Raw genomic sequence first — 101,954 nt, 5'->3', positions numbered from 1 at the left:
ATCTCATGCGCTTGGCGCAGCGACTTTTCGTTTTGTTTCAGGGCCGTGATGTCGGCACCGACGGACAAAATCCATCCATTCGGCAGGATCGTATGGTCCATCCAGAACCACCGACCGTCGACAAGATCGGTCTCGAAGGACTTGCGGGGCACGCTTCGGCGCCGCGGCAGGGTTCGGGCAATGAACGCCTCGACATCATTGTCATCGATCCTCACGCCAAGCCCGTTCCTGTGGGCGTGGCGAAGGATCTCGGTGAAGGTGAAGGGCCCTCCGAATCCTCCCAGAAACATGCCCTGGTAGGTCTTGTTGGCGTACCGCAGGGTGTCATCGGCATCGAAGAGGGAAACCGCCTGCCCGCTTTCGGTCAGAGCCTCCACAAGGAACCGAAGCGCCTCATCATCGAGATTAGGAACGAACTTAGCCATGAGCACCTGGAACAGGACAGAGAGGAAACGGCAGACCTGCCGGCCGGCACCACTGCTGTCGAAGCAACTTCGGCAGCAGTGGCAAGCCTCATGACTAATATCGGATACGGAGCAGCTTGTAAGGTGCCTGGAGGCGGTTCACACCGGTTTGGAACGGGCCATGGGGACCGGATCTGCGGGGGAACAGATGCTCGCTTTCCGGTGACGGTTCGCGCGCTTCAGAATCCCGGTGCTGCGGTCCGACAGGGGCTCCTGGCGTATCGGACTGGCCTTCATACGGTACGCCGGAACCGTCCCGACCCACTGGGCGGGGTCGATTGCTCGATTACCAGGAGAGCAGGAACGGCGAGGTTTCTCCTGCACGGTTTGTTCGACGCTCGGCAACCGCTCTAAAGCTACGCTTCAATCGATCCATAGCCTACAATCCAAAAGGCCTTCGAGCTCCGGATACATCGGCGGCGCAAGACAAATCCGCTCCAGGATGAATCTGACGTCATGATGAAGTTTTGCTTGAGGGCGCCGGCTCCCCAAGAGACAGCATCAATCGGTTTGCCCAGTTGAAGAAGGCGGCGCCGTTGATGACGTCCACGATCTCAAGATCGCCCAAGCCATTCCTGCGCAGCTCCTCGATCTGCGCCTCGCCAAAATCGAGGGGCGTCGCAGTGAGCGCCACGGAGGCGTCGATGATGGCGTCCCAGAGCGGATCGACACGCGCATCCACACCCTCATCGAGAAGGCGCTGAATGTCACTGCTCCGCTTTGAATATTGCGTCGCAAAGCGCGAATGAACGGAGGCGCAGTAAATGCAGCCATTGGACCGCGAGGTTGCGGTTGCAGCAAGCTCTCGCTCGGCTCGCGGCAGGCCATTGCTCGTGTTGTAGAAGATATCCTTATCGGTCTTCGTTCTCGCCTGAAGGACATCGGGATCGCGCGCAAGCAGCAGGAAATAAGGCGACTTGGCGCGCGACGGATCGACAAGACCCGTCCAATGTCTTTCCGTCAGCTGATCTGCAGGGAACGGCTCCAGCCACGGCAGCCATCCCAGTTCATCCTGAGTGAAGGCAGAAGGCTCGCGATTGTCAGGATAGGTCAGAGCTTTCTCGGTCATGGAAGTCGTTTCCTTTAAAGAGCGCCGGAAGCCAGAAGAGCCGTGAACACAGGTGCCTCGTTGGATGAGGCCGACGTGTGATTTGACGTGGCGGCAAGAACACGCAGGCCGGCGACGACGCGGATCTGGAATGAAAGAAAGGCCACGAGTTGCGACAGGGTCACGATGTCGGTTGTCGACCACCCGGCATCGAGCATCTTCTGCAGGGCTTCGGGATTGGCGTCACGGGGATGGAACACCAACAGGTGCGCATGCTGCAGGGCCGCAATCAGCCGAGCCCCGAGGACCTCCTCGTGTCCTGCAAAGACGCGATAATCGGCCCCCTCTTCATCCTCGGCCGAGAGCGGCCCCTCCGGGTAGCGGCCATAAGGCCCCTTTGCCAAACCCCGCGCGATCTCGGCATCCACGACATCGGCAATGTCGGGGCGATCGAGCTTCTGAAGCGCGGCGGCATAAAAGTCCGCGACGACGCTTTGTCGATGGAGGCCCGCCACGAACGTTGCCACTGCATAGCGCTCAAGCGCGGAAACATTGCCGGGATAGTCAGGATCGAAGAGGGCCGAGTAACTCTTCTGTGCATTCTCTCGCGCCTGAGAGCGCTGGGAGCGGAGTTCATCCAGATGTGAGCCGGGTTGGATCCCGGCCAGGTGATCGATGATATCGAAGCTGATGGTGCTCATGATTCTTCTCCCGCTTCTGTTGATTGAGTGCTGCTTCAGCGCACGAGGGCGACACGCTTTTCGGTCTTGGCCAGCGGTCTCTGCCAACCGAGGGCCGGCGCCACCTCGCTGGCGATGAGTTCGATGGAACGCAGGATGTCGTCGTGAGGTGGATCAACCGAGTGAACCTGGAAGACGATATCCGTCACGCGCGGCAGCGTCGTATCCTTGCTCAGGCTTTCGATGACGTCTTCGGGTGTGCCCACATGCGTATCGAGGGCGGTGATGAGATCGGCCAGCGTATCGCCGGGGATCACGTGCCCTTTGGCGGCAAAGTCCTTGGCGACGCGGCGCAAGCCGGTCTCCGCGAGGCGAAGCGCGTCTTCGCGCCTGTCCGCCACGAAAAGTGAGCGAGAGGCCATGATGCGCGGCGCTTTGCCAGGAGAAAGAGCCTCGAGATAAGCATCGATGATGGGATGCTGGATCTCCGGAAGAGTTGCGTTCGGCGAATCCTTCGGCCGGGGCTGCGTGCGCGAGAGCATGAGACCGTCCCCGGCCTTTCCGGCCCGAACGCCACCCCAAGTGGAAAAGGTCGCCTGCCAGACCCGGTCGTTCAGATAAGGGGCTGCAGGATAGAGGGAATCGCCGCCTTCCAGAGGTTTGCCGTTCCAGGCGTCGCGAACGAGCGCAAGGGCGCGTTCGTAGATCTCCGAGCGATTGGCACTATCGAGGCCGAATGCCGTGAAGGACGACGGTGTGCCGCCCGTTCCGACACCGACTTCCAAGCGATTGTCGGAGAGAAGATCGAACACCACGGCATCTTCCGCCGCGCGGATCGGATTTTCGAGCGGCAATGTGACGACGCCGGTGCCGAGACGGATCTTTGACGTTTGCGCAGCAACATGTGCCAGGAAGACGAAGGGAGACGGCAGGCCGCCTTCAGCCTCATGGAAATGATGTTGGGCCACCCAGGCCGTGTCGAAGCCCTGCCGCTCGGCGTGAATGATCTGCTCGGCTGCCAGACGGTAGCGCTCGCCTGCGCTGCCTTCATCCAGAAGACGGGTAAAGAACCCGAGCCGCTTCGGTTGCGATGGTGTGGTCATTGGCTTGCTCCATTCAGAACCGGGTTTTCAAGGAAGGCGTTGCGCTGTCCAGGGATCGCGGCAATGAGTTCGCGCGTATAGGCGCTGCCGGGGCGCTGAAACACGCGCTCCACGGGCCCTCCATCAACCAGACGACCATTATGCAGAACGGACACCGTATCCGAGATCTGCCGCACGACGGCGAGATCGTGAGAGATGAAGAGGTAGGTCAGACCGAGCGCCTGCTGCAGCTCGTCGAGGAGCTTAAGGATCTGCGCCTGCACCGTGACGTCGAGAGCTGAGACTGCCTCGTCCAGCACGAGAACCTTAGGCTCGAGCACGAGCGCACGGGCGATAGCGACACGCTGCCTTTGCCCGCCTGAAAGGGCATGCGGCTTGCGAATTAAAACGGCGTGGGGAAGACCGACCTGGTCGAGGATGGCTTCAACCTTTCGCACCCGATCTCCTCTCGGCAGTGGATCGAAATTGAGCAGCGGCTCCTCGATCGCCTGAAAGATCGTCTGGCGCGGATCGAGCGAGGTAAAGGGATTCTGGTAGACGAGCTGGATCGTCTTGCGAAACCGGCGGAGATCCTCTCCCCGCAGGTTCGTGACATCGATCCCATCGACCAAGATTCGCCCCGAGCCTGGCTTATTGAAGCCGACGATGCTGCGGGCCGTCGTCGTCTTGCCCGACCCGGATTCCCCGACGATGGCGTGCGTCGTTCCTCTTCGGATGGTGAACGAGACGTCATCGACCGCTCTGAAGACCCCTCGGCCGCCGCTAAGGTGAAAATCCTGAACGAGGTTCTCGACGATGACGGCATGGTCGGCGTCGGCGAACGACCCATCCTTCACGCGTGAGACATGGCGGCCCTTTCCCAGCGAGGGCGCATCCGCCAGGAGCTTGCGCGTGTAGTCGCTGCGTGGCGCAGCCAGCACTTCGTCGGCGGGTCCTTGCTCCTGAATTCGCCCGTTCTTCAGCACGACGATCCGGTTGGCGCGGTCGGCTGCTACACCCAGATCATGCGTCACAAGCAGAACGGCCGTACCGTATTCGTCCCGCAGCTCATCGAGGAGGTCGAGAATGCGCTTCTGCACCGTCACATCGAGAGCGCTCGTCGGCTCGTCCGCGATGATCAGCGCCGGCTTCAAGGCAATGGCGATCGCGATCAGGACACGCTGGCGCATGCCGCCTGACAGTTCATGCGGGTATTGCTTGGCGCGCAGCTCCGGCTGGGAGAGTCCGACACGGGCGAGAAGCTCGATGACGCGCGCCTCGATTTCCGCCCCCCTGCCCTGCCGGTGAATCTGCAAGACTTCCGCCACCTGCTCACCGATGGTCTTGACCGGATTGAGCGAGCTTGTCGGATCCTGCGGGATCAGGCTGATCCTACTGCCGCGAATGCTGTCGAGCCGCTTTTGCGGCCATCCTGCGATATCCGTTCCGTTGAGGCGGATGGAGCCGGATTCCACACGGCCGTTCTGGGCGAGAAGCCCGATCACGGCTTGCGCGGTCGTCGTTTTGCCCGACCCGGATTCACCGACGAGAGCCACCACTTCGCCCGGGCGCACCTGGAGCGAAACATTGTGAACGACACGGCGATCCTCGCCGTGGCTGCGATAGGAGACAGCCAGATTGCCGATGTCGAGAACCGGAACGTCCGATGACCTCGAAGCGGGAGAATTGATATCGAAAGCCGTGCTCATGTCCGCACCTTTCCGAAAGACTGGCTGATGCGGTTCGCGGACAGGACCACGAGGATCACAACGAGGCCGGGGACTGTGGTGAGCCACCAGGCCCGGGCGATATAGTTGCGCCCCTCAGCGATCAGCAGCCCCCATTCCGGCGTCGGCGGAGGCGCGCCGTAGCCGAGGAAGCCCAAAGTAGAGATGGTGAGGATGGCCCAGCCGAATTGCAGGGCGGCGAAGGCGATGACGGAGGTCAGCGAGTTCGGCAGAATATGGCGCCACAGCACACGACTGAAAGTTCCGCCGCTGCCGAAGGCTGCCTCCACATAATCGCTGGCACGCACACGCACCACCTCGGACCGCGCGAGCCGCGCGAAACTGGCAATAGAGGTGACACCCACCGCAATCGCTGCATTGACGGTGCCGAAGCCCAGCAGGATGACGATGCTGAGCGACAGGAGAAGCTGCGGGATCGACAGCAGCACATCGACGCCGCGCATGATCACGCCATCCACCCTGCCGCGAGCGGAACCGGCAATGAGGCCCAGGGACGTGCCGACGAGAAGGCCGACACCGACAGCAACGAAGGCTCCGGACAGCGACTGACTTGCGCCATAGATGATGCGCGCCAGAAGGTCGCGACCAAGAGCGTCGGTGCCGAGCCAATGCTCGGCACTGGGGGCGCGCAGTTGCTGGCGCGCCACCCCGACGGTGCCGCTATAGCTCGTGAACCATGCCGGAAAGAGCGCCCACAGGACAACGACGGCGATTACGAACCATGAGGCGACGAGGCCAGGTTGAATGCCCCTGGCCCTCGCGAGCAACCCTGCTCCTGCCAGTGTCAGAGATGAGCGGAAGGAGGATGAGCTTTCCAGAAGGCCTGCATCACCACGCAGCAGGCTTCGTCCCGTTGTGTTGAGCCCGCTCATGCGGCAACTCCTTTTTGAGCCCTGAGGCGCGGATCGAAGATGGGATAGAGAAGATCCACCGTGAGATTGATGAGAACGAAGGCCGCCGCCGAGAAGACGACGAGCGCCTGAAGCACCGCGATGTCCTGGCTGCTCACGGCATGTTGCGTGAGGCTGCCGATCCCATTGAGACCGAAGACCGCCTCCGTGACGACAGCGCCGGCGAGAAGCTCGCCGAAGAGAATGCCGCCAATCGTGAGGGTCGGCAGAACGGCATTCTTCGCCACATGCTTCCACGCCACCCAGCCATGGGACGCTCCCTTCGCACGAGCAACGGCGACGAAGGGCTCGGTTAGAGCGCGATCGATGTTGCGCATCAGCACTTGAGCGAGGGGCGCCGATATCGGAACGGCGAGCGTCAGGACCGGGAGGATGAGCACTTCCCAGGGGCCGGGATTAATAACGGAAATGAGTTTCAGCTGAAACGAGAAGACCTGGATCAGCAGGATGCCAAGCCAGAAGACCGGCGTTGAGATGAAGAGCGACGGGATGGATTGAAAGAACGCGCGCAGCCAGGGAAGCGGGAGCAGCACGGAAACAAATGAAATGGAAATGGCCAGGATCACGGCCAGCAGAAATCCGAAAGTGGCAAGCCACAGGGTCGGCGGCAAATTCGCCAGGAGCAGAGCGCTGACGGGAACGCCAGCCTGAACGGAGTAGCCGAAGCGGCCGGTCAGGAAGTTCCCGATCGTGTGCAGATACTGAGACCAGAGCGGCGCATCGGCTGCGTATGAAGCTCGGATATCCGCGATCTGCTCCGGCCCCAACCCCAGCTCAGGATTGAGGAACTTGATGAGAATGGCATCGCCCGGCAGCGCCTGGAGAAGAATGAAGGAAACCGTGAAGGCTGCCCACAGAACGACAAGGGCCTGCCCGGTCCGTCCGATCACATATCGCGACATGAGACATCCTGTCTAAGAAAACGGAAGGTGATCCGCCTTGCGGCCGGATGTCTTTTTCGACACCCGGCCGGTTTGCTTGGGGCGTCAGCGGCGGGGTGCCAGCCAGATGTTGTAGAAGCTAGGGCGTCCGACAGCCTCGAAGGACACGCCTTTCACGTAAGGCGCAGCGGCGAAGGCCTGCGGCTCCTCGAAGATCGGAATGGCGTAGGCCTGATCAATCACGTAGCTCTGCACGTCACCGGCAATCGCGAGGCGCTTGGTCCGGTCGGGCTCAGAGGCGAGGTTTTCCAGAAGGCCATTCAGCTTGTCGTCAACGAAGGATTGAACCTTGTCGCTGTTGCCGCCCTTCTGCAGCAGCACGTTGCGATTGGTCGGGTAGTACTGGCTCTTGATCACATCGGGATCGGCTCGGCCGACCATCGCCGGAGAAACCGGCGCCTTGGCGGGATCAAGATTGTTCACCGTCGCGCTGCCGGAATCGGCGGTGAGAACGTTGAGCTTCACGCCGACTTTGCCCCATTGCTGCGCAACCAGCTGCAGCGTTTCCTTGTTCTGCGGCTGCGGCAGAGATTCGTAGGCCGAGAGCTCGAGCGTCTGCCCGTCCTTCTGGCGCAGACCGTTCGCTCCCACTTTCCAGCCGGCCTCATCGAGAAGCGCATTCGCCCTCTCAAGATCGTAAGTGAGCTTCGAGGAGAGATTCACATAGCCGAGCGCAGTCTTGGCGATGATCGAAGTAGCCTTCGGGTAATGGGCCGAGAACAAGGTCGAGACGATCTCGTCCGTATTGGTGGCATGCAGCAACGCGCGACGCACGCGGACATTAGCCACCAGCGGGTTGTCGGGACGGAAGACGACGCTGTTGTTCACGCCGCGCGTGGACGGTGCGTAGATCAAATAGCCTTCATCCTCGACCTGCTTCTCGTCATAGGCCTGGATCTGGCGGATGACGTCAGCCTGGCCTGCGAGCAGGGCGCCGATGCGCACGCTGTCTTCAGGCGTGACGATATACTTGATGCCGTCGAGGTAAGCGCGCCCCTGGTGGGAGAGCTTTGCAGGACCCCAATTGTAATCGGCGCGGGCTTTAAGCGTGAGCTCGCGTCCAAGGATTTCACTCGCAACCACGAAGGGGCCCGACCCGATGATCTTGGTCGCATCCCCTAGAGCCTCGTAGGGCAGCGCCAGAGTCGCCGGAGAGACGAGGCCGGAACCGATGACGGATGTTCCCTGCAGGAAGCCGGGCGACGGCTTCTTGAAATAGAATTTGACCGTATAGGGATCGATGACCTCGCTGCGATCGTAGTTGTTGATCACTTCGGAGATCGGAAGCTTCAGCTCCTTGTTGCCGCGCCCGAAGGTGTCATAATTCTTGGCCACGGCAGCGGCATCGAGCGGCGCGCCATCCGAGAACGTTACCCCTTTCCGGATCTTGAACGTGTACTCGGTGGCGTCGGCATTGACCGTCCACGATTCCGCAATCCACGGTTCGATCTCAAGAGATTGTGGGTTCTGATAAGTCAGCTTGTCCGTAATCTGATTCAGAATGCCGCCGTTGGGATAGAAGCCGCCCGCCGGAGGATAGAGGTTCGTGTGGGCCTGCTGCTCGAGATAGATCAGCGTACCGCCTTTGACCGGTGTCTCATCCGCGCCGGCTGCCCTTGCCACAGCGGCCCAGCCGGCGGCTCCTGCCAGCAACGTGGCCCCGAGCAACGCGAGGCCAGCTCTGTTTCTGAAACGAGATGTAAGTGACATGGTGCTTCCCTGCCTGTGCTTTGAGCCTGACTGACCCTTGAATTATCCAGGCGGAAACCTTGAAAAGGCAACGGGAACGTTCTTTTTTTAGAACAGGCCGCACAAGCAAAATATTCTCCACTCACGAGCAACCGGAGAAGAATTTATTATTTGCTCAGCTTTCTAGCTCCACAACCGTGCCAGCGGCGCGGCTGATCAGGCCTTGATTCATCCAGGATGTTCTTTATAAAGAACCGAATAGGAAGGAGAACGATAGGCTCCAAAAGGTCGGCCTTTCGAGAGTTTTCTTCTACCAGACCGGGATCGGGCATGGACGCGACGGACACGAAAATCCTGATGCTCTTGCAAGAGAATGCCAATATCTCGATCGCAGAGCTCGCTCAAAGAGTGAACCTGTCGCAAACGCCATGCTGGAAGCGCGTGCAGCGCCTCGAGGCAACGGGCGTCATCCAGAAGCGTGTTGCCCTTCTGGATCCGGAGAAGGTCGGATTCGGGCTGACGGTGTTCGTTTCCATCCAGATCTCCGATCATTCAGGAGAATGGCTGCAGCGCTTTGCAGATGTCGTCTCTGCGATGCCGGAGGTGATGGAATTCTACCGCATGGCTGGAGACGTCGATTACATGTTGCGTGTCGTCGTGCCGGACATGGCGGCCTATGACAACTTCTACAAGCGCCTGATCGATGCAATCCCACTCAAGAACGTGACGTCGCGCTTCGCCATGCAGCGGGTCAAATCCACGACCGCCTACAATCTCGCACCCGCGATGGGTCACTGACAGGTCATGCCGGAGGCTGCGCGACAGGGACTCCGGCCAGGGCCTTATCGTCGGGAAAATCCATGAAGTGCTTGGAGAGGCCCGTCTAAGAACTCTTACAGCAGGGGACCCGGCCACGAGAAAGTCAGTCTTCTCCACTGACCGCGAAGCAACGAAAGCCCCTCTTCCTTGCAGCCTGAGGCCCATCGAGGCGCGATCTCGAATCTGGAATCGATCCGAGATCGTCAACGGCGATGCACTCAGTTCTCGCGCAGATCAGCCCCAGACTTCCTTGGCGACTTCGACGATCATACGCAGCTTCGCCCACTGTTCTTCCTCTGCGAGGATATTGCCCTCCTCGGTCGAAGCGAACCCGCATTGAGGGGAAAGGCAAAGCTGGTCGAGATCGGCATACTTGGTCGCCTCATCGATCCGGCGTTTGATATCGTCCTTGCTCTCGAGGGTGCCTGTCTTGGAAGTGACGAGGCCCAGGACGACGATCTTGCCCTTGGGGAGGTAGCGCAGGGGCTCGAAGCCGCCGGCCCTGTCCGTATCCCATTCCATGAAGTACCCGTCGACCGGCATGGCGTTGAACAGCGTATCGGCGACAGGCTCGTAACCGCCCGATGCAATGAAGGTGGAGCGGAAATTGCCCCGGCACAGATGCATCGTAATCGTCAGATCATCGGGCTTGTCCTTCAAAGCCTCTCGCACCATGCCGGCATAGATGTCGGGCTGCTTCCCCGGGTCATCGCCTCGCTGGCGCAACATCTCGCGCTGATCGGGATCGCACAGATAGGCGAAGGATATGTCGTCCAGCTGGAGATAACGACAGCCGGCATCGTAGAAGGCGTGCACGGCCTTGTTGTAAGCCGCGCCGACATCGGCATAGAATTGATCCATGTCCGGATAGACGCCCGCATTCATCATCTTCCGGCCACCGCGATAATGGAGCATGCTCGGGCCCGGGATCGTCATCTTCGCGACACGGCTTGCATTGTCTTTCACGAAGCGGAAATGCTCGATCATCGGGTGTCCGGAAAACCCGACCTTTCCCGTGATCCGAAGCGCCTTGGTGATCCCAATTCCTCCTTTGAAATTCATACCTGAATCGGCCTCGATCGAGGTCACGCCATCAAGGTGCTCCAGAAAATCGAAATGCCAATAAGCGCGGCGAAATTCCCCATCCGTGACGGCCTGAAGACCAACGCCTTCCTGCCTCTGGATGACCGTGCGGATCTCCTCGTCTTCGACTTCCTTCAAGGTTGCGTCAGAGAGTGTGCCCTGGTGATGCCTGTGCCGCGCCTCCTTCAGCCTCTCAGTTCGCAGAAGGCTGCCGACCATATCGGCCCGGAAAGGTGGTCTGGTGCGTTGCATGGGCTGTTCCTCCGGCTGTGTTGCTTTAATGACGGGCAGCTTGGCGTGGCTTCTTCTTGGCCGTCACTCCCAAATGCTGCTCGAGGGGAGCTGGATTCTCAATAAGAGATCGACTCGGTCCCGCGTGGACAATCGTACCGCGATCAAGGATGACCGCGCTATCCGTTACGCTTAAGATCTTTTGGGCATGCTGCTCGACCACAATGGCAGACATGCCCTCATCGCGGATGATGCGCTTCAGGGCAGCCAGCAATTCTTCAATGATGATGGGTGCAAGACCCTCTGTCGGCTCATCCAGCAACATGAGCTTCGGGTTGAGCACGAGCGCGCGTGCAATCGCCAGCATCTGCTGCTCGCCGCCTGAGAGCTGATTGCCCATGTTGGAGCGACGCTCTTTCAGGCGCGGAAACATCTCGTAGACCCGTGCCAGAGTCCAAGTCCCTGGGCGGGCGACAGCCGTCAGGTTCTCCTCAACCGTCAGTGACTTGAAAATATTGCGCTCCTGCGGCACCCAGCCGATGCCGGCAAGCGCTCGTTTGTCCGGACACGCGCCGGTCAGATCCTTGTCCGCGAGAGCAATTGTGCCGCCTCTATGACGCGTAACCCCAATGATCGTGTTGATCAGGGTGGTCTTGCCGGTTCCGTTTCGCCCCAGCACCGCGAGCGACTCGCCTGGCTGCAGACGCAGGTCGATCTTCGAGATGACGATGGCGTCGCCATAACCTGCGGAGACCTGTTGCAGATTGAGAAGCTCACTCATCGATATCTTCCCCGAGATAGACCGCCCGTACTTTGGGATCGGATGAGACCTCCTCAACGGTGCCCTCGGTGAAGAGAGCGCCATTGACGAGAACGGAGATTCGGTCAGCGAAGCTGAAGACGAGATCCATGTCATGCTCGATCAGCAGCACCGAGACATCGCGAGGCAGAGCCGCCACCGTCGCGAGCAGCTCCTTACGCTCCGCCTCCGGCACACCGGCGGCGGGCTCGTCGAGCAGCAGAACCCGCGGGCGGCAAGCAAAAGCCACGGCGATTTCAAGAAGGCGCTGCTTGCCATATGCCAGGTTCGAGGTACGCTCATCGAGCACATCGGTAAGGCGAAAGCGCTGAGCGACCTCAACGATCTCGTCAACGATATCACGCTTGCTGCCGGTGACACGCCACCAGTCGCGCCCTCCCCCCATGCGCTCCGACACCGCGAGACCGATGGTCTCGAGCGGGGTCATGGCCGGAAAGAGCTGGTTGATCTGGAATGTCCGGGCAAGACCTCGCTGGACACGATGCTCGGGTCGCATGCGCGTGATGTCAACTCCTTCCAACAGGATCTGCCCTGAGGTCGGCGTCAGCACGCCGGTCAGAAGATTGATGAAGGTCGTCTTGCCCGCGCCGTTCGGGCCGATGAGCGCATGACGCGCGCCCTGCTCCAGTCGGAATGTGACATTGTCGGTCGCGGTGAGTCCGCCGAAGCGCTTCACGAGGCCTCTGGTTTCAAGAGCTGCCCCCATATCAGACCCCCTGCGCCTTTGTGGCCGGCAACGCTTGCGGACGGTCGGCTGCAAGACTTCTCGGGCGCGGCCACAGCGCTTTGACCCTGTCCGTCAGGCGCTCGCGTCCCACGAGAACGAGCACCACCAGGATCGATCCGATCCAGAATTGCCAATATTGCGGCGTCCAGGCCGAGAGGATGTCCTGTAAGACTTTGAAACCGACAGCACCGATGAGGCCGCCATAGAGATAGCCGACCCCTCCGATCACCAGGATCAGCATGACATCGGCGGAGCGATGAAAGGCGAGCACATCGAGCGACACGAACTGTGTCGTCTGCGCCAGCAGAGCGCCGGCCACGCCCGCGTAAGCCGCCGCAAGCGTATAGATCGCCACAAGACGGCGGTTGACTGGAATACCGACCGCGCGGGCTCTGAGCGGATTGTCGCGGATCGAGCGCAGCGAAAGGCCGAAGGGCGAGACGACGATCCTGCGCGCGAGAATGAAGAGCACGAAGGTCACCATGAGGCTATAGGCATAGGCTGTCGTTCCGAAGATATCGAATTCGAACAGGCCAAGGAGCGGTCCCATCGTAATACCCTGAAGACCGTCGGCGCCGCCCGTCAGCCAGGAGGCCTGATTGGCGATCTCGCTGAGGACAAGAGCAACGCCCAATGTCACCATCAGCTTCGTCAGGTCCGTTCCCCGAAGGACGAGAAAGCTTGTGGCGAAACCGAGAAAGGCCGCAGCAACCGCTGCCCCTCCCAATCCGAGGAAAGGATCGGCAAAGCCGTGTTTCGCCATGATACCGGCGGCATATGCGCCAAGCCCAAAGAAAGCCGCATGGCCCAGCGAGACAATGCCTGCATAGCCGAGGATGAGATCCAAGGAGAGAGCGAACAGACCGATGATCGCAGTTTCGTTGAGGATCAGATGGCGTTCGGGCAGGAAGAAGAGGGTCGCTGCCGCCGCAAGCCAGAAAGCGGTCTCAGCAATGCCCCACCGGGCCTTCCGGCTCAAGCTCCTGCGGACGAAGTCAGCCGTATTGAGCGGCATCGAGGCTTTTTCAATCTGATCAGCGCGCACGAGCAAAGAGTCCTTGGGGGCGAAGAATGAGAACGGCAATCATGAGGGTGTAGATGACGAAAGCGCCGAGACTCGGAACGTAATATTTGCCCGCAACGTCGGCGATGCCGAGAAGCAGGGAGGCGAGGAAGGGGCCGGTGATGCTCGTCGTTCCACCCACCGTTACGACGATCAGAAAATAGATCATGAACTTCAGTGGGAAGGTGGGATCGAGCCCTAGGATTTCCGCGCCGAGCGCCCCGCCCAGTCCGGCAAGGCCTGAGCCAACCGCAAAGGTCGCGGCGAAGATCACGCTCACATTGATCCCGAGCCCACGGGCGACACGCGGATCATCGACGGCGGCCCGCAGGCGGCTGCCGAACCGGGTCCTGGTCAGGATGAGCTGCAGGGCGACAACGAGCACGCCGCAAATCGCGATGATGAAGCTGCGGTAGAGACCAATCTGGATGCCGAGTACCGCGACACGTCCCTGAAGCCAACTCGGAAGCTGGATCAGTTGTTGCTGCGAGCCCATGCTGTAATCCACAGCGGCAACGGCCATGAAGACCAGCCCGATCGAGAAGAGAACCTGGTCGAGATGACTCCGCGAATAGAGCTGCCTGTAGAGGGCTCGCTCAAGCACGAGGCCTACGAACGCGGGGAGAATAAATGCGAGCGGAAGCGTTGCGAGGAACGGCACGCCATAGCGGTTCATCAGAACGGCCGTCACATAGCCGCCAGCCATCGCAAAGGCGCCATGGGCCAGATTGACGAAGTTCATCAACCCGAGCGTCACGGTCAATCCGCAGGCCAGCACGAACAGCAACATGCCATAAGCGATGCCATCGAAGAGGATAGTCAGCACCGTTCTCTCCAGAAATGCCTGAGGAAGCGTTGACTTGCGGCAGCGCTTCCGGAGCTTTGGTTCGATCAGTTGGACTTGGCGGCTTTCACCGGGTCCTTGACGTTCGCGATCGTGGTAAACTCGACATTGTAGAGTTCGCCATTCACACGTTCGACCTTGCGCACATAGATATTCTGGATGATGTCCCGGGTCTGCGGATCGATGGAAACCGGTCCACGCGGGCTCGTCCAGCTCATGCCTTTCATGGCATTGATCAGCGCCTCGCCCCCTGTCCCATTGGTCTTCTTCAGACCCTCGTAGATCAGGTGCATGCCGTCATAGCCGCCGACTGCCATGAAGTTCGGGCGCATTCCGTTATTGGCCTTCTTGAATGCCTCGACGAAGGCCTTGTTCTCCGGGCTGTCATGGGCTGCGGAATAATGCTGCGTCGTAATGGCACCGAGAGCCACATCGCCCATGCCGTTCAGAATATCGTCATCGGTCACGTCACCGGGACCGATGAGCTTGATGCCGCTCTTGTCGAGGCCGCGCTCGACGAACTGCTTCATGAACTGCGCGCCGACGCCTGAAGGCACGAACACGAAGAGCGCGTCGGGCTTTGCATCGGCAACCCTCTGCAAGAAGGGTGAGAAGTCGGGATTGGCGAGCGGAACGCGTAAGCTCTCGACTTGCCCCCCCTTGGCACCGAAGGCGCCGGAGAATGCCTTCTCCGCATCGATGCCGGGGCCATAGTCGGATACGAGCGTAACGACTTTCTTGATACCGTTCTGAGAGGCCCAATCTGCCATCGGCACGGTGGCCTGCGGCAGCGTAAAGCTGGTGCGGACAATGTAGGGCGAGGCCTCCGTGATCGTGGCGGTGGCGGCCGCCATGACGACAGCCGGAACTTTCGCCTGAGTGGCAAGCGGCGCGGATGCGAGCGCGAGCGGCGTCAGGCCGAAGCCTGCGATCACGCCCACCTTGTCATTGACGATCAGTTCCTGCGCCAAGCGCTTGGTGACGTCGGCAACACCCGTATCGTCCTTGACGATCAGCTGGATCTTCTTGCCGGCAACCGCATCGCCGTTTTGCTGCATATAGAGCTTCGCCGCCGCTTCGATCTGTCGGCCCGTCGAAGTGAAGGGGCCCGTCATCGGCAGGATCAGGCCGATCTTCATGGTTTCTTGAGCCACTGCCGGTCCTCCGAAGGCCAGCATGGCCACTGCAGCGCCGGCTGCAGTTAGAACAGTTCTACGTCGCATGGTTCTTCCTTCCCTCTTGGCATTTTTGCCTTTTGATTCGGTTCCGATGCATCTCGCGATACGTTGGCGGCGGGCGACCTGCCATCAGGTCCATCCATTGATAAGATTGCGTGTTCCGCCGACTTTTCCATGGAATCTGCAAGCCCAAGCCGTTCCGTCACGAATTATTCAGGTTTAATCCCGGTTCGCTTCAGGAGGTCTCCCCACCGCACCATCTCCTTGGAGATATGTTCACGGAACTCTCCTGGGGTATTCGTCCAGACTTCGGCCCCTTCCAGGGACAAGCGCTCGGCGATCTCGGGAGCCGCTAATGCGGTTTTGATCTCGCTGTTGAGGCGGCCGACAATTTCCTTCGAAGTTCCCGCCGGCACTAGGATTCCATACCACTGGGAGGCCTCGAAGCCGGGATACCCCGTCTCCGCGACCGTGGGAACATTCGGTGCAGCCTTGAGACGATTGGAGCCTGAAACGGCAAGCGCGCGCATTGTGCCGGCTTCGACATGCTGAATCAGGTTGGGCGCACCCGTGAACGTGAGCTGCACGCGTCCCCCGAGCAGATCTGTCACGGCAGGTGCCGTTCCACGATAAGGGACGTGCGTCATCGTTATGCCCGCCCGGTCGCAGAGCGCCACCATGGCGATATGTGCGGCACTGCCGTTGCCACCCGATGCATAATTGAGCTTGCCGGGGTTCTGCTTGGCGTAGTCGATCAGTCCCTGAAGTGTCTTGGCCGGAACGTCCGGGTGGACGACAAGCATGTTGTGCACGTTTGCGATGCCGCTCACCGGTTCGAAGCTCGTGAGAGGGTCATAGGTCAGCTTCGGGTAGAGCGCGGGGTTCACCGCAAGCGTGCCGATATGGCCCATCACCAAGGTGTAGGCGTCCGCAGGGGCGCGTGCCACCGACCCCACCCCGACGGAGCCTCCTGCTCCCGGTCGGGACTCGACAATCACGGGACTCTTGAAAGCGGCTTCGAGTCTCTGCCCCAGAAGGCGCGCCAGAATGTCGGTCGAGCCGCCCGGTGTAAAAGGCACGACCAGCGTGATGTTTCTGCTTGGATAGGTTTGAGCCTCCGTCCTGGATAGGCTGCGGTAACGGTCATTGCCGCCGCTCCTAAAAGCATGTGACGGCGTGTGACGTCCGAGCGTATCGAGCCTTTGGACAAGTACTCAGGCATTCCCAATCTCCTCCCAAGCATCCGCCAGTTCATAGCCGCGCGATATCTGCCTTAGGACGCCAGCAAATAAGACCTGAAGCAAATGGTTTATTTTGCACAATTAATGAATATATCTCATATGCAAGGAACGCTGGACCAACCCCGTGCAAGGGGGAGAATCCCTGCTGGAGCTTTGAATGCGCATCGATTTTCTCGGCCTTCGCGCCTTCGTCGCGATCGCGGAACGCGGCAGCTTCCAGCACGCTGCCGCGCACCTGAACCTATCGCAGACAGCGCTCAGCCACCGGATTCGCAAGCTGGAAGAAGACCTCGGTGTCAAACTGCTGTCGCGAACGACACGGGAGGTCTCGCTGACGCAGGCAGGCCTCAATCTATTGCCCAAAGTCAAGGAAACGATCGAGAACCTCTCGGTCTCTCTGGATGAGCTTCGGCGGGAGGGGCGAAGCCGCCAGGAGATGCTCGCCATCGGCTGCCTGCCGACCGTTGCATCAGGCCGGTTGCCACGCGTTTTGCAGCATTTCCAGGCGCAGCACCCGGATGTGTTCGTCCGGATCTACGACAACTCCGCCACCGAGATTGCCGATCTCGTCCAGGCCGGTACGGTGGAGTTCGGCATCACGATCGTGGCGGCCCATCGCTGGGATTTCGACATCGAGATGCTGATCAAGGATTCCTTCGTCCTCGTATGCCCGGAGGATCACCCGCTGGCCTCGCAATCGTCTTTAAGCTGGTCCGACCTTGCCGAAGAACCGCTGATCAGGATCAGCTCTCGCGCCGGCAACAGGATCATCATCGACGATGCATTAGGAAGCCGGCGGGAATCCCTGTGCTGGCGCCTCGAGGCCCAGCATATTCAAACCGCAATCGCCCTGGTCCGGTCCGGCGTGGCGCTGACCGTCGTGCCCCGCCTCTCGCTCGATACGTTTGACGAGCGGGGGCTCAAGCTCATCTCCTTGAAGAATCCGAGCATCACACGCCAACTCGGAATCGTGTCCAAACGAGGCGTCCCTCTGTCGCCCCTCGCTGACGAACTGCGCAGGATTATCGTTCGAACCTTTGCGTGAGAGATAATGGCGGGCCTGAGAGTATTCGTCGGCCCGCATCGCCGTTCATGAATCAAATTCACAAAAAGTCCCAAACAAACCATTTGTTGCACTTAAACAGCTGAGGCACGTTGATGGCACCTGTTCACCATCGGGTGGGAGAAGGACAATTCAACTGCGCGTTCCATGCGCGATTCCACGAGGTGGCACCTCGGAAGGGGACAACACTCTTGCCGAAGGGCCCACTCGCTGTTCGAAGGCCGCTCCCTTGCGCATGAAGCTCTGACGCATGTTCCCGAAGGTGCCCGTGATGCGGCCTGACACTTCACTGACATCATCTTCCAGATGTCCTTTCTTTTGAGGCTGATATGAGTAATGGAAAATCCGGACTTGTCGTCACCGCCCACCCTGGCGACTTCGTGTGGCGCGCGGGCGGCGCCATCGCACTTCATGCCCGCAAGGGATATCGCATGAAAATCGTCTGCCTGTCCTTCGGGGAACGCGGCGAGAGCCAATGGGCCTGGAAGAAGACTGATGTGTCGCTGTCCGACGTGAAGGCACAGCGGCGCGAGGAAGCAGCGCGTGCCGCCGAGACTCTGGGTGCGGAGATCGAGTTCTTCGATGCAGGTGACTACCCGCTGCATACGACTCCGGAGATGTTTGACCGGCTCGTCGATATCTATCGCGAGCTGAAACCCTCCTTCGTGCTCACGCACTCGCTGGAAGATCCCTACAACGTGGACCACCCGGAGGCGACACGCTTCGCACAGGAGGCCCGCATTATCGCTCAGGCCGCGGGACATAAGCCGAATCCCGATCTCACCTACAGCGCGCCGCCGGTCTTCCTGTTCGAACCGCATCAGCCCGAGCAATGCAATTACAAACCGAACGTGATCCTGAACATCGACGAGGTCTGGGAAACGAAGCGAAAGGCGTTCGAGATCCTCGCAGCCCAAAAGCATCTCTGGGAATATTACACCCGGGTGGCCTTGAACCGCGGCATGCAGGGCGGCCGTAACTCAGGCCGCGCCATGACCTATGGCGAGGCCTATCAGCGCATCTTCCCCCAGATTGTCGAGGATCTGGCATGAAACCCGTCGTCGTCACCAACACGCCGCGCATCGACCAGAGCATCGTCGGCCAGCTCGCTGAACTCGGCACCGCCACAGCGCACGAGGCCATGGGCCGCGTTGGTCTTATGAAACCCTATATGCGGCCGATCTGGCCAGGCGCTCAGGTGGCCGGAAGTGCCCTGACTGTGCTGGCGCAGCCCGGCGACAACTGGATGATCCATGTAGCCATCGAGCAATGTCGACCGGGCGACATTCTGGTCGTCGCCGTGACCGCCGACAACACCGACGGCATGTTCGGCGATCTCCTGGCGACCTCTCTCAAGGCCCGGGGCGGAATCGGCCTGGTGATCGATGCCGGCGTGCGGGATATCAAGACCCTTGCCGAAATGGGTTTCCCTGCATGGTCCCGCGCCGTCTCCGCCAAGGGAACGGTGAAGGCGACCCTCGGATCGGTCAACGTTCCGGTCGTGTGTGCGGGCGCCTTGGTGCAGCCGGGCGACGTGATTGTCGCGGATGACGACGGCGTCGTGGTCGTGCCTCGCCGCGACGCGGAAGCTGTCGCTGTTGCCGGTGAGGCGCGCGTGACGAACGAAGGTGCGAAGCGCGAGGCTCTCGCCTCCGGCGTTCTCGGCCTCGATCTCTACAAGATGCGCGAGCCGCTTGCCAAAGCAGGCCTGGTTTACGTCGATTACAAGGACGAGGACTGACAGCTGATCAGGCTGCTGCAAAAAGGATAGTGATCATGCGAGCGGAACCCGTTCTCGACCTCGCCCATCTGGGCCATCTCGAACTGCTCACGCCGAAGCCGGAGGAGAGTCTCCGCTTCTTCGTCGACGTCATGGGCATGACGGAGAGCGGCCGACAGGGTGATTCCGTCTATCTTCGCGGTTGGGACGATTACGAGCGCCACACTCTCAAACTCACAGCCTCGAAGAAGTCCGGCATGGGGCATATGGCGTTCCGCGTCCGCAGTCAGCAGGCGCTGGAGCGGCGCGTCGCGGCTCTCAAGGGATCAGGCTACGACATCGGCTGGACGGACGGAGATCTCGGGCATGGACCGGCTTTCCTCTGCCGTGATCCTGACGGGCACATGATCGAGCTCTATTATGAGACGGAGTGGTACGTTCCGCCGCCGGATCTCAAACCGGCCCTGAAGAACCAGGCGCAGCGCTTCCCGGCTCGCGGCGTCAACGTACGCCGCCTCGATCATCTGAATTGCCTCGCATCCGATATTCGAGCGAGCCGCCTCTTCTTCGAGGACTATCTCGGCTGCCGCCTCACCGAACAGATCGTCATGAACGACGGCACCGAGGCAGGCATGTGGATGACCGTCACCAACAAGAGTTACGACTTCGCCTACACCCGCGATCACACGGGAGCGAAGGGCCGCTTCCACCATCTGACCTACGCTCTCGACAGCCGCGAGGACATCCTGAGGGCTGCAGACATCTTCCTCGAGGCTGGCGTTCCCATCGAATCCGGCCCGCACAAGCATGCGGTGCAGCAGACGTTCTTTCTCTACGTCTATGAACCCGGCGGCAATCGCGTCGAGGTCTGCAACGCCGGCGCGCGCCTCATCCTCGCCCCTGATTGGAAGCCGATCGTCTGGACGGAAGAGGAGCGCAAGAAAGGGCAGGCCTGGGGCATGAAGACCGTCGAATCCTTCCACACCTATGGAACCCCTCCCGTGGAGGAGATGGAGTAATCGGCTCTCCTCTTTGTTCTACCGCATTTTCTGATGGCGAACCGGAGCCACTCCGCCGGAAAATGCTCTACTCGTTGGCTCCATAAATCGCCGCGACGACCGCATCCGTCACCTGACGCGTTGTCGCCGATCCGCCGAGATCCGGCGTATGGAGATCGGGATCGGCGGTAACGCGTTCGATCGCCTTCATCAGGCGCTCGGCTGCGTGCTTTTCCCCGAGATGTTCCAGCATCATCGTCGCCGACCAGAAGGTACCGATCGGATTGGCGATGCCCTTGCCGGTAATATCGAAGGCCGAGCCGTGGATGGGCTCGAACATGGAGGGGAACTTCCGCTCTGGGTTAAGATTCGCTGTCGGCGCGATTCCGAGCGAGCCCGCAAGCGCCGCCGCGAGATCGGAGAGAATATCGGCCTGCAGGTTCGTCGCGACGATGGTGTCGAGGGACCAGGGCTTGAGCGTCATGCGCATGGTCATGGCATCCACGAGCATCTTGTCCCACGTCACATCTGGATAATCCGCCGCGACCTCGGCGGCGATTTCATCCCACATGACCATGCCATGCCGCTGCGCGTTCGACTTGGTCACGACGGTGAGCAGCTTGCGCGGACGCGAGCGAGCCAGCTCGAAGGCAAAGCGCATGATCCGCGTGACGCCCGCCCGGGTGAAGATCGTCACTTCGGTTGCGACTTCCTCGGGCAATCCCCTGTGCGAACGTCCTCCTTGACCGGCGTATTCACCCTCCGAGTTCTCGCGGACGATGACCCAGTCGAGATCCTTCGCCTCCACATTCCTCAAAGGACTCGTGATGCCCGGCAGGATCCGGTTCGGACGGACATTGGCATATTGATCGAAAGGCTGGCAGATTGCGAGGCGAAGGCCCCAGAGAGTGATGTGATCGGGCACGTCCGGCGCGCCGACGGCGCCGAAATAGATTGCATCGAAGGGCTGGAGGATCTCGCGGCCGTTCTCCGGCATCATGATACCGTGCCGCTTGTAGTAATCCGAGCCCCAGTCGAATGTCTCGAACGCGAGGTGGAAATGTCCCTCGCGTTCGGCAAACGCGTGCAGAACCTCGACGCCGGCGGCAATGACTTCCTTGCCGATCCCATCGCCCGGAATGGCAGCGATCCTGTAGCTCTTCACGACGATCTCCTCCTATCGAGGCCGTCAGCCGATCGCGTCGGCCACGGCCTTGCCCGTTGTTGTGGTGTCGGCATTGCCGCCAAGGTCACGGGTCCGCAGCGTCCGCTCGCTCAACGTGCGCTCGATGGCCGTCACGATCGCGGCCGCAGCCTCGGTTTCCCCGAGATGCTCCAGCATCATCGCGCCGGCCCAGATCTGACCGATCGGGTTGGCGATCCCCTGCCCTGCAATGTCCGGAGCCGAGCCATGGACCGGCTCGAACAGAGACGGAAAATCGCTGTTCGGATTGATGTTGCCCGAAGGAGCGATCCCGATCGTGCCCGTGCAGGCCGGACCGAGATCGGACAGGATGTCGCCGAACAGATTCGACGCGACGACCACATCGAACCAGTTCGGATGCAGCACGAAATGGGCGGTCAGGATGTCGATATGGTACTTGTCCCATGTCACATCCGGATAGGCCCTGGCCATCTCCTCCACGCGCTCGTCCCAGTACGGCATGGTGATCGAGATGCCGTTGGACTTCGTGGCCGAGGTCAGATGCTTCTTGGGCCGCTTCCGCGCGAGATCGAAGGCGAATTGCAGCACGCGGTCGACGCCGATGCGGGTCATGACGGTTTCCTGAACGACCACCTCGCGCGCGGTGCCGGGGAACATCTTGCCGCCGATGGAGGAGTATTCTCCTTCCGTATTCTCGCGCACGACCCAGAAGTCGATGTCGCCCGGCTGGCGGTTGGCGAGCGGAGACGGCACCCCAGGCATCAGGCGCACGGGCCTCAAGTTGATGTACTGGTCGAACTCGCGCCGGAACTGAAGGAGCGAACCCCAGAGCGAGACATGATCCGGGATCTTCTCCGGCCACCCGACGGCTCCGAAGAAGATCGCATCATGCGAACCGATCTGCTCTTTCCAGTCCTCCGGCAGCATGCGGCCATGCTTTTCATAATAGTCGTAGGACGAGAAGTCGAAGTGATCGAGTTGCAGAGCGAAGCCGAATTTCGATGCGGCGGCTTCGAGCACGCGCACTCCCTCCGGAATGACCTCCTTGCCGATTCCATCGCCGGGAATGACGGCCAGCCGGTACTTTTTCTTCTGATGGAGAGACATCACGACACCTGTGCTTCAATCTGAAGGCCTGAGCTTCCGGTGGCAGGCGCTTCCTCGACCACCGCCAGCGGTCTATCTGTTCAACTCTTAAAGAGTCGTCACGCAGCCGAGCGGTTTCCGTCTGATCCGGCAAGCCTCGCTGCCAGACGCACAGCATTTTCCAGGGCGCCTGTCGACGCAAGGCCCTTGCCGACGATATCGAATGCAGTGCCGTGCGCCGGGGTCGTGAAAACGGCATCGAGACCCGCCGTCACCGTGACGCCACGGTTGAAGCCGCGCAGCTTCGTCGCGATCTGCCCCTGGTCGTGGTACATGGCGACGACCCCGTCATATTCACCGGCGAAGGCTTTGAGGTAAACCGTGTCGGCCGGAAACGGGCCGCGACAGTCGATGCCGTTCTGTGCGGCGGCAGCCACAGCGGGAGCGATGATTTCTATTTCCTCGCTGCCGAAGAGTCCGCCTTCGCCCGCATGGGGATTGAGCGCAGCAACGGCAAGGCGCGGCCGCGCGAATCCTGCGCGCCTCATCGTACGGTCGGCAAGTTGTATGGCATCCGTAATGCTCTGGACATTGATCTGATCAAGAGCCTGACGCAGAGAAACATGAGAGGTCACGCGCGACATCCATTGATTGTCGAGCACGTTCATCTCGGAGAAATAGCCGCGATGGTCCAGGAGGTGAGCGAACATCTTGTGCTCGTCGGGATAACGCCAGCCGCCGGCATGCAGCGCTGCCTTGTTGAGCGGCGCAAAGGTGATCGCATCGACCTCTCTCCGGCGCGCCATCTCGATGGCATGGGCCAGGGTTTCGCCCGTCAGACGCCCGGACTCCGACGATACGACTCCGCGGGGGATATCGGCCGGGTCGATGTTCTTCAAATCGATGACCGGGACTTCCCCACGGCTCCAATCGATCTCTGCAACCGAAGAAACTGCGTACCAGGAGAGAGAGACCCCGGCATCCCGCATGCCCTGCTCCAGCACTCGCGCATCACCGACGACGACCAGGCGGGCTGCATCGTTCAAGCGCCCATCGGACAGGACCCGGGCACATTGTTCCGGCCCTATCCCCGTACAATCGCCGAGCAGCATCGCGATCCGGGGCAGCCTCTGTCCATCAGCATTCAAGGTAGCCACAATCAGTTTCCCTCGTTGAGTCCGCTTCGGGACAGTTCTGATTGAACATCGCCCCGATCCCGCTCCAGCAACCTCCGCCAGAGCATGGCAAGTCGATGGAAATAGTCAATCGAAGATTGTTGACAATTTACCAGAATAGCTCGACGTTGGCGCTACCAGCCAAGTCAGGTGATCAGCCATGAATCATCCCCTGTTCGAGCAAAATGCCTCCATGCCGCCATTGCGGCCCCACGGCAGAACGCTCATGGAAGGCTTCACCTATAAGACGATCAGGACATCCGGCGCCGAGATCCATGTCGCGATTGGAGGAAGCGGCCCGCCGCTCCTTCTCCTCCACGGCAATCCTCTCACGCATGTCAGCTGGCACAAGATCGCTCCGAGCCTTGCGGAGAGCTTCACCGTCGTGGCCCCTGACCTGCGTGGTTATGGCGACAGCTCCAAGCCCGATGGCGGCCCTGATCATGAGGCCTATACGTTCCGGTCCATGGGACAAGACAACATGGAGGCCATGGCAGCGCTGGGCTTCGACCGCTTTTCGGTCGCCGGACACGATCGAGGCGCACGGGTGGCGTTCCGCATGGCTCTCGATCATCCGGGTCGTATCGAGCGCGTTGCCGCTCTGGACATCGTGCCGACCCATCATGTTCTGACCAACGTGACGCTCGGATGGGGGCTGGAATCCTATCACTGGTTCTTCATGGCGCAGAAAGCTCCTTTCCCCGAGAAGCTGATCTGCGCCGATCTCGACTATTACATTCGCTACAAGCTCAACAAGAAAGGCGTGGGACTCGAGATCTTCTCGCCCGAGGCCATGGCCGAGTATGTGCGGTGCACGACTCCGGAGCAGATCCATGCGGTCTGCGAGGATTACCGGGCGACCGTCACACTGGATCTCGCCATGGACCAGGCGGACTTCGGCGTGAAGAAGATCCGCTGTCCCGTCCTGGTGCTGTGGGGATCGAACAGCCATTGCGGCCGGCATTTCAAGCCGCTGGAGGCCTGGGCCCCTTGGGCGCCGGATCTGAGAGGTTGGGCGATCCCCACCGGCCATTATCCGGCAGAGCACCGGCCCGATCTTGTCTATCCTGCGTTCTGGACTTTCTTCTCAGGGGGCGAGCCGCTGCCATTCCTTGAGGAAGCGGCCGAGCCCGCAGCATAATCATGCGACGCATCGATGCCGCTTCAGCCAAAGCGCTGATCCACTCTCCCGGAGAGCTCGCTTTCCTGGATGTGCGTGAGCATGGTCTCTACGGCGAAGGCCACCCTCTCCTGGCTGTGTGGTGTCCATACAGCCGGCTCGAAGTGATGGCGCCATCCCTCGCTCCCAATCCAAGGGTCCCTGTCATCCTGATCGATGCCGGGGATGGCATCGCGGGGAAGGCCGCAGAACGCCTGGAGCAGCTGGGCTACCAGATCGTCATGGTCGTGGCGGGAGGCGTCCAGGGTTGGGAGCAGGCGGGCTTCACTCTTTTCGAGGGCGAGTATGTTCCGAGCAAGACATTAGGGGAGCTTGCGGAGAGCGCCTTCCATCCGGCGACGATTGCCCCTGAGACTCTGGCGGAATGGCAGAGGGAGGGACACGAGCATCTCTTGTTCGATGTGCGTCCACAATCCGAGCATCGCAAGATGACATTGCCGGGCGCACGTTGCTTGCCGAACGGCGAGCTCCCGCACAGGCTTTCAGCTGCCGTTCCCGACACGTCCAAGCCGATTGTTCTCACCTGTGCCGGCCGCACCCGAAGCCTCGTCGGCGCCATCAGCCTGAAACTGCTCGGGATCGAGAATCCTGTCTATGGCCTGCAGAACGGCACACAAGGGTGGACCCTTGCCGGTCTCGATCTCGATCGCGGACGAGAACCTGATGACCTCCCGGCACTGTCTCATACTGACCTCGAGGCGAGCCACCGTCGTGGGCAGGACTTCGCGCGCAAGGCCGGCATCCCCCTCATTGGCACGAGGGAACTTGGCGCGCTTGCTGCGGACAAGAGCCGCACGCTGTATCTGCTCGATGTCCGGAGCGCGGAGGAATTCGCGGCAGGACATGTGAAAGGCGCGATCCATGCGCCATGCGTGCAGATCGTGCAGGCCGCCGATCGATGGATCGGCGTCAGGCGGGCACGGATCGTCCTTGCCGACGACACGGGCCTGCGTGCGTCCCTCGCTGCGTATTGGCTCAAGCTCTTAGGCTACGAGACATACGTGCTGCCGGGTGCGGAGGGTTCCGCTGACACTGAAGAATCGCGGTTCTCCGAACGGAAATCCACGATCCCGCCTCGCACATCACAAGGGATCGCACCGAAAGAAGCGGCGATCATGGCTGCCACGGGAGATGCGATCCTTCTCGACCTGCGATCATCGAGCGAGCACCGCCGGGAGCACCCGGCCGGCAGCCGCTGGGCGATCCGTTCTGAGCTGAACAGCGCTCTTGGATCCTGGAAAGGGCGGATTTGTCTGATCGGAGACGATGATAAGATCGCGGGCCTCGCCGCCATCGATCTTCACGAGATGGGATACGAGGACGTTCTCATCGTGAAGGGCGGCTTCTCCGCCTGGAAGGCCGCGGGACTTGCCACCGATTCGGGCTGGCCCGACCCGGCACTGCAGCCGATCGATTTTCTCGCCTTCGTTCATGACAGGCATGACGGCAATCTCGATGCGGCCCGGCGCTATCTCGCCTGGGAGACCGGCCTCGTGCACCGTCTCGATCCCCAGGAGCGCGCCGAATTTCTGCTGTGAGGATCCTGAGATCCTTCGCAGAGACACGGCAGCCTGCCCCCGCGGCTGCCGTGTCCTGCTCCCACTGCAATCGCAAAGTTATGCGACTGCGCGGGTTTCCTCCTCGATTCCCTGAACGATCGCCCGCGTCATGTCCTCGGTGCGACCACGGCCGCGAATATCCGTCGTGCGGCTCGCCGGGTCCATCAGAGCCCGTGTCGTGGCGCGCTCCATGGAGGCCGCAGCGGCAACGGCTTCGGGAACATTGCGGTCACGTCCCAGCCAGTCGAAGAGCATGCGGGTGGATTCGATCATGGCATAGGGATTCGCGATGCCCTTGCCGGCAATGTCGGGCGCCGAGCCGTGGGTTGCCTGAGCCATGGCGATATTGCCTTCACCGATGCAGAGACCTGGAGCCATACCGAGCCCGCCGACGAGGCCCGCCGCTTCATCGGACAGGATGTCGCCGAACATGTTGGTGGTGACGACGACGTCGAAGCTTTGCGGGTCCTTCACGAGGCGCATGGCGAATGTGTCGACGATCACGTCGTCGACGAGCACGTCCGGATACTCCTTCGCGGCGCGCCGGCACTCCTCCACGAACATGCCGCATCCGAGCTTGAACACGGTGTCCTTGTGAACGAAGGTCAGATGCTTGCGACGATGACGGGCCAGCTCCAGGGCGGCCTTCGCCACCCGATAGCTGCCTGCGCGCGTGATGACGCGGACCGAGATCGTGACATCCTCGGTCGGGCGAAACTCGCCCGAGCCCGCGACCACGTTGCGGTCCGGCTGGAAACCCTCGTTGTTCTCGCGCACGATGATGAGATCAACCCCGTCATGCAGGCAGCCGATATCCGGATAGGATCTGGTGGGCCGCACATTGGCGAAAAGATTGAAATGCTTGCGAAGGATCGGGTGCGGGTTGATCGCACCCGGACCGCGGGGATAGGCACGGTGGCCGATCGGCCCGAGAATCCAGCCGTCGAGGGTCGACAGCGTCTCCAGAGTTCCGTCGGGCAAGGTGGAACCATGGGTGTCCAGAGCGCGCCGTCCGATCGGCATCGGGCGCCAGTCGATGGACAGGTTGTGCCGCCGCGCCGCTGCCTTGGCCACCTCGACGGCGGCCGGAACCACCTCATGCCCGATATCATCGCCCTCCAGAATTCCGATCTTGAGAGTCTTGCTGCTCACTATGTGTCTCCGCGTCCGGACCGGCGATGCCAGACAGCCTGGCACGATGGCGTCCGATGGTGTTGCAATGAAAAAGACAGCGCCATTCCTCCCGGGAGGATTGCGCAGAGTTATGGGTTCGGCTTTGCCGAACCCGATTGTCGTGGAACGGCGAAATGATCCGCTTACGATTCGACGCGCAGCTGGCTCGTCAGCTGATCAATGGATTTCAGCGTCTCGAGATCTCTCACCATGGCGACGACGTCTTCAGCCCGCTGGCGTGGGAAGCGCGCGAACTCCGCGCATTCGCGGAACTTGTCGGCGACCTCGTCATAGGTCATCGGGTTGGAGGGGCTGCCTTTGCCGAAATCGGCGCGGCCGGACACCTTGCGTCCATCCGCAAGCTCGATGTCGATGATCGTCGTCATCTTGTGATAACCGGCGCGCTCGGCCTCGTCATCGACGACGAAGTCGACCTTCTCGATCATCGCCTGCACATCAGGACGCAGAACCACCTCGTCCGTGAATTCGCTCAGGCCCGCCCTCCCCTCGAGCAGGAGGATGGCCATGCAGAACTCCATGGAGAACTTTGCCTGCAGCTCATTGGTCGGGCGATGATGAATCAGAGCATTCGGCATGTTGGAATTGGTGCCGACGCGAACCCGCCTGACATCTTCGGCACGAATTCCATGCTCGCGGATCAGCCTGAGCATTTCAGTCATGCCGGGATGCGTCAGAGAGCCCGATGGATGAGGCTTGATGGAAATGCCGGGATCCGCAAAGGTCCAGGGCGCGCCGAGCTTGCCCACGATGGCATTGGGGTCGAACCCACCGCCTGCAGCCCGGAAGAAACCGCGCGGGGCTTCGAGGATCTTGTCTGTGGCCGTCCAGCCATAATTCGCGAACTGGGCAGCAGCCACGCCGCTCTCGGATGAACGTCCCGCATGGAACGGCTTCGTCATCGTGCCGAAGTTTTCGCGTAGGCCTGCGGACTGACTGCCGGCAATCGACAGGGCCCGGTTCGTCGTTTCCGCATTCAGCCCCATCAGGCGAGACGAGGCCGCCGCCGCGGCGAATGTTCCGCAGGTTGCGGTTGCGTGGAAGCCTGTCTGGTAATGGCGGGGATTGATGGCCTCTGCGATCTTGCATTCGACCTCGACGCCCAGATGATAGGCCAGCATGACGGAACGCCCGTCCGCGCCGACCATTTCACCGACCGCAAGGGCTGCCGGAAGCGCAGGCGCGGTGGGATGGGTCAGAAGGCCATAGACGCGGTCGGCCGCGACGGCCAGCTGAGTATCATCGTAATCGTCCGCATGGACTCCCACGCCATTGGCGAAGGCGGCGAACCGAGGCGCAACCCGCAGAGACGTGCCGATGACAGTCGAGGGACCGGCTGCCAGTCCGAGATCAGCCAAATGGCGGCGGACCAGTTCACCCGATTTTGCAACGGAGCCCGAAAGGGCAAGTCCGATTCCATCGAGGATGGACTTCTTGCCGAGTTCAGCCACGTTCTGCGGAAGATCCGCGGCCGTCGTGTTGCAAATGAAATCAGCGACGTACCACGTGAGCGCCCGATCCGCGGTTTCCACCTTCGTGTCCATACTCTTCCTTCCCTCGTATCTGCCCTTTGGGCCCTTTTGCTCTCTGAACATTTGATATTCATTGTTTATTGTCAACAATCTTTTGCAGACTGGCATTGGAATGCGGTATCATCTAAAGGAAAGATCAACACAGGTGGTGGCACGATGGATACGACCTTAGATCCAGGAGTTGGTCTCCGAATCCGGCGAACGGAATCCTTGACCTCCCTCATCCGGCGCGAGCTTGAGCGCATGATCGAGGTTGGTGAACTCAAGGCCGGCGATCGCCTCAATGAGAATGCGCTCGCAGCGAAGCTCGGCGTGAGCCGTGGTCCGGTGAGGGAAGCATGCCGGGGCCTCGAACAGAGCGGTCTCGTTCACGTCATCGTCAATCGGGGCGTGTTCGTCCGGGAAATCAGCAACCGTGAAGCCGCCGAACTCTACGATATCCGCGCTGCGCTCTACGCACTCGCGGGCAGGCTCCTGGCTGCGAAGATCACCAAGAAGCAGGTTTCGGAACTGCGACGCATGGTCAGGGAGATGGAAGAGGCCGCCGACAAGGGTGAACTCAACGTCTTCTACCCGCTCAACGTACGCTTCCATGAGGCGATCGTTCAGTTCAGCGGCAATGGGCGCCTCCTCAGCATGTGCACCTCGGTCCATCGTGAGATGCACCTGTTCCGGCGCCGGACGCTCGACATGCCAGGCCGGATGAAGATCTCCAATGCCGAGCACGCGAGCATCGTCGATGCGCTCGAAGCGAAGCACGGCGATCGAGCGGCGCGGCTGATGGAAGATCATGTTCTGAAGAGCCGCGAGCTTCTCTTTGGTCCCATGGGGACACCGGCCGACTGAGCTGTCGGGCTCAGCCGGCCAGGCCTTCGCATTTCCAGGCTTGGCTTCACATTTAACGTGCAGCTGGCAGGCGCTGCCCGCCCAGTACGGGAAGCCGGTTGGCAATGATGACCACGGCGAACGAGATCACGAGCAGCATGATCCCGAGGACGGAGATCGCGCCGAGATCGCCGCTTTCATTGAGGTCATAGATGATGACGGAGACGAGCTTCGTCTCGGCCGTCGTCAGCAGGATCGTCGCCGAGAGCTCACGGATGGTGCCGATGAACACGAAGCACCAGGTGGCAACGACATTCGAGCGGAGCAGCGGAGCCGTGATGAGCCGCAGGGTGGTCATCCGGGTCCCACCCAGGATGCGGCTCGCCTCCTCAAGCTCGGGATGCACACTTTTGAAGGCCGATGACAGCTGCTGATATCCTGCGGGCATCTCGATCGTCAGGAAGGCGATGAGAAGGATCCAGAGGGTTCCGTAGAGCATCAGGCTCGGGTTGGAGTAGCTCAGGAACAATCCGACGCCGAGAACGATGCCGGGAATGGCGACAGGTGCCGTCGCCAGGTACCCGAGAAACTGGCTTCCCGGGACGGATCGCCGGGTCACCAGATAAGCGACCACCAGAGCCATCGCCGTCCCGATCGTCGCGGTGAGGAAGCCGAGCAGGAACGTGTTGCGGAGTGCGAGCTTCGTGGCCGAGAACTCGAAGAAGACGAAGTTCACGTGATGCAGCGTGAAGCTGCTCCAGGTGAGCGGCTCGGCAACTGTGCGCGTGAGAGCCGTCTTCAGCAATGCCGCATAGGGAAGAAGAACTGTCAGAAGCAGCACGAACACCACGAAGGCAATCGCGAGCCAGCGCCAGCGCCCGAGCTTGGCGATCCGAGGATCACTGCTCTTGCCGCCGAGGGTGGTATAGCCGCGACGCCCGAGAATCCGTGCCTGTCCCCAGAGGAGCATGATGGTGACGATGAGCAGCGGCAGGGCCGCAGCCGCAGCAAGTCCGGGCTTGGGCGGATACTGGAACAGGCTCCAGATCTTCGTGGTGATCACATGAAATCCAGCCGGGAGAGCCAGAATCGCCGGCGACCCGAACATGGTGAGCGCCTGAAGAATAGCGATCATCGTTCCGGCCAGGATGGCTGGGAGAACGAGAGGAATCGTCACCCGCCGCAATGTCGTCGAGAGATGCCCGCCCAGCATCGAGGACGCGTCTTCAAGGTCGGACGGAACACGCTCCAAAGCATTCACGACCAGGGTGAAGACGTAAGGAAACGTGTAGCATGCGATTGCGAACACCAAGCCTTCGAACGTATAGATGTCGACGAGATATTCGTAAGGCTGCAGGCCGAGGAGGCTGCGGTACGCCACGTTGATGAGACCGCTGTTGGGAGCGGCCAGGATCTCCCAGGCAATCGCCCCCAGAAACGGTGGCGTCACGAAGGAGGCGGTGACGAGCGCTCGTATCGCCGTGCGCCCGGGCAGATCCGAGCGCGCGACGAGCCATGCGAGCGGTGTCGCGATGATGCAGGAAAGGACCCCGACGCCGAGGGCCATCCCAAGCGCCGTCAGAAACGGACGGCGCAGGGTTGGATCGGTCACCAGGGCCGAGAAGTTGGCCAGGGTGAACTGGCCGTTCTGATCCAACAGGCTGTAGTAGGCGAGCCAGAACAGGGGCAGGACGACAAGAAGGCCCAGCGCCAGTACCAGCACGATGAAGATCGGTCGAGACAAGTCGATGCGTCCGCGCCGTGCCGGCATCGGAAGTGAGATCGAGACGGTCATTCACTGCTCCGGAAAATCTAACCCGCACTCCTGCCGAGGATGGATGCTCAGGTGCCGAAGTTCACCTCGTACTTCTTCTTGATCTCCTCGATCTGTGGCTCGAGCTTCGCCGGATCGGAGTAGAGAATCTTGATCTTGGACAGAGGAGTGCGCCCCTCCTTCTCCTTGACCTCCGGATGGAACGACCGCAGCCCGCCGACATCGCTGATCAGCTGCTGAGTGTCGCGGGAGAACAGGAACGCATAGAAGAGCTTCGCGGCATTCGGATGAGGAGCATTCTTCAGAAGACCCGCATGCCCGATGGCGATCGGCGTGCCTTCGGTGGCGTAGACGATCTCGACAGGCACGCCCGACTCCTTGAGCATGAACATGTTGTACTCGTTGCCATCGGCCATGACGGAGCGCTCGCCCTGAGCCAGCTTCTTCGGCGGCTCGGTGGAGGACTGCACCTGCATGACGCGCTGCTTTCCGAGCTTCTCGAAATAATCCCAGCCAAGGGCTTCGCTCAGGGCGTGCGTACCGGTCATGATGGTGCCGCTGTAGCCGGGATGCGCCTTGACGATCCGGTTGCGCCACTTGGGATCCAGAAGATCCGCATGGCTCTTGGGCGCTTCCTCCTTTTTCACCTGCTGTGTGTTGTAGCCGATGACCGAAAGATGCGCGCGGTAAGCGGCGAACTGCCCGTCGGGATCCTTCACCTGAGCCGGCCATGATTTCGCGACGTCGCTCGGAACCGCCGGCTGCAGCCAGCCCTGCCGTTTGAACAGGAGGAAATGCACGGCGTCGGAGGTCTCGATCACGTCGGCCTTGTGAATGCCTGAGCCGTATTCCTGGCTGATGCGCTGGAAGACGCGCTCGGAACCAGACCGCTCGACCTGCACCTTGATACCGGGATACTTGGCTTCGAAAGCATTACCGACTTTTTCCGAAACCTGCACGTCTGTCGCCGTGTACCAGACGACAGTTCCCTCTTTCTTGGCCGCGTCGATCATCTCCTGATTAGGCTCATAAGGAGCCGGTGCCTGCGCCCAGGCGAGACCACCGGCACTGAGGAGCGCGAGGCCGCTGACGAGCGCTCCGCTCAGAACAGTTCTGCGTTTCATCATGTCTTTCCTCCCTTAATGTGCGAGCGCGCGGCAGTGCTCCGGCGGAAGATGGAGCCAGACCGGTTGCCCTTGTGGGACAGCGATGTCCGCCGGCGTGACCGTGCGGATCGCCTCCCCATTGCTCAGCGTGACCAGATAGTCGCGGTGAGATCCGAGATAGACCTGACGGGTGACCGTGCCGGGCACCCAATTCGTTTCACCAGACGCGGGAGCGGTGGTGGCGAGATTGATATCGTGGTGTCGGATGGCGACCGAGGTGGGACCCTGAGCGGCGAAGTCGCCGCTTCCACAGCGCAGCACGACGCCTCCCACATCCACAGCATCGCCGGGCAGGCGCTCGCCCTTCAGAACGTTGGCGCCTCCGATGAATTTCGCGACGAATTCCGAGCGCGGTCTCTTGTAGATATCTTCCGGAGAACCGGCCTGCTCGATGCGTCCCTGGTTCATCACGACGATCAGATCAGCGGTCGTCATGGCCTCGGATTGGTCGTGCGTCACGTAGACAGTGGTGTATCTGTACTGGTCGTGGAGGCGCCTGATCTCGAAACGCATCTCCTCGCGAAGATTGGCGTCGAGGTTGGACAAGGGCTCATCGAGCAGCAACGTCTCCGGCTCAACCACAAGCGCACGGGCGAGAGAAACGCGCTGCTGCTGGCCACCGGACAACTCACCGGGATAACGGTCGGCAAGAGGCTTCAGCTTCGCGACATCGAGAATGCTCTCGACGCGCCGGACGATCTCTTCGCGGGGGAGTTTCCGCAGACGCAGCCCATAAGCGACGTTCTCGAACACCGTCATGTGCGGCCAGAGCGCATAGCTCTGGAAGATCATCGACATGTTGCGCCGCTCAGGCGGCTCGCTACGCCCCGGAGACGAGATCGTGCGCCCGCCAACCCTGATCTCGCCTTCGCTTGGTTCCACGAAACCGGCGATCAGGCGCAGGGTCGTGGTTTTCCCACAGCCGGATGGTCCCAACAGACAGACCAGAAGGCCTTTCGCGATCGCGAGATTGACATCGTTGACCGCAGCGAATGTGCCGTATTTCTTGGAAAGACGCGTCAGCTCGACGTAGCTCATCTCACCTCCCTCTTTAGCCGGCATGCCGGCCAGCACCTCTTTGGGTGCCCTAAGGTGAGCTTCAGCGACATATCCTAGATTGTCAACAATTTACTTTCCGCAAGTCTGCCTGCTCACTTAGAGGGAGTTTGGCTTCGCTGAAATGTGAACGAGCAGGAATACGGTTGGATCAAGACCCCGAGCCGGCGCGTCCCGCTATCTCATTTTCCAATGGGATAGCGGGATAATGCTCAGATCCGGTCTGGCTTGCCTGCCTCAGCGTCCATGACGCTCAGCAGGCGATCCCGCGCTGAGACGACATGCCGGCAATGTGCCTCGTGAGCCCAGACCGGATCTCCGGCCGCGATGGCCGACAGCATCTCACGGTGCTCCTTGTTCGAGACGCCGAGACCTCCACCCTGGACGAGACTGCGGGCTCGAAACAGATGCAGCTTTTTGACGAAGCTCCGGTATTGCTGCGCAAGCATGGCATTGCCGGCAGAATCCACGATGAATTCATGAAAGGACAGGTTGAGCGGATAATAAGCATCGAAGTTGCGCTCCCGGGAGGCTTCCTCCATCCCGATGACGAAACCGTTCAGACGCTCAAGCTGATCTGCTGTGACCCGCTCGGCGAGAAGCTTTCCGGCGAGGCCGAACAGCGCAGAACGGATCTCGTAGACCTCCCTCACCTCCTGCACGGACAGGCGGCGAATGAACGAGCCCCGGTTCCGAACCGAGACGATGAGTCCCGAACCTTCCAGGGCACGGATCGCCTCCCTGACCGGACCTCTGCTCGTCCCCAGCTCCGACGCCAATTTGTTCTCGTTGATCCGCTCACCGGGGGAGAAGCGCCCATTGAGGATCAGGCGTTCGACTTCGCGCTCTACGACGGCAGCGAGGGACGATGTGCGAAGGACGGCCAGTTCTTCTGAGGGAGAGCGCAGCATCATAGGACGGGACACCTTCGGCATGGAGGCAAGACTCGCTCAGGATAGAGCATTTTTCGTTAACTGTTGACAATTTTTTCGGGACCCTCCATCACCAAAGGAAGCACAATCGGAGCCGCGTCCGCTTCGGGTTAGTTGGAGAACAGAAAAGATGGATTCCGCAGTTATCGACCGGTCGAAGGTCACACAGGTTCTCGCGAACTTCGTCGTCGCGTCGAAGGCCGATGACATACCCGAGGCCGTCTATACAGAAGCAGTTCGCTCGTTCCTGAACTGGGCCGGCTGCGCTGTCGGCGGCTCGATTCATTCGACCCTCGACCGCACGCTCGCCGCGATCCGCCCCTTTGCAGGCCAGGGACAGGCGACGGTTCTGGGTCGGGGCGACAAGCTCGATCTGCTCCACGCCGCGCTGCTGAACGGCATCTCGTCACACGTGTTCGATTTCGATGACACGCATCTGAAGACGATCATTCACCCCGCCGGACCGATCGCGTCGGCCCTCCTTCCGCTCGCCGAAACGCGCCCCATGAGCGGCCGGGAATTCCTGCATGCCTTTATTCTTGGCGTCGAAGTGGAATGCCGCATCGGCAATTCCGTCTACCCGGAACACTATGACCGCGGTTGGCACATCACGGGAACGACGGGTGTCTTCGGCGCGGCGGCTGCAGCCGGCAAGGTTCTGGGCCTGAATGCGCAGCAGATGACGTGGGCGCTCGGCATTGCGGCGACTCAGTCGTCGGGGCTTCGTGAGATGTTCGGCACAATGTGCAAGCCGTTCCATCCGGGACGGGCCGCTCAGAACGGGCTTCTCGCGGCTCATCTCGCGGCCCAGAACTTTACCAGCTCCGAGCGAGGCATCGAGGCGCCACGAGGCTTCGCGCATGTGCTGTCGACGAAATTCGACCCTGCCGAGATCACGGAGAGGCTGGGAGAGACCTGGGAGATTGCACTCAACACCTATAAGCCCTTCGCCTGCGGAATCGTGATCCACCCGGCTTTGGATGGCTGCATTCAGCTGAGAAGTGCCCATGGCCTGACAGCAGAGAATATTGCCTCGATCGAGTTGAAGGTTCATCCCCTCGTGCTCGAGCTGACCGGCAAAACCGAACCCAGGACCGGCCTCGAAGGAAAGTTCTCGGTTTACCATTCCTGCGCGGCAGCGATCGTCTATGGCCGTTGCGGGGAACATGAATATGCGGACGAGGTGGTGACGGACCCCAAGATCGTCGCCTTGCGCCGCAAGGTGAGGGCCGAGGCGGAGAAAGGCATTCACGAGGATCAGGTCAAGGTCACGATCACCACGACGGATGGGAAGGTTCACGAACTTTTCGTCGAGCACGCGATCGGCAGCCTTGATCGCCCGATGAGCAATGAAGAGCTCGATGGAAAGGTGCGCGACCTCTGCGAACCCGTTCTGGGAACATCGGGCGCGGATCGTTTCATCGCCCTGTGCCGGGATGTTGCGAACGCGTCCTCGCTGATGCCGGTCATCGAAGCGGGCGTCCCGTCGCGGTAAGCTCAAAGATTCAGGGCAGGCCTCGGTGAGGACCTGCCTTCATCGTCTACTTCTATGAACAAGCGCGGACGATACCTCCGCGCTTCTTTCATGTTCAGCCGCGAAAGGCCTCGATTCCGGCAAGACTCGGAGCCTCGAAGAGACGCTCGCACCATCGCGAGAGAGCGTCCGCCTGGGACGGCATCCAGCCGCCATACCGCGTATTCGCGTAGAACTTCGCAAGGATCTCATCACGGGACAGCGGCTCTCGCGCACCGCCGCGCATGTGGGGCTGATGCGCACTTCGAACGCTCCCGTCCCTCAATCTCGCGATGACGGTTCCGGTATAGTTTTTCGGATACTCGTCATTCGGGTCGATCTCGTATCGGACCTTTCCTGCGAGCGCCAGAACCTGGGGATCCCGAATCCTCTCCTCGGTAAACTGACCAAGCCCGGCCGCCTGGTCGACGAGGCCGGCTGCAACACCGAAGGGAACGCTGAACTTCGCGGAATATGGGGTCGATGGACGACGCTTCTCCGCAAGAGGCTCCCACAGCCGGTGCACGGTTCCCTCTCCGACCTTGCAGAGAACGTCCTCGATGTCCTCGGGCTTCACACCCTCCCGCGCAAGACGGATAGCGCAGTCGATGAACGGTTGAACCATCGTGCCGCAGGCATAAGGCTTGAAGGCAATACGGCTGGCCTTCCAGTCGCGCCCCAGATCGGATGTGATGCGCGAGTAGTCCGGCGCGATGTCCGGAACACCAAAAGCAAAGAAGAAGCCGTGCTCACCTTCGAAAACAGTTCGCGGTCCTTTGAATCCTGCGCGCCCAAGCAATGCAGCACGCAATCCCGCCTGAGCAGCCCAGCCTGGGTGGATGCGCTTCGTCCAGGTTCCTTCCGCCAAGTATTCGATAATGCCCGAGGCGAAGCTCGCAGCGACGCCGAGCGAATCAACAAGCTGAGTTGGCGTCAGGCGCAGCGCCGTGCCGACTCCGGCAGCGGCACCGATGGCGCCAATGATCGCTGTCGGGTGGAAACCAGCCCGGTGCTGTGCCGTCGGCGCGACAATGGCCATGCGGCACATCAGTTCCGCGCCAACTGCTATTCCTCGCAACGCATCGGAGCCCGTTCTTCCATGACGCTCGCAAGCAGCCAGCACGGCCGGTACGATGACTGCGCTGGTATGCACGGGCGTGCCCTCGAAAGTGTCGTCATAATCCTCACCGTGGGACGCCGTTCCGTTGATCAAAGCCGCGCCGGCTGCATCATAGCTGCGCGCATGGCCGAAAGCCGTGCAGGAACCCGCACCTTCCCAGGCGGATGCGATAGCTTGAACGTAATCCTCGTGACGGGCCGAGACGGCCAATCCTGCATGGTCGATGAGGGCCGCTGTTGCAGTGTCCCGAAGTTCCTGCGGGAGAGAAGCATCGTCCAAGGCCGAGGCCCAAGCTGCAAACTGTTCCGCAAGCGCCTGCCCGGGTGGAGGCGTGTTCTCTTTTGCCATAACGTCTTTCTCCGTATCGTCAGGAGTGAATCCATTTTGTCAGGAAGGAAACGATGCCGGATCCTGCTTGCTGTCCTGGACCTGCGGCTCGGACAGGACAATCGGGTTCCGGTAGCGGCGAAACTCTCTCAAGGCGGAGAAGAAGATGATGAGAGCCGCACAGGTCAGAAGGCCGAGGCTGACGTTATCCTGCAGGAAGACGATGTGGTCCCCGTTGGTGATCAGCAGCGCGCGACGGTAATTGGATTCGATCATGTATCCGAGCACGAGGCCAAGGATCAGGGGCAGGTGCGGGAAACCGAGCACACGCATCACGTAACCGACGATGCCTGCCGCAAGAACGATCGAGAGATCGAAGAGGCTGTGATCGATCGAATAGACGCCTGACACCACCAGGCCGAAGATGGCGGCCATGAGGTATGGCTTCGGCCGCTGCACGAGCCAGATGCAAGGTCCGAGGATCACGATGCCGAGAAGGAACATCATGATGTTTGCCGTGAAGAGGCCACCGAACAGGCCATAGACGATGTCGGGATTGCTCGTGAACAGTAGCGGACCCGGCTGCAATCCGTGAATGAGAAAGCCACCGAGAAGAATGGCGGTCGAGTTCGAGCCCGGAATACCGAAGCTCAATGTCGGCACGAGCGCGGTCGCAGACACGACGTTGTTGGCAGTCTCGGGCGCGATGACGCCCTCCTCCGATCCTTTGCCGAATTTCTCGGGCTCTTTCGACCAGCGGCGAGCTTCGTTGTAGGACAGGAAGGCTGCAACGGAACCACCCCCGCCAGGAATTACGCCTTCAATGGCTCCCAAGACACAGCCGATCCCCTGCGCCTTGCGCAGACGCCACAGGGTCGAAAGGTTGGGAAGTTTGAGCCGCGCTTGAGTGGTATCTGGCTTGCTGCCCTCCGTCCAGCGTTCCTCTCCGGCTTGCGTCATGAGCTCCGCAACCGCGAAGATGCCGAGCATGATGAGAATGAAGTGAATTCCTTCGAGCAGATTGGGATTTCCGAAAGTGAACCTGCTCACACCTGAGATCGGGTCCGTGCCGACGGTGGCGATCATCATGCCGAGAACGCCGGAAATAAGACCTTTCAGGAGCGCGCCTTCCGACAAGGATCCGATGATGCTGATGCCGAGAATACCGAGAGCAAAATAGGCTGGCGGCGTGAAGATCAGCGCGAGACTCGCAAGCGGTTCTGTCAGTGTCGACAGCAGGATGAGGCCGAACAAGCCGCCGATCGTCCCGCCGACAAGCGAGAGGCCCAAAGCCTCACCGCCCCGCCCCTGACGCTGCATCTCATATCCATCGATTACCGTCGCCGCGGCGGAGTTCGTGCCGGGAGTTCTGATGAGAATGGCCGGAATGGAGCCGCCATATTCAGCCCCCACATAGACAGCTGCGAGCAGGACCACTGCGACGAGTGGCGACAGATTATAGGTGAACGGCAAAAGCAGAGCCATCGCGATCGAAGGCGAGATACCCGGGAGAGCCCCGCCGAGGATGCCCCACAGGACGCCCCCTAGAGCGGCTGCCAGAACGGGCATGGATATTACTGCTTGCCAGGCGTAGGAGAGGCCGTCCATGGATACGCTCCTGAGACGAATGAAAGAATGGGTGCCAACCGACTGTCGACGCCCATGCTCAGCCAATGAGACTCGGCCAGATCCCTGCCGGCAGAGGAACGTCCAGAAGCCTGACGAACAGCAGGTAAAATCCGATCGAGCCGAGAACGGCGAACAAGAGCAGTCCGCGGGAAGGACGCTTGCCGTTATAGAGAGCAACGCTCAGCAACAGCAGAGCAATGCTCAGGATGTAACCAAGATAAGGAATGACCGCGACATAGACGGCTCCGAGAACAATCATGCCGATTGCCCTGAGGTGGCGTGTGTAATCCACCGCCCTGGGTTCGCGCCCGGGCGCTATGACAGGTCCCGCCATCCGCGCCGTCAGCAACGTCTGGGCAATGTAGCCGACCGACAGAACACCCAATGCGATCGCCAGCATCTTCGGGAGACCATCCGCACCCACGCTGCCGCCGAGGCGGCTTTTCGGGATTGCATCAGCGCCCAACCAGAAAATCACCGAGAACACGAGAAGAAGAATCCCTGTGATCAAATTGCTGCGCATCATCACTCTCCCGAAAAGCCTCACGGATCACTGCGCAGATCACTCGGTCGTGATGCCGTACTTCGTGAAGAAGGCTTTCTGTCCTTCCGCAAAATCAGCGATGAACTTCTTGTATGTGGCTTGGTCCATATAGGCCGGGATGAGAGCATCCTTCTCATACCAGGCCTTGAATTTCGGGTCCTGAAGCACCTTCTGGGTCGCATCTTCCCACGCCGCTACGATCTCGCGCGGAAGCCCCTTCGGTCCCGCGATGCCACGGAACTTGCGGACAACGAGATTCATTCCCTGCTCCTTGGCAGTGGGCACATCGGGGAATTGCGGCAGTCGCTGTTCGGTGTAGGTCGTGATCACCCGGATCTTCTTGGCGTCGATCTGTCCGCGTAATTCGGCGACCTCGCCGATACCGACATTGGATGTGCCGTTCAGAACGCTCAGCATCACGTCGCCACCGCCGTCATGCGTGATGATGGTCATTTCCGTGCCGGTCTCGGCCTTGAGCTGCTCCATGACCTGACGGTCGAGGGAGCCCGGCGTGCTGACGCCAACACGCACCTGGTTCGGGCGTTTCTTGGCATCCTCGACGACATCCTTCAGCATCTTGTAGGGGCTATCCGCACGCACGAAAACGATCTGCGGATCCTGGAAGAGGTTCACGACCGGATCGAGATCCTCGAACGTCTTCTCAGGTTTGCTGAGCAGCGACGTGTTGATGTAGCTGGGCGTCGTTCCATAGAAGACGCTGCCATCCGCAGGCGATCCCGCGAGATAGGCCACGGCCTTGGCGCCGGCACCGCCGCGAACGTTCTCGACGACGAAGGTGACGTTCATGATGGGCGAGAGATGCTTGATCAGCTCGCGCAGGAAGACATCAGTCCCGCCTCCAGGACTGGAATGCGTTACGAGCTTCACGGTCTTGTGCGGGTATTCAGCAGCAAGAGCGGGTTGCACCAACAGGCCGACAACCGCCAAGCCTGCGCAGAATGCTGTTTTTAGCCGAGAGAATGTCACCGTTTCCTCCTTGTTCATCGAAGCCGCCTTTTCGGCGGTCTATGGGTCAGCTTATTTTGCTAACTGTCGACAATTTGAGATACCACACCAGTCCCGATTGAATGGCAAGAGCTATTCTGGAACTTGCTGCCGTTACGGCACAGCTAGCCGGCCTACGGCATGTACAGGCCACCATTCACATGGATGGTCTGGCCGGTAATGAAACCACCGGTTGGCAGGCACAGGGTTCGCACAACCTCCGCCACATCTTCCGGCGCGCCATCATGGCCGACCAGAGGCTGCCCTCCGCCCGGGAGCGACACGCTGTGCCCTGAGGTTGCCGAGCGCTTGCCGCCGATCTTGCCGGGTACGACGCAGTTGACCGTGATGCCTTGTGCAGCGAACTCGACCGCAAGCGCACGGGTCAGTCCTGTCAGGCCACTTTTGGCAGCTGCCACATGAGCGCGGTTGTAAGCCCCCGTATGCGCGCTCACCCCACCGATATTGATGATGCGTCCATGTTGTGAGCGGACCATGTGAGGGAGAACGGCGCGAGATCCCAGGAAGGCTCCTTCGAGGATGACGCCCGTGATCTCACGCCACTCGGTCAGCGTCATCTCCGTGAACGGCACCTCCCGGCGGATCGCTGCATTATTGACGAGAATGTCGATCCGTCCAAACGCCTCCATGGTCGCCGAAACCATTCCGGCGACAGCCTCTTCATCCGTGACATCCGCAATGTGAACCATGGTGCGCCCGCCGACCGCCTCGATCTCTCGTGCGGTGGCTTCGGCCTCGTCTCGCGAAGAGCGCGCGTTGATAACGATCGCAGCGCCCTCGCGGGCCAGGGACATCGCAATGGCTTTGCCTATGCGTCGCACGCCGCCTGTCACGATGGCAACCTGCCCATCAAGCAGTTTACTCTCTGCCACAGCTTCCTCCCCGTTCGCTCCGTTCGCCCGAACCCAAGCTCAGCGGCCTTGCTGGACGATTCATTGATCCTGTCACAGGAGCTTTCCGCTCTCTTCCCAAGAGCCAAGGCGAATTCGTCGCAAGCCCCCTCAACGAACTCTTTGCCTCAAGTCCCGGCCCCAAGTCCCGGCGGCCTCGCGTCGACTGCCGACAGATTATTGTATACAGTAGTGCACAATGTATAGAGCCGGTCAAGATCACCTCTTCGCATCAAGGATCGATCGAAGTCCCTCAATGATGCCAGCGGCGGCCTAGGACGGCCGCAACGCCTGAAAACAGACCTATCCAGCTGAAGAACTTATAGAAATAGAGCGTGAAACCGTTCACGAAGAACGCACGAATGACATGGAAGGCGATCACGAGCGCGACGTTGAGATGGAGCACCTGCGCCGTTAGAGCCATCTCGGCCATCCCCCCGGGAGATGAACCGAGCGCCACGCTCGCAAGATCGATTCCGGTCAGGGCCGACAGGAATCCGGCATAGGCGAAGAGCAGAACGGATAGCAGGATCGTGAACAAGGCGCTCACGATGAAGATGCGCGGAAGCCGGACAAGGCTTTCCCGCCGGAAGCGAGCGCCGATCGAAAGTCCGATCAGGAATTGCCCAAGCGCGAACAAACTTCCCGGCATGCGCCCTGTCAGCAAGCCCGTTGCCGCCACGATGCCGGTGCCAAGGATTGCTCCGACGGTCCAGGGATTGTTGAAGCGCAACAGCCTTGTGACCACGACGCCAGCCATCCCCGCAGCGAGTGCCACTGCGACGTGCCACCAGGAAAGCTGGACCTGACTCGCTTGATTTATCAAGCCCCCGTCGATGCCGAGAGCGATGATCAGCGGGGGCATGAGACAGACCAACAGAGCGACACGCAGTGCTTGAGAAACGGCAATCGGCTCTGCCTCGGCGCCTACGGAGACGCCGATATTCGCCATCTCGGAGAGTCCCCCTGGAGTGAGAGAGAAGAACGCCGTCTTATGATCGATCTTGCTGATCATGGACATCGGCACCGACAATGCTGCTGCAAACAGGATCGCGACGAGCGCCGTAACCACCATCCATGGGGCCCACATGATCAGGACACCAACGGCTGCTGCAGTGATGTTGAGGCCGACACTGGTGCCGACGATGGCCTGTCCAAGACGTCTCCCGAGAGCAGGCGCGAAAACAGGATGCCCAGCGATGGAGATCAAAGCCGTCGCGATCAAAGGCCCGAGAACCCAGGCCAGCGGCACATGAACAGAGGATGCAAGCCAGCCTAGTCCGACGGCCAGGACAAGGCTCGGAAGAGTATGCCAGGACGGGAGGCGGAGATCGTCTCTCAGGCGCATAGGTCCAACAGACCGCGAATGTCGCCAAGCTGGTCGAGGTGCCAGACCGCGTCACGGATACGCGATGCTCTCTCCTGCCCGATTACCGACGCCGCATTCGCCAGGAACTTGGCTTCAATGGCAGCATCGGACATCGGATTGTCCACCGTGCCGCTCGCATGGACGACCTGATGTTCGTAGCGCTCGCCATTTCGTAGGACGACGGCAGCCCAGGCCTGGTCCTTTCCAAGGCTCTCATCCGTTTGGACACTTACACGATCACGCAGAGCGACGACATCAGGATGGCGAGCCCGCTCATCCGTGTATTGCGCAATGCCCGCCGTACGATCCAGGAATGCGACGGCTGCGGTATGAGTGAGACTGAATTTCGATTTGAGGCCCATCTTGGGGTCGGCAACGCCGGTGATCGAAACCGCCAAAGGATTCACCCTTAGATCGATCGTCGCGACCTCATCCGCAGCAGGCACCTTTGCGGCCAGAGCAATCATCGCGTCGATGGTTGGATGCAGCACGACCCCGCACGCATAGGGCTTGTGACCGTTTCGGGTGATTTCCCAACGCTCGCCGAGTTGATCGAGAATGAGCTCGGTCTTGGCGATGCTGCTGTAGATCCGGCAGAACCCGCGCTTTCCCTCGAGGATTTCATCCGAGCTGTCGAAACCCTTCTGCGCGAGCAGCGCGGCCAGGACCCCGCTCGATGCCGCCTTGCCGGCATGGAGCGATTTGCACATCGTTCCGCGGTTCTGCTGCATGCCTGCCGCCTGCGTCGCCGCAATGCCGAGGGCATGGACCATCTGCTGGTAATTCAAGCCTAAGAGCTTTCCCGCAGCCGCTCCTGCAGCGATCGAGCCGAGCGTTCCCGTCAGATGCCATCCTCCCGCATGATGCGCTGGCGCGCCCTGCCCTGTGCGAACACCTGCCTCGAAACCAGCCGCATAGGCTGTCAGGAGATCCCTGCCAGTCACCGTATTTCTCTCGGAGAGCGCAAAGAGCGCCGACAGGATGGGGGAGCTGGCGTGAAGCACGACCCCTCCCATATGAGTGTCGTCGAAATCGAGCACGTGGCCCATCTGACCATTGGCGATCGGGGCATCGAGCAGCCCCAGCTTGGTTTGTCGTCCAAGCACCGTTGCCCTTGCGGGGCCGCCGACCTCCTCGAGAACGGAAAGCAGCTTGCTGATCGTCGGGTGCCTGCTCCCGGCAAGAGCACAACCGAGCCAGTCGAGAACGCCCCGTCGGCCCGCATGCACGGCGGTCTCGGGCAGATCCTCAAATGAGAGCACAGCCAGAAAGGCGCACAGATCCTTGGTGATGTTCAGATCAAGGGCAGCAGCCCCGTATTCCGCCCGAGCGACCTGACCGTTCATGTGGCTGCGCCTCCTCACCAGCAAAGCGATCTTTTGTCCGGCACCGGCCTTGTATTGCTTTGCATGCACGAGTATTCATTGACGAAGATGAAATTGTCAACAATCGACAGATAACTTCAATGTCCTGGAATTTCCGTGCTCGGCTAATCCGCTGAGGGGAGAAGGTCATGATAAACAGGACGAAGCTGTCTATTTCCAACGATTTGGACGGATGCAAGAGCGGCGAACAGGAGGAAAACCCAATGCACGAGCAGTCAGCCAACGAGATTTCGCATGAGGCCTCTGTTCTCTCGGAATACATCGCCGGCACGCTTGATCGTGACATACCGCGGGATGTCGCGCTCAAGACGAAGCAACACATTCTCGATACGATTGCGGCGATCCTGTCGGGATCACGCTTGCGAGCAGGCCGCCTTGCAGCAGCTTACGTCGGCTCCTTCGGAGGCAATGCGGAAGCGGCGGTCCTCGGCACTTCGCTTGTTCTGCCGGCCACCAGCGCCGCTCTTGCCAATGGCATGGCCGGTCATGCCGATGAGACAGATGATTCGCATCTCGCAGGGCGGTTCCATCCCGGCTGCGGGATCATCCCCGCAGCTCTGGCCATCGCCGAGCAACAGGACCGCAGCGGACAGGATCTCCTGCGTGCCGTGGCCCTTGGTTATGACATTGGCGCCCGCACCACGATGGCCCTTGGCTTCAGCCGGCCCGACACCGTCCGTCACAGCACCCATAGTCTGGGGCCCGCTTTCGGCGCAGCGGCTGCGGCTGCGGCCCTTTTCCGTTTCGATGCGACACGTGTCCGGCATGTCTTGTCATATGCAACCCAACAGGCATCAGGCGTTCCATTCTGGCAGCGCGACAAGGAGCATGTGGAGAAAGCTTTCGACTTCGGTGGTATGGGCGCGCGCAATGGCGTCGCGGCGGCAACCATGGTCGCCGCTGGTTTCTCGGCCGTGGATGATCCGTTTTCGGGCAAGCACAATCTCTTCACCGCCTTTGGTGAAAAACCCAATCCCTCTCGCCTGACGGAAGGGCTTGGATCCCATTTCGAGATCATGCGGGCCTCGATCAAGAAGTGGTGCGTGGGATCACCCATCCAGGCCGTGCTCGATGCAACGACAACCCTGATCGAAACCAATGATCTGAGAGCGGAGCAGGTCAGGCGCGTCATCATCACGATGCCTGATGATCGGATCCACATCGTCGACAACCGGACGATGCCGGATGTCTGCGTTCAGCATCTCGCCGCTCTTGCCCTTGTCGATGGCACAGTGACGTTCGAGAGCTGCCATGACCGTGAGCGAATGAATGACCCAACGGTGATGGCCATCCGCAGGCTGATCGAACTCGTTCCAAGTGCCGAGCTCACGATTGCCACTCCGGCCCGGCAGGCCATCGTTGAAATCGAGACGACCGATGGTCGCCACCTCCGGCATCATGCCAAGGCCGTGCGAGGCACACCGGAGAACCCGATGGACGGCAGTGAGATCGAGGCGAAGGCGCTCGATCTCATGAAACCCGTCATCGGGTCCGACCGGGCAACGGAACTGATTCACAAAGTGCTCAGGCTCGACGACCTCACCAATGTGCGCGATCTGCGCCGGTTGTTTGCAGCCTGAACGTTACAGGAGTCCGACATGACAAGGCGCGCCACAGGCACGCCTCACAGTTCCATATCTGGCTGTGATTACTTCACCAGCCCGACATCCTGAAGCACTGCGGCGGTTCGAGCCTGCTCTTGTTTCACGAACTCGTCGAGAGCCGCCCCCGTCAGGAAGATGTCATCCCAGGCTTTGGTCTTGAGCATTTTCTTCCACGCATCGGACTTGGCGAGATCCTCGAACATTTTCGTGAGGCGAGCGCGCTCATCAGCACTGATGCCGGGTGGAGCGACGATCATCCGCCAGTTGGAAAGCTCGAGATTGATTCCGCTCTCCTTCAGGGTCGGTGCATCGAGCTCCGGCAAGCGGTTCGGGGTGGAGATGGCCAAAAGCCGAAGCTTGCCCGCCTTGACCTGGCTCATGAACTCGCTGAGCGAATTGATGCCGGCCGTCACCTTGCCGCCGAGAAGCGCACCGAGCGACTCGCCGCCTCCCGAAAAGGCGATGTAGTTCGTCTTGCTCGGATCAGCCCCGACATTCTTGGTGATCAGGGCGGCCAGGATGTGGTCCGGTCCGCCAGCAGAACCGCCGGCCCAGGTGACCTTCGCCGGATCGGCTTTGATGAGCTCGCCGAGCTCTTTCATGGTCTTGATCGGAGAGGACGCCGGAACGGCAATCGCCTGCCATTCACCTGTCAGTCGTGCAATCGGCGTGACCTGATCCAAAGTGACGGGCGACTTGTTGGTGATGATGGCGCCTACCATGACGTAGCCGCTCGCCATGAGTTGGGTTGCATCGCCTTTCGCACTGTTCACGAATTGAGCGATGCCGATCGTGCCGCCCGCACCCGGGACATTCGCGACCTGCACGGACCGGGCCAAGCCAGCCTCCGTGAGAGCCTGTCCCACGGCCCGTGCCGTCTGATCCCATCCACCGCCAGGAGCGGCGGGCGCCATGATCTTCAAGTTGCCTTCTTGGGCATGGCCTGCCGACGGCAGAGCCGCGCCGGCAATCAACGCCAATCCCAATAATATCCTGCGGTTAAACCCCATGTTTGTCTCCTCTTGATGGGATGTTGCGACCGTTATCTTTATCGTGACGGTCTTCGGAAGTTGATATTGGCGCGCTAACGCCTTCAGATTCCGGCTTTGGCGTCAGGAACTCCAAGCGCCCGAGCCTTCGATGGCGTCGGCTCATGAAGCGCACGGCGCTCCTTCGCATATCGAACAAGCGCGCCGAAACGGTAAATGCCGTGGACGAACTTGCTGTAAGGCATCGTGATGAAGAAGCCGAATACGAAGCCCATGTGCAGCGCGAGCATCGTGCCCATGGCGGGGGTCGCACGCAGCACCAGAAGCAGGAGACCCGTCAGGCTCACCAGGAACAGCATCACGATGAAAGCCATCTCCATGCTACGCCCATTCTCATCGCGCAGAGCCGGATCGCGCTTGATCTTCGCCCACAAGAGGCCGGCAGGGCCGATCACGAGGCCAATACCGCCTAGCGATCCGAGAACGACGGGCAAGTCGTACCAGGGATAGGGGGCCTGCATGCCGAGCAGATAGTGATAGAGCGTCGCTGTGCTCGTCGCGGCGAGACAGAGAAAGAAACCATAGAAGGTCAGGTGGTGATACAGGCGGCGACGGTCGATCGGTCGCTCGTCCTCATTGAAGCAGCCCGGCCCGCCGCCGTCGAGATAGCGCAGCGCCATGGTGTCCTTCATCGCCTGCCAGACCGAGACGCTGTTGGTCAGCGTCTCGCGCGTCTCGCCGATGTCGCGCCAGAACATGCGAAATCCCATGATCATGGCTGCGATGGCATAGAAGAACGCGGCGCCGAACACGCCCGCCATCGCATTGTGCGACATGATGCGATAGAACGCACCCGGTCCCGTCTGCACCCCGAACATCACGGCCGGGTCGTTGATGGCCATCAGACCGAAGAAGAAAAGCCCGACACTGAGCGCAGCAATAAGGCTGATCGCGAGCCCGTTACGTTCGAAGATGGGCGCCAGGGCGCGCGGCCAAACATAGAACTTGTACGAATCGTTACGCACCTTCGCCAAGGTTTGGGGGACGTTGACGTTGAATTCATGCGGCGGCGAGAACTGGCAATCGGTGTAGCACGCGCCGCAGCCATGGCAGAGATTGGCCAAGTAGTTAAGATCGCCATCGTTAAAAGCGCGCCGCATCTCCATGGCAGGAAACACTGCGCACAATCCTTCGCAATAGCGGCAGGAGTTGCAAACCGTCATCAGACGATCGGCTTCTTCGAGAGCTTTAGTTGCGTGCATTTTTTGCGGCCTCTCGCCCGGCGATCCGTCCGAAGACGCTGCCGATTGTCATTCCGATGCCGGCGGCATAGCCTTTGCCCAAGACATTGCCTGCCATGATCTCTCCGGCGGCGAACATGTTTGCTGACGGCTTGCCATCGGCCATGAGCATCCGCGCCTCTTTGTTCACGCGCGTGCCCAGATAGGTGAAAGTGATGCCCGGGCGAACCGGGTAGGCATAGAAAGGAGCGGTGCGGATCGGCCGCGCCCAATGGCTCTTCGACGGCATCAGCCCTTCCGTCCTGCAATCGTCCAGGATCGTGTGGTCGAACGTGCCGGGTCGCACCGCCTGGTTGAAAGTTTCGACAGTGGTCTCAAGCGCCCCAGGATCGAGACCGAGCTTTCCGGCGAGCTCCCGGATGCTGTCTGCTTTCACAGGCGGATAGAGCGACGGCATGAAGAGTTCGAGAGAAGGCTCATCGAAGATGATATAGGCGATCTGATCCGGCTGAGCCGCGACGAGGCGGCCCCAGATCGCGTAACGCTTCGGCCAGACATCCTCACCTTCGTCATAAAAGCGCTCGGCATTCTTGTTCACCACGATGCCGAAGACGACGCAGTCGAGGCGGGTGATGATTCCGCCGTCGAACTTCGGCGCACGCGCATCGATGGCAACGGCATGGCACTGCGTCGGATCACCGATCTGCTGCACCCCCTTGTCCAGCAGCATCCTGAGCACCGAGCCACGATTGTAAGGCGTTCCGCGGATCAGGAAGTTGTCGGCAACCTCTCCCCAGTACTGCTTCAGCCATTCGATATTGGCCTCGAAGCCTCCTGCGGCGGCAACCAAAGCGCCGGCACGAACGTCATGCCGCTGCGCACCATGGGCGACTGTGGCGGACGTGAACCTGCCGCCTCGAATGTCGAGATCGACGACCTCTGCATCGTAGAGCACGTCGACGCCTAGGCGCTCCGCCGTGAGATAGAGCGCGTTCAGCATCGCTCGCCCTCCCCCTAGGAAGAACGAATTCGTCCGCCCGAGGCTGAGCGTTCCACCCAGAGACGGCTGCCAGCGAACCCCCTGTTCGACGATCCAATGCAGGATTTCCTTCGACTCGCGGATCATGAAGCGGGCGAGCTCTTCATCGGTCTGGCCGCCCGTCACCCGCAGCAGATCCTCCCAGAACTCGTCCTCCGTATAAGGACCTGTCAGGATTTCAGTCGCCGCATCATGGGCGCATCGCATGTTGCGGGTATGCCGGGTATTACCGCCCCGGTAGAATTTGGGTGCGGCCTCAAGCACCAGCACGGAAGCGCCTGACCGGCGCGCGCTGATGGCCGCACAGAGTGCAGCATTGCCTCCCCCGACAACCAGGACGTCATATTTCCGCGTCAACTCGACCGGGACGCTCTGGCCTTGTGCGTTCGTACGCAATGCCGAGTACGCCCCCTCCGTTGGCGGCAGGTCTCTCGACAGCGCGGTTTCAACCTTCATCTGCCTCAATCTCCAGCAGGCTTGCCAGCGCAACTCCAGCCGAGACCGTTCCCCGATAGGATGATACGGTTCCAGCGTCGCTTTCTCTCTGACCGCAGAGATCACCCCTTGCCCTAGAGACATTGCGCACGTTTGTATACAAAAATATCCAAACGGGTGCACTGGTCAAGAGAGATCTTCTTTGCTTCATAGATTGGAAGCATCAACCCGGGGGCTTGGATGTCGGATCAAGGGCCTGTCCCGTTGGAACTGGTCGACCGGGATACGGGAATCCCGCTTAGCGAAGCCGTTTTCCGTACGCTCTGCCAAGCTTTGCGGGCAGGCTTCTATCGCCCTGGGGATCGGCTCCGGGAGGAGGAAGTGGCCCAACGCCTCAAGGTCAGCCGGACCCCTGTCCGTGAAGCGCTTGGCCGTCTGATGGCGAAAGGGTTCGTGGAGCCTGCAGGCGGCCGCGGCCTCATCGTCCGAAGCCTCGATACGGCCGAGGTGCTTGAGCTTTATGCCATGCGTGAGATCCTGGAAGGCGCCGCCGCCCGCCTCGCCGCCCAGCACGCCTCCGATCCTGAAATCGACGCTCTGGCTGACTTGGAACTAGCCTTTGAGGCCCATCTGGATGATCCCGCCGAGATGGCCAGACTCAATCGCGTCTTTCACGAGACGATCTTCCGGGCGGCCCGGAACCGGTATCTCGACAGCGCCCTCCAGGAACTCCAGGATGGAATTTCTCTCCTTGGCGCGACGACCTTCAGTGCCGCGGGCCGCCCCTCGACGGCTGCTGCGGAGCACCGGGCTCTCATCGACGCCATCGCCGCACGCAATCCCGACCAAGCGGAGAAGCTCGCAAGGTCGCATATTCAAGAGGCCCTGCGCTCCCGGCTAAAGCTGATGCAGGGCCGCTAGTTCGCTCTCGTAGACGTCAGAAGGGCTCCCGAGGACACGCTCAGTGGAACAGAGCCGGAAGCCACAGCGACAGACCCGGGATATAAGTGACGAGCAGCAGCACGAGGACGCTCGCGCCCAGGAAGGGCCAGATCGTCTGCATGGCCTCACCGATCGAAATCTTTCCGACGGCACAACCGACGAACAGAACCGATCCGACCGGCGGCGTGTTGAGGCCGATGCCGGCATTCAGGATCAGGATAACGCCGAAATGCACCGGATCAATGCCGAAGGCTTTGATCACCGGCAGGAAGATGGGCGTGCAGATGATGATCATCGGCGCCATATCCATGAAGGTGCCGAGCACCAGCAGGATCACGTTGATCAGCAGCAGGACGACGATAGGATTGTCCGAGACAGCCTTCATCAGGTCGATGGTCGCCTGCGGCACCTGCAGAAAGGCCATGAGCCAGCCGAAGGCGCTCGCCGTGCCGATGACGAGGAGCACCATGGCGGTCGTCCGCACCGCACCAAGAGTCGCCTCCACGAAACCCTGCCAGTTCAGCTCGCGGTAGACGAAGAACGTGACGAGAAGCGCATAGACGACTGCGATGCAGGAGCTTTCCGTGGCCGTGAAGATGCCTGAGCGCACCCCGCCGAAGATGATGCCGATGAGCAGGATTCCAGGCACCGCCGACACGAAGAAATAGGCCAGCATCCGGAAGCCGGGGAACGGATCGGCCGGATAGCCGCGCCGTACCGCAACCCAATAGGCTGTAATCATGAGCGCCGCTGCGAGAAGCAGCCCTGGCACCACACCGGCCGTGAACAGATCCGCAACCGAAATTGTCCCGCCCGCTGCGATCGAGTAGATGATCATGTTGTGCGAAGGCGGGATCAGCAGCGCAATGATCGCTGCATTCACTGTGACGTTGACGCTGTAGTCCTTGGCATAGCCGCGCTTTTCCATCTGTGGAATCATGATGCCGCCGATGGCCGAGGCGTCCGCGATAGCGGAGCCGGAAATCCCGCCGAACAGGGTCGAAGCGACGACATTGACCTGCCCAAGACCACCGCGAAGGTGGCCGACGAATCCGGCCGCAAGGCGAATGAGCCTATCGGCAATGCCGCCGCGCATCATGAGATCACCGGCATAGATGAAAAACGGGATCGCCATCATGGCGAACGCGTTCATGCCGGAATTGAGCTGCTGGAATACCACGACGGGTGGCAATCCCATGTAAAGCACGGTCGCGAGAGAAGCGATGCCCAAGCAGAATGCAACCGGCGTTCCGATCAGCAGCAGCAGGGTGAAGACGCCGAAGAGAACCCAGATCGTCATGGCATCATTCCTTCACGACAACGAGATGCGGCTCGTCGATTCGAACCAGGGGTACGCTTTCACCCGCAAGCAGAAGCCTCACGAGCTTCTCCAACGAGAACAGAGCGATCAGAAGCCCGCCGACAGCGAGCGGCACATAATCCATACCTTGCGGGATCGGCAGGCCCGGCATGGCTGCGGACCAGGTCTCCACCGCCAGTTCCGTGCCGTACCACGTCATGGCCAGGCCGAAGCCTGCAACCAGCACTTCTGTTATGATGAGCATCACCTGACGCAAGAAATGCGGCGCATGATGGAGTGCGCTCTCGAAGCCGAGGTGATTGGCCTCGCGCACGCCGACTGCCGCGCCCAGGAGGATGAACCAGCTCATGAGCAGGAGTGACGCCGGTTCCGTCCAGCTTGGCGACTGGTTCAGCACATAACGACCGAACACCTGCCAACCGATGAAGGCCGTCATCAGGATAAGGCCGAGTCCCGACAACAAGAGTGCCGCTCTGTTGACGATGGAGAGGATGTGAGACAAAGCGGCAAGGTGGGCACGCATCGGTTGAAATCTCCCTCAAGAAAAGAGGTGGGCAGGCGCTCCGCCGGCCCGACGCTGCGTTTATGATCGAGATCAGTTCGTCGCCTGGATCCGTGAGACGAGATCCTTCACCTTCTCGCCCTTCACATATTTGTCGTAGACAGGCTTCATCGCATCGATGAAGGGCTGCTTGTCGACCGTGTTGATCTGGCTGCCGCCGGCCCGTATCTTCTTCTCGGCTTCCTTCTCACGCTCCTCCCAGAGCTCGCGCATCTTCGCGACCGACTCCTTGGCCGATTCACGCACGGCCTTCTGATCTTCGGGCGAGAGCTTGTCGAAGGTCTTCTTCGACATCACCAGCACTTCCGGAGACATGGAATGCTCGGTCAAGGAGTAATATTTCGCGACCTCGGCGTGACGGAAGGAGTCATAGCTCGGCCAGTTGTTCTCGGCACCGTCCACGACGCCTGTCTGGATAGCAGAGTAGACCTCACCGGGCGGCATCGGTGTCGCGTTGGCACCGAGAGCGTTCACCATATCGAGGAAGAGATCCGACTGAATCACGCGAACCTTCATGCCTTTAAGATCCGCAGGCGTATTGATGGGGCGCTTGGAGTTGTAGAAGGAGCGTGCGCCGGAATCGTAGAAGGCGAGAGCCACGAGGCCATGCGGCTCGAAGGCCTTCAGGATCTCGTCGCCGATTGGCCCATCCACGGTCTTGCGCATATGGTCGACCGACCGGAAGATGAAGGGCAGCGATGGGACGACGGTTTCAGGGATGAGATTGTTGAACGGCCCCATATTGATCCGGTTGAGGTCGATCACACCGAACCGCGTCTGCTCGATCGTGTCCTTCTCCCCTCCCAACTGGGACGAATGGAAAACCTGCACTTTGTAGCGGCCGTTGGTTTTCTTCTCGAGCAGGGAGCCGAAATATTTGACTGCCTCGACGGTCGGATATCCGTCGGGATGGACATCGGCTGATTTCAGCACCGTCTGCGCACTTGCTGCACCGCCTGTGAAGGCGGTCAACAGGCCTAAAGCGGCGGCCGCCAGAGTTCTTCTCGTGACCATAGAGCTCTCCTTGGTTTCCTCAGGGTGTTACTTGCCGTGTCGTGTTGGCCCGACTTAGGCCTTGAAGGCGAGAGCACGAATGGGATCGTTGCCGTCCCGCCTGTTGAGCAACCAGGCGTCTCTTGTTGCGTCGCTCTGGTGCAATTCGTCATCGATTCAGTTTTCGAGAAACGGGACGCTTCGGAAGATGAAGGCTTCTGAAACTTGCTGGAGAATTGTCCCCTCATGACGGCGTGAACCTCAATTCTCGTCCGCCGGATGGCCGATCATCACGAAGGCGCCGCCCTGATAGATTACAGCAGGGTTGGACGGATCTTCTGGACCTGCCTCAGCGAGCACCTCGGCCCGCCACTGAGCCGAGCTGTGCTTAGGCCTCCATCCCAGGAAGGCCGCATGGCGGTTGTCCCACCAGGTTTCATCGTTATCGGATGCGCCATAGATGATCGTGTGACCCAGGCGCGGGGCCTCGAAGGCGCGAGCGCAGAGATCGAGAAGATCCTCCACATGAAGCCATGTCGCGAGCATGCGCGGGTTCACAGGCTTCGGAAAACAGGATCCGATACGAACCGACAGGCATTCCTGCCCGAACTTGTCGAAGTAAAAGCTTGCCATGTTCTCGCCGAAGGCCTTGGAAACGCCATAGAGAGAATCCGGCCGGGGCACGGCGGTGCTGTCGAGATGCTGATCGCGCCGGTAGTAACCGACCACGTGATTGGAACTGGCGAAGATGATGCGCGGCCTGCCATGATGCCGAGCCGCCTCGAAAAGATTGTACACACCGACGATATTGCCGTTGAGAATAAGATCGAACGGCTTCTCGACCGAGACCCCGCCGAGATGGATGATACCATCCACCCCGTTCACGAGTTCGTCCACGGCGTGACCGTTACCGAGATCGCACCGCCGGAAGCTCTCGTGAGCCGCCACATCCTGAATGTCGTTGACATCCGAAAGCAGGACGGTTTGCGCAATCCGCGGCAGCAGCGGCCGAAGAGCTTTGCCAACACCCCCGGCGGCGCCGGTCAAGAGGAGCTTTCTTAGCATGCCAGTCCACTCGGCCCATTCGGCCTGACCAGGCCGCTTGACCAACGAGGAACAGCTGTATGCGAGCCTGAGCGAGCCATGGGCCTCCCCGATTGTTATTGCCTGGAACTTGTATTATGTTTATACGAAGTCATCATACAATGACAAGACAACCCGTCAACAACTTTTGTCTAACCAGCATTGCGCAGCCTCAAGGCGCTCGGTTAGAGCAAGGAGTATCAGCTGTTGGGACGCCCGGGGTTTTCGATGCGCAGCCCATCCAGCCAGGACCGGAGCCCACCTATGCAAAGCAGTGAAACCCTCGCGCGCGGCCGCAAAAACCTTGTCGAGACGGTCAGCGAGCATCTTCGCCATTCCATCTTGAGCGGGGACCTTCGCCCAGGAGACAAACTGCCGAGCGAGGCCGGCCTGACCCAGCAATACGATGTGAGCCGAACCGTGGTCCGGGAGGCGATTGCGTCCCTGCGCGCTGACGGGCTCGTCGAAGCGCGGCACGGGGTCGGTATCTTTGTCCGCACGCCCCCGCTCCAGCCGCCCCTCCCCTTTCAAACCATTGAGCCTTCAAAGATTTCCTCCATCATCGAGATGCTCGAGCTGCGCATGGGAGTCGAGACGGAGGCTGCCGGGCTGGCCGCGACACGGCGCTCTCCGGCCCAGGAGGAGGCGATCTGGGAACGGTATGACGATCTGAGCCGCCTGATCGCCGGCGGGCAACCGACGACAGCGGCAGATTTCGCGTTCCATCTCGCCATCGCAGATGCCGCCAACAACCCGCGTTTCCGAGAGTTCCTGGAGATGATGGGCCGCCCGATGATCCCGCGGGCCCAGCTGGAGGACAGCAACCCGGAGCCCACGCCCGCCGACTACCTCAAGCAGCTCCAGGCCGAACACAAGCAGATCGCCGAGGCGATTTCGGCTCGCGACGAGGAAGGCGCGCGCCAGGCCATCCGCACTCATCTGAAGCATGGCCAGGAGCGGTATCGCCGGCTTATCAGGGGCAGCTGATATCCAACTTGTCATATCTCCGATTGACAGAGATATGATGTTGTCTATGATCCTTCGCGTATTCAGATCAGCGAAGGACCCCACAGCCCATGGCACCGAATGCCCTTAAGGCGGCTCTTGGAGCCGGCCTCCTGTCGTTTCCCGTCACCTCCTTCGGCGGGGACGGCACCTTCAACGAGCGGGCCTATTCCGAGCATGTCGGCTGGCTGTCGGGATTTAACGCGAGCGTTCTCTTTGCCGCCGGAGGGACGGGAGAGTTCTTCTCGCTCGCGCCAGAGGAAGTCCCCGCCATCATCCGGACCGCGAAGGCTTCCGCGGGCAAGACGCCGATCGTGTCCGGCTGCGGCTACGGCACCCGCATTGCCGTGCCCCTGGCGAAGGCCGCCGAGGAAGCGGGCGCGGACGGCATCCTTCTCCTGCCTCACTACCTCATCGATGCGGGACAGGAAGGGCTCTATGCCCATGTGAAGGCGGTCTGCGATGCGGTGAAGATTGGCGTCATCGTCTATAACCGCGACAACTCCATTCTCTCGGCCGAGACGTTGGCTCGTCTTTGCGAGGCTTGTCCCAACCTCATCGGTTTCAAGGACGGCTCCGGCGATATCGCGCTCGTCCGCCAGATCACCGCCACCATGGGCGACCGCCTCACCTATGTCGGCGGCATGCCAACGGCAGAACTTTTTGCGGATGCTTATCTCGGCGCGGGCTTTTCCACCTACTCGTCCGCCGTGTTCAACTTTGTGCCGAAGCTCGCCCAGGAGTTCTACACGGCTCTGAGAGCCAACAATCGCGAGCGCACGGAAGCCATCCTGAAGGATTTCTTCTACCCCTTCATGAAGATCCGCAATCGCAGCAAGGGTTATGCCGTCTCCGCTATCAAGGCCGGCGTTCGTCTCGTCGGCTTCGATGCCGGCCCCGTCCGTGCACCGCTGACGGATCTCACCGACGTCGAAGTTGAAATGCTGGCCAATCTGATTGCACCCTACCGCACATGAAGATCGAATCTGTCAGAACCCATATCCTCGATCATCGTCTCGATCAGGCCTTCGAGAGCGCATCCATGCGCTTCGACCGGCGACAGCATTGCCTGGTCGAGATCATGTGCGAGGACGGCACCGTCGGCTGGGGCGAGTGCCTCGGCCCGGCCCTGCCCAATGCCGCTGTCGTGAGGGCCTATGCCTTCGCGCTCGTCGGACGAAATCCGCTGGAAACGGAGGTCATCTGGAGCGAGCTCTACAACCTTCTGCGGGACCAGGGACAGCGGGGATTGACGGTCACCGCGCTCAGCGGCATCGACATCGCGCTCTGGGACATCAAGGGCAAGCACCTGGGCGCTCCTGTCTCGCTTCTTCTCGGCGGACGTTTTCGCGAGTCTGTGCGAGCCTATGCGACAGGCTTCTTTCGAAAGCACGACGTTGATCGTGTTGCCGATGTTGCACAGGAAGCAGCCCGTTATGTGAACGAGGGCTTTCACGCCGTCAAAATCAAGATCGGCTTCAATGTCGAGGAAGACCTGAGGGCTATCGTGGCATTGCGCGACGCGCTCGGCCCCGACATTCGCCTGATGATCGATGCCAACCATGGCTACGATGTGCTGGAGGCTCTTGAGCTCGGCAAGCGCGCGGCTGCCTGCAAGATCGATTGGTTCGAGGAGCCTGTCGTTCCGGAGCAGCTTGGCGCCTACAGAGCCGTGCGCGAAGGCCAGCCGATTCCCGTCGCCGGCGGCGAAACCTGGCATGGTCGCTATGGCATGCTGGAGCCGCTGGCCACGCGCGCTGTCGATATCATTCAGCCGGACATTTGCGGCACCGGCGGCTTTACGGAGATGCGACGCATCGCCGATCTTGCCGCTCTCCATGGCGTGCGGTGCGTGCCCCATGTCTGGGGGACGGGCGTTGCGATTGCGGCGGGCCTGCAATTCATCGCGGCGCTTCCGCCCAATCCCCAGCGGGTCAACCCGATTGAACCCATCCTCGAATTCGACCGCACACACAACCCCTTCCGACAAGCCGTGCTGACTCAGGCTATCGAACATCAATCCGGTGTGGTGCGCATCCCGGATGGGCCTGGGCTCGGCATCGAGATCAACCGTTCAGCCCTCGAAGAATTCGCGTTGAAGGATGCATGATCATGGGATCGATCCCGGCCAATTCGAGACCTCTCACCGGGCCGGCCCCCGCGCTGAAGGCACCAGCCGGTGCAACGGATTGCCACATTCATCTCTACCTCCCAGGCTTCGAGCCGCAGCCCGGAGGCCCTCCCATCGCAGAGCTGGCGACGGTGGAGGATTACGCTGTCGTTCAGAACCGGCTGGGGCTGGAGCGGGTCATCCTCACACAATCGAACGCCTATCAATTCGACAATGGGTCGATCCTGGCGGCACTCGAACAGATCGGGCCGGAGCGAGCAAGAGCGGTCATTGCCGTCTCGCCCGACATGACAGTGTCGGAGCTGGAACGCCTCCATGCCCGCGGCGTACGTGGCGCACGCATCATGAACTTGCCCGGTGGAGCGATGAAGATCGCCGATATGAAGCCTGTCGAGCGGCTCTGCCGATCCGTCGGGTGGAGCATGATCGTGCAGTTCAACGGACGGGAGATTGACCAACACATCGATGCGCTTCGCTCGATCGAGACCGATTATGTGATCGACCATATCGGCAAATTCATCGATCCTGTTCCTGCCGACGATCCGCGCGTGGACGCGATCCTCCGCCTGATCGACCGTGGCAATGCGTGGTTCAAGATCTGCGGATGCTACGAGACCAGTCTCGCGGGAGCGCCGGACTTTGCTGATGTCGCGGCCATCGCCAAGCGTGTCGTCAATCATGCGCCGGACCGCATCATCTGGGGCTCGAACTGGCCGCATGTGGGCGTTCCGCGCGAACGCTATCCAGACGATGCCGTTCTTCTGGACATTCTCCTGGACTGGGCCGCACCGGATCAGCGCCAGAAGATCCTGGTCGACAACCCGGCACGCCTTTACGGCTTCTGAGCGCTCGGCCTTCTCAACTGCGACGATCCTCAAGTCTATTGAAAACCGCACGAAACTCAGGCCCACTACGTATGGGTCCTGAGATCCGTTCAAGAATTGAGGGTGTCCATGAGTGCTGATCAGCCTGAAGAGCGCGAGGCTGTGATTCGAACGATCGCCATGCCTTCCGACACCAATCCCGCAGGGGATATCTTCGGCGGCTGGCTGATGTCTCAAATGGACTTGGCAGCCGGCAATGCGGCGGCCCGACGGGCCCGGGGGCGCTGCGTGACGGTTGCCGTCGACGCTATGACTTTTCACAGTCCAGTCCATGTGGGCGACGAGGTCTCAGTCTATGCCGACCTGATCTCGACAGGGCGGACATCCATGAAATTCCAGGTTGAAGCTTGGCGTCGCTCCCGAGATGGCGATGAGAAAATCAAGGTGACCGAAGCCGTGTTCACGTTCGTGGCTATCGACAGCGGCTCCCGGCCCCGCCCGCTGCCGCCGGGATAAACCCGAACTGTAGCTCTATCTGCTATTTCCCACAGCGTTGCAGTCTCTCGATTTGCAGCGACCATTTTTCCGCAATAAAGTAACAATAAAGTTGTCTGCCCCAAGGCTTATTGGTATCCAATTATCAATGGGATCTTGAGATATAGGGCGCCGTTCAGCAGAAACAGAATTACAGCGCTTGTGCCGTGAGCGAAGTCATCGTTTCATGGCGGACATGCTCTTGTGCAAGCCCATTCATCTCACTCAGGGGGATGATGTAGTAGATTTGGTAGTCCTAAGCGCCAACTGGACGTTCGGATTGTATTCATGTCTCATGGCTAATCTACCAGTAGACTTGCTGGTAAATCCCTCACGTTCGTTTGAAGGAGCATGGAGTCTTGGCTCGATTTGATACCCAATCTCAGCTCCAGAACGGCACGGCTCTTGATGACAGTGATTCACGGCAACCGGCAGAAATACAGCAGCCTTCCAACGCTCCGATAGAGATGTACGCAGGAGAGGCCGCTCTGGAAGGCAAGAACCGGCCATTGGTTGTCGACCTCGACGGCACGCTCGTCGCGTCCGATCTCCTGATCGAAACCGCTTTTTCTGAGCTGGGCCGACGTCCCCATTCTCTGGTCGAGATATTGGCGGCCCTCAAGCGCGGCAAGGCTGCGCTCAAGCATCGGCTGTCCGAACCGGTCGATTTCGACCCGAGCACCCTCCCCTACGATCCTGAGGTTCTCGCCCTCATCCGGCAGGCCAAGGCGGAGGGCCGCCAAGTCTATTTAGCCTCTGCCAGCCACGAGAAACTCGTTGGCCGTATTGCGAGCCATCTCGGGGATTTCGACGGTTGGTTCGCGACGAATGAGACCACCAATTTGGCAGGTTATAGGAAGGCCCAGCAGTTGGTCGAGGTCTTCGGAGAAAAAGGCTTCGACTACATCGGCAATGACGCGGCCGACCTGCCGGTCTGGCAGAAAGCAGCCAAGGCCTTCGCTATTCGCGCACCTGAGAGCGTCCGAAAGAAGCTTGTTGGCAGAGACGGTGAAATCGAGCATCTGCCCCATACGCGCCCGACGTGGCGCACCTGGGCAAAGATGCTCCGCGTGCACCAATATGCCAAGAACGCTCTGATCTTCGTGCCGCTGCTGACCTCCCATCTGTTGACTGCCGGCGCGATGGCTCATGCCCTGATAGCCTTCGTCGCGTTCTCGCTCTGCGCATCGAGCGTCTATATCCTCAATGACCTGGTGGATTTGCAGGATGACCGGCGGCATCGGACAAAGTGCAACCGCCCCTTGGCCCGCGGCGCCATTCCTCTCATGCAAGGGGTGATTGCGATCCCGCTCTTGTTCCTGAGCGCCATCGCCCTCGCGGCCACGGTCTCCCTTTCTTTCCTGGGGGTACTGCTCGGATATTTCGCTCTCACGACGGCATATTCGTTCGCTCTCAAACGCATGACGATCGTCGATGTGATCACTCTGGCCGGGCTCTATTCTGTCCGAGTCTTCGGAGGTGCGGTAGCCACGAACATTGTGATCTCCGAATGGCTTCTGGCTTTCTGCATGATGATCTTCATGTCGCTGGCTCTCATCAAACGCTATGTAGAACTTGCAGGCCGGCGCGACGCCAATCTGCCCGATCCGACAAGCCGCGGCTACAAGAACAGTGATCTCGACATCGTCGCAGCTCTCGCGGCCGGAGCCGGCTTCAACGCCGTTACGATCTTCACGCTCTACATTTCAAGCAGTGCCGTGAACCAGCTCTACACGCACCCGCGGATCCTATGGCTCGTGGGACCGCTTCTGATGTATTGGATCGCTCGGATCCTGATGCTGGCCGGCCGCCGGCTGGTGGATGAAGACCCTGTGGTCTTTGCGATCAAGGACAAGGTGAGTCTGGTGATCGTCGGCCTCACGGCTCTTTTCATTGTCGCGGCGATCTGATCCATGTCGTCGCAACACAAGGGACGTGATACGGCTCGTGCGAGACCTTCCTCCCGGTCAGCCGGCAATACGGCTGGAATGTTCATTCGCTACGTGCTGTTCGCAATTCTCGCGACGCTCGCCAATCTGCTGACGCAGGAAGCGACGATGCGCTTGGCCCCGGTGGCTCCTTTGACGTTGTCGATCCTCGTGGGCACGGTGGCAGGTTTCATCCTCAAGTATCTGCTCGACAAGAAATGGGTGTTTGACGACGGATATGACGGGCATAAGCAGGAACTGCAGAAGATCACCCTTTATGGGGCCTTCAGCATTCTGACGACGCTGGTCTTCTGGGGCTTCGAGATTGCTTTCTGGGCGGTCTGGCAGACCGATTTTGCCAAATACAGCGGTGCCGTGCTGGGGCTCGCCGTCGGCTATGCGGCAAAGTTCATGCTCGACCGGAGCTTTGTTTTCAAGGAGCGACAGGCATGACGGAACTGTCCGGCTGGGGGCGTTATCCCCGCCATCCGTCAGAGATGCTCAATCCCGCTTCTCCGACGGCGTTGCCGTCCCTCATGGCCTCGCATCCGGGAATTGTCGCTCGCGGGAATGGCCGCGCCTATGGTGACGCGGCGATCGGTGAGCGAACGACTCTCGTCACCCGAGGGCTCGACCGGATCCGCGCCTTCGATCCCATGACGGGCCGCGTTCGCGTAGAAGCGGGCCTTCTTCTCGCGGATCTCTTGGACGTGATGGTGCCAAGAGGGTTCTTTCCACCCGTCGTACCCGGCACGAAATTCGTGACCGTCGGTGGCATGATCGCCTCGGATGTGCACGGCAAGAATCATCACCGCGACGGCGGATTCGGCGATCACGTGGAGACGCTGACTCTCGCGCTGCCCGATGGGGGCCTCCTCACATGCTCGCGGACAGAGAATGCCGATCTTTTCTCCGCTACCATTGGCGGTATGGGCCTGACCGGCACGATTATCGAGGCGACATTCCAGCTCCGCCCCATCGAGACTGGATGGATGCGCCAGCAGACGATTGTTGCTCCCAATCTCGAGAGTGCACTTGAAGCCTTGCAGGCGAGCAGCGACGCGACCTATTCCGTCGCCTGGATCGATTGTCTGGCCCGGGGCAAATCCATGGGCCGCTCCCTCATTTTCGCAGCCGAGCACGCTACACAGAAAGATGCCGAAGCGCTTCGACCCGGAGGAGAACGCTTTTCGTCCTCGCGAACAGGTCGGCTGTCCGTGCCTGTCGACTTTCCGTCGTTCACCCTCAACCGGCTCTCGGTTGCGGCCTTCAATGAGATGTACTTCCGCGCCGGTGCCATGAAGGCGGGATACCCGTTCCTCGTGCACTGGAACCCTTACTTCTTCCCTCTCGACGGGATTGGGGATTGGAATCGCATCTACGGACGTCGCGGCTTTCTGCAATATCAATGCGTCATCCCGACGGCTCACGCGAGCTCTGCATTGAACAGCATCCTTGATCGCATCTCGCACCGGGGCACCGCCTCCTTCCTTGCCGTTCTCAAGCAGATGGGCCCCAGCCACGGCGACATCGCCTTCCCGATGGAAGGCTTCACGCTTGCTCTCGACATGCCTGTCAGCGACACGGCGTTTTCGCTGCTCGACGAACTCGACAAGATCGTGGTTGGGGCCGGCGGCCGGCTGTATCTGGCCAAGGATGCGCGTCAATCTCCTTCCACGTTCGAGGCCGGCTATCCCGGGTTGACACGATTCCGTAATCTGCGGCGGGCGATCGGAGCAACCGGCCGGATCTCCTCCCGTCTCTCGACCAGGCTTGGCATCTGATGGCTTCCTCCCAAACCCTTCTGCTCATCGGTGGCACGTCCGATATCGGACGTGCAACCGCACTCTGCTATGCAAAAGCCGGATGGCGCGTGCTGCTGGCGGCCCGCAGGGAGGATGAAGCGCGCCGCAACGCGGACGATATTGCCGCTCGCACTGGCATTGAGGTCACGACTCATCGGCTCGACATTCTCGAGACGCACAGCTTCGATACCTTCATTAGCGGACTGCCTCACCTTCCTGATACAGTGGTGTGCGTGGTCGGCGAACTGGGCGATCAGGCAAGGGGACAGAAGGATCCCGCCCACGCCACGCAGCTCCTGCGCACCAATTTCGAAGGCCCAGTCCTGCTTCTCGGTCTTTTTGCCGAGCGCTTCCTGGAGCGCGGATCCGGCACCATCGTCGGCGTGAGCTCGGTGGCAGGCGATCGCGGGCGCGGCTCCAACTATCTCTACGGTGCTGCCAAGGCTGGCTTCTCGGCCTTCCTGTCGGGGCTTCGCAACCGCCTCGCTCCTGCAGGACTGCGCGTGATCACCGTCAAGCCCGGTTTCGTACGCACGCAGATGACCGCAGGCATGAAACTGCCGCCCGTTCTCACGGCAGAGGCCGAAGAAGTTGGGCGAGCCATCTTCACGGCAGCCGAAAAGGGGGGCGGCGACATAATTTATGTTCGCCGCATCTGGCGGCCGGTGATGATGATTATAGGTAGTATCCCGGAGAGCATCTTCAAACGTCTGCGCCTCTAGCGACAGGAGCACAGTGAAGCCGATGGAAGCCCTTACGGAGCGACGCATACCGGTGAGGGCTCTCCTGCTCGTTGTAGCCGCCTCATGCGTGCTTCTGCTTGTTCTTCCAGGACAGACTGTCACCACACGCTACCTTGATGATCTGTTCGTCATTCTCGACGGCGCCTACCGCGTTGTCTCCGGTCAGGTCCCAAGCCGCGACTTTCACACGCCTCTGGGGCCTCTGGCCTATTACCTTCCGGCCGCGGGATATGCCCTCGCCGGGACACTGGGCGGCGCCATGCCTGCTGCGATGGCCCTCGCAATCCTCGCATTCTCTATGCCGACCATCCATATCCTCGGCTCGCGCCTGCATCCCTTCCTTGCGCTTCTCTTCGGTGTCCTTCTTCTGCTCATTCTCGCTGTGCCGATCAATCTCGGCGAGGGTATCACCGCTCTGTCCTTCGCGAAGTTCTATAACCGGATCGGATGGGTCGCATTGAGCATTCTGCTCATCATGTACCTGCGTCCCATACGCCTGCACAAACAGCAGGACCTATTCGATGCGCTCTGCGCAACAGGTCTAACCTTGGTAATGCTCTATACAAAGCTCACCTATGGCATCGCTGCCATTGCCTTTCTCGTTTTCATGCTCACGGATCGGCACCAAAGGCGCTGGTTCTTTGCAACTCTGGGACTTCTTGTCATCACATGCGTTGCCGTCGAGATGATCTGGCAATCGTCGCGAGCCTATCTCGCCGATCTTCATCTGGCTCTCAACGTCGGAGGGCGCTTGCGTGGCACGTGGGGGCAGATCGCTGATCACATCCTGGGCAATCTGACCGATTACGTGATTCTCGCCATATTCGCTGGACTCGCTCTCGGGCGCACCCGCAGCTTGCGTGATGGCCTTTTCTATCTCTTCTGCGCTACCACAGGCTTTCTCATCATCAATCAGAATTTTCAGGCCTGGGGAATCATCATTCTGTATACGGCTTCCGCGGTCGCGGCAGAAACAATCCTGCGCTTCGAGGGCAAAGATGCCGCGAATCCTATCGAGCGGCACTGGTCGGTTCGTGGAGGCGCAAAACTCCTCTTTCTGGCTCTTGTCCTGCCTACGATCGTGCATTGTACGGCGGCGCTTGGACTTCACATGATTTCAGCGAGCACCCGCGCCGGGCAATCCATTGCACTTCCCCATCTCGAGCAAGTTCGAATAGCGAATTTATGGACATGGGGCGAATACGATACGGCCGATCTGTATCTGACGACGATACGTGACGGCGCCAAGCTGCTCTCTGAAATGAACTTAAACGGTGAGAAGATCTTTGCTCTCGATTTCGCCAATCCATTCCCCATGATCCTCAATACCCCACCTCCAAAGGGAGACATGCCCTGGCTGCAGTGGGAGCACACTCTCAATACATCGGCGTTCATCCCTGCCAAGACCCTTATGACCGACGTCGCTCTTGTGATGGAACCCAAGCCTGCGGGAGATGCAACTCAACCTGAACCCGCAAGAGAAGGCCTTAGGACCCTCTACGGCCGCTATATCGCCGAATATTTCGAGATTGCACGAGAGACGGATCATTGGAAGGTCTACCGTCGCCGCTCTCAGCCCAGTCCCGGAGCCGTTTTGAACCATACGGAGCCTTCATGAGACTGGCGCAGAATGGATCATCTTGGTCGGCAGGAGCCATTCTGTTTGCGGCAATCGTCTTTGCTGCCGTTCTCGCCGCACCGGGCGTGACCGTCACCGCATCTTATGTCAACGATCTCTTTATCTTTCTCGATGGTGCACACCGCATCGCCTCGGGGCAGATCCCCAACAGAGACTTTCATACAGCCCTGGGTCCTCTCTCATTTTATATACCGGCATGGGGTTACTGGCTGTCTGGAAGCATGGGCGGCGCCATGCCTGACGGCATGGCCTTGGTTACTCTCGTCCTTGCCCTGCCCATCGCCCATGTTCTGAGCTCCCGCCTTCACCCTGTTCTTGCGCTTCCTTTTGGCGTGTTCCTGATTCTCGTGCTGGCCGTTCCCTTGAACCTTGGCGAGAGCATCACGGCGCTGTCCTTCGCCATGTTCTACAACCGGATTGGCTGGGCGGCTTTAGGGGCGCTTCTCGTGATGTATCTGCGCCCGGAGCGATGTCGTCCATGGCAGGAAGCCATCGATGCTCTCTGCGCTGCCGCGCTGACCTTGGTGATGCTTTATACGAAAATAACCTATGGTCTTGTTGCTGCTTCTTTCCTGATCTTCCTCCTCTTCGATCCTCACCAGCGCCGGTGGGTTGCAGCTGCCATTGCTGTCGGGCTGATCTCCGGCATCGGGATTGAAGCATTCTGGCAATCCACGCCGGCTTATATCGCCGACCTCGTTATAAGCGCTCAGGTGAGCGGTTCGCGAAGCCCTGCTGCTCTTACCATCACATTCATCCGACACCTTGCCGATTACACTTTGCTTGGCATTTTCGCTGCCTTGGTTCTGTCGCGGACCCGCAACCTGCGCGATCTCCTGTTCTTTGTCTTCTGCACCATCCCTGGCCTCCTGATCCAGAACCAGAATTCCCAACCTTGGGGGATTCTGACCATCCACGCCGGCGCGGCAGTGGCTGCGGAAATGATCTTACGATTGCAAGCGCAGCATTCTTCCCAAAAGCTTCCTCCCCCGTCATTTGCCACAGGAGCTCCCCTGCTTCTGGCGGCGATGATCCTACCGATCATGCTTCAAAACGCCCTAGCTCTCGGACTGCATTCCATCTTGGCCGCGACTCGCACCGGCAAGGCATTCGATCTCCCGAAATTTGCAGAGATCAGACTCATCTCTCCTTGGATATCGAACGAGAAAACCTTGATGCATGTCTATCTTGAAAGCATCGAGAGTGGCGCCCGCACTTTGGAGAGCCTTCCGGAAGCCCCGGTAAAAGTATCTGTTCTCGATTTCGCAAATCCGTTCTCGGCCGGACTGGGGCTGTTACCGCCCCGTGGCGACAGTGCTTGGCTGCATTGGAATCGGAATGTCAATGCGAGCCATTTCACGCCACCGGAACAGTACTTCGCCGACGTGAACATCCTGATGCTGCCCAAATGGGGCATCAACCCCGCTCCGCTGCGTGAGCTCTATCGAGAGTACGTTGATTCAGCATTCGAACCTCTTCGCGACACTGAAGGTTGGGCCATTTACCGACGGAAGACCCGAGAAGTTGCGGCCAAGGCTCCTTTCTAGAGGAACATGAGCGCGCGTTCGTGGTTGTGGCTTGGGAGTGACCTTGACCATGACAGCTTGGACGCAACGCTCAGTCTCTGTCGCGCTGTTTGTGATTGCCTTAGCTGCAATTTGCTCCCTCATGCTTGCTTGGCCTGGGCAAACGGTCACAACCAGGTACGTGAACGATCTCTTTATCTTCCTCGACGGCGTTCACCGTATCCAGCTTGGCCAAATTCCCAACCGTGACTTTCACACGGCTCTTGGTCCGCTCGTTTATTATGCGCCCGCTGTCGGTTATTGGCTTTCGGGAAGCTTCGGAGGCGCAATGCCGGTAGGTATGGCGCTCCTCGTCATGGCTCTCGCGCTACCGGCAGCCCATATTCTCAACTCGCGCCTGAGACCAGCCGTCGCCTTTCCCCTGGCCTTCTGTCTTATTCTGATTGCCGCCGTGCCGATCAATCTTGGCGAGAGCATCAGCGCCCTCTCCTTCGCCATGTTCTATAATCGCATTGGATGGGCAGCACTTGGCTTTCTGCTCGTCATGTATCTTCGTCCTGAGCGATCCTGCCGCTATCAGCGCAGCCTCGATGCTTTAAGCGCAGCCTTTCTCGTGATCCTGATGCTGTACATCAAAATCAGCTACGGGATTGTCGGCATAGGCTTTCTCGTCTTTCTTCTTGTCGACCCACGCCAGCGCCTGTGGGCGCTAGGCGCACTTGGCCTTGTGACGGCTACCTGCTTCGTCATTGAAGTCTTCTGGCAGGGGACGAGAGCTCACATTGCAGACCTCTTTCTCGCCGGAAAGGTCAGCGGCAGCTTGAAGCCTCTTGATGAAATAGCCCAAGTTCTATTTCGAAACTTGGCTGATTTTGTGGTCTTCACTCTGTTCGTCGGCCTTGTGCTCTGGCGCACGAGAAGCACCCGCGATCTGTTGTTCTTCGGCTTTTGTGCAGCATCCGGCTCCCTGCTGATCATGCAGAATTATCAGAACTGGGGCGTGATGACTCTTGCAGCTGGCGCTGCCGTTGCGGTGGAGCTGTTGGCTCGCGCCGACGGCCCGGTTGCGGAGAAGTGGCGCTCGTCCTTGGCTGTCGGCACTCAGCTCCTCCTCTTCGCCTTTGTTCTCCCTGGGAGCCTCCATAATGCAGCAGCCCTAGGCCTTCATACCGGACTGGCAAGCCTGGATCAGGGAGAGGCCGTACCTCTTCCTCACTTTCGCGGAATCAAATTGGCTCACCTCTGGAATGAGGAAGATTACGGCGCCTTCACTCGATATTTCACCAGCATTGCAGATGGGGCGAGCGCCCTGGCGAACCTGAGACATGAGAAGGATCACGTATTGGTTCTCGACTTCGTCAGCCCCTTTTCCGCCGGCCTTGGCCTCACGGCGCCTCAAGGAGACAGCACTTGGCATCATTGGGGGCGCACGCTGGATGAGGATAGCCACCTGCCCGCCAAAGCACTCTTCCGCAATGTTCGGGTCGTGATGGAACCCAAATGGCCGATCGATAACGCTACGGCCGAAGGCCTCAAGACTATCTACGTCGAATATCTCGAGGATCGCTATGAGCTTGCGCGGGAAACAGCGGACTGGAAGATCTATGTCCTGCGTGCACCGCCCGCCGAGACGGTCAGTCGCTACCGGAGCTTTTCACCTGACGATCCGAACATCAGGCTTCTGCTCGACGGGGGCTGACCCTCTTACGGAGGAGTTGCAACACCGCGCAGGCGAGGCAGAGCTAATGTCTCGTGCGAAGCCATACGCCGTCCACGCCATTCATGATCTATAAGGACGAGAAGGCAAAGTACCATAGTCCAGCCGTAGACAGATCCGGTCGTGAGTTGAATCCATCTCGGCTTCGCGAGTTGATCAATGACGAATGGCACCGGCACAAGGAGCAGCAGGGCGACGACGCGCATCACTGGCTTATGCCAGTCGCTCCAAATCACCGGCAGCAAAAAGACCTGCAATGGATCCAGCCGAGAGGCGAGGTCAGGAGCGAAGCCACCAAGCCCAGAGCACTGATCGCCAATCTCAAGTGAAGAACCTGAGCCGCTGGGTGTAGCGCTGTGCATGGGTGTGCCCGGTCCCCTGCAAGGACGCTCGTCCTCGGGCTGTGGAACTCGTGACTTCGCAACGAGGTTTACGGATGAGCCGAGCCTGTCCGGCTGGCAAGTGAACAGTGAGGCCCAGTCCAACGATGGCGAATAATCCAGCGGTTCAGCAACCAGATTCATCCCCAACTCCTTCAGCGATGGCAACCATGGCCGCTGTCGTTGTCGGCTGGGCTCTTATCAGGTTAATCGCTGCTGGCGAGCACCATCCCGCGCCTGTCTCAGGCAGGTCTCCGGATCGGCGGACAGGTCAAGCTCGGCGTCCCCCTGATACGGGGTTCTCCGAAAAGCAACACGCCAATCCCCACGCTGCGGCAGCGGAGAGAGGCCGCGGGCGCGAGGCAGACAAGCCGACGGAGATTCCTGCAAAGGGCTGGAAGGACATTCTTTGGCGCACCTATGAGGAGTTCGGCAAGGACCGGATCACCTCAGTTGCGGCAGGCGTCACCTATTACGCGCTTCTGGCGATCTTCCCGGCCATTGCAGCCCTGGTTTCCATCTACGGCCTCTTTGCCGATCCGGCTACAATCCAGGATCATCTGAATGCAATGTCGGGTGTTCTTCCGGGCGGCGCACTCGAAATTGTCGGCGAGCAGGTCAAGCGAATCTCTTCTCAAGGCGGTGGCGCGCTTGGTTTCGGATTCATCTTCGGCCTCCTCCTCTCTCTGTGGAGTGCCAATGCCGGCATGAAGGCGATCTTTGACGCACTCAACATCGTCAATGACGAAGACGAGAAGCGCAGCTTTATTCGCCTCAACCTGGTTTCACTTTCCTTCACGCTTGGTGCGATCCTCTTCATTCTCCTTGCACTCGGCGGCATCGTCGTCCTCCCGATCATTCTCGAGTTCATTGGTCTCGGAAGCGGAACGGAGTGGCTCCTTGCCATCATTCGTTGGCCGGTTCTCCTCATTGGCGTGACACTTGGTCTGTCTCTGATCTATCGCTTCGGACCGAGCCGCGACAAAGCCGACTGGCATTGGGTCACCCCCGGTGGCCTTATCGCCGCCGTCCTATGGATTGCGGTGTCAATGCTTTTCTCGTGGTATGTCTCGAACTTCGGCAGCTACAACGAGACTTACGGCTCACTGGGAGCGGTGATCGGCTTCATGACTTGGATCTGGTTGTCGAGCATCGTCGTGTTGCTGGGAGCTGAGATCAATGCCGAGATGGAACATCAGACGGTGAAGGACACCACTGAGGGAGTCCAGCAGCCCATGGGCAGGCGCGGCGCGAAGATGGCCGACACAGTTGGCGTCGCGAAGGCCTGAACCTCCCTCTAATGATGAGAAAGGCGCCGGTTCATACCGGCGCCTCATGTGTTTCATAAGAAAGATACTTGCTCTAAGCCTGCCCCGCCGCGACGGCCCCCTGAAGCATTGTTGGAGCGCGAGGCGCCTTGCTGCTGTCGGAGCGTTCATTTGCGAACCAAGCAATGGTTTCCTTCAATCCGACATCAAGAGACGTTTTCGGGGACCATCCCAGAAGCTGCTTGGCGAGAGCGATATCAGGCCGCCGCCGCCGGGGATCGTCTACCGGCAGGGGACGCGTGACGATTTGCGAAGGTGAGCCCGTCAGCGCCAAAACCTTCTGCGCCAGATCGCCGACGGTGAGTTCCACAGGATTGCCGAGATTAACCGCTCCGGGGAAAGCTCCGTTGTAAGCCATGAGGCGCATGAATCCATCCACGAGATCCGACACATAACAGAAGGAGCGTGTCTGGCTTCCATCGCCATAGATCGTGATGTCCTCACCGGCGAGTGCCTGGCAAATGACGTTGGAGACAACGCGGCCGTCATCCGCGCGCATGCGAGGTCCATAGGTATTGAAAATCCGCGCCACGCGAACATCGGCACGCGCAGCGCGGGCAAAATCAAACGTCAGGGTTTCCGCCGCACGCTTTCCTTCATCATAGCAGGCGCGCGGGCCTGTGGGATTCACGTTCCCCCAATAGCTTTCCTTCTGCGGATGAACTTCAGGATCGCCGTAGATTTCACTGGTAGAGGCCAGGAAGAAGCGCGCTCCGATATCCTCAGCGAGCGTGAGGAGATTGTGGGTTCCAACAACGCTGGTCAACATCGTGTGCTCAGGATCCGCCTGATAATGAGGCGGAGAGGCAGCGCAGGCGAGATTGAAGATCTCATCGAACTTCAACTTTCTGGAGCGCAAGCGGGGCGGCAAGGGCTTGATGATATCGCTGTCCACAAGATCGAAACGAGGCTCGCGCTCAAGGTGCCTCAAGTTCTGCTTTCGGCCCGTTTGAAAATTGTCGAGAGCCACCACATGAGCGCCTTCGCTCAGAAGAGCGTCGCACAAATGCGATCCGAGGAATCCGGCTCCACCCGCGACAAGGACGAGCTTGCTCTTGCCATTCTTCATGAAGACGATCTCCTTATCGGACCACCAACAACGGTCCGGAGGTACAAACCTTTATCGGTCCAACGTCCGAAGCTTGGCTTGGTTCACTGCCAAGTTCAGAATCTATTCACGAAATTCAGGCCCCCACTTCCATTGCGAGACGAAGTTCCTGCTTCCGGCGCCCCAGAGCCTCGATCAGATCCCGCTCCATGGCAGCAGCCCGATGGAAAGCCGTATGCTCAGCGAGAATTCTTTCCCGCGCAGCTTGTCCCATGATAGAGCGTCGCGCCTCATCCCAGTCTTGGAGGACCTGAATGACCTCGGCCGCTTGTCGAGCAAGAACGATCTCACTTCCAGGCTTCAGCAGTGTCTCGATTCCGTCCCAGCGGTCGGAAATAATCGGCGTCCCACAGGCAGCAGCCTCGAACAAGCGCACGCTTGGACTGTACCCCGCGCGGATCATGTCGATGCGTGTGACATTGAGGGTGTAGCAGCTTGCTGCATAGAAGGCAGGGTGTTCGCTGGGAGGTACGTGATCAATGCGCTCAACGTTCTCCGGCCACACGATCTCAGCTGGATATTGAGGACCTGCAACGACGAAGCGCAGATGCGGCGCCCGCCTGGCCGGCTCGATCAGAAGCTGCTCGAGGACCGGCTGCCGGTCCGGGCTATAGGTGCCGAGATAGCTCAGGTCCCATCGCTTCTGTGTATCGAGAACGGGATAAAGCTCCGGATCAACAGAACAATAGAGCGCCCGCGCCGCAGGTGAGCCGTATCGGTCCATCAACAGGTTGAGCGTAGTGCCACCCGTGAATGAGAAATACACGTCATAGTTTGGGATCAGCTGGGGTGAGAGATATTCGTAATCACCTCTCTCAAGCTTCGCCAAGGTCACCGGAGTGTCGATATCGTAGAAGGCAACGACACCTCCTGCTGCCTCCTGCACCCAGCGCCCGACAGCCACGCCCTCGGGCACGTAGGATCCCACTATCACTGCATCGGCCGAAGCGATCCTTTCCTTATAACGCTCAAGATCTTCAAGGCTCGTGTAGAACTCAAGATCGCAGAACTCCGGATCCATGAGATCTCGATGCGCCGCATACCAAGGTACATCGCGTTCAAGAAAAACCACATCGTGCCCACGTGCCGCGAAGGCCTTCAGCAGGGCGCGGAATGTCGTGGCATGCCCATTGCCCCAGGAGGATGAGAGGCTCAAGCCCAGAACGATGACACGCAACCCGCTCACGCAACGCTCCTCTCCCGCCTTTGGGAGGCGGCTTCACGCAGGATGGTATCGACTTCGGCTCCTCTGCGGGCATAGGTGTGCTCAGCTATGATGCGTCGGCGCGCGGCGTCGCCGATGGCCTTGGCGCGCTCGGGCGTCAGTGCTTCCACATGGGCGGCCACATCCTTGCCGTCGCGAGCGACGAGAACCTCTTCCCCTTCCTTCAGGAAGAGCTCAAGACCAACCCAGGCATCCGTGATCAAGCACGCACCTGCGCCAGCGGCCTCGAACACGCGGGTTGCGGGAGAGTAGCCCGTCGTCGCCATGGAGTCGCGTGCGATGTTGAGCACGGCGAGCGGACTTGTATTGAAGGCGTTGTGATCGCGCGTATAGACATGCCCAATATGGCTCACGTTCGACGGCATGCCTTTCGTTTCCCATCCATTGCCCCCAATCAGGAATCGGCGCCCCGGCAGGCGCGCCGCCGGCTCCAGGAAGAACTGTTCAACGCGCGCCTCGCGATCAGGCAAGCGGTTTCCAAGGAAGGACAGATCGGCCTTGAAGCGTTCATCGGTCGGAACCGGGTGATGGGTCGAGGGATCGAGCGCGTTGTAGATCGGAATGCACCGACGTGCACCGAAACCTTCATAAGCCTCGATGACCGGCGGACCACCGCCATAGGTCAGCACGAAGTCGAGAGCGGGCAGCGTGCGTCGCAAGAGGTGATCTGGGCCTTCGCGCAGTTCCGCGAGCGTTGCTGGCGCATCCACATCCCAGAAGATTCGGATGGCATCAGGTCTGGAGGCTGCGACGACCCCTTCGAGCAATTCATTGTCGAAGACACCGACGCCGGAGGCCTTCACCACCACGTCGGCTTTCGCTGCCTCTGCCACGACAGCGCGCATGGCCTCTTCGGTCGCAGGATAGACCTTCACCTCCGCCCATTCCGGCGGCTCGATGTCGCGATGCTTCTGGCGATCGAAGGCATCAGGCTCATAGAAGGTGATGCTGTAGCCACGCCGGGCGAGCTCGCACAACATGCCTCGGTAATAGGTCGCCGCACCGTTCCAATAGGAGGAGAGAAGGCTGGAGCCGTAAAAGGCGATCTTCATGCGGACATCTCCATCGGCGCTGTCGTGCCGTAGGTTTCGAGAATGGTGAGAAGCTGTTCTGCGCGATGCGTACAGGAATGACGGCTACGAATGGCAGCCAGCCCATGGGCTATGAGCGAATGCCGCAAATCCGCATCGTGGCGAATGGCAGCGAGATGACGCATCATCTCGCTCTCATCACGAGCCACGAGAAAATCAGTACCGGGATTGAAGAGCCCCTCCGAGTCGATCCAGGGCGCGGAGACGAGAGGAATACCGCAGGCCAGCGCCTCGAAAACACGGATCGTGGGAATGCCGGGAAGCATATCAACATAGAAGCGACGTGGCACATGCACGGTAGCGAGGTGCTTGGCGAATACCTCAGGCGCTCTGGCATTCGGCAGCCAGCCGCGATAGGTCACGCCGTAACGGGAAAGAGTTTCAAGGGCGTGCTCGGGATAGCGCACGCCGTAAATCTCAAGCGGCAGGCCAAGGGATTGAGCGGGGCGAAACAGGAAAGTTTCCAGCTCGGCACTGCGCTCGTCATCGCCCCAATTCCCGATCCAGACCAGCCCCTCGCGCTCTGTCTCAGTGGCGGGAGGATGAAAGAGGCGGGTATCAGCGGCCTCATGCCAGACGTGAACATGGTCTTCCCATCCCCATCGCCGATAAACCTCTGCAAGCGTTTCTCCAAAAGCGAGCACGCCATCATAGCCGCTGAGATCGAATTGTCGGATTGCATTCGGATCGCTGACGGCGCGGTGATGCGTATCGTGAAAGAGAAGCGTGAAACGGGCACCCTGACGTCGCAACCTGCCGATAGCCGCGACGAGCCACGGATCGTTCCATTCGTGCACGATCACCACATGGGCATCAGACACCATCTCTTCGAGATCAGCATCTGCACCGAACGCTATCGAGGACAATTCCGGATAAAGCTTGCGATAGGCGTCCAGACCGGCTTCGCCGTGATCTTTTAGGAGATTTTCAAGACTCCAGCCACCCTGAGGCTCGTAGGCTACGACCTCATGTCCACGGTGGATGAGATCACGCAGAACCCCTCTCAGGAAGTGGGCGTTGCCGTGATTCCAGCAGGATGCGAGAGAATGCGTAAAATAGGCGAACTTCATGCAGCAGCCCCCTTCAGGGAGATGAGTTCGAATCGAGAGGGTAGCAGCGACCGGTAAGTTTCCAGGACACCCGCGCTCATGGCTTCAACGCTATAGGCAGCCGCCCGCTTCTTGGCGGCTTCTCCCATTTGGCGGCGGGTCGCCTCGTCAGCTGCAAGGTGTTCGATGGCTTGCGCCAGTGCCTGATCGTCGTCAGGAGCCACGAAGACAGCCTCACCATCCCATAACTCTCGGAAGGTCGGGATATCGGAAAGGATGAGGGCACAGCCGGCCTGTGCAGCCTCGAGCGCAGCGAGGCCAAAAGGTTCATACTTGGCAACCGAAACGAAGATTGGCTGCGCGCTCAGATATCGGGCAATGTCGTCATCGCTCAATCGGCCAAGCGAGATGGCGTGACGAGCTTCAACCTGCGTTCCGTTTGGCCCCTTGAGAGGACCTGCGGCAAGAACCGGAAATGAAAGGCGTTCTGCGGAGCGGTCAATTGTCACAAAATTCTTGCCGTCATCCCATAGGCGACCGGCCGTGAATGCAAAAATGTCGCGTGAGACAGGCTCTCCCGCCGGCATGACTCTACGCCCATTCCGCACGACTGCAGGTGCCGCGGCAAGGTTATAGGTACGAGCAGTAGCATTTGCGAAAGCTGCCGTTGGCGCCAGCAGCTTGTCGGCAACATGATATCCCTGATGCATCAAGTTCGCCCGCCATACGAACTCTTCCGGCAGAGAACCACCACGCACGGCCTCCCACCAGGTGGCGACACAGGAATGGCAGACGGCAACGATCGGGCAGTCATGCTGGCCGCTCGCGGCAAGTGCCGGACTATTGAGGTGGACAATGTCCGGCTTGATCTGTGCGGAGATACGCGCAATAGCCCGTCCAGCCTCCTCCACCTCTCGTGGCCTCTCAGCCGTCCAGTCGAGAGGGAGGTCTGTCGTGATCAGATCAATAGCTGCAGCCTTGGCCCGCTTGATTTGATCATTAGAAGGCGCAGGACCAAACACGGCGAGAGTTGTTTCGACACCGTACGCGCGTAAGCCCTCAGCAACGTCCAGCGCATACTGCCAGACGCCACCGACCGCGTCCGCCGTCATGAGCACGCGAAGAGAGGATGCGCCCCGTGTCGATACAGACATGTCTCTCTCATCTCCTTTAGAACGAGCAGACCTGATTTAGATCGATCAGTAAGATGCTCGATGCGCATCTCATGACAGAATAACAGCCTCCTGAAGGCGAGGGCTTGGGCGAATTGCGCTAGCAAGTCCCCTCTCCTCCTGCAGCCATTGCGCCAGGACCGTCACGCCCTTGCGCCACGGTGTCGGCGGATTCAATCCAAGCTCACGCGCGATCTGACGCGTGTCGGATACGTAATAGCGCTGATCGCCCGCGCGCCAATCGGAGTAGTGCGTCTCTACGGAGCGGCCGATGACATCCTCGATATGGACGAGAAGCTGCCGCAGGCTGATCGCATTCGACGGCCCGCCACCGAGATTGAAGGCGCGTCCTCGAACAACATCGATGTTCTTCCAGGCCGCCACATAGGCGTCGACTGCATCGGATATGTTAAGAATATCGCGAACCTGACAACCATCACCGTAAATGGTGATCGGCTGCCCCTCGAGGGCACGAATCAGGAAATGGGCCACCCACCCCTGATCTTCCGTTCCCATCTGGCGCTGGCCATAGATGCAGCTCATGCGCAGAACGCAGGTCGGAATGCCGTAGGAGCGTGCATAATCCAGCACGTATTGATCGGCCGCGCCCTTGGAGCAACCATAAGGCGTGTGGAAGTCGAGAGGACGCGCCTCACCGATTCCGGCGTCGCGAATGGCAGGGTCACGCGGCACGTAAGAATCGTTCGTCATGTCGAGTTCCACATCGGCAAGGTCGCCATAGACCTTGTTGGTGGACGCAAAGACGAGAGGCACCATCTCGTTGCGCCTGCGCAGTGCATCGAGCAGGTTCAGCGTGCCGCGAATGTTGATCTCAAAGTCTTCGCGAGGATCGGCAAGGCTCGTCGTGACTGCCACTTGCGCGGCCATGTGAAACACGGCCTGCGCTTCGGATGTCGCATCAGCCACAGCCGTCTCATCGCGAATATCGCCGATGACGGCGGATATCTTCGCCGGATGCCGCTTCTTCAGCCAATCCAGGTTTCGATCAACTCCAGGGCGCGCCAGGGCGTCATAGACGAGAACGTCATGGCCCTCACTAGCAAAGCGATCAGCCAGATTCGAACCGATAAATCCCGCGCCGCCTGTCACCAAAACGGGGCGGCGGCGAAGAATAGCCGGTGCGCCAGTCTTTGAATCCGCGTCTTTCATGCGACAAGACCTCGTGCTTCGAGCTCCTTGCGGGCCTCCTGAACAAGATCCTTGGCCTCCTGATGAGCAACCCATTCGGCGAGCTCGGCCAGCCCTTCCGAAAAATCCTTCTTCGGCTTGTAGCCTAGCTCCTGTCTGATTTTCGTGATGTCCGCGATACAGTGCCGGATGTCGCCAATGCGCGCCTTGCCGGCAATCTCAGGAGCAATCGGCTTGTTCATCGCTTTAGCCAGAAGTTCGGCCACTTGCGAAACCGTGCGGTCCACACCGCTTCCTACGTTGAAGACACCACCCGGAGCCTTTTCATGCTCCAGTGCCAACACGAAAGCCTGCGCCACGTCTTCCACATGCACAAAGTCACGGCGTTGCTGGCCATCTTCGAAGATCATCGGCGGCTGCCCGTTATGAAGTCGCGATGCGAAGATGGCGAGGACACCGGTATAGGGGTTGGAGAGGGCTTGGCCCGGACCATAGGCATTCCACAATCGGAGCGCCACACCTTCCATGCCATAGGCGGGACAGAGGGTGAGCGTCAGGCGCTCCTGCACATATTTCGAGAGTGCATAGACGGATGCGAGCGCCGGCTTTTTCCACTCAGGCGTCGGCACCGGCACGAGCGGACGCCTCTGCGCATCCAACGGGTCCCAAGGATCGCTCTCGCTGGTGCGAGGGACACGCACCGCATCTTCCATGATGTTCCCATCGGCATCACGGTAAAGGCCCTCCCCATAGACACTCATGGATGAGGCGACGACAACACGCTTTACAGGGTTGTCGATAAGCTGCTGGAAAAGCACCGCCGTGCCGTAATCATTGACAGAGACGTAGCGGTCGACCGCGTACATGCTCTGGCCAACCCCGACTTCGGCCGCGAGGTGAACCACCTTCGTGGCTCCCTTGAGCGCCTTCAGGATCGCGGTCTCGTCACGCACATCGCCGACGATGACCTCCACTTCCGGATCGAGGCTGTCGACCTGGGTCTTATCGCCGTGAACCTGCTCAATGAGGCTATCGAGCACGCGAACACGATGTCCACGCTCCAAGCAGGCTCGCGCAATATAACGGCCAATGAAGCCAGCGCCGCCAGTAATGAGGATCGTATCCGTCACGAGAGGTCTCCGGATCGGTTGAGAGCACGGTGCCAGAACTTGAGACGGAGAATCCTGCCCCTCCGGCTGGAGAAGCGACGCGGGACATGCGCATTTTCCAGGCGGACGCAGGGCTTCAGGGCAAAGCACGGCGCGTGGCGGCCGCCCTAATCATCCCTCTCATAGCTTGGCATTTCACGGAGCAAACGCTCCATCATCATCTTTGTTCCTTAAACCCGGACCTTGGCCGTTCAGACCTATCCCTAGCTTGGACACGTATTCCTGAAGACAAGAGCCTCGAACCGAGAATCGTTCAGGGAACAACAAACACTTTTGCTGCGTTGACGGCCAAGCTTCGGGGAAGCGACCGAGCCTGCTGCGTGCCGCCTGTGCCGGAATATGACCGGGAAATGGAGCCAGCGAAGGCCTTATCAAGGAGATCCGTCATGAGTTCACGAAAGGTCCGCGTCGGGATTGTCGGCGTCGGCAATTGCGCCTCATCCTTCGTGCAGGGTCTTTCCTATTATCGGGATGCCAAGAGCAACGAACCCATTCCTGGCCTGATGAATGTTGAGCTTGGCGGTTATCATATCAGCGATGTGGAGATCTCCGCAGCCTTCGACGTGAATACCTTGAAGGTGAAGCGTGATGTCTCCGAGGCAATCTTTGCCGAACCCAACAACACACAACGCTTCGCCGCAGTCCCTAAAAGCGGCATCATTGTCAATCGCGGCAAAACCCTTGACGGCCTTGGCAAGTATCTGCGCGACGAGATCGAGGAATCACCGGAAGACGAAGCGGACGTCACTGAAGTTCTGCGCCAGTCCAAAACGGATGTGCTCGTCTCTTACCTTCCGGTCGGATCACAGAAGGCAACCGAGTGGTATGCCGAGCGCGCTCTGGAGGCAGGATGCGCATTCGTGAACTGCATTCCTGTCTTCATCGCATCGGACCCTGAATGGCGAAAGCGCTTCGAGGATCGCGGCCTTCCAATCGTGGGTGACGACATCAAGAGCCAGGTTGGAGCCACGATCGTGCACCGCGTCCTCGCCAACCTGTTCCGGGAGCGCGGTGTGCGTCTCGACCGGACCTATCAGCTCAATTTCGGTGGCAATACGGACTTCCAGAACATGCTCGAGCGTGAGCGTCTGGAATCGAAGAAGATCTCCAAGACGCAAGCCGTGACGAGCCAGCTCGATATTCCTCTTCCTCCAGAAGATGTGCATGTCGGTCCCAGCGATCACGTGCCGTGGCTCACGGACCGCAAGTGGGCCTATATCCGCATGGAGGGCACATCCTTCGGCGGCGTTCCGCTGAATGTGGAGCTGAAGCTCGAAGTCTGGGACTCGCCCAATTCAGCCGGCATCGTCATCGATGCCGTGCGTTGCGCCAAGCTTGCCATGGACCGCAAGATCGGCGGAGCGCTCACCGGACCGTCAAGCTACTTCATGAAGTCCCCTCCGCAGCAGTTCACGGACAATGAGGCACGCGAGAGAACTATTCGTTTCATCGAAGGTGTTGACGAGGAAGCCTGAGGAGACGCCTGGCGTGACCACCACTTTTTTCCTCGTTCGCCATGCAGCCCATGACAGAGTGGGAACGGTGCTGTGCGGCCGGATGCCAAACGTGACGCTCGGCGACCTGGGCAAGGCGCAGGCACGCAGTCTTGCGGAGCGCTTTGCGAATGAGAACGTGGCGTGCATCTGCACGAGCCCGCTCGAAAGAGCCGTCGAGACGGCAGAACCCATAGCGGCCTGTCTAGGCAGGCCCCTCGAACGATCTGAAAGCATCGCTGAGATCGACTTCGGTGCTTGGTCGGGCAGAAGTTTCGACGATCTCTCCGACGATCCGCGCTGGCATGCCTGGAACAGCAGTCGCAGCACCAGTCGCCCACCCGAGGGGGAGACGATGCTGGAGGCGCAGGCACGTGTCGTCCATGCCATGGAGCAATGGCGAAATCTTTATGCTAAGCGCTCCGTCATTCTTGTCAGCCATAGCGACGTGATCAAGGCGGCTCTTCTCTACCATCTCGGCATGCCGATCGACGCCTATTCCCGCTTCGAAATTTCACCCGCTTCCATCAGCACGCTCGCCGTCGGCGACTGGGGCTCAAAAGTTCTTCGCATGAACGAGGTGATCGCCGCATGAAGCTGGTCGTGTTCGGGCTCACCATCTCCTCCTCCTGGGGCAACGGACATGCCACTCTTTGGCGGGGCCTGTGCCGGTCGCTCGCGCGTCAGGGGCACCAAGTTGTCTTCTTCGAGAAGAACGTATCCTATTACGCCTCCAACCGCGACCTTTTCGCGATCCCGAGTGGCGAACTCGTTCTCTATGACAGCTGGGGCACGATCAGAGACCGTGCGAAGACCGAACTGGCCGATGCCGACGCGGCGATGGTGACCTCTTACTGTCCGGATGGGATCGAGGCTACGGATCTCGTCCTCGATGCGCCGCGTGTGGTGCGAACCTTCTACGATCTCGATACGCCCGTCACCTTCTCAAAGCTGCAAGCCAAGGAGCCGCTTACCTATATCGGCTCGCGGGGTCTGGGCGAGTTCGATTTAGTCCTCAGCTACACAGGTGGTGGTGCCCTGGAGAAGCTGCAATCCGAGCTTGGGGCGCAGCGCGTTGCGCCTTTGTATGGGCACGTCGACCCGGATGTCCATCACCCCATCTCCCCGATCTCTCACTATGTCTCCGATCTCTCCTATCTCGGCACCTATGCCGCTGACCGGCAGACAGCTCTGCAACGGCTCTTCATCAATCCGGCGGGCATTCGCCCGCAAAGGCGCTTTCTGATCGGCGGCGCGCAGTATCCGGATGACTTCCCGTGGCAACCGAACATTCACTTCGTGCGTCACTTGCCACCATCGGAACATCCAGCCTTCTTCTCGTCATCACGATTGACCCTCAATATCACGCGCCAGGCCATGGCTGAGATGGGATGGTGCCCTTCGGGACGCCTCTTCGAGGCCTCGGCCTGTGGCGTTCCTATCCTCTCCGACGATTGGGAGGGTCTCGACAGCTTCTTCGAACCTGGCAGCGAGGTCCTCATTGCACGCACGACCGAGGATGCAGTCGCCGCCCTCGATCTATCCGATGCCGAGCTGCAGCGCATCGCACGCGCGAGCCGCGAACGCACGCTGGCGGAGCACACGTCCGAACATCGTGCTCGCGAGCTTGAGACTCTGCTGGCGAGCACCAATTCTCTCTCGCCACCGACCGGGAGACCCACCGCTATGATGGAGGCCTAAGATGTGGGGTATCATACCCGCAGCCGGACTCGGCAGCCGCATTCAGCCTTTGGCCTTTTCCAAGGAACTTCTCCCTGTCGGAAGTCGGCTCGACAACGGCGTGGAGCGCCCCTGCGCCGTCAGCGAATATCTCGTGGAGCGCATGATCTATGGCGGAGCGGACAAGATCTGCTTCGTCATCTCTCCCGGCAAATCCGACATCATGGAATATTACGGCGCGAGTTATGGTAGCGCCTCCATCGCCTATGTCGTTCAACCCCAAGCAAGCGGCTTATGCGATGCGATATTCCAGGCAACGCCGCTCATTCCGCCGAATGAGAGAGTGATCGTCGGGTTGCCCGATACCGTCTGGTTCCCTGAAAAAGCCCTGACGGAGCTGCCCGAGGACCAGCTCTCATTCCTCCTCTTTCCTGTCGATAATCCGCAGGTCTTCGACGCCGTCGTTCTGGACGAGGCCATGCAGGTTCAGGAAATCCAGGTGAAGCGGGAGGATGCTTCATCCCAATGGATCTGGGGTGCTTTCAAAATGCCTGGACACCTTCTTGAAGTGCTGCGTCAGCTCTGGCTTTCCCGCGATTGCCGGGATGAATATTTCGGTACGCTCGTCAACGCTTATCTGGCACAAGGTGGGAAGGCTCTTGGCGTCAAGGCGGGAGAATCCTATGTCGATGTGGGAACCTTGCACGGCTATCGCTCCGCCATTGGCCTTTTGAGCGAGGCCGCCCAGCACGACACCATCACCGGCGCACGCGTCGCCCTTGGCTGGCCAGCAGGGCGCATGCCCCGCGGTCTTCATGATTTGAGCAGGGAGTAATTTTTGCGATGAATGCCATGGACCCCTTATCTCCCGACGAGATCCGCAAGAAAGCCGAAGCGCTCGGACCCTGGTTTCACAACATGGAAATCAGAGAGGGCATATGGACAGCCCCCAACCACTTCCTCGGCAATTATCCTGCCATCAAGTGGAAGAACTTTTCCGACGCGATCCCACAGGACCTGGCGGGAAAGAGTGTCCTCGACATTGGCTGCAACGGCGGTTTCTATTCGATTGAGATGAAGAAGCGCGGTGCCGCACGCGTTCTCGGCATAGACTTCGACGACACCTATCTTGCCCAGGCGCGCTTCGCAGCCGAGGTCACAGGACACGATATCGAATTCCGCAAGCTCTCGGTCTACGACCTTGGCCAGTTGGCTGAGACGTTCGACGTCGTGATTTTCATGGGCGTCCTCTATCACCTGCGCCACCCCCTCCTCGCGCTTGATCTGATTCATGAGCACGTGGCCAAGGACATGCTGGTGTTTCAGTCGATGCAACGTGGCTCGAGCGAGACGATGACCGTGGAGGAAAATTACACCTTCTGGCAGACCGATCACTTCGATGATCCACGCTATCCGAAGATGCATTTCATCGAGCATCGCTATGCCGACGATCCCACGAACTGGTGGGCGCCCAATGCGGCTTGTGTCGAAGCCATGCTCCGCAGCGCCGGGTTCAAAATCGTCGAGCATCCGGAATCCGAAGTTTATATTTGCCGTCGCGTCGATGCACCGCCTGGAGCGGGAGCAGTCTACCCGGCTCAAAGGAGAACCGCATGATTGAGGCAGCAATGATCTGGAATGAGCCGAACAACAAGTCCCATTGGGACCCGGAAATCGATCCAGATTGGCGGCTCTTTTCCGAGATGGCGATCGCCGCAAGCCAAGCGATCAAGGAGGCGAACCCTAACCTGCCGCGCGTGCTCGGCGGCATCTCTCCCATCGATCCAGGCTTCATCAACAACCTGAAGGAGCGCGGTGCTCTCGATCACATCGACGTGGTGGCGGTTCATGGCTTTCCGCTCGACTGGAACCTCTGGCAGATCCATGAATGGCCCGCGAAGATTGGTGAAATTCGCGCTGTCACCGACAAGCCCATCTGGGTGACGGAGGTCGGCATCTCCACCTTTGGCGCCGAGGAGGTGCAAGTCTGGGGCTTGAACCGGACGGCGGAATTGCTCATCGGTCAGGTGCCCAAGATTCACTGGTACAGCCTTTTCGATCTCCCCCGCGCTTGGGAAGCGACGACGCGCCATCGCGAGGCTGAAGGTTCGTCCTATTACCGGCACTTCTACATGGGCCTTCTGCGTGAAGACGGCACACCGAAGCCAGCGCTTGAGGAATACGCGAAAGTGGCATCGCAGATGGGTCTTTGCCAGTGGTTCCACTTCGAGGATCACCGCCTCGATGATGCCGTCGCTTGGATGAAGCGTCTTGGCGTGAAGTATCTGCGCACGGGTCTTTCCTGGGCCGACAGCTTCCGCCCCAACGCTCTCGATTGGTTCGACCGCCAGATGGAAGCGCTTGCGGATTTCGACGTGACGGTCACTTTCTGCTTCACGCCGGAGCATCGCGGGATCGCCCCGCATCACACCAGTCCGCCGCAGGTCAAAGAGGAATTCGCGGAATTTTGCGCCAGCATGATCCGGCGATATGCGCCTCATACGGAAACGCCCGCGCGAAAGATTCTTGAGACGCTCTGATTTCTCTCTTCACGGCACCCACAACGGAAATGCGAGCCAAAGAGAAAGGCGGCTGAAGTCTCAGCCGCCTGACTTATTTAGCTTTCATTAAAGCATCTACCGGCCATAGATGCGGTCCAGCACATGGGCCACGGTAACAAGCTCCTCTACAGCAGGATCGAAACGCTCGCCGGCCGCTAATCGGGATGCCCAATCAGCGGCAGCACGTCCACCCCACTCATCCGGCGGCATCGTGAGCGTCTCGCGCGACGTGCCCCAATAGCGCTCCGTCGTGAAGTCATAGAACGAGCCATTCGCGTTGCGCATCGAGACACCGCCTTGCGTTCCGTAGAACGTTGCGGAGATGATGGCATCACACCCGGCCTGCAGCTTCCAGGAGCATGCAAGCTGAACCACGGCACCGGTCTCCAGCTCTACAGTTGCGACCGCGTAGTCCTCGACTTGGGATCTGGTGTCCTTGAGCGGCGCACCGCCCGAAAAGAGCTTTCCAGAGACAGAGCCCACGCCTGGATTGTTCAACGCCCACAGGGCAAGATCGACCAGGTGAACTCCGAGATCCATGACGCAGCCGCCACCGGAGAGTGCAGGATCATAAAACCATGACTTGTCCGGGCCATAGGCGTTGTGGAAGACGAGGTCGACCGCATAAATATGGCCCAGTTCACCGGAATTGATGATCTCGCGGATGCGGCGCATGCCATCGGTGAATCGGTAGGAGAGATCGACGCAGAGCAGGCGGTCGGCCTTGCGTGCGGCGTCGACCACCGCCTGAGCCTCCCCTGCGTTGCGCCCCAGCGGCTTCTGACAGAACACGGCAACACCACATGCCAGAGCCTGGATCGATTGCTCGGCATGCATAGCGCTGGGTGTGGCGATGACCAGGCCATCAACACCAAGGTCGATGATGTCATCGAGCGATGAGACGAGTTTCGCTTCCGGCGCCAGCTTTCCTGCCTCTGCTGCCATATCAGCCGAAGGGTCGGCAATGGCGGCGACATCGACAGATCCCGTACCCAGGATGGCCTGCATCCGATGCCTGCCGATCCAGCCGACGCCGAGAAAGCCAAGGCGCGGACGAGCCAAGGCCGTCTCTGAAGATGAATTGAAGAGGGCCTGCTGCGTCATCGGAAGGTCACCAGTGCTTTGAGGAAACCATCCGGCCGATCGCGGGTTGCGTTGAGCGCCTCATCCAGGCGATCCAGCGGATAGGTGTGCGTATAGAGCAAGCTCGGATCGAGACGTCCCGACGCGATGGCGTCAATTGCCTCGCGTAAGCCCTGCATATAGATCTTAGGATCTCGTTCGTGAGCATTGATCACGTCGAGCCCGCGCCAGTTCCACAGCCACATATTGACCTGACGCGGACCATCCTGATGATAGCCGGCCACAATCAGCCTGCCGCGCTCCCGCGTCAGCTCGGCGGCAAGATCGAGCGGCCATTGCTTGCCCACCGCTTCGATCACGCGATCACAGAATGCACCATCGGTGAGCTGCTTCACCCTCTCGATAATAGCGTCGTGATCCTCCATCGGGATCACGTCGTCTGCCCCCATCCGGCGCGCAAGATCGAGCGAGAAAGGACGGCGCGAAATGGCGATCACCCGCGCCCCGGCATCTTTGGCGAGCTTGGTAAGGATTGCGCCGAGAAAGCCGATACCGATGATCGCGATTGTCTGCCCGGCCTCGATCTCGCTACGGCGGAGAATGTTCATGGCGCAGCCGAGAGGTTCGCCCGGGAAGGGCTGGCCGGAGAGAGCGTCCGGCAGACGCGCGACCGAATCGACATCGGCAATGTCGTATTCCGCATAGGATTTGTAGGTGAGAGCCGCGACCCTATCGCCGACAGATACCTCTTCGACACCCTCTCCGATCGCATCGACGATACCCCAGGCCTCGTGCCCAAGCGCACCTGGCTCGGTGGGAAACTGCATCCAGTCCGGCCCGGCCCAAGGTGTGAGATTCGAAGCGCAGACGCCACATCCCTCGAGACGAAGGCGCACCTGTCCTGGACCGGGGTCAGGCAGCGCCACCTCTTTGATCTCCATTTGTCCGGGGCCGGTGAGAATGGCCGCCCGCATGGTCCGCTCAGCGTTGCGGGACCCGCCCGCAACGCTCTCGCCGCCTTCGGCGGAAGCGGCAAATGCGTCGTTGCTCAATGGCTTATCGTTCAACAAGTCTTCATCTCCACCTCTATGTCCGAGCAAGTAGAGACAGGGTGAGAGACTTCAAGGCTTGGCTGTTTCAGTGCGGGTTTCGAAGGGGCGACATGAACTCAGGCGTCGGAGTTTTCCTGCCTCTGCTTTTCGGCGACATAGCGCATGCGTGCCTCGCTATCAGGCACCAAGCCCTGCACAGCACACCACCGCGCAAAGGATGACGGCTCGATCAGGATGCGGACGATTTCCAGGCCAGCCTGCCGTCCGACACTTTCGTTGTTCTCGGCTGCAACGAGCCACTGCTCGTAAGTCGGAGCAAGGTTGTGGCGGTCTGCCATCATCTCGCGAATATCAGGATAATCCTGGCGGCTGTACCACGGCAGACCGATTTTTCGGTTCTCTTCCTGCACGTAAATTTTTCCGTGAAACGGCAGGCATCGAGCCCTCGCGTCCCACTAAAGAGCAAGGGTTCGATGCGGTCTTGGATGGTTAGCTCAACAGGTAGAGCACCGCAGGAACCGCGACCATAAGGCTGATGGAGGTGACGACCATCAGACGATGATCGGGGTTGGCAATGCGGCGAACTTTCCTTGCGGTCACGCCTGCTTCCATGCTCCAGCCATTCATGCAGGAGCAGAGGAGCCGATGAGCCGAGCGTTCTGAGAGGTCGAAATACTCCATGGCATCGCCCAGCCTGTCGCCCTTAAGCCCATCTGCACGCAGGATCGGATCCTCGTATGCGACTGTGATAGGGGATTCGTCTGACCTCAGCTCAGGTCGTTTCTCTTCGGGCGTGAACTCGATCTCACCCAAGGAGCGAAGTCGCCGTTTCGGCTGACGTTCCAACAATTCGGCCCAACGCTCAAGCCGCTCTCGCCGGGACAGGAAACCTTGCTTGAACTCATGTACCTCAGCAACGCCACGCAGTGTCTCTACAGGCTTATGTTCCATCGGTGTTCTCCGCAATGGGAGCCGGCCCTGAAGCCAAGGCCAAGCCCTGGGAGAGTGATGATGAAACGAGTCATAGGCTTTTTTGCGTCAATACCGATCAAAAAAGCGTCTCATGAGGATGGGCCACATGCTCTTGGAAGACGGCGCCCGTCGTGGCCTCCACCTCCTTGAGTACGACGTCATACCCCCAAAGGTTCGCGATCATCTGCAGGACGCGTTGCGTATCGTCCTTGTGCAGCAGAGTGCGGTTGAGGACATTGTGATGGAGAATGAGGCGGCGGTCTCCCGTGAGATCCACGTCGATCACTTGGATATCGGGGTCGCTCCAACCCACATCGTATTGGCGCGAGAGTGAGCGGCGCAGACGTCGGTAACCGCGCTCGTCATGGATCGCTTCGATCACCAGCTCCGGCCGGTCAGGATCATCCACCAGATGGAACATACGCCATTGCCGCATCAGGTGCGGGCTCAAGAACTGCGAGATGAAGCTCTCGTCCCGATAATTCGCCCACACGTTCCGCAGGACGCCCATCGTGTCGTCGCATCCTGCGATATCCGGAAACCACAGCCGATCCTCGGCTGTCGGCTGTGTGCAGATCCGCTCGATATCCTGCATCATCCCGAAGCCGAGGGCATAAGGATTGATGCCTCCATAATGCGGATCGTCATATTCCGGCTGCCGCGTGACATTGGTATGCGACTGCAGAAATTCGAGGAAAGCGCCGTCACTAATCTGCCGCGTCTCGTGCAGCCGGGTCATGATACGATAGTGGCAATAAGTAGCGCACCCCTCGTTCATCACCTTGGTTTGGCGCTGCGGATAGAAATATTGCGCGATCTGGCGAACGATGCGCAGGATCTCGCGCTGCCACGGCTGGAGGCGCGGCGCGGATTTCTCCAGAAAGTACAGGATGTTCTCCTGCGGCAGCTCCAGAAGAGCGCGCCTGCGGTCGTCGCTTAAAGCAGGTTTGGTGACGCCTCCCTTTGAAGGGACGGTGCGCCATAGATCATTGAAGGTCTGTTCTTGATGGATCTGGCGCTCCCGTTCGCGCCGTTCCTCGGAGCGCAGATCCGGCCGCTTCTTGCGGGGATAACGGTGAACGCCGTGAGACATGAGCGCGTGGGCCGCATCAAGCACCTTCTCGACCGCGCTCTGACCATAGCGCTCCTCACAGCGGGCAATGTAGCTCTTGGCGAATTCCAGGTAATCGAGGATGCCGTCCGCATCCGTCCATTCCTTGAAGAGATAATTGTTCTTGAAGAAGTGGTTATGGCCGAAGGCAGCATGGGCGATCACCAGCGTCTGCATCGTCGCCGTGTTCTCCTCCATGATGTAGGAGATGCACGGGTTCGAGTTGATCACGATCTCATAGGCGAGACCCATGAGCCCCTGCCTGTAGCCAGCCTCATGCGTGGCAAAGCGTTTGCCGAAGGACCAATGCTTATAGAACAGCGGCATGCCGATGGAGGCATAGGCGTCGAGCATCTGCTCGGCCGTGATCACCTCTATCTGGTTGGGATAGACATCGAGCCCCATCTCGCCGACGGCAATCTGCTCGATGGCATCGTAGACACGCTGGATAGCGCTAAAGTCCCAATCCGCGCCATGAAACAGCAGGGTGTCTTTGTCGATCATGCTCATGGCACCCTTGCCTCAGCATCGCGACGCCGGAACAGCTCACGGAAGACGGGATAGATTTCGCGCCGGTGGTTGACCTTGCGCATGGCGATATTGGCACCATCCTCCTGCAGCGTCTCATAGGTCTGCCACAGAGCCGTCTTGTGATTGATGAATCCTGCCTGCATTCGATCGTGGTCGCTGCCGACCTCGAGATAGGCGTAGTACTGGCAGGCTGGCAGGATGATATCTCGCAGCAGGGCTGCACTGGTTGCCCCGTCATTGGGCGAGTTATCCCCGTCGGAGGCCTGAGCCGCATAGATGTTCCAGTTCTCCGGCGGGTAGCGCTCGGCCACGACCCGCTGCATCTCGCGCAGCGCCGACGAGACCACTGTGCCACCTGTTTCCGGGCTGTGGAAGAAGGTATCCTCGTCCACCTCCTTTGCCTCGTGAGTATGACGGATGAAGACGATCTCCACATGCTTGTAGCGCCGGGTCAGGAAGATGTAGAGCAGCATGTAGAAGCGCTTGGCGAGATCCTTCATATGCTCGGTCATGGAGCCGGACACGTCCATGAGACAGAACATGACCGCCTGAGCCACCGGTCGCGAGACAGGCTCGAAGCGGCGATACCGTAGATCGAACGGATCGATATATGGAAACTTCCGTGTCCGAAGCCGCAACTTCTCGAGCTTTTGCTGCAGATCCAAGAGTTTTTCGCTCTCACCCTCCTTCTCAAGCAGTTCGATTTCCTCTTCGAGTTTCAACAACTCGCTGGGTTTTGGGCGGCGCATGGCAATGCGGCGGGACATGGCATTGCGCATGGAGCGCAAGAGCGCAAGATTGATCGGCGACCCGGTGACGGAATAGCCCGCACGGCGCATCCCCTGCACCTCTACTGTCGCAAGGCGACGCTTGGCGAGGTCGGGCAGCTCCAAATCTTCCAGGAAGAGGTCGAGGAATTCCTCGCGGCTCAAGGCGAAGCGGAAGTCATCCTCTCCTTCGCCGCTTGTCCCGGCAGAGGATCCTCCTCCACCGCCGCCCGGAGGCCTCTCGATCGTGTCACCTTCGACGAAACGCTTGTTGCCCGGCAGGATGTGGTCATTCACGCCCCCCTCACCGGATCGACGGAAGCTGGGCTCGCGCACACCATCGGCTGGAATTGAGACTTCCCCGCCCCTCTCAAGATCGGTAATGTCACGGTCTCCGGCCGTCTGGCGCACGGCTCGCTGGATCTGTGCTTTGGCACGACGAAGGAAGCGCTGGCGATTGGCAAGACTCTTGCCCCCTGGATTGAGGCGTCTGTCGATGATGTACATTGGAACGCCTGCTCTGCCTCCGTCTTCTGTCAGCCCGCCTGCTTCACACGCATGTACCATTCCACCAAGCGCCGCACCTGCCGCTCGGTATAGCCTCGCTCCATCATCCGCTCCACGAACTCTCCGTGTTTCTTCTCGGTCTCACTATCCTTCTTGGAGCCGAAGCTGATGACGGGCAGCAGCTCCTCGACCTGGGAGAACATGCGGCGCTCGATGACATCGCGGATCTTCTCGTAGCTCGTCCATGAGGGATTGCGTCCGTTATTGCCGGCTCGGGCTCGCAGCGAGAATTTCACGACTTCGTTACGGAAGTCCTTCGGGTTCGCGATGCCCGCCGGCTTCTCGATCTTGGTGAGTTCCTGGTTCAGGAGCTCGCGGTTGAGGAGCTGGCCGGTATCCGGATCCTTGAAATCCTGATCTTCGATCCAGGCATCCGCATAGGCCACGTAACGGTCAAAGAGGTTCTGGCCGTAATCGTGATAGGATTCAAGATAGGCCTTCTGGATCTCGTGACCGATGAAATCGGCATAGCGGGGCGCGAGCTCGCCTTTGATGAACTCGAGGTATCGGCGCTCCACATCCTGCGGCAGCTGCTCGCGCCGCAGCGATTGTTCGAGCACATACATGAGGTGCACAGGATCGGCTGCTACCTCGATGGTGTCGTGGTTGAACGTGGCCGACAACACCTTGAAAGCAAAGCGGGTGGAAATGCCATCCATGCCTTCATCTACGCCGGCAGCATCCCGATATTCCTGGAGGCTGCGAGCACGCGGGTCGACCTCGCGCAGACTCTCGCCGTCATAGACCCGCATCTTCGAGTAGAAGTTCGAATTCTCGTGCGGGCGCAGCCGCGACAGAACCGAGAACCGGGCCAGCATTTCAAGCGTGGCCGGAGCACAGGGCGCACTCGCCAGCTCGGAACCTCGGATCAGCTTCTCATAGATCTTCTGCTCCTCGGTCACCCGCAGGCAGTACGGCACCTTGATCACATAAATGCGATCGATGAAGGCCTCGTTGTTCTTGTTCGACTTGAAGCTCTGCCACTCGGCCTCGTTGGAGTGAGCGAGAATGATGCCACTGAACGGAATGGAGCCGATATTCTCGGTGCCGACATAATTTCCTTCCTGGGTCGCCGTCAGGAGAGGATGGAGCATCTTGATCGGCGCCTTGAACATCTCGACGAATTCGAGAATGCCTTGGTTGGCACGATTGAGACCACCGGAATAGCTGTAGGCATCCGGATCGGCCTGCGAGAGCGTCTCGAGCTTCCGGATATCCACCTTGCCGACGAGGGACGAAATGTCCTGATTGTTCTCGTCACCAGGCTCCGTCTTGGCAATCGCGATCTGGCGCAGCCGCGAGGGATTGATCTTCACCACACGGAATTTTGTGATATCGCCGCGGAATTCGTCGAGCCTCTTGACCGCCCAGGGGCTGAGCAGATTGGTCAAGCGCCGCCTCGGGATTCCGTAGCGCTCCTCCAACACGGCCCCCATCTGCTCAGAATCGAACAGGCCAAGCGGGCTCTCGAAGACGGGGCTGATCTCGTCACCAGCTTTCAGCACATAGATAGGGTGCACCTCCATGAGTGCCTTGAGACGCTCGGCGAGGGAGGATTTGCCGCCACCGACGGGGCCGAGGAGATAGAGGATCTGCTTACGCTCCTCCAGCCCTTGAGCCGCATGCCGGAAGAAGCTCACGATCATCTCGATCGTCTCTTCCATCCCATAGAATTCGGAGAAGGCCGGATAGACGCGGATCGTCCGGTTCATGAAGATGCGGCCGAGACGTGCGTCCTTGGAGGTGTCGACAAGCTGCGGCTCACCGATCGCCGCCAGGATGCGCTCGGGAGCGCTGGCATACATCATGGGATTGTCGCGGCACCCTTCCAGGTACTCCGCAAGGGACATCTCCGCCTCACGGCGGTTTTCGTAGGACTTCAGAAAACTCGAGAACAGGTCGTCGGAATGATGCATGGCGCCACCGAAATCAGATCCCTCTCAGAGATAACGATTCTGCACCGCTAAGGTTGCCCAGACCATGCCGTGCGATGATGCGTCAGAACGTGCCTATGGCAGCTTTCCCCTTTTCCATTGCGGCCTTCGCGATGCGATCATGAAGCCCGGATCTGCAGCGGAGCATCTGGATCGAGACAGCGAGCCGTCTTTCTCAACTAGCCTCGCGGATTGCTGCCAGCTCGGCAAGTTAAAGTTTCTCTCAAACATCGAATTCTGATGTGCCGCTTTGCCGCCACTGCAACTCAAGCAGTATCCCTTCCACAGCGCATCAAATGCTCTCTTTGTCAGTTAGATCGTTAGACAGCGAAAACCAGAAGCAGTGAAACATTTTTCGATGATATATTGTTATATTGCTGCCTGCAATAGACCTGAGAAGGGATATGTCAGGATTGAGACAACACGCATTGACGCCAGCCCCGCCTAACCTATCGTTTGCTGCAGCGGAGCGCTGATGGCCGCTTCGCTGCCACACCTCCCTGCAACGGAGACTCCCGTGATCAAAGCTTTCGGTTATGCCGCCCAGGACGCCACGACCCCGCTCGCTCCTTTCAGCTTCGAACGTCGTGAGCCGCGGGAAAGCGACGTTCAGATCGAGATTCTCTATTGTGGAGTCTGCCACTCCGACCTGCACACTGTCCGCGCGGAATGGGGCGGCACGCTTTTTCCCAGTCTTCCCGGCCACGAAATCGTGGGTCGCGTCACACGGGTCGGAGACGGCGTACAGAAATTCAAGGTCGGCGATCTTGTCGGTGTCGGCTGCATGGTGGATTCCTGCCGAACCTGCAGCAGCTGCCGGGAGGGCCTGGAGCAATACTGCGAAGTCGGCTTCACCGGCACCTATAACGGGCCCGAGCAGGGCACAGGCGCCAACACCTATGGTGGCTATTCCGATGTGATTGTGGTGGACGAGAGCTTCGTCCTGCGCATTCCGAAGGGCCTCGATCCTGCCGCAGCTGCTCCGCTTCTCTGCGCCGGCATCACCACCTATTCCCCGCTCCGCCGCTGGCGGGTTCAGCCTGGCCAGAAGGTCGGCGTCGTAGGGTTGGGTGGTCTTGGCCATATGGCCGTCAAGCTCGCCCGTGCCATGGGCGCACATGTGGTGCTCTTCACCACTTCCCCAAACAAACGGGAAGATGCTCTGGCGCTGGGTGCGCACGAAGTCGTGATCTCAAAAGACAAGGAGGCCATGGCAGCCCACCGCAACAGCTTCAACTTCATTCTCGACACGGTCGCAGCGCCTCACGACCTCGATTCCTATCTCGTGCTGCTCGCCCGTGACGGTGCGATGGTGCTGGTCGGAGCTCCCGCCGAGCCGCACCCGGCAACGACGGTCTTCAACCTCATCATGAAGCGACGGCAGCTCGCAGGCTCCCTCATCGGTGGCATTGCCGAGACCCAGGAGATGCTTGATTTCTGCGCTCAGCACGGCATTACCGCTGAAATCGAGATGATCCCGATCCAGAGCATCAACCAAGCCTATGAGCGGATGCTCAAGAGCGACGTTAAATACCGCTTCGTGATCGATATGGCCTCGCTGAGGCAGGAGGCGGCCGCATAACGGGCTTTCCATGTTGGTCTATGGTGATGTGGAATACGTCGAGACGGTTGGCGAGAAGCAGACGGCGATCGCGAACCGCCTCGACGAGATGGCTGCATTGCCGCCGGGAAGTGAACGGCATGCGGCTCTCGTCTCGGCCTTTATCAGCGCGAGCGAACTTGTTCAGGGACTCATCGATTCTGACACTCTGATGCGCGGAGTCGACGCCCTCTCCCCCGTTCACATCAGCGGAATGGAATGTCTGTCGCTTCTGGCGCAGAGCACCTTGCAATCCTGGCAAAGCGGCTTTTCCCAAGCCCCTTTGCCTGTGTCCTTCCGGAACCAGCTTCTGAGCTTCAATCCTGACCAGACGATTCGCACCAAGAGGGCGGAAGGCTACGCTTTCTATGCGCTTTATCCTGAGAGCTACGGAGAAGCCGCCCTCCGTTCGGGCCTCGGCTCGGACACAAAGGTCATCGGCATCCGCAGCATCGGCGCTGGCTTGAGTGCCATCGTCGCCGCCGCCCTTAACGCCTCTCCCGCTTTCACCATCCGCCCCATGGGTCATCCGTTCCATCGCGAGGTGAGGGTCGACCCTGCTGTGACAGCGCTGCTGACCCAGGATCCGAATGCTGCATTTGCCATCGTCGATGAAGGTCCTGGCCTGTCCGGCAGCTCCTTCGGTGCAGTCGCAGATTGGCTGGAAGCCGCCGGCATCGCTCGCGAGCGCATCCATTTCTTCCCGAGCCATGCCGGGTCTCTGGGACCGCAGGCCAGCGCAAGCCATCGCGAGCGCTGGGGCAGTGCCTCGCGTCATTTCGTCAGCATGGACGAGCTGCTCCTCAACGATAGAAGCCGTCCTCTCACGCGCTGGGTCGAAAGCCTCATTGGAACTCTCCAAAATAAGCTTGAGGATATTTCTGGCGGTTCATGGCGCACGTTGCGATATCGAGAACGTGACTCGTGGCCCGCCGCAAATATTCAACAGGAAAGGAGAAAGTTCCTGGCACGAACCAAAGGCGCAACATGGCTGGTGAAATTCGCCGGCCTTGGTGAGAGCGGATCTCGTAAATACAAGATCGCCCAGCAGCTCCATCGAGCAGGCTTCACCCCGGAAGTCATAGGCTACCGTCATGGATTTCTCATGGAATGCTGGCTTGGCGATGCACTCTCCCTCGATCAGCAGCCTATCGAAGAAGATAAGCTCGTGAGGCAGATCGGCGCTTATCTCGGCTTCCGGGCGCGCCACTTTCCGGCCGAGCCGCATCAGGGCTCATCTCTGGCCGAGCTTCGCGAGATGGCTCGCTACAACACGAGACAAGCTCTCGGAGAGCAGGCGGCATCCACCCTTGATCTGACCTTGCCAAGCGCCAATGGTCTCAGCGGACATGTCCGTCGTGTCTTCACCGATAACCGCATGCAACCCTGGGAGTGGCTTCTGATCGGGGATCGGCTGATCAAGACTGATGCCCTCGATCATTGCACAACGCATGACCTTGTCGGCTGTCAGGACATCGCATGGGATATTGCCGGAGCCGCTGTCGAGTTCAGCCTGTCAGCGCAGGACATCGACCTCCTTTGCACCATCGTTGAGGAAGAGAGTGGTCATCTCGTTTCCCCTGCCCTGCTCTCTTTCCTGGTGCCCTGCTATCTCGCCTTTCAGACTGGCGCTCACACGATGGCGGCCAATGCACTCACGGGCCATGAGGAAGAGACCCGCTTGCGCCTTGCTGTCGAGCGGTATGGCCTCCTGCTGCGAAGCCAGCTTGAACATCCGGGCCGGCTTGGCTTCAACAAGGAACAAGACAGAGTTCCTGCCGGTTAACAGCCAAGGCAACTCATTGATCCCTCGCCTGCCTACCGGCGGAGAGGAACGACGCAGGCATGTTTTCCGAAACAGGGCGACTTCTCAGCGCCGCGTTCGAAGGATGGTGGAACGATCGCGCCATGAGTCTCGGTGCCTCGATCGCTTTCTTCACCGTCTTCTCCCTGGCGCCCATGCTGCTTGCGGCCATCGCTGTCGCAGGACTTGCTTTCGGGCGGGAGGCAGCGCAGGGTGCCATCGTCTCCGAACTCGGCGGCTTGATCGGCACGAACGAAGCGTCTGCCCTTGAGGCCATGATCGCCAGCGCCAGCAATGTGGGTTCGGGTATCATCGGCACGGCAATCGGTCTCACCACTTTCCTGCTGCTGGTCACCGGCGCCGTCGTCGAACTCCAGGACAATCTGAATATCGTCTGGAAAGCCAAGCCCCTGGAAGGTTCCGGCCTCCTCAACTTCCTGCGGACGCGGATGATCAGCCTCGCCCTTGTGCTGGGGATCGGATTCCTTCTGCTCGTCTCGCTCATCATCGACGCCGGACTGTCCGCAGTCGGTGCTTACATCGAACCCAACTTCTCCGGTGCGACGGCGATCCTGCGCTTCCTCAACAGCCTTGTCGCTTTTGCGATTGCTGTTCTGCTGTTTGCCATGATCTTCAAGCTGCTGCCGAATGTGGACATCACCTGGAGCGATGTCTGGACTGGGTCGCTGGTGACAGGCCTCCTGTTCACGCTTGGAAAGTTCCTGATCGGGTATTATCTCGGCAAGAGCAACATCGCCTCAAGCTACGGCGCAGCAGCCTCCATCATCACGATCCTGCTCTGGATCTATTACTCTTCCCTGATCCTGCTGTTCGGCGCGGAGTTCACGAAAGTCTATGCCGAAAACCGAGGAAGCCGAAGCGGCGTGAAGGAAAGCAGCCCCTGAAACAAAAAGCGGGCCGATGAACCCGACCCGCCTGTGCCTGAACGCATCCGTTCTACTCGGCCGCCTGACGCGCTGCCGGAGTCGTCGGAACGTTGCGCATTCCGCCCAAAACCTCCTCGGCCGAGGCTTTGTAGTTCTTTACAGAACTGGTCCACTGTCCCCAGACGGTCTCGTCGATCTTGTCGCCATTCTTGCCTAGATTCTGCAGCCGGCGCTTTTCATCGTCCGTCAGCACCTGCTTCGGCAGAGGCGGGAGATGCCGGACATCATCGGCGGTGATGCCGATCATCTGTCCAACGCGGCTGCCGTAATCGTCATGGACCATGAACAGGTGCCAGATCATCCGTTCCTGCACATCCCGCTCGCACTGGCCGAGCAACGTGCCCATGTTGAGCACCAGATCGTCCCGCTCCCAATCCATCATGGTGCAATAGCGGCCGCGTGCATGGATATAATCATTGCGCCGCTCGATCACGCTTCGTGTCAGGCGCCCACGGATCTCAGGAGGATTGTTCGGCTCCTCACGGGCTGACTCGTGCAGACCCTGGTGAATGGATGGCTCATAATTCACATGCGGGTTCTGTCCCGGCGCCAGATCGCGACGATACGACATTTGTCCGCCGTTCAGATTAGTCGCCACCTTGGCGCTCTTGGCCTGGTTCACCGGCAACTGGAGGTAGTTGGTGCCGACGCGATAGCGCTGGGTATCCGAGTAGGAGAAGGTGCGGCCCACCAACATCTTGTCGTCGGAGAAATCGAGGCCATCGACGAGCACGCCGGTTCCCATGGCGATCTGTTCGTTCTCGTTGAAATGATCCTGGACATTCCGGTTGAGGGTCATCACGCCAACATGCCGCAGCGGGAAATCCTTCTCCGGCCAAATCTTGGTGTCGTCGAGCGGATCCCAATCGAGCTCCGGATGGTCATGATCTTCCATGATCTGCACGTACACGTCCCATTGCGGATACTCACCCCGCTCGATGGCTTCATAGAGATCCTTCGAGGCGGAGCCGAGATCCTGCCCCTGAACCTTGGCCGCTTCCTCTGCCGTAAGGCTCGCCAGGCCGCAGCGCGGATGGAAGTGGTACTTGACCAGCACCGTATCACCCTGGGCATTGACCATCTTATAGGTGTTCACGCCGAAGCCTTCCATGTGCCGGTAGCTTGCCGGAATCCCGCGCGGGCTGAACAGGTGCGTCAGCATGTGCATGGATTCGGGCGTCTGGCTCATGAAGTCGAAGATGCGGTTCGGCTCCTGGCGGAACGTGACTGGATCGGGCTTCAGCGAATGAATGACATCCGGGAACTTGATGGCATCGCGGATGAAGAAAACGGCCAAGTTGTTGCCGACGAGGTCCCAGTTGCCGTCTTCCGTATAAAACTTCACGGCAAAGCCACGCGGATCGCGCGCCACTTCCGAGGAGTCACGACCGCCGATCACGGTGGAGAAGCGGATGGCGAGCGGCGTCTTCTTGCCGGCCTCCTGGAACAGCTTGGCACGGGTGTATTTTGCAGCTGTCTCGTTACCGATCTTGCCCGTCGCCTCGAATTCCCCATAGCAGACGAAGCCGCGGGCATGGACCACGCGCTCAGGGATCCTCTCGCGGTCGAAATGGGTGATCTTTTCGAGGAACTGATAATTCTCCAGCGTTGCTGGACCACGCGCCCCCACCGTGCGCTGAGACTGATTATTGGTGATCGGGTGACCTTGCCGGTTCGTCAGAACCTGATCCGAGGCTTCCGGCGTCGAGGACTTGCCGGGCTTGGGCTCTTTCGGGTTGTTTGCCATCGATTGCTCCCTTCCTGATGCGGCCAATGGTTGGCTCCGAGCCAACACTCGGCTTAAGCGTCGGTTTCGCAGCCTCGTTCGGATGCGGCGAAAGGGATTACCTGATGCAGGTGACCCGAAAGGGAATAGAGGGCGAATTCTGAAATGCTTTTCGTAATCAGTCGAAGATGCGGTCACCCTGCTCGTCGACAATCTGTTTGCCCTTAACGATGGCGAAGGCTTCTGCATCAGCTCTGCTCGCATGCGTCTCTGCGCGCACGAAGCGATGCTCCTTCAGGCCCGTTTCGGAGTCTTTCTCGATGATCCCCGCCGTTTGATACTGCCCTTTCGATGGGTAGGGCGCAGGCCTGATGCGAAAGCCCTTGTACTCCACGGCCTCCGCCGCAGGTTCAGTGACGCCGCTGGTTCCGCCTCCCGCGAAGCGGGTCCAAAGGTCTTTGAAGAATGAGGCCATCGCGTCACCGGAACAGAATGATGATTCGTCAGGGATCAGCATATCCTTGGAGATGCCCGGAGGGTCAACCCTGTTGCATTTGATCACAAGTCTCTGATCCAAGCCGAAAATCAGGCGACGCGCCTTGACGAAGATGCTCTTCGCGTGAACGTTTATGTGCAGAGAGGCTTAAGCTAGCCTGGATCAGGTACAGGGCTTCCACCATGAAGCATCCTCTGTTCGTCCTATCTCTGTCCGCCACATCGCTGACCGGCGGGATTGCCTTTGCTCACCACGGCTGGGGCAGCTACGACGCATCCAAGCCGTTCTCCATTACCAGCGCTGTCCAGCGAGCGGATTGGCAGAATCCCCATGTGATGGTTGTCGTAACCCATACCAACAAGAATTGGGAAGCCGTTCTGGCCCCTCCCTTCCGCATGAACGCCCGCGGACTGGAACCAGACATGCTCAAACCGGGGACGCAGGTAACCGTCGAAGGATATCCTTCGACGCGTGTCGAGAACGAGATGAGGGCAGAAAGGATCACTATCGGCGGCAAGACGTTCGAACTCCGCTAATCCGATGTATCTCGACCTGCTCGCTGCTCTGGAATCGTCCTGGCTAGGTCATGCCGGACGTCATTCGGCCTGGCTCTACACGCTGGCAAATTTATCCCATGTCCTCGGAGCGGCCTTCCTCGTGGGCGGCATTGCCGTCTTCGATCTGAAGGTCTTAGCCGAGCATGGAAAGAATGCGCAACAGGTCGGCCGTTATGCCATTCCTCTCGCTGCGGCAGGGCTCGCCATACAAATTCTATCGGGAATTCTTCTTCTGGCCGTCGAAGCGCGAGCCCTTGGAGTGAATCCGGCTTTTTACACCAAGGTCGTCTTCATCGCCGTAGGACTTGCCAATGTCATTCTCTTGCATGCCCGTTTCAACGCCGCCCTAAGCGCAGGATCCCTGCCTCCGGAGGCTCGCCTCTATGCTCTCATCTCGCTGATCGCATGGATCATCGTCCTCTTGGCTGGACGAATGATCGCCTATCTTTAGCCCTACTCTTCCCTCGCGATTGGTAACGTCCGCTCATTTCGGGTCCTCATGCGCATCTGGCCGGCATTGTTTTGCGGATTCTCCCTGCTTTGCGCTCCGACTTCAGCTTCTCAAGGAGCATCTGGAGAAACAGTCGAGCAGGCTTTGTGCCGTCTCATCGAAGGAGCGGCGCGGAGGCAGGCTATCCCACGTGACTTCCTGACGAAGCTCATCTGGCGAGAAAGCTCATTCCGCACGAGCGTTGTGAGCCCTGCGGGCGCGCAAGGCGTGGCGCAATTCATGCCGGGGACCGCAAAGGAGCGCGGGCTGACAGATCCGTTCGATCCTGAGCAGGCTATTCCTAAAGCCGCAGAACTGATTGCTGATCTCTCGAATCAGTTCGGCAATCTAGGCTTGGCGGCAGCAGCGTATAACGGTGGTCCGGCTCGGGTGTCGTCGTGGCTTGCAGGGCGCGGGGACCTGCCTGAGGAGACGAGAAACTATGTCGCCGCCATCACAGGACGCGCGCCAGAAGACTGGGTGGGCGATTTGAAGAGTGCTGAGAGAACAAGCGAACAAGATCAGACGAAGCCAGAGGCGGACAGCTGTCACCAGATCGTCGCATCCCTGCGGCAACCGGGGCGCATCAGCGACAACGAAGCTCCGTTCGCACCCTGGGGCGTTCAGCTGGCCGGCAATTTCTCGAAAGCCTTGGCACTGTCTTCATACAAGCGCGCCAGCCAGGCCTACGCTTCCGTACTGGGGGATTTACGCCCCATGATCATTGGAACGCGGCTGCGCTATCGCGGCACGAGAACCTTCTATCGGGTGCGTGCTCCCGCCAACTCACGCAACAGCGCCGAGAATCTTTGTCAAAAGATTCGCTCGCTCGGCGGCAACTGCGTCGTCTTGCCGAGCTAAAGAAAAGGCCTGGATCGGACAATCCAGGCTTTTGGAAATCTTATCGCCGCTGAGGTCGCAGAGAGCGCGCCAGCTCGCGAATAACATTGTCCTCAATGCTGAGATTGAGATCGTTATTCTCGTCCTCAGCAATTTCGACATCGGTCGATACCGCCGGACTCGGCTGCGCTTGCGATTTGCCTTGGACAGCGGGAGCGGCTCTCTCGGACGTCCCCGAAGCCGCACCGCTTTGAACGAGCTCGACCTCAGCAGGATTTCTCATCGGCTGCTGGGGCACATAGGAGCGGCCGGTGCTGTAGCGGTTCTCAAGCGTGTCGAGCAAGCTGTTGAGCGCAGCGTTCGAGAGCGGAACCTCCGGGATCTGTGGCGGGCCGCTGAGCGCAATCGCACGGTTCTGATAGGCCTCCTCCGTCGTGACGTCGGGGCCGAACCAGGACAGGGGACGGAAATCCCGGGCCTCTTCCTCGCTCTCAAACGACACAGAAATCATGTCGAGGGGGCCAGGCGTCACAAAGCGGGCGATCTGAATGTCACGGGTGCCGACCGTCAGGTGCGTAAGCAGGTAATCGAGCTTGCCTGGCGTTACGTCGAGCAGAGCCTCCGCATGTGCGCGCGGCACCTCCGTGCGTTCTTCGACAGGTCCATTGGCGCCTGCATGCACCAGAACGAGGCTCCCCTTATCGCCATCCACGATCACGAAAGAGCTTCGGTCAGCCTGATTAGGGAAATGGCCTTCCGTGACGCGGTTGCCGCCTCTCTCTTTTCTAATCAAGCGCGCAAGAGAAGAGGCAATAAGATAACGTCTATAAGCAACCATTTTAAGCTCTCTGGTATAATGCGCAGAATACTTGCTGGCCTTAGAACTCGCTTCGCCAACATTCAACGGAACGAAGTTACGATTCATATCAACCATGCTGAATAAGCATGACTCGACACGCAACAACATTCCGGCATCAGGCAACTTGGTTCTTCTGAGCCAGCAATACTCAGTGAGTGCTTATGATGGCGTTCCCAAGGCAAACTTCAATGAAATAACCAAGAAGCTCTTAGCGATTTGCAAACGGAGTTAATTTGGAAGCAAAGGAATGATATTCACTGTCGAGAGACACATGGGCGGCCGAGCACATGCGTCTCTCGACGGCGAGATTAGTGCATCTTCAGCAGCCCGCGCTGAGCCAAATTGCTCATGAGGGCGT

92 protein-coding genes are annotated in these 101,954 nt (G+C 59.8%); 36 read left to right on the top strand and 56 right to left on the bottom strand.

Annotated features, from left to right (window positions below):
• The 8 genes from ACUXUR_RS20750 to ACUXUR_RS20715 form a co-directional block, all read right to left on the bottom strand.
• On the bottom strand, positions 1-425 hold a 425-nt coding region (locus ACUXUR_RS20750; RefSeq protein WP_445504258.1), incomplete at its 3' end, for a PAS-domain containing protein.
• 493 nt (positions 426-918) lie between these two features.
• Positions 919-1,533 carry an alkylhydroperoxidase domain protein gene (locus tag ACUXUR_RS20745; RefSeq protein ID WP_445504257.1) on the bottom strand — a complete coding sequence of 205 codons (615 nt, stop codon included), beginning with the start codon at positions 1,531-1,533 and terminating at the stop codon, positions 919-921.
• Positions 1,534-1,547: 14 nt separating this feature from the next.
• Positions 1,548-2,213 carry a CMD domain protein gene (locus tag ACUXUR_RS20740; RefSeq protein ID WP_445504256.1) on the bottom strand — a complete coding sequence of 222 codons (666 nt, stop codon included), beginning with the start codon at positions 2,211-2,213 and terminating at the stop codon, positions 1,548-1,550.
• Between the two features lie 35 nt (positions 2,214-2,248).
• On the bottom strand, positions 2,249-3,295 hold the full coding sequence (locus tag ACUXUR_RS20735) for a putative FMN-dependent luciferase-like monooxygenase (RefSeq protein WP_445504255.1): 1,047 nt from the start codon (positions 3,293-3,295) through the stop codon (positions 2,249-2,251).
• Positions 3,292-4,983, bottom strand: coding sequence for a dipeptide ABC transporter ATP-binding protein (locus ACUXUR_RS20730; protein WP_445504254.1), 1,692 nt, complete (start codon positions 4,981-4,983; stop codon positions 3,292-3,294). Before ACUXUR_RS20730 ends, ACUXUR_RS20735 begins: the two co-directional genes overlap by 4 nt.
• Positions 4,980-5,894 carry an ABC transporter permease gene (locus ACUXUR_RS20725; RefSeq protein ID WP_445504253.1) on the bottom strand — a complete coding sequence of 305 codons (915 nt, stop codon included), beginning with the start codon at positions 5,892-5,894 and terminating at the stop codon, positions 4,980-4,982. Before ACUXUR_RS20725 ends, ACUXUR_RS20730 begins: the two co-directional genes overlap by 4 nt.
• Positions 5,891-6,835: an ABC transporter permease gene (locus ACUXUR_RS20720; protein ID WP_445504252.1), complete on the bottom strand. Its 945-nt coding sequence runs from the start codon at positions 6,833-6,835 to the stop codon at positions 5,891-5,893. Before ACUXUR_RS20720 ends, ACUXUR_RS20725 begins: the two co-directional genes overlap by 4 nt.
• A gap of 84 nt (positions 6,836-6,919) precedes the next feature.
• Entirely contained in the window at positions 6,920-8,584 is a 1,665-nt protein-coding gene (locus tag ACUXUR_RS20715) for a TIGR04028 family ABC transporter substrate-binding protein (RefSeq protein WP_445504251.1), read from the bottom strand.
• A gap of 309 nt (positions 8,585-8,893) precedes the next feature.
• Between ACUXUR_RS20715 and ACUXUR_RS20710 the strand changes: the two genes are divergently transcribed.
• Positions 8,894-9,361, top strand: coding sequence for an Lrp/AsnC family transcriptional regulator (locus ACUXUR_RS20710; RefSeq protein ID WP_445504250.1), 468 nt, complete (start codon positions 8,894-8,896; stop codon positions 9,359-9,361).
• Between the two features lie 255 nt (positions 9,362-9,616).
• Here the strand turns inward: ACUXUR_RS20710 and ACUXUR_RS20705 are convergent, their stop codons facing one another.
• From ACUXUR_RS20705 to ACUXUR_RS20675, 7 genes are all read right to left on the bottom strand, one after another.
• Positions 9,617-10,717, bottom strand: a complete 1,101-nt coding sequence (locus tag ACUXUR_RS20705) for a 5-methyltetrahydropteroyltriglutamate--homocysteine S-methyltransferase (protein ID WP_445504249.1) — start codon at positions 10,715-10,717, stop codon at positions 9,617-9,619.
• Between the two features lie 25 nt (positions 10,718-10,742).
• A complete protein-coding gene (locus ACUXUR_RS20700) occupies positions 10,743-11,477 on the bottom strand; it encodes an ABC transporter ATP-binding protein (RefSeq protein WP_445504248.1) in 735 nt (244 codons plus the stop codon).
• Positions 11,470-12,222 carry an ABC transporter ATP-binding protein gene (locus ACUXUR_RS20695; RefSeq protein ID WP_445504247.1) on the bottom strand — a complete coding sequence of 251 codons (753 nt, stop codon included), beginning with the start codon at positions 12,220-12,222 and terminating at the stop codon, positions 11,470-11,472. Before ACUXUR_RS20695 ends, ACUXUR_RS20700 begins: the two co-directional genes overlap by 8 nt.
• Before the next feature lies 1 nt (position 12,223).
• On the bottom strand, positions 12,224-13,258 hold the full coding sequence (locus ACUXUR_RS20690) for a branched-chain amino acid ABC transporter permease (protein ID WP_445504261.1): 1,035 nt from the start codon (positions 13,256-13,258) through the stop codon (positions 12,224-12,226).
• A gap of 19 nt (positions 13,259-13,277) precedes the next feature.
• Positions 13,278-14,132, bottom strand: coding sequence for a branched-chain amino acid ABC transporter permease (locus ACUXUR_RS20685; RefSeq protein ID WP_445504246.1), 855 nt, complete (start codon positions 14,130-14,132; stop codon positions 13,278-13,280).
• A 65-nt stretch (positions 14,133-14,197) separates the two neighbouring features.
• Entirely contained in the window at positions 14,198-15,373 is a 1,176-nt protein-coding gene (locus ACUXUR_RS20680) for an ABC transporter substrate-binding protein (RefSeq protein WP_445504245.1), read from the bottom strand.
• Positions 15,374-15,537: 164 nt separating this feature from the next.
• A complete protein-coding gene (locus ACUXUR_RS20675) occupies positions 15,538-16,407 on the bottom strand; it encodes a Bug family tripartite tricarboxylate transporter substrate binding protein (protein ID WP_445504244.1) in 870 nt (289 codons plus the stop codon).
• 319 nt (positions 16,408-16,726) lie between these two features.
• Here ACUXUR_RS20675 and ACUXUR_RS20670 point away from each other — a divergent pair, with 319 nt between their 5' ends.
• The 4 genes from ACUXUR_RS20670 (at position 16,727) to ACUXUR_RS20655 (ending at position 20,371) form a co-directional block, all read left to right on the top strand.
• Entirely contained in the window at positions 16,727-17,614 is an 888-nt protein-coding gene (locus tag ACUXUR_RS20670; protein WP_445504243.1) for a LysR family transcriptional regulator, read from the top strand.
• Positions 17,615-17,961: 347 nt separating this feature from the next.
• Entirely contained in the window at positions 17,962-18,684 is a 723-nt protein-coding gene (locus ACUXUR_RS20665) for a PIG-L deacetylase family protein (protein WP_445504242.1), read from the top strand.
• The gene (locus ACUXUR_RS20660) at positions 18,681-19,373 is read left to right on the top strand and encodes a 4-carboxy-4-hydroxy-2-oxoadipate aldolase/oxaloacetate decarboxylase (RefSeq protein WP_445504241.1); all 693 of its coding nucleotides are present in this window, start codon (positions 18,681-18,683) and stop codon (positions 19,371-19,373) included. Before ACUXUR_RS20665 ends, ACUXUR_RS20660 begins: the two co-directional genes overlap by 4 nt.
• Before the next feature lie 35 nt (positions 19,374-19,408).
• The gene (locus tag ACUXUR_RS20655; protein WP_445504240.1) at positions 19,409-20,371 is read left to right on the top strand and encodes a catechol 2,3-dioxygenase; all 963 of its coding nucleotides are present in this window, start codon (positions 19,409-19,411) and stop codon (positions 20,369-20,371) included.
• A 67-nt stretch (positions 20,372-20,438) separates the two neighbouring features.
• Here ACUXUR_RS20655 and ACUXUR_RS20650 read toward each other — a convergent pair whose 3' ends face one another.
• From ACUXUR_RS20650 to ACUXUR_RS20640, 3 genes are all read right to left on the bottom strand, one after another.
• Positions 20,439-21,515 carry a tartrate dehydrogenase gene (locus ACUXUR_RS20650; protein ID WP_445504239.1) on the bottom strand — a complete coding sequence of 359 codons (1,077 nt, stop codon included), beginning with the start codon at positions 21,513-21,515 and terminating at the stop codon, positions 20,439-20,441.
• A gap of 24 nt (positions 21,516-21,539) precedes the next feature.
• Positions 21,540-22,622: a tartrate dehydrogenase gene (locus tag ACUXUR_RS20645; RefSeq protein ID WP_445504238.1), complete on the bottom strand. Its 1,083-nt coding sequence runs from the start codon at positions 22,620-22,622 to the stop codon at positions 21,540-21,542.
• 98 nt (positions 22,623-22,720) lie between these two features.
• On the bottom strand, positions 22,721-23,758 hold the full coding sequence (locus ACUXUR_RS20640; RefSeq protein ID WP_445504237.1) for a PdxA family dehydrogenase: 1,038 nt from the start codon (positions 23,756-23,758) through the stop codon (positions 22,721-22,723).
• Positions 23,759-23,936: 178 nt separating this feature from the next.
• On the opposite strand from ACUXUR_RS20640, the gene ACUXUR_RS20635 reads away from it, so the two are divergent.
• Positions 23,937-24,917 (top strand): alpha/beta fold hydrolase, encoded by a 981-nt coding sequence (locus tag ACUXUR_RS20635; protein ID WP_445504236.1) that lies wholly within the window; start codon positions 23,937-23,939, stop codon positions 24,915-24,917.
• 2 nt (positions 24,918-24,919) lie between these two features.
• Complete coding sequence (locus tag ACUXUR_RS20630) at positions 24,920-26,494, top strand: rhodanese-like domain-containing protein (RefSeq protein WP_445504235.1); 1,575 nt, start codon at positions 24,920-24,922, stop codon at positions 26,492-26,494.
• A 78-nt stretch (positions 26,495-26,572) separates the two neighbouring features.
• On the opposite strand, the gene ACUXUR_RS20625 is transcribed toward ACUXUR_RS20630, so the two are convergent.
• Positions 26,573-27,667 carry an isocitrate/isopropylmalate dehydrogenase family protein gene (locus ACUXUR_RS20625; RefSeq protein WP_445504234.1) on the bottom strand — a complete coding sequence of 365 codons (1,095 nt, stop codon included), beginning with the start codon at positions 27,665-27,667 and terminating at the stop codon, positions 26,573-26,575.
• A 164-nt stretch (positions 27,668-27,831) separates the two neighbouring features.
• Positions 27,832-29,250 (bottom strand): MmgE/PrpD family protein, encoded by a 1,419-nt coding sequence (locus tag ACUXUR_RS20620; RefSeq protein ID WP_445504233.1) that lies wholly within the window; start codon positions 29,248-29,250, stop codon positions 27,832-27,834.
• Between the two features lie 144 nt (positions 29,251-29,394).
• Between ACUXUR_RS20620 and ACUXUR_RS20615 the strand changes: the two genes are divergently transcribed.
• Positions 29,395-30,084, top strand: a complete 690-nt coding sequence (locus ACUXUR_RS20615) for an FCD domain-containing protein (protein WP_445504232.1) — start codon at positions 29,395-29,397, stop codon at positions 30,082-30,084.
• 52 nt (positions 30,085-30,136) lie between these two features.
• Here the strand turns inward: ACUXUR_RS20615 and ACUXUR_RS20610 are convergent, their stop codons facing one another.
• The 4 genes from ACUXUR_RS20610 to ACUXUR_RS20595 all read right to left on the bottom strand — a co-directional run bounded on the left by ACUXUR_RS20610 (position 30,137) and on the right by ACUXUR_RS20595 (position 34,973).
• Entirely contained in the window at positions 30,137-31,858 is a 1,722-nt protein-coding gene (locus ACUXUR_RS20610; RefSeq protein WP_445504231.1) for an ABC transporter permease, read from the bottom strand.
• A 47-nt stretch (positions 31,859-31,905) separates the two neighbouring features.
• On the bottom strand, positions 31,906-32,964 hold the full coding sequence (locus ACUXUR_RS20605) for an ABC transporter substrate-binding protein (RefSeq protein WP_445504230.1): 1,059 nt from the start codon (positions 32,962-32,964) through the stop codon (positions 31,906-31,908).
• Positions 32,965-32,976: 12 nt separating this feature from the next.
• Positions 32,977-34,041: an ABC transporter ATP-binding protein gene (locus ACUXUR_RS20600; RefSeq protein WP_445504229.1), complete on the bottom strand. Its 1,065-nt coding sequence runs from the start codon at positions 34,039-34,041 to the stop codon at positions 32,977-32,979.
• Positions 34,042-34,271: 230 nt separating this feature from the next.
• Complete coding sequence (locus ACUXUR_RS20595) at positions 34,272-34,973, bottom strand: FCD domain-containing protein (protein ID WP_445504228.1); 702 nt, start codon at positions 34,971-34,973, stop codon at positions 34,272-34,274.
• 148 nt (positions 34,974-35,121) lie between these two features.
• On the opposite strand from ACUXUR_RS20595, the gene ACUXUR_RS20590 reads away from it, so the two are divergent.
• Complete coding sequence (locus ACUXUR_RS20590) at positions 35,122-36,486, top strand: MmgE/PrpD family protein (RefSeq protein ID WP_445504227.1); 1,365 nt, start codon at positions 35,122-35,124, stop codon at positions 36,484-36,486.
• 94 nt (positions 36,487-36,580) lie between these two features.
• Here the strand turns inward: ACUXUR_RS20590 and ACUXUR_RS20585 are convergent, their stop codons facing one another.
• From ACUXUR_RS20585 to ACUXUR_RS20555, 7 genes are all read right to left on the bottom strand, one after another.
• A complete protein-coding gene (locus ACUXUR_RS20585; RefSeq protein ID WP_445504226.1) occupies positions 36,581-37,972 on the bottom strand; it encodes an MmgE/PrpD family protein in 1,392 nt (463 codons plus the stop codon).
• 39 nt (positions 37,973-38,011) lie between these two features.
• A complete protein-coding gene (locus ACUXUR_RS20580; RefSeq protein WP_445504225.1) occupies positions 38,012-39,559 on the bottom strand; it encodes a tripartite tricarboxylate transporter permease in 1,548 nt (515 codons plus the stop codon).
• Between the two features lie 58 nt (positions 39,560-39,617).
• Complete coding sequence (locus ACUXUR_RS20575) at positions 39,618-40,106, bottom strand: tripartite tricarboxylate transporter TctB family protein (RefSeq protein WP_445504224.1); 489 nt, start codon at positions 40,104-40,106, stop codon at positions 39,618-39,620.
• A 36-nt stretch (positions 40,107-40,142) separates the two neighbouring features.
• A complete protein-coding gene (locus ACUXUR_RS20570; protein ID WP_445504223.1) occupies positions 40,143-41,111 on the bottom strand; it encodes a Bug family tripartite tricarboxylate transporter substrate binding protein in 969 nt (322 codons plus the stop codon).
• A 152-nt stretch (positions 41,112-41,263) separates the two neighbouring features.
• Positions 41,264-42,022: an SDR family NAD(P)-dependent oxidoreductase gene (locus ACUXUR_RS20565; protein WP_445504222.1), complete on the bottom strand. Its 759-nt coding sequence runs from the start codon at positions 42,020-42,022 to the stop codon at positions 41,264-41,266.
• Positions 42,023-42,293: 271 nt separating this feature from the next.
• Positions 42,294-43,388 (bottom strand): AbrB family transcriptional regulator, encoded by a 1,095-nt coding sequence (locus ACUXUR_RS20560; protein WP_445504221.1) that lies wholly within the window; start codon positions 43,386-43,388, stop codon positions 42,294-42,296.
• Positions 43,379-44,755: an MmgE/PrpD family protein gene (locus ACUXUR_RS20555; RefSeq protein WP_445504220.1), complete on the bottom strand. Its 1,377-nt coding sequence runs from the start codon at positions 44,753-44,755 to the stop codon at positions 43,379-43,381. The genes ACUXUR_RS20560 and ACUXUR_RS20555 overlap by 10 nt, the downstream gene beginning before the upstream one ends.
• A gap of 242 nt (positions 44,756-44,997) precedes the next feature.
• Between ACUXUR_RS20555 and ACUXUR_RS20550 the strand changes: the two genes are divergently transcribed.
• Positions 44,998-46,374, top strand: a complete 1,377-nt coding sequence (locus ACUXUR_RS20550; RefSeq protein ID WP_445504219.1) for an MmgE/PrpD family protein — start codon at positions 44,998-45,000, stop codon at positions 46,372-46,374.
• 68 nt (positions 46,375-46,442) lie between these two features.
• Here ACUXUR_RS20550 and ACUXUR_RS20545 read toward each other — a convergent pair whose 3' ends face one another.
• The 3 genes from ACUXUR_RS20545 to tcuA all read right to left on the bottom strand — a co-directional run bounded on the left by ACUXUR_RS20545 (position 46,443) and on the right by tcuA (position 50,024).
• Positions 46,443-47,408 (bottom strand): Bug family tripartite tricarboxylate transporter substrate binding protein, encoded by a 966-nt coding sequence (locus ACUXUR_RS20545; RefSeq protein WP_445504218.1) that lies wholly within the window; start codon positions 47,406-47,408, stop codon positions 46,443-46,445.
• 83 nt (positions 47,409-47,491) lie between these two features.
• On the bottom strand, positions 47,492-48,649 hold the full coding sequence (gene tcuB, locus ACUXUR_RS20540; RefSeq protein WP_445504217.1) for a tricarballylate utilization 4Fe-4S protein TcuB: 1,158 nt from the start codon (positions 48,647-48,649) through the stop codon (positions 47,492-47,494).
• Positions 48,636-50,024 carry an FAD-dependent tricarballylate dehydrogenase TcuA gene (gene tcuA / locus ACUXUR_RS20535; protein ID WP_445504260.1) on the bottom strand — a complete coding sequence of 463 codons (1,389 nt, stop codon included), beginning with the start codon at positions 50,022-50,024 and terminating at the stop codon, positions 48,636-48,638. The genes tcuB and tcuA overlap by 14 nt, the downstream gene beginning before the upstream one ends.
• Positions 50,025-50,342: 318 nt before the next feature.
• On the opposite strand from tcuA, the gene ACUXUR_RS20530 reads away from it, so the two are divergent.
• Positions 50,343-51,023 carry a GntR family transcriptional regulator gene (locus ACUXUR_RS20530; protein WP_445504216.1) on the top strand — a complete coding sequence of 227 codons (681 nt, stop codon included), beginning with the start codon at positions 50,343-50,345 and terminating at the stop codon, positions 51,021-51,023.
• A 40-nt stretch (positions 51,024-51,063) separates the two neighbouring features.
• Here the strand turns inward: ACUXUR_RS20530 and ACUXUR_RS20525 are convergent, their stop codons facing one another.
• The 4 genes from ACUXUR_RS20525 to ACUXUR_RS20510 form a co-directional block, all read right to left on the bottom strand.
• Positions 51,064-52,344 (bottom strand): TRAP transporter large permease, encoded by a 1,281-nt coding sequence (locus tag ACUXUR_RS20525; protein WP_445504215.1) that lies wholly within the window; start codon positions 52,342-52,344, stop codon positions 51,064-51,066.
• A 4-nt stretch (positions 52,345-52,348) separates the two neighbouring features.
• Positions 52,349-52,888 carry a TRAP transporter small permease gene (locus ACUXUR_RS20520; RefSeq protein ID WP_445504214.1) on the bottom strand — a complete coding sequence of 180 codons (540 nt, stop codon included), beginning with the start codon at positions 52,886-52,888 and terminating at the stop codon, positions 52,349-52,351.
• 72 nt (positions 52,889-52,960) lie between these two features.
• Complete coding sequence (locus ACUXUR_RS20515) at positions 52,961-53,941, bottom strand: TRAP transporter substrate-binding protein (protein ID WP_445504213.1); 981 nt, start codon at positions 53,939-53,941, stop codon at positions 52,961-52,963.
• Positions 53,942-54,181: 240 nt separating this feature from the next.
• The gene (locus ACUXUR_RS20510) at positions 54,182-54,985 is read right to left on the bottom strand and encodes an NAD-dependent epimerase/dehydratase family protein (protein WP_445504212.1); all 804 of its coding nucleotides are present in this window, start codon (positions 54,983-54,985) and stop codon (positions 54,182-54,184) included.
• A 282-nt stretch (positions 54,986-55,267) separates the two neighbouring features.
• Between ACUXUR_RS20510 and ACUXUR_RS20505 the strand changes: the two genes are divergently transcribed.
• The 12 genes from ACUXUR_RS20505 (at position 55,268) to ACUXUR_RS20450 (ending at position 68,837) form a co-directional block, all read left to right on the top strand.
• The gene (locus ACUXUR_RS20505; RefSeq protein ID WP_445504211.1) at positions 55,268-55,990 is read left to right on the top strand and encodes a FadR/GntR family transcriptional regulator; all 723 of its coding nucleotides are present in this window, start codon (positions 55,268-55,270) and stop codon (positions 55,988-55,990) included.
• Positions 55,991-56,079: 89 nt separating this feature from the next.
• The gene (gene kdgD, locus ACUXUR_RS20500) at positions 56,080-56,985 is read left to right on the top strand and encodes a 5-dehydro-4-deoxyglucarate dehydratase (protein ID WP_445504210.1); all 906 of its coding nucleotides are present in this window, start codon (positions 56,080-56,082) and stop codon (positions 56,983-56,985) included.
• Positions 56,982-58,118, top strand: coding sequence for a mandelate racemase/muconate lactonizing enzyme family protein (locus ACUXUR_RS20495; RefSeq protein WP_445504209.1), 1,137 nt, complete (start codon positions 56,982-56,984; stop codon positions 58,116-58,118). Before kdgD ends, ACUXUR_RS20495 begins: the two co-directional genes overlap by 4 nt.
• Before the next feature lie 2 nt (positions 58,119-58,120).
• Entirely contained in the window at positions 58,121-58,984 is an 864-nt protein-coding gene (locus tag ACUXUR_RS20490; protein ID WP_445504208.1) for an amidohydrolase family protein, read from the top strand.
• Between the two features lie 108 nt (positions 58,985-59,092).
• Positions 59,093-59,479, top strand: coding sequence for an acyl-CoA thioesterase (locus tag ACUXUR_RS20485; protein WP_445504207.1), 387 nt, complete (start codon positions 59,093-59,095; stop codon positions 59,477-59,479).
• A gap of 377 nt (positions 59,480-59,856) precedes the next feature.
• The gene (locus ACUXUR_RS20480; RefSeq protein ID WP_445504206.1) at positions 59,857-61,407 is read left to right on the top strand and encodes a UbiA family prenyltransferase; all 1,551 of its coding nucleotides are present in this window, start codon (positions 59,857-59,859) and stop codon (positions 61,405-61,407) included.
• Positions 61,408-61,410: 3 nt separating this feature from the next.
• On the top strand, positions 61,411-61,878 hold the full coding sequence (locus tag ACUXUR_RS20475) for a GtrA family protein (protein WP_445504205.1): 468 nt from the start codon (positions 61,411-61,413) through the stop codon (positions 61,876-61,878).
• Entirely contained in the window at positions 61,875-63,209 is a 1,335-nt protein-coding gene (locus tag ACUXUR_RS20470) for an FAD-binding oxidoreductase (RefSeq protein ID WP_445504204.1), read from the top strand. Before ACUXUR_RS20475 ends, ACUXUR_RS20470 begins: the two co-directional genes overlap by 4 nt.
• Positions 63,209-63,952 carry an SDR family oxidoreductase gene (locus ACUXUR_RS20465; RefSeq protein ID WP_445504203.1) on the top strand — a complete coding sequence of 248 codons (744 nt, stop codon included), beginning with the start codon at positions 63,209-63,211 and terminating at the stop codon, positions 63,950-63,952. Before ACUXUR_RS20470 ends, ACUXUR_RS20465 begins: the two co-directional genes overlap by 1 nt.
• A gap of 22 nt (positions 63,953-63,974) precedes the next feature.
• Positions 63,975-65,591: a hypothetical protein gene (locus ACUXUR_RS20460; protein WP_445504202.1), complete on the top strand. Its 1,617-nt coding sequence runs from the start codon at positions 63,975-63,977 to the stop codon at positions 65,589-65,591.
• A complete protein-coding gene (locus ACUXUR_RS20455; protein WP_445504201.1) occupies positions 65,588-67,159 on the top strand; it encodes a hypothetical protein in 1,572 nt (523 codons plus the stop codon). The genes ACUXUR_RS20460 and ACUXUR_RS20455 overlap by 4 nt, the downstream gene beginning before the upstream one ends.
• 160 nt (positions 67,160-67,319) lie before the next feature.
• Positions 67,320-68,837: a hypothetical protein gene (locus tag ACUXUR_RS20450; protein WP_445504200.1), complete on the top strand. Its 1,518-nt coding sequence runs from the start codon at positions 67,320-67,322 to the stop codon at positions 68,835-68,837.
• 5 nt (positions 68,838-68,842) lie between these two features.
• Here the strand turns inward: ACUXUR_RS20450 and ACUXUR_RS20445 are convergent, their stop codons facing one another.
• On the bottom strand, positions 68,843-69,379 hold the full coding sequence (locus ACUXUR_RS20445) for a hypothetical protein (RefSeq protein WP_445504262.1): 537 nt from the start codon (positions 69,377-69,379) through the stop codon (positions 68,843-68,845).
• On the opposite strand from ACUXUR_RS20445, the gene ACUXUR_RS20440 reads away from it, so the two are divergent.
• Positions 69,343-70,524, top strand: a complete 1,182-nt coding sequence (locus ACUXUR_RS20440; protein ID WP_445504199.1) for a YihY/virulence factor BrkB family protein — start codon at positions 69,343-69,345, stop codon at positions 70,522-70,524. The two genes, ACUXUR_RS20445 and ACUXUR_RS20440, sit on opposite strands and share 37 nt — an antisense overlap.
• A gap of 73 nt (positions 70,525-70,597) precedes the next feature.
• Here ACUXUR_RS20440 and ACUXUR_RS20435 read toward each other — a convergent pair whose 3' ends face one another.
• The 7 genes from ACUXUR_RS20435 to ACUXUR_RS20405 form a co-directional block, all read right to left on the bottom strand.
• Positions 70,598-71,632 (bottom strand): UDP-glucuronic acid decarboxylase family protein, encoded by a 1,035-nt coding sequence (locus ACUXUR_RS20435; RefSeq protein ID WP_445504198.1) that lies wholly within the window; start codon positions 71,630-71,632, stop codon positions 70,598-70,600.
• A 115-nt stretch (positions 71,633-71,747) separates the two neighbouring features.
• A complete protein-coding gene (locus ACUXUR_RS20430; protein ID WP_445504197.1) occupies positions 71,748-72,857 on the bottom strand; it encodes a CgeB family protein in 1,110 nt (369 codons plus the stop codon).
• Complete coding sequence (locus ACUXUR_RS20425) at positions 72,854-73,948, bottom strand: CgeB family protein (protein WP_445504196.1); 1,095 nt, start codon at positions 73,946-73,948, stop codon at positions 72,854-72,856. The genes ACUXUR_RS20430 and ACUXUR_RS20425 overlap by 4 nt, the downstream gene beginning before the upstream one ends.
• On the bottom strand, positions 73,945-75,057 hold the full coding sequence (locus tag ACUXUR_RS20420) for a CgeB family protein (RefSeq protein ID WP_445504195.1): 1,113 nt from the start codon (positions 75,055-75,057) through the stop codon (positions 73,945-73,947). The genes ACUXUR_RS20425 and ACUXUR_RS20420 overlap by 4 nt, the downstream gene beginning before the upstream one ends.
• Positions 75,054-76,190, bottom strand: a complete 1,137-nt coding sequence (locus tag ACUXUR_RS20415; protein WP_445504194.1) for a glycosyltransferase family 4 protein — start codon at positions 76,188-76,190, stop codon at positions 75,054-75,056. Before ACUXUR_RS20415 ends, ACUXUR_RS20420 begins: the two co-directional genes overlap by 4 nt.
• A gap of 69 nt (positions 76,191-76,259) precedes the next feature.
• Positions 76,260-77,378: an SDR family NAD(P)-dependent oxidoreductase gene (locus ACUXUR_RS20410; RefSeq protein ID WP_445504193.1), complete on the bottom strand. Its 1,119-nt coding sequence runs from the start codon at positions 77,376-77,378 to the stop codon at positions 76,260-76,262.
• Positions 77,375-78,487, bottom strand: a complete 1,113-nt coding sequence (locus ACUXUR_RS20405; protein ID WP_445504192.1) for an NAD-dependent epimerase/dehydratase family protein — start codon at positions 78,485-78,487, stop codon at positions 77,375-77,377. Before ACUXUR_RS20405 ends, ACUXUR_RS20410 begins: the two co-directional genes overlap by 4 nt.
• Before the next feature lie 425 nt (positions 78,488-78,912).
• On the opposite strand from ACUXUR_RS20405, the gene ACUXUR_RS20400 reads away from it, so the two are divergent.
• The 6 genes from ACUXUR_RS20400 to ACUXUR_RS20375 are packed head-to-tail and all read left to right on the top strand — an operon-like array spanning position 78,913 to position 84,239.
• Entirely contained in the window at positions 78,913-80,001 is a 1,089-nt protein-coding gene (locus ACUXUR_RS20400) for an inositol-3-phosphate synthase (protein ID WP_445504191.1), read from the top strand.
• Between the two features lie 13 nt (positions 80,002-80,014).
• Positions 80,015-80,614, top strand: a complete 600-nt coding sequence (locus ACUXUR_RS20395) for a histidine phosphatase family protein (protein ID WP_445504190.1) — start codon at positions 80,015-80,017, stop codon at positions 80,612-80,614.
• On the top strand, positions 80,611-81,720 hold the full coding sequence (locus ACUXUR_RS20390) for a CgeB family protein (RefSeq protein ID WP_445504189.1): 1,110 nt from the start codon (positions 80,611-80,613) through the stop codon (positions 81,718-81,720). The genes ACUXUR_RS20395 and ACUXUR_RS20390 overlap by 4 nt, the downstream gene beginning before the upstream one ends.
• A gap of 1 nt (position 81,721) precedes the next feature.
• Entirely contained in the window at positions 81,722-82,534 is an 813-nt protein-coding gene (locus ACUXUR_RS20385; protein ID WP_445504188.1) for a sugar phosphate nucleotidyltransferase, read from the top strand.
• Between the two features lie 8 nt (positions 82,535-82,542).
• Positions 82,543-83,316 (top strand): TIGR04290 family methyltransferase, encoded by a 774-nt coding sequence (locus ACUXUR_RS20380; RefSeq protein WP_445504187.1) that lies wholly within the window; start codon positions 82,543-82,545, stop codon positions 83,314-83,316.
• Positions 83,313-84,239, top strand: a complete 927-nt coding sequence (locus tag ACUXUR_RS20375; RefSeq protein ID WP_445504186.1) for a glycoside hydrolase 5 family protein — start codon at positions 83,313-83,315, stop codon at positions 84,237-84,239. The genes ACUXUR_RS20380 and ACUXUR_RS20375 overlap by 4 nt, the downstream gene beginning before the upstream one ends.
• Positions 84,240-84,335: 96 nt before the next feature.
• On the opposite strand, the gene ACUXUR_RS20370 is transcribed toward ACUXUR_RS20375, so the two are convergent.
• The 7 genes from ACUXUR_RS20370 to ACUXUR_RS20340 form a co-directional block, all read right to left on the bottom strand.
• On the bottom strand, positions 84,336-85,364 hold the full coding sequence (locus ACUXUR_RS20370) for a Gfo/Idh/MocA family protein (RefSeq protein WP_445504185.1): 1,029 nt from the start codon (positions 85,362-85,364) through the stop codon (positions 84,336-84,338).
• Positions 85,361-86,317, bottom strand: coding sequence for an MDR/zinc-dependent alcohol dehydrogenase-like family protein (locus ACUXUR_RS20365; RefSeq protein ID WP_445504259.1), 957 nt, complete (start codon positions 86,315-86,317; stop codon positions 85,361-85,363). Before ACUXUR_RS20365 ends, ACUXUR_RS20370 begins: the two co-directional genes overlap by 4 nt.
• A gap of 194 nt (positions 86,318-86,511) precedes the next feature.
• A complete protein-coding gene (locus ACUXUR_RS20360; RefSeq protein ID WP_445504184.1) occupies positions 86,512-86,805 on the bottom strand; it encodes a hypothetical protein in 294 nt (97 codons plus the stop codon).
• A 79-nt stretch (positions 86,806-86,884) separates the two neighbouring features.
• Positions 86,885-87,346 (bottom strand): hypothetical protein, encoded by a 462-nt coding sequence (locus tag ACUXUR_RS20355; RefSeq protein ID WP_445504183.1) that lies wholly within the window; start codon positions 87,344-87,346, stop codon positions 86,885-86,887.
• A gap of 97 nt (positions 87,347-87,443) precedes the next feature.
• Complete coding sequence (locus ACUXUR_RS20350; protein ID WP_445504182.1) at positions 87,444-88,982, bottom strand: SpoVR family protein; 1,539 nt, start codon at positions 88,980-88,982, stop codon at positions 87,444-87,446.
• Positions 88,983-88,984: 2 nt separating this feature from the next.
• On the bottom strand, positions 88,985-90,283 hold the full coding sequence (locus ACUXUR_RS20345) for a YeaH/YhbH family protein (protein WP_445504181.1): 1,299 nt from the start codon (positions 90,281-90,283) through the stop codon (positions 88,985-88,987).
• Positions 90,284-90,312: 29 nt separating this feature from the next.
• Positions 90,313-92,259 carry a PrkA family serine protein kinase gene (locus ACUXUR_RS20340; RefSeq protein ID WP_445504180.1) on the bottom strand — a complete coding sequence of 649 codons (1,947 nt, stop codon included), beginning with the start codon at positions 92,257-92,259 and terminating at the stop codon, positions 90,313-90,315.
• Positions 92,260-92,794: 535 nt separating this feature from the next.
• On the opposite strand from ACUXUR_RS20340, the gene ACUXUR_RS20335 reads away from it, so the two are divergent.
• From ACUXUR_RS20335 to ACUXUR_RS20325, 3 genes are read left to right on the top strand one after another with little or no spacing between them, the layout of a single operon-like run.
• Positions 92,795-93,859 carry an NAD(P)-dependent alcohol dehydrogenase gene (locus ACUXUR_RS20335; RefSeq protein WP_445504179.1) on the top strand — a complete coding sequence of 355 codons (1,065 nt, stop codon included), beginning with the start codon at positions 92,795-92,797 and terminating at the stop codon, positions 93,857-93,859.
• 10 nt (positions 93,860-93,869) lie between these two features.
• On the top strand, positions 93,870-95,663 hold the full coding sequence (locus tag ACUXUR_RS20330; protein WP_445504178.1) for a hypothetical protein: 1,794 nt from the start codon (positions 93,870-93,872) through the stop codon (positions 95,661-95,663).
• A 59-nt stretch (positions 95,664-95,722) separates the two neighbouring features.
• Entirely contained in the window at positions 95,723-96,586 is an 864-nt protein-coding gene (locus ACUXUR_RS20325; protein WP_445504177.1) for a YihY/virulence factor BrkB family protein, read from the top strand.
• Positions 96,587-96,638: 52 nt separating this feature from the next.
• On the opposite strand, the gene ACUXUR_RS20320 is transcribed toward ACUXUR_RS20325, so the two are convergent.
• Together ACUXUR_RS20320 and ACUXUR_RS20315 are read right to left on the bottom strand one after the other, a co-directional pair.
• Positions 96,639-98,375 (bottom strand): catalase, encoded by a 1,737-nt coding sequence (locus tag ACUXUR_RS20320; protein WP_445504176.1) that lies wholly within the window; start codon positions 98,373-98,375, stop codon positions 96,639-96,641.
• Between the two features lie 157 nt (positions 98,376-98,532).
• Positions 98,533-98,829, bottom strand: a complete 297-nt coding sequence (locus ACUXUR_RS20315; protein ID WP_445504175.1) for an HlyU family transcriptional regulator — start codon at positions 98,827-98,829, stop codon at positions 98,533-98,535.
• Between the two features lie 203 nt (positions 98,830-99,032).
• Here ACUXUR_RS20315 and ACUXUR_RS20310 point away from each other — a divergent pair, with 203 nt between their 5' ends.
• From ACUXUR_RS20310 to ACUXUR_RS20300, 3 genes are read left to right on the top strand one after another with little or no spacing between them, the layout of a single operon-like run.
• Entirely contained in the window at positions 99,033-99,386 is a 354-nt protein-coding gene (locus ACUXUR_RS20310) for a DUF6152 family protein (protein WP_445504174.1), read from the top strand.
• Between the two features lie 4 nt (positions 99,387-99,390).
• Positions 99,391-99,858 carry a hypothetical protein gene (locus ACUXUR_RS20305; RefSeq protein WP_445504173.1) on the top strand — a complete coding sequence of 156 codons (468 nt, stop codon included), beginning with the start codon at positions 99,391-99,393 and terminating at the stop codon, positions 99,856-99,858.
• A 48-nt stretch (positions 99,859-99,906) separates the two neighbouring features.
• On the top strand, positions 99,907-100,758 hold the full coding sequence (locus ACUXUR_RS20300; protein WP_445504172.1) for a transglycosylase SLT domain-containing protein: 852 nt from the start codon (positions 99,907-99,909) through the stop codon (positions 100,756-100,758).
• 40 nt (positions 100,759-100,798) lie between these two features.
• Here the strand turns inward: ACUXUR_RS20300 and ACUXUR_RS20295 are convergent, their stop codons facing one another.
• Positions 100,799-101,719: a CYTH domain-containing protein gene (locus ACUXUR_RS20295; protein WP_445504171.1), complete on the bottom strand. Its 921-nt coding sequence runs from the start codon at positions 101,717-101,719 to the stop codon at positions 100,799-100,801.
• Positions 101,720-101,954: the final 235 nt, after the last annotated feature.

The sequence above is a fragment of the Microvirga medicaginis genome (genome assembly GCF_052658925.1).
The sequence above is the reverse complement of the archived record's forward strand: the minus strand, read 5'-3'. Positions and strand labels throughout refer to the sequence as shown.

What these genes read in the sequence shown, in the direction of transcription:
- ACUXUR_RS20715 (WP_445504251.1), bottom strand. Translation starts at nt 8,584, where the DNA reads ATGTCACTTACATCTCGTTTCAGAAACAGAGCTGGCCTCGCGTTGCTC.
- ACUXUR_RS20310 (WP_445504174.1), top strand. Translation starts at nt 99,033, where the DNA reads ATGAAGCATCCTCTGTTCGTCCTATCTCTGTCCGCCACATCGCTGACC.
- ACUXUR_RS20390 (WP_445504189.1), top strand. Translation starts at nt 80,611, where the DNA reads ATGAAGCTGGTCGTGTTCGGGCTCACCATCTCCTCCTCCTGGGGCAAC.
- ACUXUR_RS20660 (WP_445504241.1), top strand. Translation starts at nt 18,681, where the DNA reads ATGAAACCCGTCGTCGTCACCAACACGCCGCGCATCGACCAGAGCATC.
- ACUXUR_RS20550 (WP_445504219.1), top strand. Translation starts at nt 44,998, where the DNA reads ATGCACGAGCAGTCAGCCAACGAGATTTCGCATGAGGCCTCTGTTCTC.
- ACUXUR_RS20525 (WP_445504215.1), bottom strand. Translation starts at nt 52,344, where the DNA reads ATGACGATCTGGGTTCTCTTCGGCGTCTTCACCCTGCTGCTGCTGATC.
- ACUXUR_RS20515 (WP_445504213.1), bottom strand. Translation starts at nt 53,941, where the DNA reads ATGGTCACGAGAAGAACTCTGGCGGCCGCCGCTTTAGGCCTGTTGACC.
- tcuB (WP_445504217.1), bottom strand. Translation starts at nt 48,649, where the DNA reads ATGCACGCAACTAAAGCTCTCGAAGAAGCCGATCGTCTGATGACGGTT.
- ACUXUR_RS20440 (WP_445504199.1), top strand. Translation starts at nt 69,343, where the DNA reads ATGGCGAATAATCCAGCGGTTCAGCAACCAGATTCATCCCCAACTCCT.
- ACUXUR_RS20725 (WP_445504253.1), bottom strand. Translation starts at nt 5,894, where the DNA reads ATGAGCGGGCTCAACACAACGGGACGAAGCCTGCTGCGTGGTGATGCA.
- ACUXUR_RS20380 (WP_445504187.1), top strand. Translation starts at nt 82,543, where the DNA reads ATGAATGCCATGGACCCCTTATCTCCCGACGAGATCCGCAAGAAAGCC.
- ACUXUR_RS20460 (WP_445504202.1), top strand. Translation starts at nt 63,975, where the DNA reads ATGGAAGCCCTTACGGAGCGACGCATACCGGTGAGGGCTCTCCTGCTC.
- ACUXUR_RS20415 (WP_445504194.1), bottom strand. Translation starts at nt 76,190, where the DNA reads ATGTCTGTATCGACACGGGGCGCATCCTCTCTTCGCGTGCTCATGACG.
- ACUXUR_RS20580 (WP_445504225.1), bottom strand. Translation starts at nt 39,559, where the DNA reads ATGGACGGCCTCTCCTACGCCTGGCAAGCAGTAATATCCATGCCCGTT.
- ACUXUR_RS20320 (WP_445504176.1), bottom strand. Translation starts at nt 98,375, where the DNA reads ATGGCAAACAACCCGAAAGAGCCCAAGCCCGGCAAGTCCTCGACGCCG.
- ACUXUR_RS20720 (WP_445504252.1), bottom strand. Translation starts at nt 6,835, where the DNA reads ATGTCGCGATATGTGATCGGACGGACCGGGCAGGCCCTTGTCGTTCTG.
- ACUXUR_RS20425 (WP_445504196.1), bottom strand. Translation starts at nt 73,948, where the DNA reads ATGAAGATCGCCTTTTACGGCTCCAGCCTTCTCTCCTCCTATTGGAAC.
- ACUXUR_RS20435 (WP_445504198.1), bottom strand. Translation starts at nt 71,632, where the DNA reads ATGAAGAATGGCAAGAGCAAGCTCGTCCTTGTCGCGGGTGGAGCCGGA.
- ACUXUR_RS20520 (WP_445504214.1), bottom strand. Translation starts at nt 52,888, where the DNA reads ATGCGTGCCCACCTTGCCGCTTTGTCTCACATCCTCTCCATCGTCAAC.
- ACUXUR_RS20355 (WP_445504183.1), bottom strand. Translation starts at nt 87,346, where the DNA reads ATGGAACATAAGCCTGTAGAGACACTGCGTGGCGTTGCTGAGGTACAT.
- ACUXUR_RS20365 (WP_445504259.1), bottom strand. Translation starts at nt 86,317, where the DNA reads ATGCGGGCGGCCATTCTCACCGGCCCCGGACAAATGGAGATCAAAGAG.
- ACUXUR_RS20505 (WP_445504211.1), top strand. Translation starts at nt 55,268, where the DNA reads ATGCAAAGCAGTGAAACCCTCGCGCGCGGCCGCAAAAACCTTGTCGAG.
- kdgD (WP_445504210.1), top strand. Translation starts at nt 56,080, where the DNA reads ATGGCACCGAATGCCCTTAAGGCGGCTCTTGGAGCCGGCCTCCTGTCG.
- ACUXUR_RS20735 (WP_445504255.1), bottom strand. Translation starts at nt 3,295, where the DNA reads ATGACCACACCATCGCAACCGAAGCGGCTCGGGTTCTTTACCCGTCTT.
- ACUXUR_RS20420 (WP_445504195.1), bottom strand. Translation starts at nt 75,057, where the DNA reads ATGAAGTTCGCCTATTTTACGCATTCTCTCGCATCCTGCTGGAATCAC.
- ACUXUR_RS20710 (WP_445504250.1), top strand. Translation starts at nt 8,894, where the DNA reads ATGGACGCGACGGACACGAAAATCCTGATGCTCTTGCAAGAGAATGCC.
- ACUXUR_RS20510 (WP_445504212.1), bottom strand. Translation starts at nt 54,985, where the DNA reads ATGCTAAGAAAGCTCCTCTTGACCGGCGCCGCCGGGGGTGTTGGCAAA.
- ACUXUR_RS20590 (WP_445504227.1), top strand. Translation starts at nt 35,122, where the DNA reads ATGGATTCCGCAGTTATCGACCGGTCGAAGGTCACACAGGTTCTCGCG.
- ACUXUR_RS20730 (WP_445504254.1), bottom strand. Translation starts at nt 4,983, where the DNA reads ATGAGCACGGCTTTCGATATCAATTCTCCCGCTTCGAGGTCATCGGAC.
- ACUXUR_RS20455 (WP_445504201.1), top strand. Translation starts at nt 65,588, where the DNA reads ATGAGACTGGCGCAGAATGGATCATCTTGGTCGGCAGGAGCCATTCTG.
- ACUXUR_RS20375 (WP_445504186.1), top strand. Translation starts at nt 83,313, where the DNA reads ATGATTGAGGCAGCAATGATCTGGAATGAGCCGAACAACAAGTCCCAT.
- ACUXUR_RS20600 (WP_445504229.1), bottom strand. Translation starts at nt 34,041, where the DNA reads ATGAGCTACGTCGAGCTGACGCGTCTTTCCAAGAAATACGGCACATTC.
- ACUXUR_RS20700 (WP_445504248.1), bottom strand. Translation starts at nt 11,477, where the DNA reads ATGAGTGAGCTTCTCAATCTGCAACAGGTCTCCGCAGGTTATGGCGAC.
- ACUXUR_RS20475 (WP_445504205.1), top strand. Translation starts at nt 61,411, where the DNA reads ATGTCGTCGCAACACAAGGGACGTGATACGGCTCGTGCGAGACCTTCC.
- ACUXUR_RS20560 (WP_445504221.1), bottom strand. Translation starts at nt 43,388, where the DNA reads ATGCGCCTGAGAGACGATCTCCGCCTCCCGTCCTGGCATACTCTTCCG.
- ACUXUR_RS20745 (WP_445504257.1), bottom strand. Translation starts at nt 1,533, where the DNA reads ATGACCGAGAAAGCTCTGACCTATCCTGACAATCGCGAGCCTTCTGCC.
- ACUXUR_RS20575 (WP_445504224.1), bottom strand. Translation starts at nt 40,106, where the DNA reads ATGATGCGCAGCAATTTGATCACAGGGATTCTTCTTCTCGTGTTCTCG.
- ACUXUR_RS20545 (WP_445504218.1), bottom strand. Translation starts at nt 47,408, where the DNA reads ATGGGGTTTAACCGCAGGATATTATTGGGATTGGCGTTGATTGCCGGC.
- ACUXUR_RS20530 (WP_445504216.1), top strand. Translation starts at nt 50,343, where the DNA reads ATGTCGGATCAAGGGCCTGTCCCGTTGGAACTGGTCGACCGGGATACG.
- ACUXUR_RS20665 (WP_445504242.1), top strand. Translation starts at nt 17,962, where the DNA reads ATGAGTAATGGAAAATCCGGACTTGTCGTCACCGCCCACCCTGGCGAC.
- ACUXUR_RS20615 (WP_445504232.1), top strand. Translation starts at nt 29,395, where the DNA reads ATGGATACGACCTTAGATCCAGGAGTTGGTCTCCGAATCCGGCGAACG.
- ACUXUR_RS20690 (WP_445504261.1), bottom strand. Translation starts at nt 13,258, where the DNA reads ATGCCGCTCAATACGGCTGACTTCGTCCGCAGGAGCTTGAGCCGGAAG.
- ACUXUR_RS20635 (WP_445504236.1), top strand. Translation starts at nt 23,937, where the DNA reads ATGAATCATCCCCTGTTCGAGCAAAATGCCTCCATGCCGCCATTGCGG.
- ACUXUR_RS20655 (WP_445504240.1), top strand. Translation starts at nt 19,409, where the DNA reads ATGCGAGCGGAACCCGTTCTCGACCTCGCCCATCTGGGCCATCTCGAA.
- ACUXUR_RS20330 (WP_445504178.1), top strand. Translation starts at nt 93,870, where the DNA reads ATGTTGGTCTATGGTGATGTGGAATACGTCGAGACGGTTGGCGAGAAG.
- ACUXUR_RS20555 (WP_445504220.1), bottom strand. Translation starts at nt 44,755, where the DNA reads ATGAACGGTCAGGTCGCTCGGGCGGAATACGGGGCTGCTGCCCTTGAT.
- ACUXUR_RS20595 (WP_445504228.1), bottom strand. Translation starts at nt 34,973, where the DNA reads ATGATGCTGCGCTCTCCCTCAGAAGAACTGGCCGTCCTTCGCACATCG.
- ACUXUR_RS20630 (WP_445504235.1), top strand. Translation starts at nt 24,920, where the DNA reads ATGCGACGCATCGATGCCGCTTCAGCCAAAGCGCTGATCCACTCTCCC.
- ACUXUR_RS20495 (WP_445504209.1), top strand. Translation starts at nt 56,982, where the DNA reads ATGAAGATCGAATCTGTCAGAACCCATATCCTCGATCATCGTCTCGAT.
- ACUXUR_RS20610 (WP_445504231.1), bottom strand. Translation starts at nt 31,858, where the DNA reads ATGACCGTCTCGATCTCACTTCCGATGCCGGCACGGCGCGGACGCATC.
- ACUXUR_RS20740 (WP_445504256.1), bottom strand. Translation starts at nt 2,213, where the DNA reads ATGAGCACCATCAGCTTCGATATCATCGATCACCTGGCCGGGATCCAA.
- ACUXUR_RS20645 (WP_445504238.1), bottom strand. Translation starts at nt 22,622, where the DNA reads ATGTCTCTCCATCAGAAGAAAAAGTACCGGCTGGCCGTCATTCCCGGC.
- ACUXUR_RS20680 (WP_445504245.1), bottom strand. Translation starts at nt 15,373, where the DNA reads ATGCGACGTAGAACTGTTCTAACTGCAGCCGGCGCTGCAGTGGCCATG.
- ACUXUR_RS20385 (WP_445504188.1), top strand. Translation starts at nt 81,722, where the DNA reads ATGTGGGGTATCATACCCGCAGCCGGACTCGGCAGCCGCATTCAGCCT.
- ACUXUR_RS20705 (WP_445504249.1), bottom strand. Translation starts at nt 10,717, where the DNA reads ATGCAACGCACCAGACCACCTTTCCGGGCCGATATGGTCGGCAGCCTT.
- ACUXUR_RS20605 (WP_445504230.1), bottom strand. Translation starts at nt 32,964, where the DNA reads ATGATGAAACGCAGAACTGTTCTGAGCGGAGCGCTCGTCAGCGGCCTC.
- ACUXUR_RS20445 (WP_445504262.1), bottom strand. Translation starts at nt 69,379, where the DNA reads ATGAATCTGGTTGCTGAACCGCTGGATTATTCGCCATCGTTGGACTGG.
- ACUXUR_RS20305 (WP_445504173.1), top strand. Translation starts at nt 99,391, where the DNA reads ATGTATCTCGACCTGCTCGCTGCTCTGGAATCGTCCTGGCTAGGTCAT.
- ACUXUR_RS20350 (WP_445504182.1), bottom strand. Translation starts at nt 88,982, where the DNA reads ATGATCGACAAAGACACCCTGCTGTTTCATGGCGCGGATTGGGACTTT.
- ACUXUR_RS20620 (WP_445504233.1), bottom strand. Translation starts at nt 29,250, where the DNA reads ATGGACACGAAGGTGGAAACCGCGGATCGGGCGCTCACGTGGTACGTC.
- ACUXUR_RS20695 (WP_445504247.1), bottom strand. Translation starts at nt 12,222, where the DNA reads ATGGGGGCAGCTCTTGAAACCAGAGGCCTCGTGAAGCGCTTCGGCGGA.
- ACUXUR_RS20490 (WP_445504208.1), top strand. Translation starts at nt 58,121, where the DNA reads ATGGGATCGATCCCGGCCAATTCGAGACCTCTCACCGGGCCGGCCCCC.
- ACUXUR_RS20410 (WP_445504193.1), bottom strand. Translation starts at nt 77,378, where the DNA reads ATGAAAGACGCGGATTCAAAGACTGGCGCACCGGCTATTCTTCGCCGC.
- ACUXUR_RS20315 (WP_445504175.1), bottom strand. Translation starts at nt 98,829, where the DNA reads ATGGCCTCATTCTTCAAAGACCTTTGGACCCGCTTCGCGGGAGGCGGA.
- ACUXUR_RS20300 (WP_445504172.1), top strand. Translation starts at nt 99,907, where the DNA reads ATGCGCATCTGGCCGGCATTGTTTTGCGGATTCTCCCTGCTTTGCGCT.
- ACUXUR_RS20485 (WP_445504207.1), top strand. Translation starts at nt 59,093, where the DNA reads ATGAGTGCTGATCAGCCTGAAGAGCGCGAGGCTGTGATTCGAACGATC.
- ACUXUR_RS20465 (WP_445504203.1), top strand. Translation starts at nt 63,209, where the DNA reads ATGGCTTCCTCCCAAACCCTTCTGCTCATCGGTGGCACGTCCGATATC.
- ACUXUR_RS20340 (WP_445504180.1), bottom strand. Translation starts at nt 92,259, where the DNA reads ATGCATCATTCCGACGACCTGTTCTCGAGTTTTCTGAAGTCCTACGAA.
- ACUXUR_RS20585 (WP_445504226.1), bottom strand. Translation starts at nt 37,972, where the DNA reads ATGGCAAAAGAGAACACGCCTCCACCCGGGCAGGCGCTTGCGGAACAG.
- ACUXUR_RS20345 (WP_445504181.1), bottom strand. Translation starts at nt 90,283, where the DNA reads ATGTACATCATCGACAGACGCCTCAATCCAGGGGGCAAGAGTCTTGCC.
- ACUXUR_RS20470 (WP_445504204.1), top strand. Translation starts at nt 61,875, where the DNA reads ATGACGGAACTGTCCGGCTGGGGGCGTTATCCCCGCCATCCGTCAGAG.
- ACUXUR_RS20670 (WP_445504243.1), top strand. Translation starts at nt 16,727, where the DNA reads ATGCGCATCGATTTTCTCGGCCTTCGCGCCTTCGTCGCGATCGCGGAA.
- ACUXUR_RS20400 (WP_445504191.1), top strand. Translation starts at nt 78,913, where the DNA reads ATGAGTTCACGAAAGGTCCGCGTCGGGATTGTCGGCGTCGGCAATTGC.
- ACUXUR_RS20370 (WP_445504185.1), bottom strand. Translation starts at nt 85,364, where the DNA reads ATGACGCAGCAGGCCCTCTTCAATTCATCTTCAGAGACGGCCTTGGCT.
- ACUXUR_RS20325 (WP_445504177.1), top strand. Translation starts at nt 95,723, where the DNA reads ATGTTTTCCGAAACAGGGCGACTTCTCAGCGCCGCGTTCGAAGGATGG.